This is a genomic window from Pseudonocardia sp. C8, from assembly GCF_014267175.1.
Classification (GTDB): Bacteria; Actinomycetota; Actinomycetes; order Mycobacteriales; family Pseudonocardiaceae; genus Pseudonocardia.
Map to the genome: position 1 here is coordinate 2542100 of NZ_JACMTR010000002.1, position 115343 is coordinate 2657442.

A 115343-nucleotide genomic window follows, 5' to 3' on the forward strand; every position below is an offset into this window, starting at 1 on the left:
GGATCCAGGTCGGCCCGCCAGCGGCCCTCGCCGGCCGGCCGGATCGCGGTCAGTTCGGTGAACGACGGCCGGACCAGCGGCGCCGCGGTCACGACGACGCCCGGGTGTCGTGGGGGAACGGTGCGTCCGGGCCGTGCCCGGACGGGTGCGGGGAACCGGCGCAGGGCCGGTGGTCGAGGGACGTCACGGGGACCTCACAGGCTTCCGAGGAGCTGGGCCGGGGCGAGTGGCGCCGGAACCCATAACGGACCGATCGGTCCGATAGAACCTGATGGCGTCGCGCTCGTCAAGGAGGAGTGGGATCAGCTACTGGCCGACCTGCATTGACGGCGCCACGCGGCTCCGGTATCAACGGGTCTTGTCGCGGACCGAATGGTCCGTCACGTGCGCGTGGGGAGGGATCGTGGCTCGGACAGCCGCGCCGGACGGCCGCGACCGGATCCTGGACGTCGCGGCACGGCTGTTCTACGAGCAGGGGATCCGCGCGGTCGGGATGAAGCAGATCGTCGACGAGGCCGGCACCGGGAAGAGCCTCCTGTACGGGCACTTCGCGACCAAGGACGAGCTGGTCGAGGCCTACCTCCGACGGTCGGCGGCCCGCCTGGGGCGCTCCGCCGCGCGAGCCCAGCAGGCTGCGGGTGATGACCCCGGCGAGCGCATCGTGGCCCTGGTGACCGACGCCGGACACCGGATCCTGCGCCCCGGCGGCCGTGGCTGCCCCTTCCGCAACTACCTCGTCGAGTTCCCGGACGCGGGCGACGAGCCGGACACCGGGACGGGCCCGGCTGCCGTCGCCCGCCGGACGCTGGGGGAGTCCCGCGCGGTCGTCGAACGGCTGGCGAGGGAGCTGGCCGGTCCGGCCGGCGGCGCGGTTCTCGCCGAGCAGATCGCGCTGATCCTCGACGGCCTCTTCGCCCGTGCCTCCTACCGGGACCGTGGCGACGACGAACCTCCGGTCGGCGCGGTGCTCGCCGCGGTGGAGCTCACCCGCACGCTCGTCGCGCAGCACCGGGCGCCCGGAGACGCACCCGCGGGCGGATGAGCGATCCACCCGCCGGCGAGGCGCGCCGGACGGGGACGAAGGTCGGCGCGGCCCGCTCGGATCGGGGAGGATCGACCCATGGCCCGGCAACGGTCGTTCGTGTACCGGCACCCGCTCGTGACCCTCGCGGTCATCCTGGGCGTCGAGGTGGCTCTCGTGGCGACGCTGCACCTCGTCCTCGGCTGGAGCCTCCTGGCCATCACCGTGGTGGGCCTCGTCGTCCTGATCGTGGTGTCGGTGCTCATGGGGTGAGCCCCGCCGGAGCCGGCTGGTGCATCCCACAACGAACTGTGTGGAGCGGGACAACGACCTCGTTGCGGGTGTCGTCGTTGACCCGGTGACGGGCGGGTCGCTGGCGAGAAGGGGGAGTGACCGTCGTCCGTGCCCGGCGCTCGGTCGCCGGGTGACGCGGAGGCCGCCCCGGATCGGGGGATCGTGCGGGGCGGCCTCCGCCGGGCGAGCGGGCCCCTGAGCCGCGTGATCTTCCGGCAGCCCGGGCTCCCCGACTACATCGTGATCGCGGTCTCGAGGGCCCGGAGGATGCGGTCGATCTCGGCGGCGACGTCCAGCTCCGGCCGGCGACCGGAACGGAGCAGGGCCTCCAGGCCGACGCCCAGAAAGGTCGCCGTGAGGCCACGGACGGCCGGGTCGTCGACGGTGCGGCCCGTCCGTTCCGCGAGCAGGGCGCTCACGACGTCGAGGGAGTCCAGGACGGTCGGCACGTTGGCCGCCCAGAGCTCGGGGACCTCCAGCAGCCCGCGATCGCGCTCGCCGCGGGCCTCCCGGTCGGCGGGGGAGACGGACGCGAAGGCCTCTGCCAGCGCGGCCCGCAGCGCGGCGATCGCGCTCAGCTCCGGCGGCTGGCGGCGGAAGGCGTCGGTGAGGGCGTCGCCGAGCGAGTGGTACCGGTCGAGCCGGGCCAGGTCCTCCTTCCGCGGGAAGTAGCGGAACACCGTGCTGACCGCGACGTCGGCGGCGTCGGCGACCTGCTCGACCGTCGTAGCGTGAAACCCGCGCTCACGGAACAGCCGCAGCGCGTGCCGCTGGATCTCGGTCCGGGTCCGTTCCTTCTTGCGCTCCCGCAGCCCGGGCCGCGAAGCCTTCTCGGTGCTCATGGTCGGATGCCTTCTCGGTGTTCGTGGCCGGCGCTCGTCTGCGGTCGGCGGGGGAGTGTCCCGTGCCTCGTCGCCGAACGGTGGTCAGGGCAGGACGACTCCGGCTGCGGAGACGCCGGCGCACCGCCACAGCATCGGTGCGTCCCCCCGCCCCACCTCGTCATGGGAGTGAACTATAAAATAGGAGTTGCCTCCCAAAATAGAGTACGCTCCCCTGTGCTGAGAGCTCAGAGGGGAGCGAACATGATCGAAGCGGAGCGGACCGCCGGGGTCGGGGTGGCCGGGGTTCACCACGTCGGGCTGGTCGTGCGCGACATCGGAGCAGCCCGCGCGGACTTCGCCAGGCTGGGTTTCGTGGTTCCGCCGGCCATCTTCCCCGCCCTGCCGCCCGCTCCCGGCGAGGTGCCCCGCGCGTTCGGCGCGGGCAACACCCACATCGAGTTCGCCACCGCCTTCCTCGAGCTGGTGGCCGTCGTCGGGGACGGGAGCGCCGACCCGTCCGCCGGGGGTGCCGTGCACCAGGACGCGACGATCCAGGTCATCGACGCGCCGGACTCGGCGCTGCCGCGCCTGGCGGAGGTCATCGCGTCCACGGCGGCGAGGCTGCGCGCCGCTCTCGACCGCTACGAGGGCCTGCACATCCTCGCGTTCCACGCACCGGACGCCGACCTGGCCGCGGCCGGACTGGACCGGCTGGGGATCCGGCACAGCGGCGTGCAACGGATGTCCCGGCCGGTCGAGACCCCCGACGGTCCGATCGCCGAGCCCATCGGCTACCTCGAGCTCGACGACAGCGGGAACACGCCCGAAGGGAGGCTGGCGATCGCGGAGAACCCGCCCGCGGACGTGCTCCGCCGCCGCCAGGTTCCCGACCATCCCAACGGCGCGACCGGGCTCACCGAGGTGTACCTGGGGATCGACGACGCCGAGCTGGACCGTCACGTCGACCGGTACGGCCGGTACCTCGACCGGGTGCCACGGTGGGAGGGCCCGGCAGCGGTGTTCGATCTCGACGAGACGCGGGTCGTCCTCGTCCCCTTCTCCGCGGTGGCGACCGTCCTGCCCGGCGAGCAGCCGAAGGGGCCGGCACCGTGCCTGCTCGCCTGCACGGTGGGCATCCGCGACCTCGCGGCCACGGGCGCGTACCTGCGTGCCCACCGCATACCCGTACGCCGGCACGGCGATCGGCTGCTGGTGCCGGCCGCGGTCGCACGCGGCGCGGCCATGATCTTCGAGCGGACCCGGGGGACCGGGGAGAAGGGCCGGCCGTGAGCGAGCGGGTCGTCGTGCTCGGTGCCGGGTACGCGGGGGTGATGGCCGCCAACCGGCTCGCCCGTGCCGGTGTCGATGTCGAGGTCGTGACCCCGGACCCGGTCTTCGTCGAGCGAGTCCGGCTGCACCGTGTGGCCGCAGGGCACCGTGCGGACGCCCGGGTGGCGTTGCGGACCGTCCTGCACCCGGACGTCGGGATCCGCACCGGCACCGCACGTTGCATCGACGCCGGACGCGGCACCATCCGGCTGGCCTCGGGGCACGACGTCGGGTTCGACCGGCTCGTCGTCGCCGTCGGGTCCGGCCGGACCCCCGACGACCGTCCGCACCTCCACCGGGTGGCGAACGAGGACGCGGCCCTGCGGCTGCGAGCCGCGCTCGCCCAGCACCCGGATGCACCGGTCACGGTCGTCGGCGCCGGCCTGACCGGTGTCGCGGTCGCCTGCGCACTGGCCACCGCGGGCAGGCGGGTGGAGATCGTCTCCCGCGAGCCCCGGCGCGACGATCCGTATCACCAGGCGCAGCGCCGGCGGCTCCGCACGCTCGGCATCGTGCTGCGCCGGGGCGAGCGGGACGACCTCGACGCAGGCGCCGGCATCGTGGTGGACGCGACCGGTTTCCAGGTACCGCGGCTCGCAGCGGACTCCGGGCTCCCGGTGGACGAGCGGGGCCGGCTCCTCGTCGGCCCCGACCTGCGGGTGCCCACCCACCCGGACGTCCTCGGGGCGGGCGATGCCGTGCACGTGGTGGGCGACGGCGCGCGCCATCTCCGGATGTCGTGCGCGACGGCGCTCCCGATGGGCGCGCACGCCGCACGGGTGATCTCGGAGCTTCGCGCGGACCGTCCGACGACACCGTTCCGTCATTCCTACGTGGTCCGGTGCATCGACCTCGGCGGCGCCGTCGGCCGCGTGCAGTTCGTGACCGCCACCGACGAGGAGCGGCGGATGGCCCTGACGTCGGTTCCCGGCGGGCTCGGCAAGGAGCTCGTGGTCCGGGGAACCATCCGGGCGATGCGCCACGGCGCCCGCCGCCGAGCGCCTCGCAGCCGGTCCCCGGTTCGGCGTCCGATCACGACCCGGGCGACCGAGGAGTGGAACGACACGCGTCTCGGCGACTTCGCCTGGACCAGCGGAAACGTCGGCGAGGCGATCCCCGGTGTGATGACACCCGTCACCTGGTCGCTGGTGAGGGTGTTCCTGTCCGAGGCGATGGCGCCGTCGACGGTCGGCGGCTTCCGGTTGGCGGGCAACATCGGTGGCCGGCTCTACCTCAACCTCAGCGTGCTGCTGGGTGCGAGCGCCGCGATCGGGCTCGGACGACGGGTCCGGGGGACCGTGGAGCAGGTGTTCGGCCGGTTTCCCGCCGACCTGGAGGTCCCGCCCCTGCCGCTACCTCGTCGCACCATCGTGGTGGACCTGCTGAGGACCGGCATCCCGTTCGCGCTCCGGGTCGCCGGACACCGGCGGAACCTCCCGGCCCGGGTCGAGGCGGCACGGACCCGCTGCGAGGTCGTCCGCAGGCGGATCCGCGGGACGACCACACCGGACGGGCTGGCCGCGTTGTGGCACAGCGACGTCGAGCCACTGCTGCGGCACACCAGCCGGCTGCTCGCAGCGGGCGCCCGCACGAACGGAGCCGCCGTCGTGCGCACGCGTCCGTGGCTGGTCAAGCGGGTCGGTGCCGCCGACGCCGACGCCCTCCTCACCGGTGCGGGGGCCCACGGAGGTCATCTCGAGAGCCTCGGACCGGTCGTCGGTCTGGCCAGGGTGGCCCGCGGCGATCTCGGGCGGGACTCCTACCTGCGCACGTGGGGGCATCGTTGCCCCGACGAGTTCGAGGTCTCGGCCCCACGGCCGGTGGAGGATCCGGACTGGATCGACCGGCAGCTGGCGGCCGTGCCGGCGGGGGAGTCCGACCCGCTCGCGCTCCTGGCCCGGCAGGAGCGGGTCCGGGATGCGGCACGAGCGCGCTTCCGGGCCCGGCATCCACGCCGGGAGGGCTCGCTGCGCCGGCGCCTCGCCCGGGTCGCCGAGGCGACCCGCGCGAGGGAGGCGGGCCGGTCGGAAGCAGTCCGGGCGTTCCTCGTCCTCCGGGAGTTCATCCTGCGCGCGGGTGAGCTCACCGGCCTCGGAGAGGACCTCTTCTTCTGCACCTACGAGGAGATCCTCGCCGTGCTCGCCGACGACACCGGCGTGCTCGACCGGGTCCCGGCCCGCCGCACGACCTACGAACGTCTCGCCGCGTTGCCGCCGTACCCGTCGCTCATCCGGGGGGAGTTCGATCCGTTCCGGTGGGCCGCCGACCGGCGTACCGGCATCCACGACGCCACCGGTGACACCCTCACCGGATTCCCCGGGGTGGCCGGAGTGGTCGAGGGGACCGCCAGGGTGCTCGACCGCGTCGAGCAGCGTGACCGGCTCGACGCCGGGGCGATCCTCGTGACGACCGCGGCGAACGTCGGGTGGACCCCGTTGTTCCCCAGGGCCTTCGCGGTGGTCACCGACGTCGGGGCTCCGCTGTCGCACGCCGCCGTCGTCGCCCGCGAACTCGGCATCCCGGCCGTCGTCGGGTGTGGGGACGCCACCACCCGGATCCGCAGCGGCGACCGGATCCGGGTCGACGGCGCGGCCGGCACCGTCGAGATCCTGGACCGTGACAGGGGCGACGAGCCGGGGGAACGACGATGATCTCCTCCATGACCGGTGACCTGCTGCGCCCGCCGCCCGATCGGCCGAGGAACGGCGGGTTCGGCCGACGTGTCGCGCTCGGTGCCGCGGGGGCCGTCCCCGTGCTGCTCGCCGCGCTCGTCGGCGGGTACGTCCGCCGCAACCTCACCGACCTGGAGTTCGGCATGGCCGCGGTCGCCCGGGCCGGGTTCGCCGAGAAGCGGATCACGGTGGACGGCCACACGCTCGCCTACGCCGAGGGACCGGACAACGGTCCACCGCTGGTCCTCGTCCACGGACAGGGCAGCCGGTGGCAGGACCACATGCGCGTGCTGCCCGCGCTCGCCCGCGACCACCGGGTGTTCGTCGTCGACGTCCCCGGGCACGGCGCGTCCGGCCGGCTCGAGCCCGAGCAGTACACGAACGCGGCCGTCGGCGGCATCCTCGCCGCGTTCGTCGCCGAGGCGGTCGGCGGCCCCGCGATCCTGTCCGGACACTCCTCCGGCGGGCTGCTGGCACTGTGGATCGCCGCGGCGCGGCCCGAGCTCGTCACCGCGCTGCTGCTGGAGGACCCGCCGTTGTTCTCCTCCGAGATGCCGCGCCTGACGAGCACCACGGGCGGCACCATGCTGGTGCTGGCCGACCAGTACCTCTCGGCGCCCGCGCCCGGCGGCTTCCAGCGCCACCTCATCGAGCACGGTGACTACTTCGGACTGTTCGGCCCGCTGGCGGGGCCGATCGAGGCCGACGCGCTCTCGTGGGTCGACGCGCACCCGGGCGCGCCGTTCGCGCGCTTCTACCTGCCCACGGAGGTCACGGTGTTCTTCCAGGGCCTCGTCCACTACGACCCGTGGTTCGGCGCGGCCTGGGTCCGCGACGGCGGCCGCTGGTACGCCGGGTTCGACACCGAGGCCGCACTGCGCGCGGTCGACGTGCCGACCACGCTGATCCACACCAACTACTTCGAGGCCCGCGACGGCACCGCCTACGACGGCGACGGGACCCTCATGGCCGCGATGGACTCCGACGACGTCGCCCGCGCCCTCGCCCTGCTGCCCGCCGGCACCCGGCTCGTGCAGATCCGGTCGGGTCACCTGGTCCACTACGAGCGGCCGGCGAGCTATCTCGACGCCCTGCGGGAGCTCTCCGCACGCGCCGGCTGAACCTCCGCACGCGGCCGTGGCGTCGTGCCTGGGGGCGTCGCGTGAGTTCATCGCCGAGGGGATCAGCGGGCATACCTGCGTGCGAGGAAGTCGTCGAAGGTGATGCGCCCGACCGCGCGGTCCGGGGCGAGGTGGATGCCCGCGCGGTAGTCCCGTACGGCCTTGCCCGGCACGGGGACCGACCACACCGGGCGGCGACGGCCGATCGCCCGCAGGTAGTCGCGGGCGAGCTCCGCGCCGTCCCGCACCTCCGGGCCGCCCAGGTCCGGGACCCGGTGCGCGGCAGGCCGTCCGGCGATCGTCACCAGCTGGTCGGCCACCTCCGTGACGTCGATCGGCTGGAAGGCGACTCCGGCGGGCATCACCGTCACCGGCAGCATGCGCTGCACGTCGCACATCGCGGTGATCAGGTCGTGGAACTGGGTGGTGCGCAGGATCGTCCACGGCAGACCGGAGTGCTCGACCAGGTGCTCGCAGGCCAGCTTCGTCCGGTAGTAGCCGAGCGCCGCGCCGTCGATGCCGACGATCGACACGTACACCAGGTGCGGCGCGACGGCCGCCCGGGCGGCCTCGATCAGCCGGCCGGTCGTGGGCACGTCGGCCCGCCCGTTCGTCGTGGCCAGGTGGATGATCACATCGGTGCCGGCGACCGCGCCGGGCAGACCGGCGCCGGTGCGCAGATCGCCGACCGCCCACTCGGGCGGGGCCGGCTCGCGTTCCCGGCGAGTCAGGACCCGTACCCGATGACCGGCGCCGAGCAGCATCGGCACCAGTACCCGCCCGAGCCGTCCGGTGCCGCCGGTGACGAGAACCCGTGTCGTCGTCATGGGGTCAGGATGCCGGGAGCTCGGCGACACGTCGCTCGTTCTCGACGCGGTCACCGCTCGGGTCCGCCGACGTCATTCTGCCGCACCGGGTGGCTCGGCAAAGGCGAGGACGTTCCCGTCCGGATCGGGAACCGTCACGTGGCGCACGCCGTTGGAATACGTCTCGACCGGCTCGTGCTCGATGCGCTGATTCGAGAGACGGTCGAGCAGCCCGTCGAGATCCGTGACGGCGAAGGTGATCCGGCCGGAACCCGCGCGCGCGGCATCCGGCTCGATGAACAGGGTCGCGTGGTCGACGACGTCCCAGAGCACCTCGTCGCCGACGCGCATGTCCGGGGAGCGTCCGAAGAATCGCGTGTACCAGTCGATGCCGAGATCGAGGTCGGAAACAGGGACACCGGCGATGAGGTCTGTGATCGGCACGACACGGGATTGTAGTGCGTTTGCTCGGGTCGTGTCCGCGGCGCGCGTTTCCGCGGCCGCGCCGGGTGTCGCTGTGCGTTCTCGGCGCGAGCCGGCTGAGGACGCGACACTGGCGGCGTGTGATCGCCCGATCGTGGAGGGCGCGATCGGCACGGGGGCCTCGAAAGCCGGTTTCTGTTGCGGCTCCGGCGCGCCACGTCCGGTTCCGCTTTCCGGTGCGGGCCGATAATCGGCGCACCACCGTTCTTCGCGCGGCACCGGCTGCGTGGCCCTGGCGGTTCGGAATACGTCGCAGGCGGCGGGTTCCCGTTGCTGCGTGCAGCGGTGAGATCGCGCGCGGGCGGTGACGGAACTGGACGTCGTCGGCGGCGGAGTGCACGGCGCGGTGCGCGGAGATCCGCAGCCACGGGCGGGCCGACGGCCGGGTGTGGATCCGGCCCGGCCACGGCCCGGACCGTCCGGCGACGGCGGCGGCTCGGGGGCGCGGCCGGCCTCGGCAGAACGATCGGGATGCCCGGTGCCCTGGACACGGCCCGCTCAAGATCTGTACCGTCCTTCCCCGGGTAGCCGGAAGGGATGCGCTGACGACCCGCGCACACCGTCCGCCACCTGCAGCGCACGTGCGTGCCGCCCGTATCGTCCGGCGGCTCGGCACAGCCCCTGCGTGACGTCTACCGCGGCCGGCCAGCGCACTCTTCCTCGACATTCCCGCGTTCCCCGCGGCGTGAGATGTGGCCGGACCCCGGTCCTCCCGCCGCGCTCTCCCGCTCGGACGGAGTGATCCCGGATGGCCGCGACGGCGACGATCGGCAGGCGGTGCCTCGGCACCGCGCTGCCCATCGTGCTGCGCGCGGCCGTCACGCTGTGCCTCGTGCTCGGCGGCTCCGTGCTCGTCTGGTGGGCCGGTGCCGGCCCGGCGCCGGTGGGGGAGTCGTCCGCGCTGGTGCGGACGATCGCCGAGGAGAAGGAATCGAAGGGGTCGGACACGAAGTCCGGAAAGTCGGACGGGAACAAGAAGTCCGACGGGAAGAAGTCGTCCGACGGCAATGAGCCGTCCGACGATAAGAGGTCCGAGGGCAAGAAGTCCGAGGGAAAGAAAACCGACGGCAAGTCCACTGCACAGAAGCAGTCCGGTGAGAAGTCGGCCTCAAAGGCTTCCGAGCGGAAGCCGGAGAAGTCGGGCGGCGCCTCGCGGGAGAAGTCGGCGGAGTCGAAGGGGAAGTCCGGGGAAGCCAAGTCCGACGACAGGTCGGACCGTTCCGAGGCTCCGAAGCCCGAGCGTTCCGCCCGCTCCGGAAAATCGGACGGGAACTCCGACGGTGACCGGGGCGGCGATCCGACAGGTGACTCGGAGACCGGCTCGTCGAAGAGGGCCGATTCCGGGACGCCGCGGACGGTATCTGCGCGGGCCGGCCAGAATCGGCCGGACGGCTCGGATCGCGAACTCCGCACGCGGAAGTCGGAATCCGGATCGTCGGTATCTCGGAAGGCTGATGAATCGCGGTCCGAGAACCGCGGCGGGTCGCACGCGCAGAGCTCCGGAAGCGGTTCCGGCCACGACACCGTCCGGAGCCCCGTCCCGGCCGAATCGGCGGGGGACTCGGCGACCCGGAAATCGGATACGGACCGGAAGCCGGTCGAGTCCGGGAAGTCCGCCGAGCAGATCCGTTCGAAGGTGAAAAAGGCGGTCCTCGACTCGCTCGATCGGAACGGGTCGTCCGACGGGACCGGCGCGGCGGTGCGGAAGCAGATCTCGAACGATGTGCGCGCGGTCGTCGCCGCCGAGACGGACGGCATCACCGACGCGGCGGTGCGCGACACCCGCCGCATGATCGGGAACGCGGTGCGGGCGGACGCCGGGGAGACGGACGGCTCGCGTCCGGCCGACCGGGCCGACGGGAACGCCACTCGCCGTCCGGCCCCCGACTCGTCGTCCCCCGCCCCGGACTCGTTGGACGGTGATCACTCCGCACGCCGCGCAGCCGCCGAGCCGGACACCCGGGCCGGCCGCGCCGAGCGAACAGACCGTTCGACCGAGGACACCGACGCCTCCGGTGCGTCGCGCCGCGACACCGCGAGCTCCGTGCCGGCCGGGCGTCAGATCCGGGCGGTCCTCGCGGATGCCGGCTCGACGTTCCGGTTGCCGGATCCGGACGAGCTCGCGCGGCCGGGCACCTTCCCGGCCCGGGAGCTGTCCCGCGCGATCCGCGCCGACGTCCGGGAGGCCGTGCAGCGCGAACTCCGGTCCGAGCGCCGCGCGGCCGGCGGTGCCGACGCCGGCGACCGTGCGACCGGCCGGCACGAGGCGGCCCGGCGGGCGGCCGCGGTGGCGTCGCTCCAGGAGGCCGTGCAGCGCGAACTCCGGTCCGAGCGCCGCGCGGCCGGCGGTGCCGACGCCGGCGACCGTGCAACCGACCGGCACGAGGCGACTCGTCGGGCGGCTGCGGTGGCGCTCCGGGAGGCCGTGGAGCAGGCCGCCGGGTACGACCGGGAGGACGCCGACCCGACCCGCGGCGCGGCCGGAAGCCGTTCCCGCGCCGAGCGGGTCGAGATGGCGAATGCCCACCGCGCGGTGGTGCGCGCGCTCTCCGACCGGGCGACGACCGACCACCCGGCTGCGGACCGCGCCACCACCGAGAGCGCCCGCGCCGACGGTGCCCCGGCCGGGTCGCGCGCGGCCCGGCTGTCCGAGGCGGAGCGCGCCTCCCTGGCACGGGCCGTCGTGCGCACGATCGCCGGCGGGGACACCGGCCGGCCGGCGCGACAGCCGGACGCCCGGGAGATCGAGCGGTCGGTGCGGGCCGCGGTCGGCCGGTCGCTGCCCGGCCGGTCGACCACCGATGACGTGACCGCGCTGAGGAGCGTGCTGCGGGGCCTCACCGAGCCGGCCGGCTCCCGGACGGACGGCGACGGGCCGGATCGGGCGCGACTGCTGAACGGGCTGATCGAGCAGGCGGGCCTCCGGTCCGGTGATGACCGGCCGGATCGGGCGCGGGTGTTGCGCTGGCTGATCGAGCAGGCCGGCACCCCGGCCGGTGATGACCGCCCGGATCGGGCACGGGTGTTGCGCGGGTTGATCGAGCAGGGCGCCACCCGGTCGGACGACGACCGGCCGGATCGGGCGCGGGTGTTGCGCTGGCTGATCGAGCGGGCTGGCATCCGGGCCGATGGCGACGGGCGGGACTCCGAGCGCGCCGAGGTGTGGCGTGGGCTGATCGAGCAGGCGAGCACCCGGACCGACGGCGACCGGCCGGGCACGGATCGGGCGGATGCGCTGCGGGCGTGGCGCTCCGCCGTCCACACCGGAGACGGTCCGGACGTCGGCGACGACGGTCGCGCCGACGGCCCGGTGAGCCGGGTGGCTCGCGACCTGGACACGCTGACGTCCGGCGAGCGGATCGGCCGCCTGCTACCGGACGCCGACGGCGTCCGCGAGGTCGCCTCGAGGTATGCCGGTGACCGGGGTGCCGGTGGCGTCCCGGGCGAGGCCGTGGAACTCGTCGACGAGCTGGCCCCCGGTGTCCGGGCCGCCGGGAGCGGGGACGAGGACGCGAGCCGGGCGCTCCGGCAGGTGCGCACGTCCACCAACGCCGCCCTGGAGCAGGTCCGGGACGCGCTGCCGGAGGGCGGTCCCGGCCGCGCGGTCGTGCGGTTCGCCGCGAAGGTGGTCGACGCCGGGCTGTCCGTGGCCCAGCACGTGCTGTCCGCACCGCCCTCCGGGCCGTCCCGGCAGGTCAGGGACACCGGGTCCGGGTCGGTCCTGCCGCCGCTCTCCTTCCCGTCGCGTTCCGCGGAACGCGGTCCCGGCACGGTCTCCGACGGCGGCTCCGGTGGTGGTGCCGGCGGCCCGGGTCCGCTCACGGATCTGCTGGAGGACGCGGCGCTGGTTCCGATCGGCTCCGGGTGCGGGTCGGGACGGGTCGGCTGCAACGGATCGTCGCACCTGGTCAGCGGCAAGTGGGAGACGGTGAGCGGCCGAGGGCCTCCGGAGGGCCACGACTGGACCGTCCCGGACCGCGAGCGCAGCTGGCACGGAACCGACGCGCCGGACCCCGAAGAGGGCTATGCCATATCCGGTGTGGACCGGACCGCCGAGTACGACAACGACTACTACGACCACTACTACGACGACTCGCCCGAGCAGACCGATCGGGTGTTGCAGGGGCGGATCGAGGTCGCCCAGGGCCGCGAGTCGCTGAAGAAGGACAAGCGCGAGGTCGAGGCCGGCACCCTCGAGCGGGCCACCTATCGCAGGCATGTTGCCGAGCAGCGGAAGCTGGAGGAGCGCGTCGACGCCGACGCCGCGACCCTCTCGCCGGACCGCGCCGCACAGGTCGACGAGGTGGTGGACGGCCACCAGCAGCTGGACCGCGAGCAGGCCGAGCTGGCCGCGGAGCGGAAGCAGGTCGAGGCCGGCACGCTCGACCGCGACACCTATGCCGCGCACCGGGCCGCGTACGAGCGGCGTGCCGAGCGGGTCTACGACGCGACCGACGAGCTGGCCGCGGAGACGGGGCACGACACGGCCGTGCCGATCGAGGACGGGACCGGGGCGGGCTGCGCCACCAGCGGCGTGTTCGCCTCGTGCGAGGCCCGTGCGGTGGGTGCGCAGTCCGAGGGCGACAGCAGCGGCGACACGGCGGGAGCGGGCGGCAGCCTCGACGGCGCGAACGGCGCCGACGCGGGCGCGGACGGCCCGGCCGCCGGTGCGGTCAGCGCCGACGGCACCGACGGCACCGACGGCACCGACAGCACCGACAGCACCGACGGCACGGTCGGCATCGACAGCACCGACGGCACCGACAGCTGTCGCGCCCTCGCCGGGATCTCCTCCTGTGCGGTGTCCGTGGACTCCGGTGACCGGACGGCTTCGGCGTCCTGCACGCTGACCGGGGCGGCGCCGGGCTGCGACACCCGGGCCGGGGCCGGCCCGGGCACCGGGTCCTCGGCGCGCTGCGCGACCACCGGCGGCGACTGCCAGCTCGGGAGCTCGGTGAGCGGGACCGGCGCCGGGTCGTGGTGCTCGTCCGGCGGGCGCTGCGACTCCCGGGCGGCCGCGGCCCGTCCGGCGCCGCCCGGCCAGGCCGAGGCGGAACGACCGCGCGGCCGGGGCGAGGCGGCCGCGCACTGCGAGGGCCGCTGCAGCACGACCACGAGCGTCGTCCGACCCGGCGGGGAAGGGACTCCGGCCCAGGCGCACGGGGAGGTGACGTGCGCCGGCGCCCGTCCCTGCACCGGCGAGGCGACCAGCAGCGCCGGCGACCACCGCAGCACGTCCGGGCCCCGGCGTGCCGGCGCGGGCGCAGCGGCCGCGCTGGGCGGCCCACGGTCCGCCGCAGATGCCGACGCATCGCCTGCGGGACCGGGCAGCGCACAGCCTGCCGGGCGCGGCCGCGCTCGGGCCACCCCGGGGGACAGCGCGCCGGCCGGAGCCGCGGCGGGTGGGGCCGCCCGGCAGGACGGCTCCGGATCGGCGCGGTGCACGGTGTCCGGGGGCGCCTGCCAGGCCCGGTCCGGTGCCGTCGTGAGCGCACCCCGGCAGGACGCGCCGCGCACCGCGGGTCGGTGGCCGGCCGACGCGACGACCACCGAGCAGTTCGGACACGGCGAGGCCGAGGCCACGGTGGACTGTGCCGGGCGGGCCGGGTGCACCGGCTCCGGGTCGGTCGACACCCGTGCGGCGGGGTCGCGGGAGTCCGGGGCCCGGGCGGTGCCGGTGACCCGGGAGACCACGGGCTCCTCGCGGTGCACCGCGGAGGCCGGGCGCTGCACCGCAACGAGCACATCGGACAGCCGTCCGCCGCACCCAGGCGACCACGCCGGCCCCGCGGCGACCCTTTGGGGAACGTCGGTGCTCGCCGCCGGCGACGACTCCGCTGAGGACGCCACGCAGGCCGGTGCGCCGAACGCGGACACCACGAGCCGTGCCTCGGCCACGGTGGACTGCTCGGCCGGTACGCGCGGGTGCACCGGCACCGGGTCGTCCAGTACGTCCGGCACCGGCGCCGGCGACCGCACCGTCGACCCGCGGACCGGGAAGGTCACCCCGGCGGTGGCGAAGACCTCGACCGGCTCGTCGGACTGCCGGACCCGCGGTGGGGGATGCTCGACGACCTCGGAGTCGTCGACCGGTGTCGGCACACCGGCGTCCGCCCGCGCGGCCGGCACCAGGCCGGCAGCGACCGGCGGGCTGGTCAGCGTGTCGCACGCGTCGGGCGAGGTGGACTGCCCCTCGGGATCGGCGGCCTGCTCCGGCGAGGTCCACAGCCGAGCCACCGGCGCGGACGCTGCCGTCGACGGTGGCCGCCCGAAGTCCACATCAGGCGGTGGCACGTGCGAGGTCACCGGCGGTGGCTGCCAGGCCTCGACCACCTCGTCCGCCTCCTCCGGGCCGGAGCAGACGCTGCCGGGCCAGGAGCGGGCGAACGCCGGCCCGTCCGCGGTCTCGACGTCCTCGGCGCGGGTGGAGTGCGCGGCCGGGACCCGGTGCTCCGGCACCGCCACCAGCACCGCGACCAGCCACGACCCCGCCACCGGCGCCCCGAGGACCAGCACCGGGCGGGCCTCGTGCACCGGCGGCGGGGGCGAGTGCGCGCCACGGACGACCTCGGTCGCGTCGACCGGGCCCGGCGCCGCGCGGGCGCTGTCCGGCACCGACGCCGAGAAGGCCGCCGGGAAGGGCGCCCGCAAGGGCCCGTCGGCCGCGTCCGCTGCCGGCGCCGCGCTGACCTGCTCCGGCGACACGCCCTGCACCGGCCGGGTCCGGAGCGCCGCCGACGGCACCGACCCGGACGTCGCGCCGACTCCGCGCGGCTCCCACGGCTCCGGCTCCTGCGACGGCGCGACCGGGACCTGCCGGGCGGTCACGAACTCCGGCGCCTCGGCGAGCCCCGACGCCTCGGTGATCTCCCCGTTGGTCACGGCCCCCTCCAGCGACAACGCGACCGTCCGCTCCGCCGGCGACGGGGAGACCGGCACCACCGGCGGCGGCCACGGCCGGGACGAGCGCCGGGCGTCCGGCGAGCAGCCGAAGGGAACCGTGCCGACGGTCCCGGGGGGTTCGCCGGGCGCGGGCGCCAACGTCGCGCCCACCGTGGCCGGCGCCTCCAGCTGGACGAACGCCTCGGCCACACTGGACTGCCCCGGCGGTGAGGGTCGTTGCGCCGGGACCGTCCGCAGCTCCGCGGCCGGCGACGGCGACCCGAACGCGAGGACCGAGGCCAACGGTGCCCGCGGCCCCCCGGCCGGTGAGGCGAGCTCCAGCAGCACGTGCACCACCACCAGCAGCGGATGCCGCGCCCAGACCGGGTCGACCGCGGGCGCGGGCCAGGTCGTGGCGGACACCGTCGCGCTGCAGCGACGCGACCAGGCCGCACGGGCCGACGCGCGGGCCGAGCAGGCCCGCCGCGACGCCCGGGACGCCCGCGCGGAGGCGGCCGCCGCCACGGAGGCGGCGGACGACCCCGGCGCGACCGCCGCCCAGCGCCGGGCCGCCGCGCAGGAACAGGACGAGGCAGGACGGGCGCGCCGGGCGGCTGCGGAGGCCGGCACCGCCGCGGCCGAGGCCCGCAAGGCCGCAAGGGCGCCGGTCACGGACGCGCCGGCGACCCGCAGCACGTCGCAGGCCGGCGGGCAGTGCGCCGGTTCCGGCTGCCGGACGGCCACCACCGGCGACGCCCGCACCGTCACACCGGCGGACGGCGGCCGGGTCGCCGGGCACGGCACCTCCCGTGCCCGCGCCGGCTGCGCCGCCGGACCGAGCGGCTGCGCGGCCGGCTCGGACGCGGCCGTGACCACCGACCTCCGGCGGCCCGGAACGGACGCCGACGGCGCGGGCCCGGTCCGGTCCGGCTCCACCCAGGCCGGCGCGCAGATCGACTGCCCGGACGCCGCCTGCCGCGGCCGGATCGAGACCGGTTCGGGCGCCGCGGCGAGCGCCGACGGGGGCGCCCGCCGAGCGCTCGGCACTGCCCGCGACGCCCGCGAGGCCGCCGACCGTGATGCGCGCGGCACCCGCGCCGGCGACCGCGACACCGCCCGCGCCGGCGACCGCGACACCGCCCGTACCGGCGACCGCGACGCCGCCGGTGCCGGCGACCGCGACACGGCCCGTGCCGGCGACCGCGACGCCGCCCGCGCGAACCGGAACGCGGCCGGCGACTCCCGCGACACCGGGCCGGGCGCACCCGCGACCACCGCCGCCGGCAACGGTGCCGCCACCGACCCGACCAGCGTCTCCCTCGCGGACGGCCACGCCACCTGCACCGGGCGGGCCGGCGGCTGCCGCGCCGCCGCCGGCACCGACGCGACCACCACGGTGACGGGGGCCGCGGGCGTCACCACGACCGCGTCGGCGGAGGGCGCCTGCCGGGCCGGGACGGCGCGCTGCGGCGCCCCGACCCGCAGCATCACCGTCGGCACGGACGACCCGTCGACGATCGCCGCGGACGTCCGGTCCGCCTCCGCGCCCGAACGCGACGGGACCAGCCACGCCGTCGCGACATCCCGCTGCGGCGGCGGCGCGCCGGGCTGCCGCTCCGAGACCGGCGGGTTCGCCGCCGAGCACGCCGCCGAGGTGACCGCCCGCTGCTCCGGGACCGGGTGCGCGGCCCGTACCGAGGGCACCGCGGCCGACCGCACCGCCGGCACGCACACCGCCCGCTCGGCCACCCGCTGCACGGCCGCCGCGGACGGGACCTGCGGCGGGAGCAGCCGGGTCGGCGCCTCCCCGTCCGGGGCCGAGGTGTCGGCGGCCTGCGCCGGCTCGCCGGGGTCCACCTGCCGGCACGACTACGCCGCTCACAGCCGCTCCTCGTCCGGGGCCGGCGGCAACTCGGCCTCGGCGCACGCCCGCTGCGGCTCCGGCGGAGGCTCCGGGAGCGGCTGGTGCGCCACCAGCGCGGTCACCGAGGCGACCGGTGGGTCCGCGATGGCCGCCGCAGCCTGCCAGGGCAGCGCCGGTTCGGGCTGCTCCCACGGCTACCGGGCGCGCAGCGCCGCCTCGGCCGGGGGCGGCGCGGCCCGGGCGTCCGCGGACGGGCACGGCGGCGGGACGACCGGGGCCGGCCAGGTGATGACCTCGGCGCAGGCCACGGCCGGGGACGGCTCGGCGTCGGCCGCGGCGTCCTGCACCGGGAGCGCGGGCACCAGCTGCCGGCACTCCTACTCGGCCACGGCGAGCGACTCGGCCTCCTCCGGCGGGAACACGGCGTCCGCGAGCGCATCCGGATCGGGTGGCGGCGCCATGGGCGGCGGCGGGGTGTCGGTCTCCGCGCAGGCCGACGCCGGTCCGGGGTTCGCGAACGCGTCGGCGTCCTGCTCCGGGGCCGCGAACTGCAGCCACTCGTACTCGGCGTCGGCCTCGGCGTCGGCGTCGGACGGGGCCAACTGGGCGCGGGCGAGCGCGTCCGGCTCCGGTGGTGGTGGCCAGGGCGGCGGCGGGGTGTCGGTGTCGGCGCAGGCCGATGCCGGTCCGGGGTTCGCGAACGCGTCGGCATCCTGCTCCGGGGCCGCGAACTGCTCGAGCAGCTACAGCGCGCACGCCGAGGCCGACGACCAGGCGTCGACCGCGCCGACCTGGAACGAGCCGGGCGGGCAGTGGAAGGCCCACGGGGAGGGCACCTGCTCGGGCAGCGGCAACGGCGGCTGCGGCGTCCAGGCATATGCGAAGGCCGGCCCCGGCGGGGGCGGTGGCGCCACGTGCAGCGGCAACTGCGCGAACTTCACCCAGAGCGGGTCGAACACGTTCACCCGGACCGCGCCGTCGCTGAAGCAGCAGCACGCCGCCGCTCAGCAGCGGGCGCGGGAGGGCAGGACGGGCCCGGACGGCAAGCCCATCCCGATCGAGGACATGGGCAAGAAGGCCCGCGGCGTCGAGGGCAGCACGGACGAGGAGGGCAACCGCGTCCTGAAGGTCAAGCCCGCGGGCGGCGAGGTCAGGACGGAGGTCTGCGCCGACGGCTGCCGGGACGGCGCGATGCTGCGCACCGAGTCCGGCGAGACGATCCGCTACGACCCGAAGACCGGCTTCGACGGTTCCATGCCGACCGAGCAGGGCGCGCGGACGACCGACCGGGTCAGCGGCTCGGAGGGCGTGTCGCTGTACCGGGACGCCGAGGGCAACGGGGCCGGTACGGTCACCGGATCCGGCTCGGTCACCGACGGGCGCACCGGCGAGACCGTCACCTACACGCGCTCGGCGCCGTCGTCGAACAACACGAACACCTACCGGCTGAGCAACCCGGCCGGCTCGCCGTTCCGGTCCAGCTGCAACGGCGGCTGCGAGTACCGGGGCGCGACCGCGACGCCGGCCGCGCCGAAGAGCGGCCGGGACCACCTCGTCGTCGAGGGGGCGTCCGGGGACATCACGGGGCGGGACGGCGCCGGCAACCCGGCGACGATCACGTTCCAGGGCAAGGGGAAGTTCACGTCGGCGGAGGGCGACGTGCTCACGGCAGAGGGCAACGCCGCCGGCTCCCCGGCGAACCAGCTGACCACGATCACGACCCGCGGCCCGAACGGCCAGCCCGGCCGCTACGACATCGCCGGCGGGCAGAGCGGCTCGGTGCGGCTCAAGGAGGGCTACACACTCAAGCAGGACGGTCGCGCGTGGATGCACGAGTTCAGCGACTACGAGCAGCTGACGGCCCTGAACCAGGGCGGCGGCCTCCCGCCGGAGATCGTGCTCGGCACCGGCTGGGGCATCGGCGTGACCACACCGGACGGACAGGGCAAGGGAGGCACGCTCGACTGCGAGGGCCACTGTGACCTGACCCGGCCGGCCGGCCAGCACCAGACGCCGCGGAACTACCAGCCGGTGCGGCTGCACCAGGAGCTGGGCACCGGAGAGGGGACGAACCCGCACGGCACCGGGTCGGTCGAGAACCTGGGCGCGGGCGGCGTCGTCGAGCTGACCGACCCGTACGGCAACCGCGGCCGGTGCGAGGGGGCCGGCTGCGGGGTCGTGCAGCGCAACGGGCCCGGCGGCGGCACGTTCTGCCACGGCGAGAACTGCTGGACGTCGAACACGAAGGGTGACTTCCAGAACAGCACGAAGACCGGCGGCGGCGCGTACCTGCTGAACCCGACGTCCGACGGGCGCAACTCCGGCCGGGGCTGCCAGCCGGGTAGCGGCGGCGAGTGCACCGGCGGGGGCAGCACGAACCTCGGCTGGTACGGCAGCAACCGGGACGGGTCGCTGAACCTGATCACGGACAAGGACGCCCGCCGGGCCCCGATGGACACCCCCGTCGACGACCAGCTCAAGCAACTCGACAAGGAGCGCTACCAGCGGGACGGCACGCTGCCGATGCTCTCGCCGCAGGCCTACCAGCAGCTGAGCCCCGAGCAGCAGAAGCAGTACAAGGAGTCGCTGAACCTGTCCGAACTGGACAAGGGCCTGGCCGTGCTGGACGTCGGCGGCGCGGCCAGTGACGCCCAGTACGACCTGGACCAGGTGGCCCGGCGCAAACCCGGGTTGGACCGGGCCATGGACGCCGTCGAACGGGCCAACGAGGGCGGCATGACCGACGGCGAGCGGCAGCGGCTCGCGCCCGAGCTGAAGAAGATCGACGAGGCCGGCCGGCTGGTCACCGACTTCGACATCGCCCGGCGCACCGTGGAGGGCGCGGCCTCGATCAGCGGGCCGCCCACGATCGACGGCCACCGTCCGATCAGTGCGGACAACCAGGAGATGGCAGGGGACCCGGCGCTGATCGGCCGGCTCGCCGAGATCAGCGGCAACCGGCGGGCGAGCTACGACAGCGAGATGGCCGCGCTCGGCCCGCACGTCGGCGTCCCGCACGGGACCACATCGGACGGCAAGCCGCTCGACGTGCACGGCGACCCGATCACGAACCCGACCCGCGAGGAGGCGACCCGGGCCGCGGCGCAGCAGACCGCCCAGCTGAGCCTGATCCCGCGGACCAACGACGTCCAGCGGCGGACGGCTGTGCTCGGCAGCCGGATGTCCCAGATCGAGAACGGCGCGCCGACGACGCCGGCCGAGATCGCGAGCCTGACCGACGAGCGGGCGGCGCTCGTCGCGGAGAACGACCTCATCGAGGAGGTCCGGGGCCGGCTGCCCGAGGGACCGAAGCCGGAGCCGGGGCGGACGGCGCTGCTGCGCCGGTACGACCAGGCGTTCGCCGACAGCTCCGGCGACCCGCTCATGGCCGGCCGGCTGCGCGCCATGAACGACCTGCAGACCCGCGCCGATGGGCTCGGCGCCGCGATGGAACGGTCCGGGGACCCGGACCAGCGCGAGCTCGCCGGGAGCATCCGGACCCTCGGCCGGCTCGGCGAGCTCGGCTACGCGACGGCCGCGCACGACACCGGCTCCCGCTCGGCCGCCAACAGGCTCGACGACCTGCGGCTGCCGTCCACCGGCGCCTCGGACACCTACTTCGCGCTGCGGTCGGCGAAGAACGCCGGGCCGTGGCGGGACCACGGGGGAGGCCCGGCGGGCTACTTCGACTCGATGGGTGCCTCCGAGGAGGCCGCGGCCGGGATCCTGGACCGCTACGGCGAGCCCGTGGAGCGCTACCGCGGCCGCACCGTGGCCGACCGGCGCGCCGAGTACGCCGCCGAGGGCACGCCCGAGGCCGTGAGCACCCGGCTGTTCGGGGCCCAGCGGGTCGGGGACACCGGGAACGACGCCGAGCTGGAGAAGGCGCTCGAGGCACAGCTCGGGCCCGAAGCGGCCGGGAAGGTGCTGGAGACCGCGTCCGAGGAGGACGGCGGCGACGGCGAGGTGCACCGGCGCAACTTCGCCTACAAGGACGCCAAGACCGGCGAGTTCGGGTTCTCCACCGTCTACCTCGTCGAGAACGAGGACGGCGGGACCACCATCGTCGACACCGACGGATCCCACTACGAGGACCTGGAGGACTACCAGCACCACAACGAGAAGTTCCGGCCGGACGACGAGCTCGTCGTACCGGAGGAGTTCAACTCCACCGACGGCCCGGTCTCGCTCCGGTCGGCGGACGGCCACGAGACGTCCGGCTGGGACGTCGCGGCCGAGGTCGTCTCCGTCGGAGCCATGGTCGTCGGCGGTGGGCTCGTGCTGACCGGTGTCGCGGCACCCGTCGGCACGGGTCTGATCTACGGCGGGATGGCGGTCGGTGCGGGGACGTCGGCCGTGCACCTGACCCAGCGCGCCCAGCACGGCCAGACGATCAACCCGATGGAGAGCAAGGCGGCCGCCTTCGAATGGGTCAACCTCGCGGGGAGCGCCGTCGCCGGCGGCGGGGCCGCGACCCGGGTGCTGGCCCGGAGCGCGACACCGATCGCGGTCGGGCGCGGCGCCGAGATCACTGGCAACGTCGCGCTCGGCGGGATGGGCGCCTACGCCATGGGCGACACCGTGTACCAGCTGAGCAGCGGCAAGCTGAGTCCGGCGGAGACGACCCGGGCGTGGATCACCCTGGCCGAGAACGGCGTCCTCACCGGGGTGGCCGGGCTCAACGTGGGCAAGTCCGTCATCACGAACCGGCGGGCCCGCGCCGGGACCGCCGCGCCGGCCCGCCCGGACGGTGCCACCGACCCGGCCGCGCTCCTCGACGGGCCGACCCGTCCGGAAGCGACCGCGCTCCCCGAGCCGGCGGTCCGTCCGGAGGGGACGGTGTCCCGGGCCACCGAGCCGGGCGGGCCCGCCGACGCACCCGTCCGCCCGCCCGGGAGCGACCCGGCGGCGGCCCCGGCGCAGGGCGGCACCACGCGCCAGGTGGTGAACGGGATGGAGGCGCCGCGGCCCGTCGAGGTCCCGCGCCGCCCCGCGGCCGGGACACCCGAGACGACCCGGGTGGAACCGGCACGGAGCCGCACGACCGAGCGACCGGAGCGGACCGGGCCGACCCGGTCCCCGGCACGGCCCGAGTCCTCCCGGACCGAGCCGACCCGGACCTCGGCCGAGGGCAGCCGGACCCGATCCACGACCGGCTCCCGGGCGGTGCCGGTCCGGGGCACCGAGCCGTCGTCGCGGTCGTCGCGGACCGGGGGTTCGGTCGAGGGCACCCGCGCCCCGGGCGGCTCGCGGGCGACCCCGGGCCGGGGTACCGAGCCGGTGTCCGGCTCGTCCCGGTCCCGCGGCGCGGTCGAGGGCAGCCGGGCGTCCGGCGGGTCGCGGGCGGTGCCGGGCCGCGGCGCCGAGGCGGCGCGGTCGCGGGGCGCGGTCGAGGGCAGCCGGGCACCGGGCGGGTCGCGGGTGGCGCCCGGGCGGGCCGCGGAGCCGGCGTCGGGGGCCGCACGGTCCGGGAGCCCGAGCGAGCGCACGGAGCCGACGCGCTCGCAGGCGCGAAGCGAGGCCTCGCGGGCGGAGCCGGCCCGGACCTCGGCCGAGGGGTCCACGCGCGCCTCGGTGGGCTCCCGGGCCGTGCCGGGTCGGGGCGCCGAGCCGGCGGCCGGGTCGCCGCGGCCGGGAACCCGGGCCGACGGAACCCGGGGCGGGACCTCGGCGGGCTCGCGGGTCGCCCCCGGCCAGGGCTCCGAGGGGGCCGGCTCCGCGCGCCCGCGCGGCCCGGTCGAGGGAAGCGGGACGCCGGCCGGCTCCCGGGTCGCTCCCGGGCCGGGCGCCGAACCGTCCGCCGGCAACACCCGGCCCGCCGGCCAGCCCCCGACCGGCGCCGGCCAGGGCAGCGGCACCGGCACCGCCCGGACCGGGCAGTCCGGGACCGAGGCCCCCGCCCCGACCGGCACCCGCGCCGGCGCGGCCCGGCCCGGCGACGAGGCCCGGTCGGGTGCTCCCCGCGGGGCCGGCACCCCGGGCCGGAGCGCCCTGCAGGAGCCCGGCCGGGGCGGGCCGGGGCGGGACGGGACCCGTCCCGCACCGCCTGCCGCGCCGGCGAGCGGCCGGGACGCCCAGGCGGTGGAGGCCGGGCGCGCCGACGGCAGCGGCGGCACCCAGGCACCGCCCGGCACCTACACCGACCCGCGCGCGAGGGCGCTGGCGCGGGCCCACGACGGCACCGTGGCGGACACCGCGCCCCGCGGTGGTTCCCAGCACGGCGAGACCCCGGACAACAAGGGTCCCCCGGCAGGGACGGACGATCTCGGTTCCGTCCGTGGCACGGCCGCGGACGAGGCCGGCGCGCCCGGCGCGCCGGGGCGCGGCACGACCGGTGCCGCGACGGACCCGACCACGACCACCGACAGCACGACCACCGACAGCACGACCGGGACCGGCCACGGGGCCGGCGGGAAGGACGGCGACCAGGCAGCGCATCCGACACGGGAGGGCACGGCCGGCGGGACGGCCGGGGCCCACGAAACCGGTGCTCGCACCGGTGACTCGGGACCGCACGCGACCACGCGTGCGGAGTCGACGTACGACGCCGAGGTGGACGCGGCACGCGTCCGGGCGGAGACCGCGGAGGCGGTGTCGCGCGCCGAGGCCGCGCGCACCGAGGCCGGCGACTCCGGCGTCGCCGGGACAACCGGCGACCGGGCCGGGAAGGCCGACGACCCGGTGGCCGGGCGGGAGCACACCGCCGGCGAGACCGGACGGACGGCCCCGTACTGGCACCTGACCCGGTGGCGGTACCGGCACGACCTGGCGGCCATGCGCACGGCGGAGAGCGCGCCCCTGCGCTCGGCCACGGGCCGCAGGGCGCAGGGCTGGGACGAGATCCGGGCGGCCCTGTCCACCGAGGCCGGGCGCCTCGCGGACGAGGTCGGGGCCGGAACCCGCACGGTGGACGACGCGATGCCGGCGATGATCGGCATCCTGGCCCGGACGCTGCGGGAGCACCCGGACTCGCCGCTGCACGGCAAGCGGGGCTGGAACGGCCCCGCCCGGGCCCGGCCCGGCCAGCTGATCGGTGCGCTGGCGATGGCCCGGGACCGGGCGGTCGTCGAGCAGTGGACCGGCCAGGGCAAGACGGTCAGCCTCGCGCTGGCCGCCGGCGCGCGGGTGCTGCTGCGTCACGACCACGTGAAGTGGGTGACCCCGAACGAGGCCCTGATCGACGGCGCGTACCGGATGCTCCGGCCGATGCTCGACGCGCACGGCAGGGTGACCGCGCGGGAGACGCCCGCCGCGAGCAGGTGGACCAGGGAGGCCGCGGACCGGGCCGACGCGGTCGTCGCCACCCTGGACGCACTCCGGTTCCGCGTGCTGGAGGGGCGCAACGGGATGGGAACCGCCCCGCGCCCGGCGGACTTCCTGCTGTTCGACGAGATCGACTACACGCACCTCGACCAGGCCCGGGTCCACGCCCGGCTCGCCGCCCCGGAGCCCGGCGCGACCCGGCCGGTCGGCGACCTGGGCCTGGCCCAGAACCTCGCCGAACGGCTGACCCCGCACACCGCGGACACCCCGGACGGCCACTTCACCACCACCGGCGGCCGGATCGAGCTGACCGGGGCCGGCGTCGAGACCCTGCGGCACGGCCCGCGCGGGGAGCGGCACGCCGGGGTCGATCTCGACGCCGACGCGGCGCGGCGCACCCGGGTGCAGAACGCCCTGGCCGCCAAGTGGGTGATCCGTCGCGGGGAGGACTACGTGGTCGGCCGGGAACTCGACGGCCGCCCGGCGGTGCTGCTGATCGACCAGGCACGGGGCCGCTCGATGCCCGGCCACCGCTGGGACCAGGGCCTGATGGAGGCCGTGGAGTTCCGCGAGTTCGGCGCGGACGGCGTCGGCCGTCCGACCCGGACCGTGGACGCCCTGAGCCTGCACGACTTCATCGGGGACACCGAGTTCGCCGGGACGACCGGCACCGTCGGCGGAGCGGCCGGCCGGGCCGCGTTCGCCGAGGACTGGGGCAAGCGCGTCGTCCACGTCAAACCGGACACCCCGCACCGGCGGGTCGACCTGACCCGGACGTTCCGCACGGTCGCCGACGCGCACCGCGGGCTGCTCGCGGACGTGCAGCGCGCCGTCGCCGAGGGGCTGCCGGTCGCCGTCGACGCCCGCTCGGTGACCGAGGCCCACCAGGTGTCGGCGCTGCTCGACGAGCACGGCATCCGGCACCGGCTGCTGACCACCGAGCAGCACCTGGCCCCGACCGAGGACATGGCGGTGGCCCTCGCCGGGATGCCGGGCCAGGTGACCGTGAGCACGCACATGATCGGCCGCGGGACCGACATCAAGCTCGGTGGTGACGCCGACTGGGTCGCGAACCGGCTCCTTCGCCCCCGGCACCCGGACCTGGACCGGGCCCAGGTGCGGGCCATGGCCGGCGAGATGGTCGAGCGGTTCCGGGCCGGCCTCGACCGCGAGGGCGGTGGCCTGCAGATGCTCGTCCTGGGCGACCCCGGCTCTCTGCGCACCGAGATGCAGTCCCGGGGCCGGGCCGGGCGCGACGGCCAGTACGGGGTGTCGCGGCTGTACCGCTCCGGCGAGGACCGGCCACTGGAGAACGGGCAGTTCACCTACGCGGAGACGCGGGTCGGCAGCGCGGCCACGCGGGCGGGGGTCGTCGACGAGCTCACCGGGGGTGCCGCCGCGACGGCCGAGCGGCTGTTCGCGGCCGCCCGTGCCGGGGAGCCGTCGGCCGGCCCGGCGGGCCCGGCGCGGCTCGGCCGTGACGGACCGGGGAACGTCCGGCTGACCCGGGCACAGCGCGCCGCGCTGCCGGCCCTGGTGGACGTCAACACCTCGAACGTCGCGCTGGAGGCTTTGGCCCGGGCCCGGCTCGGCCGCAGCGTGCCGGGCCTGGACGACCAGCAGAACGAGCGGCTGCAGCAGCTGGTGGCGGCGGCCGAGGCAGGCGGCCTGCCGGCCACCCACCCGGCCGCGCCCGGCTACGCCGAGATCGCCGAGCTGATCCCGGCCCGCGAGCTGCGGCCCCGCCACCACGACCTCGCCGACGCGGAGCTGCTGCTGGCCGAGGCGGCGCGGGCCGAGGTGGCGATCGGGCGCACCGCCCGGCTCGCCGAGGCGGTCGGCCTCGATCCCGCGGGCCTGTCGGCGACGCTCACGGTCGCGCAGCAGATGCTGGACGACCGGCAGCGGGACCCGGGCCGGGCCGCCGCGGAGGGCCGGCGTCCCGGCTGGCAGCGGCTGCGCGTCGGCACGCTGCGCGACCGCGAGCTGGTCGCGCTGCTGGAGTTCGCCCGGGGACGGCCGGAGGCCGAGATCGCCGCCGGCCTGGATGTGCCCGTCGGGGAGCTGGGATGGTTCCTGCGGACCGACCCGGCGAACCCGGGTGTGGTGGTGCAGAAGCTGACCCGGGAGTCGGCCAACGACGCGCTGACCGGCGGGCAGCGCCCGACCGGCCGCCACGTGCGGACCGAGGCCCAGGTCCGGGCCGCGGCGCTGCACGACCGGCCGGCCGGGCCGGCCCGGGCGGCCGTGCGGGACGCGCTGCGCGCGGCCGAGCAGCAGGCGCACCCGCTGGAGCGCGCGCTGTTCCACGACCCCGCCAACCGGGTCGAGGAGCTGGTGGAGTCCCTGCCGGCCGCGCTCCGGGACCGCACCTACGGCCGGTTGATCGAGGCCGGGCTGCACTCGGTGGCGCAGGTGCACGCCGCGCACACCGGCACGCTGCGCGAGGCCGGGCTCGGCCGGGCCACGATCCGGTCGCTGCGGACGATCACCGGCACGCCGGCCGGGGGCCGGTCACCGGTCGACGACCGGGCGGGCCGGCGGGCCTCCCTGGGTGCGGCCCGGGAGTGGGGCATCCAGGAGCTGGCGGTCGCGCTCGGCCGGGAGGGCACCCGGCCGGTGACCGCCCCCGAGCTGGCGGCCCTGCGGGACGCGGCCGGGCTGGACCGGCTCGGCGTGCTGCTCGACGGCGCCCGGGACCCCGGCCCGGCTGCGGTGGGTGACGCGCTCCTGGCGGCCCACGCGGGGGCGGGTCCGGTCCCGATGCCGGGGACCGGGCCGGGTGGTCGCGCGGTCGCCCTGGTGATGCTCGATGCGCGCGTCGCCGCGCGCGCCGGGGCACCCGGGCGCCCCGCCTCCGGGGCCGCCGGGACCGAACCGGCCGGCCGGACCGGGCGCGGATCGACGGGCCGGGGCGGGACCGGACCGGCCGGCACGGCGGGGAGCGGCCCGGCCGGCACCGTGGGGACGGCGCCCGCGTCGCCCCGTCCGGTGAGCGGTGCCGCCGGCGGGGCCGGGGGCGGACCGGACGGCCACGCGTCCGGGGGCGCCGCGCCGTCGCGGTGGCACGGGGGCGCGGCCGTCCCGGGCGCGCGGGGCGGTGCCGGGCCACGCCGCTGGGCACCGTGGCTGCCGCGCGGCCCGCCGGCCGGGCGGAGCACGGTGGAACGGCTCGCCGGGGGGGTGATCGACCACCCGCTGCCGAGCCGGCGGACGACGGCGCGCGACCAGGCCGGATACACCGGCGCCGCGACGGACGGTCTGCCGGGCCGGGTGCTGCGCGGGCTGGGCCGGGCGATCGCCGTGTCCGGGGCGACGGTCGTGCTTCTGCTGAGCACGGCGCCCGCCGCGGCGGGCCTCACCGCTGGAAGCCCGGCTGCCGGGACGTCCGCCGTGGCCGGGGTGGCCGGATCGCCGACCGCCGGCCCGGGGGCGAGCTCGCCCGCTCGCGCGCCGACGGCAGGTCCGGCGGCCCGCGGGACCGCACTGCTCGGGGCGTCGAGCACGGGCCCGGTGGCACGCGGTACGGCGTCGCTCGCGACACCGACCGCCGGACCGACGGCGCACGCCACGGCGGCCCCCACCGAGGGCTCCGGCCGGCTCGGGGCCGGCCGGGAGTGGGTGCGGACCCGGCCCGGGGACTCGCTCTGGGCGATCGCGACCAGCGCCGGCCTGACCTGGTCGGAGTTCTACCGGCTGAACGCCCAGCGGCTCGACCGCTTCCCGGCGCAGGGCCGGGACCTCGACCTGATCTATCCGGGGGAGCGGTGGCGGATCGCCCCGCCGGCCCCGCAGCGTCCCGAGCGCCCGGAGCCACCACGGCATCCGGCTCCGGACACGCCCGGCCCGGGCACGCCGGCCCCGTCCACTCCGGCCCCGAGCACCTCGGACGCTCCGCCGGGCGGGACCGAGCCGGGCGGACCGCGCGTGACCGAGCCGGCCGGGCGGGGTCCGTGGTGGACGCTGCTGCGCGTCGGGGTCCCGGTACTCACCGCGATCGCACTCGTGGCCGCCACCCTGCCGTGGGTGCGGTGGCTCGTGGCGGGCCGCGGCACCGGCCCGCGGGCCCTCCCCGGCCTGCGGGCTGCCGTGCGCTCCGCGTCGGCCGCCGCGGGCAGTGCACGAGTGGCGGCGACGCGCGCCGTGGATGGTGCACGAGCGGCGGCGAGGCGCGCCGCGGGTGGTGCACGAGTGGCGGCGGAGCGCGCCGCTGGTGGTACCCGGGCAGCGGCGACACGCGCCGCGGGCGCCGCGACGGCCGCGGCCGGACGGACGGCGCGGGCCGGCCTGCGTGCCCTCGGCGGGGCGAAGGCCGCCGTGCACACCCGGACCGCCGCGACCGTCACCGTGCTGCACGCGGCCTGGGTGCTCGGCGGGCGCGCCCACGACGTCGGCCGGTGGCGGCACGAGCTGGCCCGCCAGCGGAGCCTCGTCGCCGAGGGACTGACCACGGCGCAGCAGGCGCGGCTGTCCCGGTTGCACCGGCGGGCGCCGGCGGGCACCGACCCCACCCGGATGATCGCCGACGCCGTCGGCCTGCACCCGGCGGCGCTGCGCCGGATCGTCGCGACCGCACCGCGGGGCCGGGTCGGCAGCAGGCTCGCCCCGGCGGCGTTCCGGGACGCCGTGGCCCGGGCCGCCCGTGACATCGCCGGGGCCAACCCGCGCGACCGCCAGGACGTGGCAGCCACGGCGGCCGCCCTGCACGCGGCCGCGACCGCCCGCCGGGCCGCGCTGGCGGCGGCCCTGGACCGACTCGGCCCGGGGCGGCCCGGGGCCGCGGGGCTGCTGCGGCGGGCCGCCCGCGGGGGCGGGGTGATCGGCCGGGTCACGGCCGCCGCGCGCGGGCTGCGGCTGGACCGGCCGGTCCGCCGTCCCAGCCGCGCCACGTCGGTGACGGCCGGGGCCCGCCGGGCGGCCTGGCTCGCGGCCGGCGGCGGCCTGGCCGGCGGGGCGGTCGGCGGCCTGCTGATCGGAGCCGGTCAGATCCTGCCCGGAGTGCTGGCGGCGCTCGTCCTTCCGGCCGCGGTGGTGGCCCTGCGGCCCGGTCGCGGGGGCCGTTCGGCCCGCGGTCCGCCGCGCTGGGTCGGCGCCGCGGCGAGCCTGCCCGCGGCCGCGCTCGGGACGCTGGCCGGGATGCACCCCGGCTGGGTGGCGGGGCTGTTCACGGCGGCCGCCGTGCCGCGGCTGCTCGCGGCAGCCGTGAGCGTGCTGATGGTGTACCGCAGCGTGCACCGCCGGCTGGCGCAGGCCGCGCACGGCGGCGCCGAGGCACGCGTGCGCTGGCTGGCGACCCGGTCCGCGGCGCTGACGGCAGCCGTCGCCGGCGTCGCCGCGGTCCTGGTGACGACCTGGTTCAGCAGCCCCGTCGCCTCCGTCATCACGATCGCCGTCGCGGCCGGGCTCGGCCCCGCACTGCAGACCAAGGACACCGGTCTCAAGCGGCTGGCGAACGCCGTCTGGGGCGTCGTGTGGGGCATCCCCACCGGCCTGGTCGCCATCGCGATCTCCTACCGGCTGCCGGCGCCGGACCTGGTCGGCTGGCTCACCGGCCTGGCCGTGGTCACGCTGGTCGCGCTCGCCGGCAACGTGGTCGCGGTCTGGGTGATGGACCGGCTCGGACGCTGGGGCGGCGTGTGGGCCGCGCGGGCGGTCCGCTCCACCGGAGACCTGCGAGCCCAGCTCGTGGTGTGGTGGCTGCGGACCAACCTGCTCGGGCTCAAGGACGCCGACCTGCGCAGCGAGCTGCTCAAGCTGGACGGCCCGGTCGGCGCCGTCGCCGCCTACCTGGTGCTGCGACCCTGGCAGCCCGGCGAGCCGCTGAGCTGGGTGGCGCTGCGCGCCGCGCTCGCGTTCGCCCTGGTCGTCGCCGTGAACCGGGTGCGGGACCGGCTCGACCACCGCCTGGACCGCTACGCCGACCGGAGCACGCGACGCCTGCGGATCGCGCCGAACGGCCCGGCCACGGGATCCCGGTACGAGCGGCTGCGTGCGATGCTGCCCGGCGGGTACCGGACGGTGGCCGCCGCCGAGCACCTGCGGGACGCGCTCGACGCGCTGCTGGGCGCGGCCGGTGAGCCGCGCGGCCTGCCCGGCGACCCGGCCGAGCGGGCGGCCCTCGCCGACCGTCTCGCCGGCGTGCTGGAGCGGGTCCTGGCCAGGGCCGCACCCCGGGCGGCGGAGCCGGTGCCGGACACCACGGTCCCCGGCGCCGAGCCGGTGCTCGCCCAGCTGCGCGCCGCGGCCGCGGAGGAACGGCGCTCCGCGGCGGCCCGGGAGGAGCAGCAGGTCGTCGTCGTGGCCCACGCGCTGCCGGTGCTGGCCAGGCTGCTCGAGCGGGTCCGGGACCGGGACGGGCTGGGCCGGGCCGGGCGGCAGGATCTGACCGGCCCCGTCGAGCTGCTCCAGCAGGTGCTGGAACGGCTCGGGCACGGGGCGCTGGCCGGCCTCGTCACCGACGCCGGGCCCGGCGCCGGCTGGGATGCGCTCCCGGCACCGGGGGACCGGCTGCTCGAGCAGGCCGACCGGCGCCGGACGATGCGTGCCGAGCACCTCGCCGGCCCGGCCACCCGGTTGGCGACCGTGCAGCGGGAGCTCGCACTGGCCACCGGCGACCCGGGCGCGTACGAGCACGCCCTGCAGCGCCTGATCGGCATCCACGGCCGGCTGGCCCGCGAGGCCGCCCGGCACGCCGAGGCCGACCCGCTGCACGAGATGGTCCGGCTGTTCCCGGACCGGGTCCACGCCCTGGGCGAGGACCGGACGCCGCGGGACGGCCTGGACCCGCGGGAGCGGGCGCTGACCGTCGCCGCACTCACCGTCCTGCACCGCGCCGGCGAGCTCGGTGCGGCCGCGCGCAGCCGGTTCGTCGAGCGCGCCCGGGAACGGGCCCGGTGGCGCGACGCCATCCGCACGGCCCGCGCCGCACCGGCTTCCCCGGCACCGGCAGCTGCCGGGTCGGCGCTGGAGGTGCTGCTCACCCTGGCCGGTGAGCCGGGTGCACGCACCGCGGCCGACCTGGCCGCCCGCTACGGCGACGGGCCGTGGTCGCGGCTGCTGACCGAGCTGGCCGGCGCCGGTGTGCTCACCGGCGACGCCCGTGCCGGCTACCGGGCGCAGCCCACCACCGTCGCCCGGTGGCGGTCCGCCCCGGCCTCGCTGCGCCACGCGCTGCGGCACGACGCCCGGGCGCTGCCGGGTGGGTCCGCCCTCGACCCGCTGACCCGTACCTCGGTCGAGGCCGGCGGGGCCCGGCGCGGTCACGACGCGCTGCTGGAGCTGCTGCGCACCGGTACCCGCGCGTTCCGGCACCCCGGCGACGGGCTGCGCGACGACCTGGGCCTGGTGCTGACGTGGCTGCGCGGGGCCGGGTACACCCTGGTGCACGCCGAGGGCCGGATCCGGCGCCCGGCCGCCCGCCCGTCGCGCCACGGCCCGGGAACCGGCCACGCCGCCGGGGCCGGCCACGCTCTCGAGGCAGGATCGGGCCGGGCGGCGGCCGGCGGTGCCGGAGCGGCGGAGCTCGACCTGAAGCAGCTGCTCGCCGACCACCTGAGGTCGGCCCGGCTGAGCGAGCGGCTGTTCGTGCGGGCCCGGCGCGCCCACGACGCCGCGCTGCGGGCCGCGGCCCGCTCCGGGCCGCGCGGCCCGCCCGGCCCCGTCGCCGAGCTGGTCGAGACCACCGAGCGTGCCCTCCACGCCGCCGCGCACGGCGTCACCCAGGCGTTCGCCGCGCTGGCCGAGGCCACCGAACTGGCCGGCCGGGTGTCGTCCGAGGCCGGCACCGACCCGCACGAGGTGCTCCGCCTGCTCCGCCCGGCCCAGCGGGTGCTGGAGCGCCGGCCCGGCGCCGACCCGGTGCGGCCCGCGGCCCATGACGAGCTCGGCGACGTGCGGCGGGAGATGCACGCGGCGCGGGCGGCGCTGCGCACCGGACGCGACCGGACCGCCGTCCACCGCGCGTTCGCCGCGCTCCGCCGCCACCACGGCGCCGATGCCCGCGCCCGGGAGGCCCAGATCGACCGCACCGCGGGCGGGGCGCTGCGGATCGGGGCCGCGATCCTGGAGGCCCGCGCGTTGATGGCGGCTCTCGGCCCGGGCACCGTCCCCCCGGACCCCGGGCGGCCGGCCACCCCGGGTGGGATCCTGCCCGGCGACGACGGCGGCGGCGCGGTCGCGCAGACCGGCGCCGACGGGGCCGCAGTCGCCCGGACGACCGGGGGCCTGACCGGTCCGGTCAACCAGGACGCGGCCGCGGTCGGGCGGACCCCGGACGGGCGCTGGTACGCGGTCGTCGCCGACGGACTGTCCTCCGGCGTGCGCTCCGAGGCCGCGGCGCGCGCCGCGGTCCGGCGGGCCCGTTCCACCCTGCTCGCCGGGGGTGGCGCGCAGGAGGCGATGCAGGCCGCGTCGACGGTCGTGACCCGGCTGGGCCGGGCCGCCGGCCGGGCGGGCCGGGACCACCCGCCCGCGACCGCGCTGACCGTGGCGGTGCTCCGTCCCGGTGCCGGGCAGCGCCACGTCGCGGACGTGGCGTGGATCGGTGACGTGCGGGCGAGCTGGGTGCCCGACCACGGCGCGGTCCAGCTCCTCACCGCCGACCACGCGCGGGGACGCGCCCTGACCCGGTGGCTGGCGCTGGACCGCGCTCCCGCCGCGGAGCACGCGCGGTCGGCCGTCCACGGTCCGGGCACGCTCGTCGTCCTCACCGACGGGGCGTGGCGGCGCAGCGACCCGGTCGTGATCACGGGTGATCCGGCGGCGACGGTGGCGGCGACGCTGGCCCGCGCCGGGGTCGAGGGCCGGCCGGACGACAGCACCGTGGCCGCAGTCACACCCGGCCAATCACCGCCCGTCCCTGGACAGGGCGGCAGTAGATCGACAGCATGAACGGCAGTAGCCGAGATCCGGGGGGAACGATGGCTATCGACACGTACCGTCCACACCGGTCCGATCCACGGGCACGCCCGTCCGGTGTGCACGCACCGAGCCGTCCTGGAGCCAGCTGAGCCCGACCGGGCCGGGGGACCGGCGACCGGGCCGAGCGCCGCAGGTCACCGGTCCGATCCGCCGGTGAATCCCACGTGCACGGACGGGACCTCCTGCCGTGCACAGGAGGAGACCTCCTCATGGACACTCTGGTGCGACGCTGTGCCCTGCCGGGGTGCAGCGAGACGATCGAGCAGCAGGCCGACCGGCCCGCGCGCCTCTACTGCAGCGTCGAGCATCGCCGGGAGGCCCGGCGCCGTCGCGCGGAGCACGCGCACCGGTCCGACCCGGTGTCGCCCGACACCGGCCGCCCCGCTGTGACCATCCGGGACGCCGCGGCCACATCGGAATCGACGCGGGTGCGGGCACCGGACACCCCGGGTACGTCCGCATCGGACGCACCGGCCGCGGGTGCCGCGTGTCCCGGTCCTGCGGCACCCGGTGGCGACGGCCGGCGGGGCGGGCAGCCCGCGGTCACCGGCCCGGCACTGGCCTCCGCGCTCACCCACGACACGCTGGTCCGCCCCGCACCGCGGTCCCGGGCCCGGCGGTGGCGGGGCGCAGGTCCGCACGGCCCCGCGGACGCTGCCGTGCGGGCCCGGGACACCCGCCGGGCGGACCTCGTCGCCCGTGCCCGCGCACCGCTGGGGAACGGTCCGTACCGGGTCGCCGTCGTCTCGCTGAAGGGTGGGGTCGGCAAGACCACGGTGGCCGCCGGCGTCGGGCTGGCCCTGTCCGAGCAGCGCGGCGACCGGATCGTCGGCGTCGACGCCGCACCCGACCTCGGCACCCTCGCCGACCGCCTCACCGGCCCGCTCCCGGCCGGTGTGCCCGACCTGCTGGCCGCCCGCGACCGGGTGCGGTCGGTGTCCGACCTGTCGCGCTACACCGGACTGGCCGGTCGGCTGGTGGTCGTGGCGGGCGAGCAGGATCCGGGCACCGCCGAGGGCATCCGCGGTGACCAGCACCGGCAGGTGACCCGGCTCCTGGGCGACTACTTCGACGTCCTGATCACCGACTGCGGGCCCGGGATGATGCACTCCGCCGCCCGCAACGCGGTCGCCGAGGCCGACGTGCTGGTCGTCGTGGGGGAGGTCGCGCCGGACGGGGCGAGCCGGGCGTCGGCGACCCTGGACTGGGTGGCCGCCCACGGCTACCCAGAGAAGGCGGCCGACGCGATCGTCGCGCTGAACTGCGACCGGGCCGGGACGATCGTGCCGATCGAGCCGGTCCGGGAGCACTTCCGGGCCCGGGCGCGCGCCGTGGTCGTCGTTCCGTACGACCCGGCGCTGGTCGCAGGCGGGCGGATCCGGGCCGAGGACCTGCGGGACGGCACCCGCGACGCCTTCCTCGAGCTGGGCGCACTCGTCGTCGACGGGCTCGCCCGATGAGCCGGCGGGCCAGGACGAGGATCCGCCGGGCGGCCCGGTCGTCGAAGCGCGCGATCGCCACGACGATCCTGATGGTGACCGTGGTCGCCCTGGTGGCCGGCACGGTCATGGCCTCCGTCCCGGCACCGCCCTGACCCGGCCGCCGTGCCACCCCGACCGTCGACCGCGCAGCAGGAGGGAACCGACCGATGACCGCCTCCGAGGGCAGGACCGCCCCGACCACCGCGGGCCCGCTCGCCCCGAGCGGATCCGCCGAGGAGATCACCCACGACAGCATCATGCGGCGGACGGCCGAGCGTCCCCGGCGCGGCTGGCGCAAGGCGATCTACTCGGCCACCGGTGGGCGCTACAACCCCGGCATCAGCGTCGCCGAGGCCGACCGCAACGCGCTGCTGCGCCGGATCCGGCGGCAGCTGCCCGGGCCGCACCGCATCGCCGTCTCCTCGATCAAGGGCGGGGTCGGCAAGACGACCGTCACGGCCTGCCTCGGGCTGACCCTGGCCGAGCACCGCGGTGACCGGGTGGTCGCGCTGGACGCGAACCCGGACGCCGGCACGCTGGCCGACCGGCTGACCGGCGAGACCCACGTCACGGTCCGCCAGATGATCGAGAAGATCGACGACATCGACTCGCTGACCGCGATGAGCCGCTACACCAGCCTCGCCGGGCGGCTGCAGGTCCTGGCCAGCGACCAGGACCCGGCGATGAGCGAGGCGTTCAACCGCGACGAGTACGCCAAGGTCTGCGCGGTGCTCTCCCGGTTCTGCAACATCCTGCTCACCGACTCGGGCACCGGCCTGGTGCACTCCGCGATGGAGGGCACGCTCGCGCTGGCCGACGCGCTGGTCGTGGTCGGCGCGCCCACGGTGGACGGGGCCAGCCGGGCCAGCAAGACGCTGGACTGGCTGGCCGCACACGGTTACCAGCGGCACGTGGAGAACGCGATCGTCGTGCTGTCCCAGGACCGGGCCAGCCCCGAGGTCGACGGCGACGCCGTGTTCGACCACTTCGCCCAGCGGTGCCGCGCGGTGCACTCCGTGCCGATGGACCCGCACCTGTCCGCGGGCGGCCGGATCGACCTCGATTCGCTGCGCGAGCCGACCCGCACCGCGTTCCTGGAGATCGCCGCGAGCATCGCCGACGACTTCCCGACCCGCTGACCCCGGTGCGCCCGTCAGCCGGGGGCCCGCCGGGTCGCGGCACCGGGCCCGCCCACCGGCAGCCGGATCCACCGGGGAGCCTCGGCCCGGAACCGTGCCGGATCGAGCCCGCCCGCCCCCGCCGGCACCGCACCGAGCAGCGGCTCCAGCGCGGCGCGGTTGGACAGCTCGACCTCCGACGGCGTGTCCGGCCACGCCCCGATCACCAGCCCCGCAACCGGGATCCGCCGCCGCTGCAGCGCCTCCACCGTGAGCGCGGTGTGGTTGAGCGTGCCCAGCCCGCTGCGGCAGACGACGACCGCGGGCGCCGCGAGCGCGGTGGCGAGGTCGGCGAGGGTCCGCCCGTGCCCGTCCAGCTCGACGAGCAGCCCGCCCGCGCCCTCGACGAGGACGTGGTCGTGCCGCCCGGCGAGCTCGGTGGCGCACGCCGTGTGCGCGGCCAGATCCGGCAGCGCGGTCCCGGCACGGCGCGCGGCCGCGACCGGCGCCATCGGGTACGGCAGCCGGACCCCCTCCACCGCGGTCACGCCCGCCAGGGCGCGGACGACGTCGACGTCGCCCCGCCCGTCCTCGGTACCGGCCTGGGCCGGCTTGACCACCGCCACGGTCTCCCCGCGCGCGGCCAGGACCGCCGCCAGCGCCGCGGTGACGATCGTCTTTCCGACCCCGGTGTCGGTGCCGGTCACGACCAGCACGCTCACACCGGCACCCCGGCGTACGCGGCGGCGCGGCGGGCGGCGTCGGCGGCCCGCTCCGGATCGAGGGTGGCCCGCGCGACCAGCCGGAGCCGGGACACCCCGTCCGGAACGCTCGGCGGCCGGAAGCAGCCGACGACCACGCCGTCGTCGAGCAGCCGGGCGGCCGCGTCGACCGCGGCCTCCGGCGCCCCGACCGGGACCGACTGCACCGCACCGGGCGCGTGCACGACGCCTGCCGCCTCCGCGATCGCCCCGGCGACCCGGTGCAGCGCGGCGACCCGTTCCGGCTCGGCGCGGACGATCCGGCAGGACGCGGCGGCCGCCGCCGCGGCGGCCGGGGCCAGAGCGGTGTCGAACAGGAACGTCCGGGCCGTGTCGACCAGGTGCGCGCGCAGCGCCGCCGGTCCCAGCACCGCGCCGCCCTGCGCGCCGAGCGCCTTCGACAGCGTCGCGGTGACCACGACGTGCTCGGCCCCGGCGAGCCCGGCGGCGTGCACCCCGCCCCGGCCGTGACCCGCGACGCCCACACCGTGCGCCTCGTCGACGACGAGCAGCGCGTCGTGCTCGGCGCACAGCGCGGCGAGCCGGGGGAGGTCCGCGGCGTCGCCCAGCACCGAGTACAGCGACTCGACGACGACCACCGCCCGCGGCTGCTCCCGCTCGCGCAGCAGCCGCTCCAGCGCGGCCAGGTCGGCGTGCGGGCAGATCGCCACCGGGGACTTCGCGAGCCGGGCGCCGTCGACCAGCGAAGCGTGCGCGTGGGCGTCGGACACGAACAGCGTGTCCGGGTCGCCCAGCGCGGTGAGCAGGCCGAGGTTCGCGGTGTACCCGCTGGAGAACGCCAGGCAGGACGGCTGCCCGGTCAGGTCGGCGAGCTCGTCCTCCAGCTCGGCGTGCCCGGCGGTGGTCCCGGTGACGACCCGCGAGGCCCGCGCGCCGGTGCCGAACCGCCCGACCGCCGCGACCGCCGCCTGCCGCACCCGGGGGTCGTCGGCCAGGCCCAGGTAGTCGTTCGAGGCCAGGTCGAGCAGGCCCGGCCGGGACTGCGGGTTGCGCCGCACGTCGGTGGCCCGGACCACCCCGGCGCTGGCCCGCGCGTCCGCCGCCCGGGCCAGCCAGCCGGTCATGGCCGTCATCGGTGCACCTCCGCGATCGCGCCGGTGACGGCCGCCCCGATCGTGGCGATCTCCTCCGGCGTCGTGACGTAGGGCGGCATGGTGTAGACGAGGTCGCGGAACGGGCGCACCCACACCCCCCGTTCCAGGGCCGCCCGGGTGACCGCGCCGACGTCGACCGGACCGGTCAGCGCGACGACGCCGACCGCCCCGAGGGTCCGGACCTCGCGCACGGCCGGCAGCTCCGCGGCCGGGGCGAGCGCCGCGGACAGCTCGCGGCCGATCCCGGCCACCCGCTCGGTGACCGCGGGTGTGAGCAGGGCCAGCGAGGCGGCCGCGACCGCGCACGCGAGGGGGTTGGCCATGAACGTGGGACCGTGCAGCAGCGCCCGCTGCGGGGAGCGGGTGACGGCCTCGGCGACCCGCCCGCTGCACAGCACCGCGGCGAGGGTGAGGTAACCGCCGGTCAGCGCCTTGCCCACGCACATCACGTCCGGCGCGATGCCGGCGTGGTCGACGGCGAACCGTGCCCCGGTCCGCCCGAACCCGGTGGCGATCTCGTCGGCGACCAGCAGCACGTCGTGCCGGTCGGCGATCCGGCGCAGCGCCGCGAGGCAGCGCGGCGGGTACACGTGCATGCCGCCCGCGCCCTGCAGGACCGGTTCGACGACGATCGCCGCGACCGTGTCCGCGTGCGCCGCCACCAGCTCCTCCGCCCCGGCGATCCACGCGTCGACCTCCGGGTCCGCCTCCGGGATGAGCTTTCCGTGGTCGGTGCGGGCCGCGGGCGGGCGCGGCAGGAACAGCTGCTCGGAGACCAGCCCGGGGAACAGCGCGTGCATCCCGTCGACCGGGTCGCACACGCCCATCGCGCCGGTGGTGTCGCCGTGGTAGCCGCCGCGCAGCGCGACGAACCGGCGCCGGCCGGGGCGCCCGGCGGCGGCCTGGTACTGGACGGCGAGCTTCAGCGCGACCTCGACCGACACCGATCCGGAGTCGGCCAGGAACACGTGCCGCAACGGCGCGGGGGTGAGGCGGACCAGTTCCTCGGCGAGCCGGACGGCGGGTTCGTGGGTCAGCCCGCCGAACATGACGTGGCTGAACCGGTCGACCTGGTCGTGGACGGCGGCGTCGAGCGCGGGGTGCCGGTAGCCGTGGATCGTGCACCACCACGAGCTCATCGCGTCGATCGCCGAGAACCGGCTGCCGTCGTCGGCCGCGAGGTTCAGCCGGGTGCCCTCCGCGCCGAGGACGGCGTAGGGGGCCGGGCCGTCGAGCGGCGCGTAGGGGTGCCAGAGCAGCCCGCGGTCGCGCTCCAGCAGCGCGGTCATGCGTTGGGTGCCTGGGTCGTGCCGGCGCCGCGCCGCCGGATCGCGGTCTCGGCGCGCTCGCCTGCGGTGTCGGCGCCGAGGACCGTGAAGCCCGCGTCGGCGATCATCCTCAGGTCCTGCTCGGCGGCCTGGCCCTCGCTGGTGAGGTAGTCGCCGAGGAACAGCGAGTTCGCCACGTGCAGGGCCAGTGGTTGCAGCGACCGGAGGTGCTGCTCGCGGCCGCCCGCCATGCGGACCTCGGTCGTCGGGCAGACCATCCGGGCCAGCGCGAGGATGCGCAGGCAGCGCAGCGGGTCGAGCAGCCAGGTCCCGGCCAGCGGGGTGCCCTCGAACGGCATCAGGAAGTTCACCGGGATCGAGTCGCTGCCCAGCTCGCGCAACGCGAACATGGCGTCGACCAGCTCCTCGTCGGACTCGCCCATGCCCACGATCAGCCCGGAGCACGGGGACAGGCCCGCCGCCCGCGCCTTGGTGACGGTGTCGACCCGGTCGTCGTAGGTGTGGGTGCTGCAGATCTGCGCGTAGCGGGACTCGGCGGTGTTGAGGTTGTGGTTGTAGGCGTCGACCCCGGCCTCGTGCAGCCGCTCGGCCTGCCCGTCGCGCAGCAGGCCGAGGCAGGCGCAGACCTCGACGCCGGGATGCGCGGCACGCAGCTCCTCGACGATCCCGGCGACCCGCTCGACGTCCCGGTCGCCGGGGCCGCGCCCGCTGGCGACCAGGCAGACCCGGGACGCGCCGCCGTCGATCCCGGCGCGCGCCTGCCGGACGGCCTCGGCGGGGGAGAGCCAGGAGTAGGTGAGGATCTCCGCGGTGGAGCCGAGCCGCTGCGAGCAGTAGCCGCAGTCCTCCGGGCACAGGCCCGACCGCAGGTTCACCAGGTAGTTGACCTTGACCTGGTCGCCGAACGCGGCGCGGCGCAGCCGGCCGGCGGCCGCGACGAGGTGCAGGACCTCGTCGTCGGGGGTGGCGAGGAGGTCGAGGGCCTCGGCGCGGTCGAGCGCGCCGCCGTCGAGGAGCCGGTCCGCGAGGACGTCATAGGTTTTGAACACCGTTCAAAAGGTAGGCGGGCGGTGATCGTCCCGGCAAGTCCCCTGCGAGACTGGGCGGGTGGGGCTCACCCGGGAGCGGATCATCGACGCCGCGTACGCCGTGCTGGACGAGCAGGGCCTCGGCGGGCTGTCGATGCGTCGCGTGGCCCAGGACCTCGGCGTGCGCCCCGGCGCGCTCTACCACCACGTGGCCAACAAGCAGGAGTTGCTCGCCGAGGTCGCCGCCCGGATCGTCGGTGTCCTGCCCGCCGCCGCGGACGCCCGGCGGGCCGCCTGCGACCTGCGCGACGCGCTGCGCCGGGTCCGCGACGGTGCCGAGGTCGTGTCGTTCGTGCTGGCGTTCCGGCCGGAGGGGCTGGCGCCGAGCCGGACCTTCCCGGACCTGTTCGCCGATCGGCTCCCGGCGCGCGAGGCGCGGTGGGCCGCCCGCACGCTGGTGCACTACGTCCTCGGCGCGGTCGCCGAGGAGCAGAACCGTACGGAGCTGGTCCGCACCGGGATCGTGGCCGACGAGCCGGGCCGCGCCGCCGAGGCCGACGAGGCCTTCGGTTTCGGGCTCGACGCCGTGCTGCACGGGCTGGCCCGGTCCCCGGCCACCCGGGAGCCCGGGGGGACGCCGGCCCGCGGCTGAGGCGGTTCGCCGGCCGCGGGACGTCCGGTGGTCACGGCTGGTGCACCCGCGCGGTCCCGGCCGCCACCAGGACGCACACCACGCCGATGACCGCCAATGTGACGAGCAGGACCGGGTACGGTGCGGCCCCCGCACCGGCGGCGAGAATCAGCGGCGTGAGCATCCCGCCGTGCGCCAGCGCGTGATAGATCGCCGTGGCCGACCGCATGCTGCCCGGCGGCGCGAGGCGCTCGATCTCCCGCAGCCCGGCCGCCAGGACGAGCCCGTATCCCGCGCCCAGGGTGGCCGCGGCGGCGAGCACCAGCACCGGGGACGCCTCCTGCGCGGCGGCCGCCCCCACCACCAGCCCGGCGACGACGATCAGCATCGCGACGAGGATCGCCCGGGCGCTGCCGTCCCGGTCGATCCGGGCGGCGACCGGCTGGATCGCGACCCCGACCCCCAGCGTCAGCGCGGTGACCGCGCCGCTGAACAGCGGGGCGTAGGCGGACACGCGGTCGGAGACCAGGGTGGGGAGCACGACGTAGGCCACGGTCGCCGCCGCGAACACGGCCGGCCCGGCCGGGAGGACGACCCCGAGGAACCGCGGGTGCCGGGTGGTGGCCCAGCACAGGCCGTGGACGCCGCGCATCACGGACCGGTTCGGGACCGTGTCCGGGGTCCGCCGCAGCGCCGCGAGCGCCGTGAGCGCCATCGACGCGTGCACCAGCTCGGGCACGACGACCGGCCACGGCAGCCACTGGAGCATCGCACCGGTGCCGAGCGCGCCCGCCGCGAACCCGCTCACGGTCGCGAGCGTCGACCGGCGGGCCCCGGCGGCGGGGTTCCCGGACGCGGCCGACAGCTCGCCGATCCAGGCGGTCCCGGCGGAGATGAGGACGCCGGCCGCCGCGCCGGTCGCGAGCCGGCTGACGTAGACCATGGGCGGCCACTGGTGGCCCAGCGCGAGCAGCACGCTCGCCGTCGCGGACAGCACCAGCGCGTGGCGGACGACGCCGCGCCCGTGCCGGTCGGCCGCCGGCCCGCCCCAGAGCAACGCGGGGAGGAACCCGAGCACGTAGATGCTGAACATGGCCGCGACCTGCAGCACCGGCCACGCCCCGTCGGCCCGGTGGAACGCGGCGATGGGGGTGAACTGGTTGACCCCCCACGCCCCGACGAAGACGGCCGCGGTCGCCGGAAACCACGGGGACCGGGTCGACGCGAGCATGCTGATGGCAACCCTTCCGGGTCGGGTTCCCTGGCGGGAACGGAAGCGGATCGGGCCGGTGCGGCCCGGGAATGTCGAGGCGACCAGCAGATCCTGTCGCCGGGGACGACGACCCCACCCCGGTCGGCGGCGTTGACTGCGTGTGGGGGCCGGGCGCTCACGGGAGGGGGGTGAGCGCCCGAGCCCGCGACCCGGGTCCCGTGCGGCCCGGACAGGCGAAGGCCGCCCCGACGGGCGCGTCGGGGTGGTCTCCGTCCTGCGGGCGGTCGGTCCTCAGGGCTCGGCCGGCGGCTCCCGCCGGACGAGCACCGGGACGTTCTTCATCAGGGCTGGTCGCTCTGGGTGCTGCGGTCGCCGATCGCGCAGAGCCGGTTCAGCTCGGGCATGTAGCCGGCCGCGCAGCCCTGCGGGATGTCGTACGGCAGCGCCGTGTACCCGTGCACCGATCGCGTGCTGCCGTCCCGGGCGACGCTGGTGATCGTCACGTGGTCGAACTCGCCGATCCCGCGCCGGGCCATGTCGTCGCGGTTCATGAAGATCAGCGTGCGCAGGCCCTTCACACCACGGTAGCGGTCGTCGTCGGAGTAGACGGTGGTGTTCCACTGGTCGTGCGAGCGCATCGTCCCCAGCAGGAGCCGGTCCCCGGTGGGGACGACGTCGGGCACGCCGGCGGCCGAGAACTCGGCCTTCCCGCTCGGCGTGCGGAAGACGAGCTCGCGGGCCGGCTGGTGGATCCGGAAGCCCAGCGGGAGGCGGACCCGCCGGTTGACGTCCTCGAAGCCCTCGAGCACCTCGGCCATCGTGTCGCGGATCCGGTCGTAGTCGGCCACGTAGGACTCCCACGGTGTCGCGCTGCCGGGCAGCGTGGCCCGGGCGATGCCCGCGATGATCGCCGGTTCGGACAGCAGCTGCCGTGAGGCGGGCCGCTTCATCCCGCGCGACAGGTGGACCATGCTCATCGAGTCCTCGACCGAGGTCTCCTGGATGCCGCCGAGCTGCTCGTCCCGTTCGGTGCGGCCGAGGCAGGGCAGGATCAGGGCCTCGCGGCCGTGCACCACGAGGCTGGTGTTCAGCTTCGTGCTGACGTGCACCGTCAGGTCGCAGTTGCGCAGGGCGGCCGCCGTGTACTCGGTGTCCGGTCCGGCCGAGGCGAAGTTGCCGCCCATCCCGACGAACACGCGGACGTCGCCGCGGTGCATCGCCTCGATCGTCCCGACCGTGTCGAGGCCGTGCTCCCGGGGTGGGTCGATCCCGCACGCCCGCGCGAGCCGGTCGAGGAAGGCCGGGTCGGGCCGGTGGTCGATCCCGCAGGTCCGGTTGCCCTGGACGTTGCTGTGCCCCCGCACCGGGGACGGTCCCGTGCCCTCCCGGCCGATGTTGCCGCGGAGCAGGAGCAGGTTGACGATCTCGCGGACGGTGTCGACGCCGTGCTCGTGCTGGGTGATGCCCAGGCACCAGCTGAAGATGGTGCGGTCGGACTCGCAGTAGACGTCCGCCGCCCGGCGGATCTCGTCGCGGCCCAGGCCGGACTGGTGTTCCAGCTCGTCCCACCCGACCGCCTCGCAGGCCGCCCGGTACTCCTCGAACCCGGAGGTGTGCCGCTCGACGAACAGCATGTCGATCACCGTGGGATCGGCCGGGTACCGCTCGATGATCGACTTGCCCATGCCGCGCAGCAGGGCGAGGTCGCCCCCGATCCGCGGCTGCAGGTTCAATGTGGACGTCGGCGTCGCCCGGAACGTGGCCATCCGCAGGAAGTCGTGCGGGATGATCGCCTTCGTCGCGCCGGCCTCGACGATCGGGTTGACGTGCACGATCGCCGCGCCACGGCGGTACGCCTCGGTCAGCGCGGTCAGCATCCGGGGTGCGTTCGACGCCGCGTTCACGCCCAGGATGAACAGCGCGTCGGCCATCTCCCAGTCGCGCAGGTCGGCCGTGCCCTTCCCGGTGCCCAGTGCCGCCGTGAGCGCGCGTCCGCTCGCCTCGTGGCACATGTTGGAGCAGTCCGGGAGGTTGTTCGTCCCGAACTCGCGGGCGAACAGCTGGTACAGGAAGGTCGCCTCGTTCCCGAGCCGGCCCGAGGTGTAGAACGACGCCGCGTCCGGGGTGTCGAGCGCCCGCAGGTGGCGGCCGACGATCTCGAACGCCTCGGTCCAGGTCACCGGGACGTAGTGGTCGGTCTCGGCGTCGTAGCGCATCGGCTCGGTCAGCCGGCCCTGCCGCTCCAGGTCCGGGTCCGGCCATCCGGCCAGCTCCGTGACGCTGTGCGCGGCGAAGAAGTCCCGGCCGGCACGCCGGTGGGTCATCTCCCACGTGACGTGCTTGATGCCGTTCTCGCAGATGTCGAGGTGCAGCCCGTGCCGGTCGTCCGGCCAGGCGCAGCCCGGGCAGTCGAACCCGCCCTTCTCGTGGTTCATCCTCACGACCGACCGGGGGCCGTCGACGAACTCCCTCTCCCGGACGAGGAACTCCGTGACCGATCGGGCGGCACCCCATCCGGCCGCGGGATGGCGGTACGGGCGGAACTCCGGGCGTGGGCCGTCGGATGTCCCGTCGTGCTTCCCGGCCCCGTTCCCGCCGCCGGGCCGATGCACGCCGGCCCGGTCCGCCGACTCGTGCACGGTCATTCCCACATCACCCGTCCCCTGCCGGCCGCACGCGGCCGGACCGTCGATCAGTTGCGCGCCGGCGGTCCCGCGCGGAACGCTCGGCGTGGCCACGATCGTTCCCGGCGATCCGGTGAGCCGTCGATGTCCGTGGCACCAAAGTCCATTGTCGAGCGAGACAGAACCGCAGGAGGACGGCTGGTCGCCGCCGTGCGCCCGCTTGACGTGTGGTCCACCCGACAGTAGACCCGGATCGGCCCGGGTGCACCCGGGCGTCGACAAGGGACGATCACGATCCGGCATGTCGCGCGACCCCGTCCCGGCCGCGGTGACGGTGCCCGGCACGAGGACCGCGACAAGGAGACGACCTCATGGCGAAGGCGGTGGGCGACGCCACCGGTACGCCGGCCCCGCGCCGGCCGGCGCCGGCGGGGAGCCGCGCACACCCGGGCCGCACCGCGGGGGCCGGCGCGTGACCGGGCACGCCGACGCGCTCGTCCGCCGGGCCGAGGCGGAGCTCGACGACCTGGTCCGCAGCGTGATCGGCGCGGTCGAGGAGCGGATCCCGCTCTACCGGGACGACGACGTCGTCCCCCGCGCGGAGCTGCGCCGCTCGGTCGAGGTCAACCTGCGCTACATGGCCGACACGCTCCTCGACCCGTCCGCGGGCCTCGACCACGAGGCCGCGGCGACCGCGGGACAGCGGCGGGCACACCAGGGCGCCCCGCTGCCCGAGGTGCTGCAGGTCTACCGGATCAGCTACGCGTTGCTGTGGGACCGGATCGTGGCCGACGCCCGGGAGGCCGGCGCTCCCGGGCAGCTCGACGCGGCCATCGACATCGGGACCCGGCTCTGGCAGCTCACCGACGAGCACGCCACCGCGGTGACCGAGGCGTACCGCGAGGCGACCGCGGAGATCATGCTGCTGCAGCAGCGTCGCCGTTCCGCGCTGGTCGACGGCCTGTTCACCGGCGAGCTCGTGGCCGACGCCCGCCCGTGGGAGGTGGGCAGGCTGCTCGGTCTGCCGCTCGACGCCGACCTCGTCGTCGTCGCGGCGGAGACCGCCGGACCGGCCGAGGAGAGCCTGCCCGGCATCGAACGCCGCCTCTCCCGGGCCGGGAGCGTGTCGGCCTGGCAGCTCATGCCGTCGCTGCAGGCCGGCCTGGTCTCGGTGCGCGACGACGCCCAGCTCGCGACGGTGCTGGACGCCCTGCGACGGTCGGCGGGCGGCCGGACCGGGGTCAGCCCGCCCTACCGGGCGCTCGGCGAGACGCCCCGGGCGCTGCAGCTCGCCCGGACCGCGCTGCTCGGCATCCCGCCCGGCACGGCCGCCGTACGGGTGTTCCGGTCGAGCCCGCTGGCCGCGCTGCTCGCCCGCGATCCGGACGAGTCGCGGCGGCTGATGGACGAGGTGCTGGGCCCGATGCTCGACCTGCCGCACGACGACCGCGCCGGGCTCCTCGCGACCCTGCACGCCTACCTGGAGAACGACGGTTCCGCCGACCGGACCGCGCGCCTCCTGCACTGCCACCCGAACACGGTGCGCTACCGGCTCCGCCGGGTCCGCGAGCTGACCGGACGGTCGCTGACCGACCCCGTGGAGATCGCCGAGCTCGCCGCGGCCGCGGAGGCGGTCCGGCTGCACGCTCCCGACCACGAGACCGCCGTCCCCGCCCGGGCGCCGTCCTGAGCAGGGAGCACGACCGAGCCGGGCGCGCGCCCGCAGGGTTCGGCGACGTCACCCACCACACCCACGATCCGGAGGCATGCGTGCGCACTCCACAGGACGTCCTCGCCCCCCTCACCGACAGCGCGCTGTTCCTCACCCTCACCGTCCGTCCCGGACACGAGGCCGCCGCGCACGACTTCCTGCCCGCGCTCGACGGGCTCGTCGGGTCCGTCGCGTTCCCGCACCCGGGCGAGGACCTGCACTGCGTCCTCGGGATCTCCTCGGACGCGTGGGACCGGCTGCTGTCCGGGCCCCGCCCGGCCCACCTCCACCCGTTCCGCGCGATCGCCGGAGACCGGCACACCGCCCCAGCCACACCCGGGGACCTGTTCCTGCACCTGCGCTCCGCGCGGCCCTACCCGTGCTTCGAGCTGGCCCGCCGCGTCGTCGCCGAGCTGGGACCCGCCGCGGAGGTCGTCGACGCGGTGCACGGCTTCCGCTACTTCGACCGGCGCGACCTGCTCGGGTTCGTCGACGGCACCGCGAACCCCACCGGCGGCGACGCGGCCGCGTGCGCCCTGGTCGGCGACGACGACCCGGCGTTCGCCGGCGGCTCCTACCTCGTCGTCCAGAAGTACCTGCACGACCTCGACGCCTGGACGGCGAAGCCGGTCGAGGACCGGGAGGCCGCGGTGGGCAGGCGGATGCTCGAGAACATCGAGATCCCCGACGACCGGAAGGCCTCCGACAGCCACGTCGCCCTCACGACGATCACCGACCCGGACGGGACCGAACGCGAGATCGTCCGGGACAACATGCCGTTCGGCTCGATCGCCCGCGGCGAGTACGGGACCTACTTCGCCGGGTACGCCGCCGACCCGTCGGTCACGGAACGGATGCTGACCCGGATGTTCGTCGGCGACCCGCCCGGGAACACCGACCGGCTCCTCGAGGTGTCGACGGCCGTCACCGGCGGGTTGTTCTTCGCCCCACCGGCCGCGGTCCTCGCCGACCCACCGCCGCTGCCCGCGTCCGCGGCCCGCGAGGAGACCCCGGAACCGGCCCGGGGCGCACCGGCGGCGTCGCTCGGGATCGGCGGGCTGCGCGACCACCTGTGACGCAACGGATGTCCCGAGAGAAGGAGGAACGGCGATGAGCGACGACGGCTGGTACTTCTGCCTGCACCACCACGCGGTCGAACCCACCGAGGGATGCCGGGCCCAGGACCGGCTGGGCCCCTACCCGGACGAGGCGACGGCGGCCCGGGCGGTCGAGCTCGCGCGCGAGCGCACCGAGCAGGAGGACCGCCGCGACGCCGACTGGGACGGCTGACCCGAACTGGGGCCATCCGCCCTACCCGCCCATCCGCCCCATTAGCCTCACCAGCCCCACCCCCGGGGACACACTCATGGAGCTTTGGTCCCGTGCCACAGGACCAAAGCTCCATGAGTGGCTCGCGCCCGGCGCGGGATCGCGGACCGCAGCACCGCGACGCCGGCGAGCACCATCCCGACCGCGGTGACCAGCGGCACGACGGTATAGAGGGCCTCGCCCACCGGGCCGGGCACGGTGAGCTCCGCGACGACGAAGCCCACCAGCCCGGCGACCGCAGTGGCCAGGCCCGCCCGGCCGGTCCCGCCGGCCGCGGCACCGGTCAGCCCGAGGGAAGCCACGCCGGCGAGCGTGGCGAGGTAGACCGGGAGCAGGTAGGGCGACTCGTCGGCCGGGGCGAACCCGGCAATCAGCGCGGCGGAGAACAGGACGGCAGCGGCGGCGCCGGCCATGCAGACCACGGCGGCGCTGCGGGCGGTGCGGGTGGTGTCCACGGTTCCTCCCGGTGAGGCTGGGCGAGGACCCGACGTTACGAACGCCGGGCCGCTGCGCGCGTCCGCCGATCTACTCCGCTGCTACTCAGGTGCGGGCCCTCCGGAGCAGGCCGGTGGCCGGAGCGAGCCGGGCCAGCGCGAGGGCGCCCACGAGCAGCCCGACATCGCGCAGGGCCACGTCGTAGAAGCCGCCGAGCAGCAGCAGGTTGACGATGATGCCGGCCAGCCACGCCGCGACCACGTAGCCACCGATGCGGGGCAGCACCCCCACGAGGATCCCGGCGAGGATCTCGACCACCCCGACGGCGAGCATGGCGTGGTGTGCGGTCCCGGGCACGAGCCCGTCGATCTGCGGGGCCAGGTACTGCTCCCAGTCGGTGAGCACCCCGGCGAACTTGTCGAGGCCGAACAGGATCGGCGCGACCGTGAACCCGGTCCGCAGCAGCAGGAACGCCTGGTGTGCTCCCGGCGATCCGGTGTCGGTGCGGGCGGTGGGAGTGTCTCGATGGGTGGTCATGGTGCCCTCCGCGGTCTAACGGATAGTAACGTGAACGTTAGAACTCCCGGATGGTTTCGTCAACAGATGTGTCTCTTAGAAGGGTGCAGACGGGTGGACGACTGGGTGGCCCAGGTCAGCGGGGTCGGCGCCCTCGCCGAGCCGGCACGGCGGGCGCTGTATCTCTATGTCGCGGAACAGCCCGAGCCGGTGAGCCGGGACCAGGCCGCCGAGGGTGCGGGGGTGGCCCGGCACACCGCGAAGTTCCACCTGGACAAGCTGGTCGACGAGGGCCTGCTCGACGTCGAGTACCGGCGCCTGTCCGGGCGCCGGGGCCCTGGCGCGGGCCGGCCCGCGAAGCTCTACCGGCGCGCGGACCGGCAGGTCGCGGTCACGCTCCCGCCGCGGCACTACGACCTCGCGGGCCGGATCCTGGCCCGTGCGGTCGAGGACGCGGCCCGCACCGGAGTGCCGGTTCTGGAGGCGGTGCGGCGTGCCGCGGCCGAGGCCGGGCACCGCCTCTGCGCCGAGCACGGCCGGCCGGACGGCCCGTCGCTGGAGTGCGTCGTCGGCCTGCTCGCCGCCCACGGGTACGAGCCGCGGGTGCTGGACGGCGCGGTCGAGCTGGCGAACTGCCCGTTCCACGCGCTGGCCCAGGAGCACACGGCGCTCGTGTGCGAGATGAACCTGCACCTGGTCGACGCGGTGCTCGACGAGCTCGGGCCGCCGGACGCCACGGCCGCGCTCGATCCGGCGCCGGGACGCTGCTGCGTCCGGCTCACCGGGTCGTGCGCCGCAGCCACCGCCTCAGGACCGGGACCAGCAGCGCCAGCGTGATCATGGACAGGCTCACGACCGAGGCGTAGCGGTCGACGAGCAGCACGGCGTCGACCGCGTGCTGCCCGAGGCCGTAACCGAGCCCGGCGACCAGCCCGGTCATCAGGGCCGCGCCGGCGAGATCCAGCAGCAGGAAGGTGGTCAGCCGCATCCGGGTCCAGCCGGCGACGGCGTACACGACCGGGGTCGGGACGCCGGGCAGGACGGCGACGACGACGGCGAGCCGGACGACCCACGGCTTCCACCGCGTGGCCCGGTCGGCGAGCCGCCGGGCCTGCTCGCCGGCGGTGAACATCCGGATGATGCCCGCGCCCCACTGCCGCCCGGCCCACCAGGTCAGCCAGTCGAACTTCACCATCCCGACGGCCCCGGCCGCGACGACGAGCCAGAGCGGGGCCTCACCGATGCGTGCGAACGCCGCGCCCGCCCCGATCGCCACGAGGTCGCCGGTCAGGAACCCCAGCAGTACCGGGTCGTCCGCCAGCAGGAACGGTGTGACGGGCCGCAGCGCCAGTCCGAACGCGACGACCCCGAGGATCGCCCCGATCAGCGTGATGTCGACGCGGGTGGCGGGTCCCTGCCAGGGCACCCAGCGGCGTAACCCGTGCCCGGCCGTCGACGACTCCGGACCCGCCGGTCGCTCACGGAGCTCGGTCTCGCACATCGGGCGGCCCTCCCGCCATTAACTCGTACTTCAATGTACGAGTTCTGACGGGGACGGTACTACCTCGTACGCGAACGTTCAACTTGCGACTCCCCACTGTCCACTCATGGAGCTTCAGTCCTGCGCGACGGGACCAAAGCTCCATGAGTCCCGGCTTCGGTGGCGGCCGAGGCTGGCTCAGTCCAGGGCGGCGTCCAGGTCGACCGGGTCGATGCCGACGGCGGCCCCCACCGGGGCGTTGGTGAGGTGCCCGGCGTGGGTGTTGAGGCCGCGCGCGAGGGCGCGGTCGTCGCGCAGGGCCTGGCGCCAGCCCTTGTCGGCGAGGGCGACGGTGTAGGGGAGCGTCGCGTTGGTCAGGGCGTACGTCGAGGTGTGCGGCACGGCGCCCGGCATGTTGGCCACGCAGTAGAAGGTGGTGCCGTGCACCGGATAGGTCGGCTCGTCGTGCGTCGTGGGGTGGGTGTCCTCGAAACAGCCGCCCTGGTCGACGGCGATGTCGACGAGCACCGAGCCGGGCTTCATCCGCGCGACGAGGTCGTTGCTGACCAGCTTCGGTGCGGCGGCGCCGGGGATCAGGACCGCCCCGATCACCAGGTCGGCCTCCGTCACCTGCTTCTCGATGGTCAGCTTCGACGACGCCAGCCCGTGCACGCGGTTGTTGTAGCGCCAGAACGACATCCGCAGCTTGTCGAGATCGGTGTCCAGCAGCGTGACGTCGGCGCCCATGCCGAGCGCGATGTTGGCCGCGTTCTGCCCGGCGACGCCGGCGCCGATCACCACGACCTTGGCGTTCGCCACCCCGCCCACGCCGCCCATCAGGACGCCGCGTCCGCCGTGGGCCCGCTGCAGCGAGTAGGCGCCGACCTGCGGGGCCAGGCAGCCGGCGACCTCCGACATGGGGTAGAGCAGCGGGAGCCCGCCCGAGGGCAGCTGCACGGTCTCGTACGCCACCGCGGTGACCTTGCTGTCGAGCAGCTGCCGGGCCAGCGTCCTGTCGGCGGCCAGGTGGAGGAAGGTGAACAGGGTCAGGCCCTCGCGGAGGCGGTGGTACTCCTCCGCGACGGGCTCCTTGACCTTGAGGACGAGGTCCGCGGCGGCCCAGGTGCCGTCGGCGTCCGGGACGATCGTCGCGCCGGCCGCGACGTACTCGTCGTCGCCGATCGAGGAACCGGAGCCGGCGTCCTGCTGCACGAACACCTCGTGCCCGTGCGCGGTGAGCTCGTGCACCCCGATCGGGGTGATCGCGACCCGGTACTCGTGGTTCTTGACTTCCTTCGGGACACCGATCCTCATGGAGGACATCATGGTGGAGGACCTCGGATCGCCACCATGCGAACGTGCCTTGTCCGCGGCCGGGTCGCCGCATCCGGTGGGTCACCGCGTCGTGGTCGCCCCCGCCTGCCGCGCCAGCCACTCCTCGACATCGAGGGCGGCGGGATGGATGGAGCGGGCGACCCGCAGATCCGCATCGAAGCCGGTCGCCCGCGTCCACCGCCAGAGCGCGACGGTGTCGGCGGCGAAACGCTCGAGCATCCACACCGGCATCGGCCACCGTCTCGGGGGCCGTCCGCACACGCGGGTGTAGATCCGGCGGCACTCGTCGAGCGAGCGGCGGTCGGCGGCGAGCATCAGGTCCTGACCGATGAACCTCCCCGGGTCCGCGAACACCCTCTCGGCGATCACCCCCAGGTCGTGGCAGCACAGCCAGGGAACCTCGAACGACCCACCGGCGAGCTTCGGCCAGACGTGCCAGGTCCCGACGGCCGGGTGGAACGCCGGGTCGGTCATGAGCTCCATGAACGCGGTCGGGCGCAGGACCGTGACCGGTAGCTCCAGCTCGCGCAGCCGCTGCTCGACATCGAGTTTCGATTCCCAGGACCCGATCCCGGTACCTCGCTCGCCCGTCCCGGCGGACGCGTAGACGAGATGCCGGACGCCTGCCCGCCGTGCTGCCTCCGCCACGTTGCGGCCCTGCCGCACCTCGCCGTCGATGCCGCTGATCATGAAGTTCTGGACGCTGTAGACGCCGTGTGCCCCGTGCAGTGCGCGGACGAGCGACGCGGGGTCGTCCATGTCGGCGCGCGTGATCTCGACCCCGAGAGCGGCGAGGGCCCGGGCCGGCCTGCGCGTCGGGTGGCGGGTCAGACCGCGAACCCGCCACCCCGCGGCGACGAGGGCGCGTGCGACGGCGCCACCCTGACGACCGGTCGCCCCGGCCACGGCGACGGTCCGGGAGGCGTCGGCCCCGGAGCCCGTGGAGGGTTCCGGACCACTCGCTCCGTCGGGGAGAGGGCGCCGTGCCACCTGGTCCTCCACCCGCGGGTGACGTCAGGGCTTCCGGGGCTCGGCGCGGGCCGGACCGATCGGTGGGGCGGTCGTCGTGGTCATCCCCATCCATCCTCTCCACGGAGGCCGGCCCGTGGGACCGGCTGTGGACACGGCGACCATACGCATCCCCGAGATCCGGGGCATCGGCAAACTTGACCAACCGGCGTATCACCGCGGCCGGCTGACCTCGGGCAGCGCCACCGCAGCCGTCCGGGCAGCGGCGGGCCGTGCCGGCGCCGCCACTTCCCCCGGTGGCTCCCCCCGGGAGGGGGAGACGGGGCCCGGGCCCGCGCGGTTAGCCTGCCGCGGTCACCACGCCGGCTGGGAGGTCATCGATGAACCGACGTCGTCACCGTGCCCGTCACGTCCGCCTGACCGAGCCCCTGGTCCGGGACGGAGGCGAGCTGCGCCCCGCGTCCTGGGACGAGGCCCTGGAGCGGGCCGCGGCCGGGTTCCGTGACGTGCCGGCGGAGCGTTTCGGCATGTTCAGCTGCTCGAAGGCGACCAACGAGACGAACTATGCGGCGCAGAAGTTCGCCCGGGCGGTGATGGGTTCGAACAATGTGGACTCCTGTAACCGCACTTGACACGCTCCCAGCGTCGTCGGTCTGACGACGGTGTTCGGTGCCGGTGGCGGCACCTCCGCCTATGTGGAGGCGGAACACGCGGACCTGCTCGTGTTGTGGGGCAGCAACGCGCGGGAGACGCACCCGATCTTCTTCCACCACGTGCTGCAGGGCCTGCGCAACGGTGCCCGGATGTACTCGGTGGACCCGCGACACACCTCGACCGCCGCGTGGGCGGACGCGTGGCTGGGGCTCGACGTCGGCACCGACATCGCGCTCGCCAACGCCATCGCGCGGGAGATCATCCACGCGGGCCTGGTGAACCGGGCGTTCGTCGAGCGGGCCACGTCCGGGTTCGACGACTACGCGGCGTCGGTGGAGCCGTACACGCTGGAGCGGGCCGAGGAGATCACCGGGGTGCCGGCGGGGTCGATCCGGGAGCTGGCGCACGCCTATGCGCGGGCCGACCGGGCGCAGATCTGCTGGACGTTGGGGATCACCGAGCATCACAACGCGGCGGACTACGTGTTCGCGTTGATCAATTTGGCGTTGCTGACCGGGCATGTGGGCCGGTACGGGTCGGGGTTGGTGCCGCTGCGGGGGCAGAACAACGTCCAGGGTGGCGGTGACATGGGGGCGATCCCGGCCAAGCTGCCCGGTGGCTACGACGTGCACGACGACACCGCCCGGGCCCGGTTCGAGACCGCGTGGTGTGGCGCCACGATTCCGGCGTCGCCGGGGATGCACCTGTCGGAGATGTTCGAGGCGATGGAGCGGGGTGAGCTGTCGGCGCTGTACTGCATCGGGGAGAACCCGGCCGAGTCGGAGGCGAACGCACTGCACGCCCGGGCCATGCTGTCCTCGTTGGACTGCCTGGTCGTGCAGGACATCTTCCGGACCGCCACGGCGGAGCTGGCCGATGTCGTGTTGCCGGCGGCGGCGGACTGGTGCGAGTACGAGGGCACCGTCACCAACTCCGAACGGCGGGTGCAGCGGGTCCGCAAGGCGATCGACCCACCGGGCTCGGCGCGCCCGGACACCCACATCGTCTACGACCTCGCCGGCCGCCTCGGGTTCGACTGGGGCACCCCGACCGCGGAGCAGGTGTGGGACGAGCTGCGGTCGGTGTCGCTGAACTGGCATCACGGGATGAGCTACGCGCGGCTGGACGCGATGGGTGGCATCCAGTGGCCGTGCCCGACCGAGGACCATCCGGGCACGCCGCTGCTGCACGCCCGACTGTGGGAGCGGGACCCGGAACGGTTGGGCCGTCCGGCGCCGTTCATGCCGGTGGTTCACGTGCCGCCGGTGGACGAGTTGTCCGAGGAGTTCCCGATCCGGTTGACCACGGTCCGGGTGCTGGACGCCTACAACTCGGGGGTGCAGACCGGCGGGTACGCCTCGCCGCTGCGCCGCCGGGAGTCGCTGCGGATGGACGCGGCCGACGCCGCCCGCCTCGGCATCACCGACGGCGAGCGGGTCCGGGTCGTGTCCCGGCGCGGCGCCGTCGAGGCGCCGGTGTGGCTGGACCCGTCGTTGCGGCCGGGCCTGGCGTCGTTCACGCCGCACTTCACCGAGGAGGTCGACGTGAACGTCCTGACCAACGACGCGTGGGACCCCAAGTCGGGCACCTCGGAGTTCAAGGCAACCGCGATCCGGATCGAGAAGCTCGCGGACGACACGGCCGGCGCGCTGCCGGCAGCAGGAGGGTAGATGGATCTCCACCTGTCGACGGCCCGGCCGAGCCGGACCGAGCGCGACGCGATCGACGCCGCGTTCGGCACGCTCGTTCCCGCGTCCGCGACGAACGGGGACCGCCCGAACCGGTCGGCGCACGGCGGTCACGAGGCCCGGTCCCGGCGGCACCTGCTGCTCCCGGTGTTGCACGCCGTGCACGACGCGGTCGGATGGATCTCCGAGGGGGCGCTCAACCACATCGCGCGGACCCTGTCGGTGCCGCCGGCCGAGGTGTACGGGGTCGCGACGTTCTACGCGATGTTCTCGGTGGAGCCGCGGGCGCCGCGGGTGGTGCACGTGTGCGACGACGTCGCGTGCGGCCCGAACGGCGGCGAGGAGATCATCACGGCGCTGGAGGGGGCGCTCGGCCCACCGGCCGGCGCAGCGCACGACGCCGGGGACGCGGCTGCCGGCGACGCCGGTGACGGTGACGGGGCCGGCCCCGCGGAGCGGCCCGCCGCGTGCTGGGTCCGGAGCCCGTGCCTGGGCCTGTGCGAGCGCGCGCCGGCGGTGATGCACCAGCGCGCAGGGGAGCCGGACCTGTCGCAGGCGCCGGCCACCCCGGCCGGGGTGGTGGAGGCTGCGACCGCGCCGCTCGACACCACCGGAGCGCAGGCCGAGGCGGCTGATGCTGCGTTCGCCGATGCGGGGGTCAGTGCCCCGCAGACCCGCACCGGCGAGCACCTGCGGTTGTTGCGGCGGGTGGGGGTGGTGGATCCGTCGTCGTTGGACGACTACCGGTCGCGGGGTGGGTATGCGGCGTTGCGGCGGGCGGTGGATCTGGGGCCGTCGCGGGTGATCGCGGAGTTGAAGGATTCGTCGTTGACCGGGCGGGGTGGGGCGGCGTTCCCGACCGGGGTGAAGTGGGAGACGGTGGCCTCGGCCCCGGAACGGCCGCACTATGTGGTGTGTAATGCCGACGAGTCCGAGCCGGGCACGTTCAAGGACCGGGTGTTGATGGAGGGCGACCCGTTCGGGCTGGTCGAGGCGATGACGATCGCCGGGTACGTGACCGGTGCGACGACCGGGTATCTCTACATCCGTGGGGAGTACCCGTTGGCGACCCGCCGGTTGCAGGACGCGATCGCCGCCGCCCGGGCGCGGGGCTATCTCGGCGCCGATGTGATGGGTGAGGGGTTCGGGTTCGACATCGAGCTGCGCCGCGGGGCGGGGGCCTACATCTGTGGCGAGGAGACCGCGCTGCTGGAGTCGATCGAGGGTTTCCGGGGGGAGCCGCGGAACAAGCCGCCGTTCCCGGCCACGGTCGGGTTGTTCGGCAAGCCGACGGTGATCAACAACGTGGAGACGCTCTACGACGTGGTGGAGGTCCTCGACATCGGTGGGCTGGGGTTTGCCGGGATCGGGGGTGGGCGCTCGACCGGGCCGAAGCTGTTCTGCGTGTCCGGGGCGGTGGCCACGCCCGGGGTGTACGAGGTCGATTTCGGGACCACGTTGCGGCAGCTGCTCGAGCTGGCCGGTGGGGTGCGGGGGGAGTTGCGTACGGTGCTGCTCGGTGGGGCGGCCGGTGGGTTCGTCACCCCGGACCAGCTCGACGTGCCGCTCACGTTGGAGGGCACCCGGGACATCGGGGCGACGGTGGGGTCGGGGGTGGTGCTGGTGTTCGACACCGCCGCGGACCTGACCGGCACGTTGCGGCGGATCGCGGCGTTCTTCCGGGACGAGTCCTGTGGGCAGTGCGTGCCGTGCCGGGTGGGCACGGTGCGCCAGGAAGAGGTGCTGGCCCGCCTGGAACGGGACACGCCGATCGGGTCCCGGGAGGCCGAGCTGGCGTTGCTCGACGACCTGGCCCGGGTCATGCAGGACTCCTCGATCTGCGGGCTCGGCCAGACCGCACCGTCCGCGATCACCTCGGCGATCACGTTGAACCTGCTGGAGCCGCCGGGCGCCAGCAGCTCCGGCAATGGATCCGGCAACGGGAAGGTACCGCACTGATGTCCACTCCGGACCGCGCCCGCGAACAGTCCAGCAGAGGACCGGCCACCGGGGGTGACGTGGCCACCGCCCCCGAGTACACGGTGGACGGTGCACCGGAGGCCGACGCGGTCACCGGCGCCACCCCCGGCGGCGAGACACCCGGCCCCGGACCCGGTGCGGGCGAGGGCGCTGCCGCGCTCGCCGCGCCCGACGGCGCCGGGCCGGTCGGCCCGACCGCCGTCGACCCGGCCGCACCCGGCCCGGCGCACCGCGAGGAGCGGCTCGCCGGTGGGCCGGTGATGCTCGGTCCGATCCGGCGGATGGTCACGGTGAGCCTGGACGGCACCGAGGTGCGGGTGCCGGAGGGGTCCACGGTGCTGGAGGCGCTGCACCGGGAGGGCAGCCCGGCCCAGGCCGACACCCCGACGTTGTGCTGGGCGCCGAACATGGACCCGATCAATGCCTGCCGGGTGTGTGTGGTCGAGGTCGAGGGTTCCCGGGTGCTGGCCCCGTCGTGTGCCCGCCGGTGTGAGGACGGGATGCAGGTCCGTACCGATACCGACAAGGTGCGGCACAGCCGGCGGATGGTGCTCGAGCTGCTGGCGTCCTCGGCGGACATGAGCCAGGCCAGCGCCGATGTGCAGCGGTGGATGGCCGACTACGGGGTCGACCCCGGCCGGTACGGCCCGCCGGCGCCGCCGAGTGTGGCGGGGGAGCGGGAGCGGCGGCATGCCGGGCACCACAGCGCGCCGGACGGCCGGTACGCGGCGAACGTGCACCAGCCGGTGAAGGTCGACAACGACCTGTACGTGCGGGACTACTCGCGGTGCATCATGTGCTACAAGTGCGTCAACGCCTGCGGCACCGATGCCCAGTACACGTTCGCGATCGCCGCGGCCGGGCGTGGGTTCGACGCCCGGATCGCCACCGAGCACGACGTGGAGCTGCCCGACTCGGCGTGTGTGTACTGCGGTAACTGTATCGGGGTGTGCCCGACCGGGGCGCTGAAGTCGGTGGCCGAGTACGAGCGGCGCGAGGCCGGGGACTGGCACCCGGACGAGGAGACCGTGACCACCACGATCTGTTCGTTCTGCGGGGTCGGCTGCAACCTGGAACTGCACGTCCAGCGCGGGCAGATCGTGAACGTGACCAGCCCGGCCGACCACTCGGTCACCCACGGGCACCTGTGCATCAAGGGACGGTTCGGGTTCCAGCACGTCCAGAACCTGCCGGAGAGCTGATCGACGCGTCCGATGAGCTGATCGGAAACGTTGCAGAAAGGCGCTCCCTATCAGGTCATCGTTGCTTTTTCTTTGACGCGCCGCAGCCCGGGGGCGAAAACTGGTTGTGCAGTGGAAGGCGTCGGTGCGCAAGGATGAACAAGGGATTGGCCCCCATCGTGAAAACGCTCGAAGACTCGGACGACGACCTGTCGGTGACCCCGCCCAAGACCTGGGCGGCCGGAGTGCCTGCGGTCGAGCACGCCCTGCAGTACTCGCTCGGTCAGACCTCCGTGCGCCGGACCGCGCTGACGCTGCTGAACATCAACCAGGCCACGGGGATCGACTGTCCGGGCTGCGCGTGGCCCGAGCCCTCCCCGAAGCACCGGCCGATGAACGAGTACTGCGAGAACGGTGCCAAGCACATCAACGACGAGGCGACCTCTCGCCGCGTCTCCGCCGACTTCTTCCGCCGGCACAGCGTCTCCGAACTCGACCGGAAATCGGACCACTGGCTCAACCAGCAGGGCCGGCTCACCGAACCCATGGTGAAGCGCCCCGGTTCCGATTTCTACGAGCCGATCGGCTGGGACGCGGCACTCGACCTGCTCGCCGGGGAACTGCGATCGCTCGGGTCCCCGGACGAGGCGCTCTTCTACACCTCGGGCCGCCTCAACAACGAGGCCGCGTTCCTGCTCCAGCTCTTCGCGCGGGCGTTCGGCACGAACAACCTGCCCGACTGCAGCAACATGTGTCACGAGTCCAGCGGCTTCGCCATGCAGGAAACCCTGGGCACCGGCAAGGGCAGCGTGAGCCTGGACGACCTCCACCATTCCGACCTGGTCTTCGTCGTCGGACAGAATCCCGGCACCAACCATCCCCGGATGCTGTCCGCGCTGGAGGAGACCAAGCGCAACGGCGGCCAGGTCGTCGCGGTGAACCCGCTGCCCGAGGCGGGGCTGATGCGATTCAAGAACCCGCAGAAGGCGCGCGGCATCATCGGGCGCGGCACCGCCATCGCGGACCAGTTCCTGCAGATCCGCGCAGGTGGGGACCTCGCGCTGTTCAAGGCGCTGAACCTGCTGTTGCTGGAGGCCGAGGACGCCGCGCCGGGCACGGTGCTCGACCACGAGTTCATCCGCAACCACACCACCGGCTTCGAGGAGTTCGCGCGGCAGGCGCGCAAGCTCTCCTGGGACGAGGTCCATGCCGCGAGCGGGCTGACCCGCGAGGAGATCGAGGAGGTCCGCGACCGGGTCCTGGCCAGCACCAACGTCATCGCCTGCTGGGCGATGGGACTGACCCAGCAGAAGCACGGCGTGGCCACCATCCGCGAGGTCATCAACTTCTTGATGCTCCGCGGGAACATCGGCAAGCCCGGCGCCGGGGTGTGCCCGGTGCGCGGGCACAGCAACGTCCAGGGCGACCGCACCATGGGCGTGTGGGAGCAGATGCCCCAGGAGTTCCTCGACGCGGTGGAACGCGAGTTCGGCTTCACGCCACCGACCGAGCACGGCTGGGACTCGGTGGACTCCATCCGGGCCATGCTCGACGGCCGCGCCACGTTCTTCCTCGGGGTCGCCGGGAACTTCGTGCGCGCGGCACCCGACAGCACGGTGACCGAGACGGCGATGCGCCGCTGCCGGCTGACCGCGCACATCTCGACCAAGCTGAACCGTTCGCACACCGTGTGCGGGGAGACGGCGCTGATCCTGCCGACGCTGGGCCGCAGCGACCGGGACATCCAGGCCGGCGGCGAGCAGTTCGTCACCGTCGAGGACTCGATGAGCATGGTCCACACCTCCCGCGGGAAGCTCGAACCCGCCTCCGACCAGCTGCTCAGCGAGGTCGCGATCCTGTGCCGGCTGGCCCGGCGGACCCTGGGCGAGCAGCCCGCCATCCCGTGGGAGACGTTCGAGGCCGACTACGACACCATCCGGGACCGGATCTCGAGGGTCGTGCCGGACTTCGAGGACTTCAACGCGCGGGTGGCCGAGCCGGGCGGGTTCGCGCTCCCGAACCCCGTGAACAGCCGGGTGTTCCCCACCGCGACCGGCACGGCGATCTTCACCTGCAACGACGTCGAGATGGTGCAGGCCCCGGCGGGGCACCTGGTACTGCAGTCACTGCGCTCCCACGACCAGTGGAACACCATCCCGTACACGGGGAACGACCGCTACCGCGGCATCCACAACGCGCGCCGGGTCGTCCTCGTGAATCCCGACGACCTCGCCGAGCTCGGCCTCGCCGACCGCGCCGAGGTGGACCTGGTGAGCGTGTGGCGCGACGGGGTGGAACGCAGGGCCCCCGGCTTCCGGGTCGTCGCCTACCCGACGACGCGGGGCTCCGCCGCCGCGTACTACCCGGAGACGAACGTCCTGATCCCGCTGGACAGCGTGGCCGACATCAGCAACACGCCGACCTCGAAGGGCATCGTGGTGCGCCTGGAGCCGGCCGGCGCGCCCGGCTGAGACCGGCCGCTGCCGCACCCCGGTGGCCCGCACCGGGGTGCGGCAGCGATCAGCGGTCGATCGCCGTGCCGTGGGCGACCTGGCGGGGGCCGCGGATGACCACGGCGACGGCGATGCCGGCCGCGACGCCGATCAGCGTGTCGACGACGCGGTCGGTCACCAGCGCCAGGGGTGCTTCCGGATTGGCGATCTGGGTCATCAGCATGATCAGCGGGGTGAAGAACCCGAGTGCGACCCCGTAGTGGCGCAGCATGTACAGCTCGGTGGGGAACAACAGAACGATCACCAGCACGGCCAGCACGGCGTCGTTCGGCTGGGGCAGCAGCAGGAGCGCGGTGAGGGCGAGCCCGGTGAGCGTGCCGGCCACCCGGTGCGCGCCGCGGTGGACGACGTCCCGTATCGCGGGGTCGAGGTGGTTGCTCTTGTCGATGGCCGCCAGCGGCACGGCCGCGGACACCATGGCCCAGTTGGCGTGGTCGATCCCGAGGGCCAGGCCGGCCGAACCGGCGACCGCGATGGCGATCGCATAGCGGGCCGCGTGGATCAGCAGCCCGAGCGGACGCGGCGCGTCGCCGGGTGGCGGGGGCGCGGGGGTACGCGCGCCCCGGCTCCGGGACCACAGCGCGGCCGCCGCCGTCACGACGACGCTGAACAACGCCGTCCCCGCGCAGATCGCCACGGCCAGGCCGGGGGAGACCCGGCCGGCGGGGATCGTCGCCATCGTGCCCAGCGCGAAGATGCCGAAGAAGGGCCCGGCGGGCTTGAGCCCCAGCCGGTCGGTCACCACCGAGCCCACCGCGGCGCAGGCGGCTCCGATGGCGACCAGTGCCCACGGGCGGGCGTGGAGGGTGGCCAGGAGGAGACCGATCGAGACCCCGGCAACCAGGATGGTCCCGGCCTGGGCCTGCTGGCGGAGCCGCTGCCGAGGGGGTTCGGCCCGCCCGTACATGCCGGTGAACGACCCGAACACCGCGTACGGGATCAGATCGGGGCGTCCGGCCACCAGCAGCGCGATCCCCGGGACGGAGAGGCCGACGGCGACCCGGGCGGCGTGCACGCGGTCGGTCTCCGCCGGGCGGGGCGGGAGGAGCAGGCGGGCCTGCGCGGCGAGCGTCCGCCACGGTTCCCGGGGTCGACCTGCGCGCACGGGCCCTCCGATCGCGTCTGGAGCAGCGCGCCGAGTAGCCGATGTGGCGCGGGATCGGGAATCTCCGGCGGCCGTGCCGATCTTCCGGCGAGACTGGAGATCATTGTGCCGGTGCCCTGGAGCGGTGTCCAAGGGGCAGTGACGACCGCGCCATAGGTGCGGCCGATCAGCGGGCCGGGGCCGCGGGCGCGGGGAGGCCGGCGTGGTCGAATGGCGCATGCTCTTTCGCCAGCTCGAGTACTTCGTCGCACTCGCTCGCGAGCGCCACTTCGCCCGGGCCGCGAAAGCCTGCTACGTGTCCCAGCCGGCGCTGTCCGAGGCCGTCCGCAAGCTCGAGCAGGAGCTGCACGTACCCCTGGTCAGGCGCGGGCGCCGGTTCGAGGGCCTGACGCCCGAGGGGGAACGGCTCGTGCTGTGGGCCCGGCGGATCCTGGCCGAGCACGACGCGCTCAAACACGAGGTCACGGCGCTGCAGACCGGGCTCACCGGCCGGCTCCGGCTCGGGGTCATCCCGGCCGCGTCGACCACGGTCGCGTTGCTGACCGATCCGTTCTGCGCCGAGCACCCGCTGGTGCGCGTGCAGCTCGAGACGGGCCTGCGGTCCGTCGACATCATCGAGCGCATACGGCGCTTCGAGCTGGACGCCGGGATCATCTACCCGGACGAACACGACGTCACGGACATCGCGGTCACCCCGTTGTACGAGGACCAGCACGTCCTCGTCGCCAACGGTGAGCTGGTCACCGGCCATTCGGACCGGATCGGCTGGTCGGAGGCGTTGGAGCTGCCGATGTGCTTGCTGGCCGAGGGGATGCGCGGACGTCAGCTCCTCGAGGACGCGACGGCGGCGCAGGACCTCGCGGTGACGCCGCGGCTCGAGACCGACTCGTTCGTCACCCTGCTCGCGCACGTCGGCACCGGCCGCTGGGCGAGCATCGTCCCGCGGGCCTGGATCCGCGCCCTGCGCCTGCCGTCCGGCTCGCGCATCCTCCGGCTGGACGGCCCGCCGCTCGCGGCGCCGATCGCGCTGGTCACCAGCGCGGTGGAACCGGAATCGGTGCTGGTCCGCGCCCTGCGGCGGACCGCGCAGGACTCCGGCATCGCGGAGCTGCTCGACTCCCGCGCTCGGCCGGACGCCGACTGACGGTGCGCCCGTTCAGCGGCCGGAATCCGGTCGCGCCGTTCCGCGGAGGAACCGGTCGCGGTCCACGATCGCCCGGTCGATCTCACCCTCGCCGACGACCCGCCCGGACCCGTCGGTGGCCCGCACCGCGAAGGTGAGCGACCGTCCGGCCGCCGCGGCCGGTGGCACGGCGACGACCTCGACGTGGTCGCCGACCGGCGTGGGCAGGCGGTGCTCGACGCGTACGGCCGTGCCGACGCTGGTCTGGGCCGCGTCGAGGAACGGGGCGGCGCTGCGCACCGTGGCCGCCTCCATCCAGGCGATCAGCCGCGGGGTGGCGAGCACCGGTACGTCCCCGCTGCCGACCGCGGCCGCGGTGTCGGCGTCGGTCACGGTGTGGCGCTCCGCGCCGTCCGGTCCTGTCATGGCCTGTCCCTCCGCACGATCCGCCGCGTCCGGCCCGTCACGCCCGCTGCCGGGCACGACCACGCTACGGCGCGAGCACCACGGCCGCCTCCGGCGTCCCGGCAGGACAGCCGAAGCGTCAGGCGCGGTCCGGAGGATCGCCGGGAAGTCGCACTCGCAGCAGCTCGGCGCGGCCGGTGCCCTCCGGGGTGGGGTAGGTGACGACGTCGCCGACCCGTCCCGTGCGCAGCGCGCGTCCCAGCGGGCTGTCCGGGGTCACGACCCGTGCCCGGTCGTCGTCGGACACCGCCTCGACCGCCGTGACGACCCGCACCGTCTCGGTGCCGCCGTCGGCGAACCGCAGGGTGACCTCGGTGCCGTCCGGCAGGGCGTCGCCGTCCGGCACGGTGTCCCCGCGTCCGGACCCGGCCGCCTGGGGCCCTCGGGCCAGGAGCTCCTCGATCTCGTGGATCCGGCGGTCCAGCATGCTCAGGTCGTCGTCGAGCTCGAGCGCCTGGGCGTGATCTCCGTAGTCGCCTGCCGTGTCCTCGGGGCCGGCCGGGGCCAGCTGCGCCCGCTGCTCGCGCAGCCGCGCGAGGGTGCGCTCGAGTTCGATGCGCGCGTCCGGGGCCCAGGTCTCGTGCTCCGGTACGCCGTGGTCGTCCGCGGTGGCCATCGGGTGCTCCTTCCGTCCTGGCCGGGGCGTGCCGGTCGTGACCGCAGCGCGGATCGGCAGCGCCGCCTGCCCGTGGGCCATGGCGAGGTGCGCGACGTCGGCACCGGTGGGACCATCGGCCGCGACCCGAGCACCTCGGGAAGGGGAGCGATGGCCGACGACACACCGCACGGTCCGAGGCACACTGCCGAGGATTCCGACCGTCTCGCCCAGCTCGTGCACGACCTCGCCGTGGCGAACGACTGTCAGTATCCGGAACCGGGTGAGCCACCGGCATCCGGGGCTCCGTCCCGCTCCGAGCATCGCGACGAGTCCGGCTCCGAGCGGCACGACGACGCCGGGCCGAGCACGCGCGAGCGCCGGTAGACCGGAACGAGAGTGCACGGGCCCTCGCGCGGCGCGCCCGGTCACGAGGTGCGGTCGGCGTCGGTCCCGTCGGCATCGGCGCGGCTGCGCGGCGGGCCGGTCGCGAGGAGCCGGGCCCGCGGATGGAGCCGGACCGCCTCGGCGGCGGTCGCCAGTTCCGCGAGGGCGATCGGGTCGGTGAGCGTTCGGCCGGTGAGTTCGCGGATCCGGCGGAGCCGGTAGCGGACGGTGTTCGGGTGGCAGTGCAGGATCTGTGCGGCGCGGTCGCAGGATCCGTCGTTGTCGAGGATGGCGCACAGCGTGTCCAGCAGGGCGGTGCGGTCGTCCCGGGGGAGGGCGAGCACGGCGCCGAAGACCTCGTCGGCCAGGCGTTGCCCTTCGTCGGGGTCGTGGGCGACCAGTGCGGCGAGCGGGCTGGAGCTGAACGTGCGCACCGCGGCGTGGCCGGGTTCGATACCGGCCAGTGCGGCCTTGGCCAGGTGCAACGCGCGCGGGGTGTCGCCCAGCGAGCGGTACAGCGGGCTCACGCCGGTGCGCGCGCCGGCCACCCGGCCGAGCAGGTCGAGCACGTCGGGGCGCTGGTCGTCGCGCAGCGACACGATGCCGGCCTGGAGGGTGGAGCTCAGCTGCCAGGCGGAGACGATCCCGAGCTCGGCCAGGCGGGCCTCGATGCCGGGCAGTCCTTCCTCCGCCAGGCCGCGGGTCTCGGCCGCGACCACGGCCAGTTTCGCGTCCAGGGCCAGGCCCAGCTGCCTGCCCGCCTCCCACGGGCCGGGGTCGGCGATCAGGTCCCCGTTGAGCAGTGCCCCGACCAGGGCCGAACGCTGACGCTGCTGCGAGGCGGCGATCTCCGCGGCCACCGCCCGGTACGCCTCCGTGACGTGCAGGGCGTGCTCGTCGTTGAGCTGCCAGAGCCGGCCGGCGGTGTCGACCAGTGCGTCGAGCATGTCCGGCCGGGCGTCCTGGCGGGCGCGGTCGACGAGCAGGTCCCACAGCATGGCGCAGGCGATGCGGTAGCACTGCAGGACCTCCGGCAGCGGCGCGCCCTGCCGCGCGCGACGCCGCCCCGTCTCGAACGGCGCCGCGAGGTCCTGCGCGGTCGCGGGGTCGACGAGTCCGCCGACGATGTAGGTGAGGTTGACCGCGACCGAGTGATGGAGGTCGTCGACGGGGACGACCTCGCCGGTGCGGTAGAGGTCGATGCGCTCCCGGGCCGCCACGCACACCTCGTCGGTCAGCCGCGGCAGCTGCGGTTCGACCCACCCGAGGAGCTCGGAGAGAGCGCAGCTGCCGATGGCGGGTCGAGTGCTCATGACGTCTCCTCGCCGGCCGCGGCACCGGACGGACACCCCGGCCGTCGCCGTGTGTTCCGCGCCAGGGGGCGAGCGTAGACGACGGCCCGTCCACCCGGGCACGTCACGACGCCGGCGGGCGTGGCCGGCGAGGTCGGACGTCGCCGGCGGGATCTCAGGCGAAGGCGGGACCACGCAGCGTCTCGGCCGGCCCACGGCCGAAACGTGCCCCGTACGCCTCCACGAACGACTCCGGGACGAAACCCCAGGAGGCGGCGACCTCGTCGACCGTGGTCTCCCCGGGACGGTGGGACTCGAGGTCGCGGTGGGCGCGGTCGAGCCGGACCCGCTCGATGTCGTGTGCGGGAGGATGGTCGCGGTGCCGGACCCAGCATCCCTCGAGCACGCGCACGCTCATCCCCGCGAACGCCGCGAGGCCCGCGAGCGTCAGCGGCCGTTCCGGATGCGTCTCGACGAGGTCGACGCAGCGGCCGACGGCGCGCGGCCCCCAGGTCGGGACGGGTTCGTCGAGCGCGTCCCGGTCGGGGTGGTCGGTCGCGAGCAGCAGCCCGGCCAGCAGCCGGTCCTGCAGCGGCTCCGCGCTGATCGGGTGCGACAGCGACGACGTGCAGTCCGGCCGGGCGTGCACGGCCCGCCGGATCGCCTCGGTGAGCGCACGTCCCGCGTCGGTGTCCAGGGAGATCGTCGTGCGGAGCCGGAGCGGGCGGCGCACCGGGCGGCCGAGCAACGCCTCCAGCGCGTCCTCCAGCGCGGCGGAGCGGATCCGGACCAGCACGACGTCGAAGCGGTCGCTGGTGGCCATCGCGGTCTCGCACCGCGGGTCGAAGACCGCCGCACGTCCCGGGGCGAGATCGAGCTCGTCACCCCGGTGGTCGACGTGCAACGCCCCGCGCAGCGGCAACCCGACCGCGTAGGTGGACTCGTCGAGCACCTCGACATGGACACTGTCGGTGCACCAGGTCTCCTCGACCCTGAACGGCCCGCGCTCCACCGTGTGCCGGTGGAACACGAACCGGGCGGCCGGGGAGTGGTCGAGGTGCATGAACACCGGCAGGTGGGCGTCTGCGGCGTCGATGTCCACGTCGTGGACGTCGGAGAACGACGGACCGGTCATCAGTACACCTTCCCCGGTGTCTGGCCGAACGGGCTGGTTGTCGGTCGCTGCGTGAGGGACCCATCTATCCGCGTGGCGCGCGCGTCGTCAAGACGGGGCGCCGGATCTGTGGGCGTCACCAGCACCCGTTGGCAGGCCGACCAGCGCGGTTGCCGCGGAGACGCTCACCTGTGCGGTGCCGGCGCCGCCGACGCGCGGGGAACGACGTGCCCGCGGCGGAGCAGGAGGGTGAGCACGCCCGCCACCGTGATGCCGGCGAGGTTGATGACCAGCTGCAGCGCGGCGCCGCCGCCGTCGTGCCAGTCGCCGGCGACCGCGGCGACGGCGGCGAACCCGGCGGCGGGCACGGTCGTGACCGAGATGAAGACCCCGATCAACGGCCCGGACTTCTCCGAGGTGAGCGCCACCATGCCGGCGGCGCCCGCCAGCAGGGCGACGATCACGGACCACGGGCCGACCTGATAGATGAACGACACGTCGTCCAGTGCCCTGAGCGAGGCCGGATCGAACAGCCCGGTGGCGCGTGCGAGCAGGGTGAACGCCGCCGTGACGAGCATGGCGAACGGGAACCCGACACCGAGGGCCAGCCCGGCGCGCGCGGCGAGGTCACGACGCTTCCCGACGACGGCGACCGCCAGCGCGGCGAGCGGCCCGAAGTCGGGCCCGACCACCATCGCCCCCACGACGGTGATCACGGAGTCGGTGACGACGCCCACCGCGGCCAGCAGGCACGCGATGGTGAGGAACGCGAGGAACGTGGGGTTGAGCCGGCTCTCGTCACCGGTGGTGGCGACCAGCTCGTCCCAGATGACGGTGTCGTCGCTGTCGCCCGGGGTGGCGCGTTCCGCGGCGTCGGCGGTGTCGGAGAGCATCATGTGGACCGGTTGGAGGCTGATCCCGCCGCGCCGGGTCAGCCCACGTTCGCTCAGCCGCTGCAGGACGTCCTCGGCGACCGCCCGCGCGACCTCGGCCTCGACGACGTCGCCGGCCGGTTGCCTGCTGACCCCGGGCGTGATCACCAGGTGCGCCACTCCCGGCTCGGCCTCCAGCAGCTCGATCACGGCATCGGTGTCGCGGGTGTCGGAGACGACCCTGAGATGCATCATGGGCGACAGTCTCCGGGCTCGGGCCCTCGCCCGGATCCCGGTTCACGACGAGCAGCGCCTGCGGCGCAGCGACCCCCCGAGTCGATGATCGTTGCTGTCGGGCCGGCGTGCGAGGATCCGCGGCATGGCTACGACGTTCGCCGTCATCTACTCGTACACCGACGACACGGAGCTGCGGGACGCCACCCGCCCGGCCCACCGCGAGTACCTCGGTCGGTTCGCCGACGACGGCTCCCTGCTCGTGGCCGGCGCGTGGGCACCGTCGGAGGCACCGGGCGGGCTGCTGGTGTTCCGGGCCGAGGACAAGGCGGCCGTGCAGGCGATCGTGGACGAGGACCCGTTCACCACGGCGGGTGTGGTGGCGTCCGCCGACATCCGCGAGTGGATCCCGCCGCTCGGGCCGCTCGCGGGCGCGCTCGCCGGGCGCGAGTGACCCCGCACGACGGCCGTGCCGACCGCGGGCGTGCCCTGCCGGCCCGGAACGGCGTTCACTCGTTCGAGTGAACATCCGCCCCGGGCCGGGACGAACGGCGGCACGCGGTGTCCCACGATCACATCGGGACACCGGCCGGGAGGAACGAGCATGGCTGCAGTCGGGGATTCCGGGCACCGCGAGCGCCGCCCGGACGCCACGGTCGAGAACGTGAAACGGGCGCGTGTCGGGCAGCGGGCACCGGGACGGGCGGGGGAGGCCTTCGTCCGGCGGCTCTCGGAGGTGCTCCGGCGGGGCCCGGCGCCGTCGCGCTGACGCGCCGGCAGTACACTCAGCCGGATCGCGTGGCCCCGGAACCCGATCCGGCGCCCCGCCGGATCCGGCCCCACGGCTTGACCACCGACAGCGTGATCGCGACCAGCAGCAGGGTCGGGGACACCGTCGGCGGGAAGACCAGGTTGCCCAGGTCGAACGTCACGGCCTCGCCCGCGGCGAGCCGGCGGGCCAGCTCGGCCTGCGTGGTGACCTCCGACCGCAGCGCCACGAGGACCAGCCCGGTCAGGACCACGTTGAGCACCAGCTTGACCGCGACCCACCAGTACCGCACGAGCCCCCACTTGCTGCCCAGGCCCAGGGCGACCCCGGACAGCAGGCACAGCAGGCCGCAGGCCAGCAGTGGCCAGATCGACACCAGCTCGAGGGTCTGCAACGAGAAGATCAGGGTGGCCGGCTCGTCGGTCGTCATCGCGGTGACGATCAGGACGGCCATCGCGACGTCGACGCCCAGCCACGCCCCGGCGGAGGCGATGTGCGTGACGAGCACGGCGCGCCGGGTGCGCACGCCGAGCCGGCGGGGGGTACGGGTCGGACGCGGGTGGGTCGCGGTGGTCATGACGTGCCCTCCGAGGGGTGCGGCGGAACCCGGTCCCGGTCCGCCGGCGGCGCTGCGGTCGTCATGGAGCCACCGTGCTCGTTCCGGCCTGCCGTGTCGTCCGACCGCGGGCGATGGTCCGGGTACGTCCGGCGGAGTACGCCGGGCCGGAGCGTCCCGAGTCGTTAGCTTGTGGTAAGCACATGGGTGCCCGATCCCTCCGCGAAGGCAGGTGGTGCACCCCGTGACCGACACCGTCCACGAGACCGGCCGGCCGGGAGCCGGCCCGGGGGATCCGCCGCGCCCGCGCCGGCACCTGGTGTTCGCGGTCGTCGGGCTGGCGCTGCTGATGTTCTCGCTGGACCAGACGTCGGTCGCCACCGCGTTGACGACGATCGGCCGCGACCTCGGGTCCGAGCTCGCCTGGACCGGCTGGGTGATCACGGTGGCGGCGGTCGGGCAGATCCTGGCGCTCCCGCTGGGCGGCTGGCTCTCGGACCGGTTCGGCGGGCGCCGGATGTTCCTGGCCGGCGTCGCGGTGTTCACGCTGATGTCGGGGCTGAGCGCGTTGAGCCCGTCGATCGGGGTGCTGATCGCCTGCCGGCTGGTGCAGGGCCTGGCCGGGGGCGTGATGCTGCCGGCGGCCAACGGCGTGGTCGCGCACCAGTTCGGCCGCGACCGCGACCGCGCGCTGGCGCTGTTCACCAGCGTGTTCCCGATCGGCGCGATCCTCGGCCCGCTGCTGGGCGGGCTGGTGCTCACCACCTGGTCCTGGCACGGGATCTTCCTGGTGAACGTGCCGCTCGGGATCGTGCTGGTGACGGCCGGGCTGGCGCTGGTCGACGACCCGCCGCACCGGCGGACCGGGCGGGTCGACGGGGCCGGGATCGCCCTGCTCGTGATCGCCCTGCTGGCGGTGATGCTGACGATCACCCGGCTGGGTTCGCCGGGTTCGGGGCCGGTGGTGACGGTGCTGGCCGCGGTGGTGGCGGCCGGGGCGGGCGCGGCGTTCGTGCGGCACTCCCGGCGGCGGGCGGACGCGGTGGTGCCGGTGCGGCTGCTGGCCGGGCGCGGGCTGGGGATCATGAACGTCACCAACGTGGTGTTCGGGGCCGTGGTGATCGGCTTCTCGGCGACGCTGCCGTTGTACGCCCAGGTCCGCTACGAGCTGCCGGCGTTCGTCGCGGGCGCGCTGCTGGCGGGCCGCGCGGTGGGGACGATCATCGGGTCGGGTGCGTCGGTGGCGCTGCTGCGTCGGGCGGGGTTCCGGCCGTTGCTGCTGGTCGGGCTGGTCGGGATCGTGGCCGGGATGGTGGCGACGGCGGTCGCGCCGCCGGCCGGGGACCCGGCGGTGTGGCTGCTCGGGGCGGCGACCCTGCTGGGGCTGGGCACCGGGGTGGCCGGACCGGCGGCGAACAACGCCGGCATGCACCTGGTACCCGGCGAGGTCGCGGCGGTGTCCGGCCTGCGGATCATGTTCCGCCAGGTGGGCGGGATCGCCGCGGTGTCGGTGATGACCGCGGTGATCACGGCCAGCAGCGACCCCGGCCGGGCCGGCGCGATCACCTTCGCCGCCCTCGCGGTCGTGCTGGCACTGGCCGGCGTGCTCGCGGCCCGGATCCCGAACCGCCGCGGCCGCTGGTGAGGGTCCGCCGGCCGCGCGGAGCCGGCACCCGCCCGGTCAGGTCGCGGAGCGGATGAGCTCGGCGATCCCGGTGTGACCGGCGCTCTCCGCGTGCCGGAGAGCGGTCACGCCGTCCCGGTCCGGGATGCCCGGGTCGGCCCCGGCGTCGAGGAGCAGCCGCACGATCTCCTGGTGGCGCGGACCGCCGTCGCCGAGCACCACGGCCTCCAGCAGCGCCGTCCACCCCAGGTCGTTGACGTGGTCGACGTCGATCCCGGTGCGGAGTACGGCGCGCACGTAGTCGACGTGGCCGCGCTCGCAGGCCGGGATGAGCGCGGTGCCGCCGAACCGGTTGGTCACCGTGAGGTCGGGGCCTGCGGGCAGCAGGGCCTCGAGCATGGCGACGCTGCCGGTCACCCCGGTCACCAGGAACGCGCTGTCCCGGCGGTCGTCCTGGGCGTCGGGGTCGGCGCCGGCCCGGACGAGCTCCCGGGCCACCTCGACGTGGTCGCCCAGCGCCGCCAGGAGCAGCGGGGTGCGCCGGTGCACGTCGCGGGCCTCGACGTCGGCGCCCGCCGCGAGCGCGGCACGGACCTGGTCGAGCGCGCCGGCCGCGGCGGCGCGGAGGAGCTGCTGATCGACCATCGGGTTCCTCCCGGCGTCTCGGGACCGCGGCACGGGCGGGACCGGCTGCACCCCCTGCGCGGGTGGCCCGGCGGGCGTCACCGGTGGGGGTGGCGCCGGCGCGCAGGCGGCGAGCGCGGCGGCGGTGAGCACACCGAGCACGACCCTGCCGAGCATGCCGGTCCTGCCGCCCACGGTCACATCATTCTCCGGCCCCCGGGCGGCGGTCACCGCAGGTCGGCCCGGACGGCGTCCAGGCCGGCGCGGGCGAACTCCTCGTCGAGGTCCCCGCTGGGCGCCCCGGCGACCCCGATCCCGGCGATCGGCGACCCGGCGATCACCGGGACGCCACCGGCCAGGAACAGGGTGCCGGGGATGTCCCGCAGCGTCGCCCCGTTCCCGCCGACCTGCCCGCTCAGCTCGGAGGTGGCCCGGCCCCAGGCCACTGCGGTGAACGCCTTCCGCCGGGCCGACTCGCCGCTCTGCGGGCCGGCACCGTCGCCGGTCAGCCGTACCCGCTCGTTGCCCGCCCGGTCCACGATCGACACCGTGACCCGCTGCCCCTCGGCCTCGGCGGCGTCCAGTGCGGCGTGGGCGGCCTTCGTCGCGGCGTCGATCCCGAGCACCGGCTGCTGGACGACCGCGGCCGGCGGCTGCGGCGGCGGGGCCGCGGCCGCATGCGCGGCGGTCAGCCCGGTGGTGCCGCCGAGGACGGCGAGGCCGAGCAGGGTGCCGGCGACGAGGCGGGTACGGGAGGTGGTCGGCATCGGGATCTCCTTCGCTGGGATGCGCTGTGCCTCCAGCCTCGGCCGGGAGCGGGCCCCCGCCATCGTCGGGACGGATCGTCCCGGGGCACCGCACGGTGGACCACGGATCAACCGATCCATCGATGCCGGCCGGCCGCGACCGGCCTACGTTGGGTCGGATGCGAGGACGAGCGTGATCGAGCGGCCGGCGCCGCCACCCGGGGGCCGGCTCTACCGCGCCATGCACGTGGGCTTCTTCGTGCTGCTCGCGTCGTCGGCGTGGCGCTACGTCTCGGGGCACGGCGCGGCGGGCCTGACCCCGCTGGTGCTCGGGCTCTCCGCCGGACTGGTCGCCGTCTACGTCCTCGGGCTGGTCGTGGGGGAGACCCACCGGCACGTGCGGCACGTGTGGCCGGCCGCGGTGATCGCCGTGTGGTGCGCGCTGGTCCTCGCGGCGCCCAGCTTCAGCTGGTGCGCGGTCCCGCTGTTCTTCGTCTGCCTGCGGCTGCTGCGGCCCCGGCCGCTGATCGTCGCCGTCGTGCTGCTGACCGCCACGGTGATCTTCGCGCAGCTGCGCCTGGCCGCCGAGGTCGACCTGATCGAGGTGCTCGTGCCGATGGCGGTGGCGACGATGGCCACGGCGGTGTTCCTGGAGCTGCGCCGGGAGAACGAGCGGCGCGAGGCGCTGATCGAGGAGCTGGTGCGGACCCGGGGCGAGCTGGCCGACGCCCAGCGCGCCGCCGGTATCAGCTGGGAACGCGCACGGCTGGCCGGCGAGATCCACGACACCATCGCCCAGGGGCTGTCCAGCATCCGGATGCTGCTGCAGGCGGCCGAACGGGACGGCGACACCCACGAGCACGTGCGGCGTGCCGGCCAGGTCGCGGAGGACAACCTCGCCGAGGCGCGCCGGTTCGTCCGCGGGCTCGCGCCGGCGGCGCTCGACCGGACGTCGCTGCCCGAGGCGCTGCGCGAGCTGGCAGGGCGGACGACAGCCGAGTCCGGTGTGGACGTGCGCGTCGAGGTGGTGGGCGACCCGCTGCCGACCGGCGGGGACCGGGACGCGGTGCTGTTGCGGGTCGCGCAGGGCGCGCTGGCGAACGTCCGCGAGCACAGTGCGGCCCGCCTCGCCGCGGTGACGCTGACCTACCTGGAGGATGCGGTGATGCTGGACGTCCGCGACGACGGCGTCGGGTTCGACCCGGCCGACCCACCGCGCGGGACGGGCCGCGGGTTCGGCCTCTCCGCGATGCGGGTGCGGGTGGAGCAGCTCGGCGGCACGGTGGCCGTCGAGAGCCGGCCCGGCGACGGGACGGCCGTGGCCGTGACCCTGCCGGTGGGAGGTGGCGCGTGACCGGCGTGGTGCGGGTGCTGGTGGTCGACGACCACCCCGTGGTCCGCGCCGGGCTGCGGGCACTGCTCACCGGCGTGGCCGGCCTCGAGGTGGTCGGCGAGGCGGGGACCGCCGCCGAGGCGCTCCAGCAGGCGAGCACCCGGCACCCCGACGTGGTGCTGATGGACCTCCAGCTCGGCGACGGCGTCGAGGGGGTCGAGGCGACCCGACGGCTGCGGGCGCTGGAGCACCCGCCCCGGGTGCTGGTGCTGACCACCTACGACGCCGACACCGACATCACCCGCGCCGTCGACGCCGGGGCGACCGGGTACCTGCTCAAGGCCGGCCAGCCGGAGGTGCTGTTCCAGGCGATCCGCGCCACCGCGCAGGGCCAGACGATGCTGTCCCCGGAGATCGCCTCGCGCCTGCTGCAGCACAGCCGCGCCCCCGAGCGGTCGCTGAGCGCGCGCGAGGTCGAGATCCTCGAGCTGCTCGCGCAGGGTCTGAGCAACCGGGACCTGGCGCGCCGGCTGTTCCTCAGCGAGGCGACGGTGAAGACCCATCTCGTGCACATCTACGCCAAGCTCGGCGTGGACAGCCGGACGGCCGCGGTGAGCGCCGCGGTGGAACGGCGCCTGATCCGGCTCTGATGCGATGACCAGCGCGGGTCAGAGGTCGAGCACGAGCCGGGGGCACCGGGCCCGGGACACGCAGATCATCATCACGTCGTGGGCCTCCCGTTCCTCGTCGGTGAGCACCGAGTCCCGGTGGTCCACCTCGCCGGACAGGACGCCGGTCTCGCAGGTCCCGCAGATGCCGTCCTGGCAGGACGACAGCACCGGCAGCCCCGCCTCCTCGACGACGTCGAGGATCGACCGGTCGGCGGGGACGGTCAGCGTCGTGCCGGACTGCGCCAGCTCGACCTCGAAGGACCCGGTGGGCCCGTCGGTCGCGCCGGCCCGGGCCGCGAACCGTTCCACGTGGAGCGCGCCCCGGGGCCAGTGCGCGCAGCGTTCCTCGACCGCGGCCAGCAGCGGCTCGGGCCCGCAGCAGTAGACGGCCACGTCGTCCGCCGTCGCGCCCGGCTCGGCCAGGATCGTCGCCAGGTCGAGCAGGCCGGCCTCGTCGGCCGGGCAGATCTCCACCCGGCCCGGGTACAGGCGTTCGAGGCGGTCCCGGAACGCCATCGACGCGCGGGTCCGGCCGCCGTACACCAGCCGCCAGCCGGCACCGGACGCCTCGGCGCGGGCGACCATCGGCAGGATCGGGGTGATCCCGATCCCGCCGGCGACGAACACGTACCGGCGGGCCGGTGCCAGCGCGAAGTGGTTGCGGGGCCCGCGCACCCGTACGGTGTCGCCCTCGGCGAGGTGGTCGTGGACGTGGGCGGACCCGCCGCGCCCGTCCGGCTCGCGCAGCACCGCGACCTGCAGGACGGCGCGTTCCGCGGGGTCGCCGCACAGCGAGTACTGCCGGGTGAGCTCGCCGGTGAGGACCAGGTCGACGTGCGCGCCCGGTTCCCAGGCGGGCAGGTCGGCCCCGTCCGGGGCGCGCAGCGTCAGCTGAACGACCCCGTCGGCCAGCTCCTCCTTCTTGTCCAGCACCAGGTCGAGCTCGTGCTCGGTGCGGTCGTCGGTCGTCATGGCAGCTCCTCGTCCCTAGGCGGGGGTGAGCGCCGCGCGCGGTGGGACGTTCGCCCGGGCGGCGCGCTCGGTGTGGTCGTCGGGGTGGCCGAGCAGCCACTCCCACAGCGCGACCGGGTCCTCGAAGTCGCGGGTGGCGCCGCAGTGGCAGACCGCGCGGAGCAGGTCGGTGCCCAGTACCCAGTGGATGCGGTAGACCCGCTCGCCGTCGAGGACCGGCGGGGCCTCGGGGATGTCCCCGCTCATCGGGCCGGGGCCGCGGGGGCGTTGCGCGGGGCCTGCCCGGCCATGCGGGCGAGCATCCGGCGCGCGGCGAGGCCACCGGTGTCGATGTTGATCGACAGCTCCTGGTAGCCCTCGGGTTCGCGCTGGATCACCTGCTCGAGCACGTCGAGCGCCTCGACGTCCTGCAGCACCACCGTGCGGTTGTTCTCGGCCAGGAACTCCGAGACCCCGGTGTCGTCGAGGGCGAAGTCGCGGGCGACCAGCCAGAAGTCGTGCGTGGAGTGCTCGGTCTCCGGGGTGATCGCGTAGACCACCTCGACGTGGAACGCGTCCGGGTCGCTGCCGTCGGGATTCGGCACCGACCCGACCGGGGCGATCCGCGAGTGCAGCTTGTACAGGCACGGCGGGGTGTACTCGATGTCCTGCCAGCGGCTGATGCGCCCGGACAGGCCGGTGGAGCGCTCGTAGAACGGCGGGCACTCGGCGTCGTCCATGTGGCGGGAGACGTAGACGACGCCGGCCTCGTCGTCGACCTCGGTGGTGATCGGGGTGTCCGCGACCTCGGGCGTGCCGATGTAGCCGCCGTGCAGGTAGGTCTCGTGCGAGAGGTCGAGCAGGTTGTCGACCAGCAGCGAGAACCGTGCGGCCAGCGGCTCCCTCCCGCGCACCGTCGTGTAGCCCGGCGAGTCCAGGTAGGACGCCCGCGGGATCCGGCCCTCGTCGGCCTCGGCCGGGTCGCCGATCCAGAGCCAGACCAGCGAGTCGAGCTCGACGACCGGGTAGGCGGTCAGGCGGGCGGTGCGCGGCACACGGGTCTGCCCCGGCACCGCCACGCAGCGGCCGTCGGGCCCGTAGGTGAACCCGTGGTAGCCGCACACGACCGTGTCGCCGACCAGCCTCGACGGGGCCTGCGACAGCGGGAACCGGCGGTGCACGCAGCGGTCGGAGTGCGCGACGACGGTGCCGTCCTCGGTGCGCCAGAACAGGATCGGCTCGCCGCAGACGGTCCGGGCGAACAGCTCGTGGGTGATCTCGGAGGAGTACGCGGCGACGTACCACTGGTTGCGCGGGATGGTGCTCACGAGGAGGCCCCTTCGGCTCGGATCGTGGTGGGCGGGGCGGCCGCGGACGTCGGGGTCGGCCGCAGGAGCAGCAGCATGGCCGCGGTGAGGAGGAAGACCCCGGCGAACAGCAGGTAGAGCTGGTGCGGGGTCCAGCCGCCGTCGAGCAGCGTGCCGGCCAGGGTCGGGGCGAGGATGGCGCCGGCCCGGCCGATGGCCAGGCCGGTCCCGACCCCGGTGGTGCGGACCGCCGGTGCGTAGACGGTCGGGGTCAGCGCGTACAGCCCGGCGACGCACCCGTTGACGACGACGCCGATGACCACGGCGACGGCGAACGCGGACGCCAGCGACGACGTCGTCGTGATGAAGACCGCGAGCAGGGCCGCGGCCGTGACCAGGTAGCCGGTCAGGACGTGGCGCAGCGCGAAGCGCGCGGCCAGCAGGCCCAGCAGCGTCGCCCCGAAGATGCCGCCGACGTTCAGCAGGGTCCCGCCGGCGATGCCGGCGGTGGGGGACAGGCCGGCCTCGGTGAGCAGGGTCGGCGTCCAGCTCGTGACGAAGTAGAAGCCGGCCATGATGCAGAAGAACACCACCCACAGCACGAGCGTCGTGCGCCGCAGCCGGGCGGCCAGCAGCTCCCGGTAGCCGGCGCCCACCCCGGACGGGACGGCGCTGTGCTCGGGCAGCGCGCCGAGCAGCGGGTGCCCCATCCGCCGGAGCAGGTCGTTGATCCGCTCCAGCGCCCGGACGGGCCGGCGGGTGGCGAGGAAGTCCAGGGACTCGGGCAGCCGCCACCACACCAGCGGGATGACCGCGACGGTGGCCGCGCCGCCGACCAGGAAGACCGACCGCCAGCCGAAGCCGCCGATGAGGACGGCGGCGAGCAGCCCGCCGAGGGTCGCGCCGAGCGCGTACCCGGTCGAGTTGAGGCTGACGGCCAGGCCGCGCCACCGGGTCGAGGCGTACTCGGCCGCGATCACGTTGGTGGTGGCGAGCAGGCCGCCGATGCCGATCCCGGTCAGCACGCGCAGCAGCCCGAGCTGCCAGGGCGCCTGGCTCGCCGCGGACAGCAGCATGGTGACGCCGGCCAGGGCGAGGCAGCCCAGCACCATCGGCCGGCGTCCGATGCGGTCGGCCCAGGGCGCGACGAACATCGACCCGACGGCCATGCCGATCAGGCCGGCGGACAGCAGCAGCCCGAGCTGGGCCCCGCTCAGCCCCCACTCGGCGGAGACCGCCTTGCCGGTGAAGGCCATGACGAGGACGTCGAAGCCGTCGAGCATGTTGAGCAGCACGCAGACGGCGACCGCGCCCCACTGGAACCGGGACATCGGGCCGTCGTCGATCAGTTCCTGCACGTCGCGGCTCATGAGCGACGTCCACGGGGTTCGGGACGGTGAGAAGGAAGCAAGGCAGCACTCCGTTGTCGACTGCTCGGGCCCGCTGCGTGGTGGGCGGGCCGTCCGGCGGCCAGCATCACCACCCGGGGTGGCCGCCCCGAAGCCGACTTCCGGAAAATGGAAGCGCTCGGACGGACGGGCTCAGTCGGCCTCGGACAGGGCCCTGCTGATGGCGCGGGCACTCGTCCGCACCAGGGGCGCCAGCGCGTGCGGCGAGCTCGTCCCGTACCGGACGACGAGCGAGACGGCGGCGACGACCTGGCCCCGGTGGTCGTGCACCGGCGCACCGACCGAGAGCGAGTCCATCGTCACCTGCCGGTCACTGATCGAGAACCCGCTGGTCCGGACGTCGGCGAGCATGGCGCGCAGCCGCCCCGGATCGGTGACGGTGCGCTCGGTGTACTGGGTGATCCGCCCGGCCAGCACGTCCTCCTGCACCTCGCGGGGCGCGTGCGCCAGCAGCACCAGCCCCACACCGGTGGCGGTCAGCGCGAACCGCCCGCCCACCCGGCTGAACACCGGGACGGCGCCGGTGCCGGCCAGCCGTTCCAGGAACACCACCTCGGTGCCCTCCCGGACGGCCAGCTGCACGTTCTCCCGGGTGATCTGGCAGAGGTCCTCGAGGAACGGCAGCGCACGCTCGCGCAGCCCCTGCCCGCGCGGCGCGAGCGCCGCGAGCTCCCACAGCCGCAGCCCGATCCGGTACCGGCCGTCGTCCCCGCGTTCCAGCGCGCCCCAGGCGGCGAGCTCGGCCACGAGGCGGTGCACCGTGGACAGCGGCATGTCGTTGATCTCGGACAGCTCGGTGAGCGACAGCTCGCGGCGGGACCGGCTGAAGCTGGCGAGCAGTCCCAGCGCGCGGGCGACGACCGGGCCGGTGGGGCCGGTGGGGCGACCGCGCATGGCGACAGTGTGCGCCTACCCGTCATGCGGGACGCGACGGCGCGCCACCCCCGGCGGCGAGCCACCGGATCTGGTCCAGGGCGTCCCAGACGGGCAGGCCGGTCGCGGCGCGCAGGGCGGCGCTGTAGGGCGGGAGGTTGGCGCACTCGGACACCAGTGCCCCGACCGCGGTGCCCTCGACGGCGCGGGCGACGACCGCACGGATCTCCTGCTCGGCCCGCGCGAGGTCGAGCGAGTCCCGCTCGCCGCGCAGGGCGGGCAGGAAGTGGTCGGTCGCGGCGAGGTCGATCGTGACGATCCGGTCCAGCCGGTCCGGGGCGACCCCGGCCGCGACCAGGCGTTCGGGGGTCAGCTGGGCGGCGAGCGCGGTGACGACGCCGACCGTGCGGCCGGCCGGGAGGACGGCCAGCACCTGCGGCAGCTGCAGCAGCGCCGACGTCGCGACGGGGACGCCGAGGCGGTCGGTGAGCTCGCGGTGCACGCGGGTCAGCAGCCCGCACGTCGTGGCCAGGACGGTGGCGCCCCGGCCGACGAGCGCCCGTCCGGCGCGGAGCAGGGCGGGGAGCAGCGCGTGCTCCCGCCCGTCGAACACGTCCTGCATCGACACCGGGCCGGCCCGCTCGAAGCCGACGGGCCGGTCGAAGCTCGCGGCGCAGCCGACGTCGCCGGGGACCCGGGGGACGTCGCCGCCGACGACGATCACCCCGATCAACGGCCGGTCGCCCCGCCGTCGAACGACGAGCGCAGCACCGGCAGGACCTCCTTGCCGAGCAGGGCGACGGCGTCGAGCGGGTCCGGCCCCATCGGCGGGCCGAACGACAGGTGCCGCGCCCCCGCCTCGATCAGCGTCGCGCACTGCTCGACGACCTCGGCGGCGCCGCCGACGACGCCGAGGTCGAGCATCGTCGACGACCGCAGCACCGTCTCGGTCGCCGCGTCCTCGTCGCCGGCGAGCACCAGCTGCTGGGTCCGGGCGAACTCGTCCGGGTCGAGCCCGTTCGCGACGAGGGCGTCGGTGCTCAGCGAGCCGCTGTAGTGGGCGATGTGCCGCGCGAGCAGCCGGCGGGCCACGTCGGGGTCGGCGTCGATCGAGCACCAGATGCAGGCGGCGACGTCCAGGTCGTCGACCGAGCGGCCCTCCTTCTCGGCGCCGGTGCGGATCTGGTCGAGCGCCCGGTGTGCCTGCCGGGGCGGCAGGCACAGCGGCAGCGCGCCGTCGGCGAACCGCCCGGTCATCTCCAGCATCCGGGGGCCCATCGCGCCCACGTAGATCGGGACCGGGCGGGGCTGCTGGATCCGGGCCTGCTCCGCCCAGAAGTCGCCGGCGCCCGGGACACCGGCGGGGCTGCGGCCGTGGGTGAGCTCCCGGATCGCGATGACGGCCTGCCGGGTCCGGGGCACGGGTTTGATCGGGGTGAGGCCGCCCCACCCGAGGAACACGTCGGAGCCGGCGCCGAGGCCGAGCAGGAACCGGTCGTCGGACAGCTCCTGGAACCCCGACGCGAGCTGCGCGATCTGCGCCGGGTGCAGGGACACCGGGTCCAGGACGCCGGCACCGACCTTGATCCGGCTGGTCGACATCAGCATCGAGGCGAGCCCGGCGATGCCGGGCGGCCCGAAGATGTCGTTGCCCGCCCACACCTGGTCGAAGCCCGCGGCCTCGGCGTTGAGCGCCGCGGTCGTCAGCCCGCGGGTCCCGTGCCCGGCGGCACCGACCCGGACGCTCAGTACCAGCTCACGTGTCATGGTCGTCCTCACCTTCCGGTAGCGGGCGGACCCGCATGATCAGGTCCTCCGGCGGGTCCGGGCAGGCGACCAGGGGTTCCCCGGCCGCCCACCGGTGCAGCGACTCGCCGGCCGGCCGCCCGCTCATCGCGCCGGCGACGGCCGCGATCGCGAAGTAGCAGAAGCTCTGTCCCGGGGGCAGGTGCACCCCGCGCTCGTCGATGTCCACGTGGTCGCCGACCGCCATCGCGCAGGCCGAGTAGTTCATCGACTCGACGGTGCACCGGATCCGGGCGGTCACGACGGCTCCGTGTCCGGGTCGATCCGGTCCAGCGACAGGAGCACGCGTTCGCGCGGGTCGGGGCAGCAGACGAACGGTTTGCGCTCCAGCCAGTGGTCCTCGGCGTGCGGCTCCGTCCGGGACATGAGCAGGGGGACGGCCGCCATCATCGCCTGCAGGCAGAACGGCCGCCCGCTCGGGATCCGCAGCGTCGATCCGACCGCGTCGAAGTAGTCCCCCTCGGCCAGGCCGCACCGGGTCCGGCCGGCCCGGACCACCCGCACCCGTACGCCCGCGTGCCGGCTCATCCGGACCGGTGCCCGTTGCGCGACGCGCCGGCCTCGCGGCGCAGGAGCTCCTCGCCGTACCCGGACCAGTGGAAACGCTTGGCCCCGAAGTGCGCCAGCGCGCCCCACGCGTCGCGGAGCACCCGCTCGAGCGGGTCCGACCGGTAGATGTACCGGGAGCCGTACAGGTCGCCGCACACGTCCACGACGTGCCGCAGGGTCTCTCCGGCCTGGGTGTTCGTCACCCGGAGCCGGGCCTCCTCGAGCGGGTCCAGGACCCGGCCGGGGGTGAAGATCGCGTCGTCGGTCCGGCGGGCGACCTCGACGATGCCGCGCTCGACGATGTCGAGCTCGCCGGCGGCCTGCCCGAGATCCCGGGTGGTGGCGGCGTCGAGCCGGCCGAGGTCGCCGCCGCTGCGCGCCCGCACGGCCCGGACGGTCAGGTCGACCGCGTGCCGGGCGAGGCCCAGGAAGACCCCGGTCAACGGGAAGAACAGCAGCCCGACGTGCTTGTTGAGCGGGTCCGCGTCCGGGTTCGGCGGTGCCTCCCGGTCGAAGGTGTGGCTCGCGGGGACGAATGTGGGTTCGGTGATCTCGTAGGAGCCGCTGCCCGACCCGCAGATCCCGAGCGCCTGCCAGTTGTCGAGGTGCCGCACCGCCTGCCGCGGGAGCCAGACGCCCAGCAGCCGCTGGCGGCCGTCCTCGCGCAGGGCCGGCTCGCCGTCGTGGAACACGCGGCAGCCGCCGACGACGTGCTCGGCGGACAGCGTGCCGCTGCCCCAGTCCCAGCGGCCGCTGACCAGGTAGCCGCCGTCGACGATCTCGGCGCGGCCGGGCGGGTGGAACGATCCGCCGGTCGGCATGTCCCGGGTCGGGTACAGCTCGTGGTAGGTCGCCTCGCCGAGCCGGCCGGCGTAGTAGCCGGAGGCGTTCAGCACGGCGACGTTCCAGCCCGCGCTCGCGTCCACGGCGGAGATCGTCGTGACCACGGACAGCTGGTCGGTCAGGGACATCTCGAGGCCGCCACGGCTCGCCGGGAATCCCATCTGGAACAGCCCCGCGGCGCGGAACAGGCGGGCCAGGGGCTCGGACAGGCGGGCGTCGGACTCGCACCGGTCGGCCTCGGCGCGGACCTGCGGCGCCAGCGCGTCCGCGTTGGCCAGCACCGCTGCGGTCGTGGTCGGCGCCTGCAACTCGAGTTCGCGGGTCGCGCTCGGCGCTTCGTAGGTCGCGGTCATAGTAATATGTTTCACAGCAGCGGGCCGCCCTGTCAACTGTTCGTTCCGGACCGAGCGTCGGCGGGGGAGCGGGGGGCTAGCATCGCGTCCGCGTCCGTGCGCGGACGCCCCGGACTCCGGCGGACCGAAGGACGTTGATGTGGCCACCTCGACCGGCGACGACCTCGTCGACCCGACGCCGCAGTCCCTGCTGTTCAGCATGTTCGGCGCCTACCTCGAGCCGCGGACGGCGTCGATGTGGTCGGGCGGGCTGGTGAGCTTGCTCGGGAGCTTCGGCGTCGCCACCGTCACCGCCCGGATCACCCTGAACCGCATGGTGCACCGCGGGCTCGCCGAACCGCACCGCAACGGGCGGACCGTGTCCTACACGCTCACCCCGCGGACGCTGCACCTGCTGGAGGACGCGGACAACCGGCTCGCCTCGCTCGTCGCGGCCGACGAGCCCCCGACGACCTGGACGCTCGTGTGGCACGGCCTGCCGGACAGCCGCAAGCCGGAACGGTCCCAGTTCGTCAAGCAGCTGCGGTTCCACGGCTTTGGCCAGATGCAGGACGCCGTGTGGGCAGCACCCCGGGACTACCTGCGGCAGGTCCGGGACTACGCCGAGCTGCTCGGGATCGCGGACGCGGTCGCGATCTTCAGGGCCCGCCTCGACGACGACGTCGTGCCGGCGGCCCTGCTCGGCCACCTGTGGCAGCTCGACGAGCTCACCACGCGCTACCGGCGGTTCACCGAGAAGTACCGGGACGTCGGCGCGGGAGCCCGGATGTCCGACGAGGAGGCGTTCGTCGCGTGCACCGAGATGCTGGACGCCTTCCGGTCGTTCGCCGAGCTGGATCCGGAGCTCCCGCGCCAGTGGACGCCGCACGCCGACGCCCGGGACGACGCCCTGGCCGTCCACCGCGACGTCCTCGGGCGCCTGCGGCCCCAGGCGGCTGCTCACTTCGTCGCGGTGACCGCTCCGGAGTCGGGCGCGGCCTGACCGTCCAGCATGCGGTACTGCCCGTCGTAGAACACCAGCGGTTCGCGCTGCGCATGGTGGGTGCGGACCACGCAGCCGACGACGATGACGTGGTCGCCCTTCACCTGCACCGACTCCACCTCGCACAGCAGGCCGGCCAGCGTCCCCCGGATGGTCGGCAGGCCGTCGACGACCTCGAACGCGTCGTCGTCGCTGGTCGGCTGGGACCGGGCGAGCCGCTGGGAGTGTTCCCGGTGCTCGTCGGCGAGGACGCAGATGCTGAACGCGCCCCGCCGCTGGAGGGCCTCGCAGGTGCGCGATCCCACCTGGAGGCACACGAGCACGAGCGGCGGTTCGAGCGACACCGAGGTGAAGGAGTTCACGACGGCCGCGTACGTCGAGCCCCGGTCGGTCGTGGCGACGACCGCCACCCCCGTGGCGAACCGGCGCATCGTCTCCCGGAGGCTGCCCGGCGGGACCGGTGACGCGGTCCGCGGCGAGCAGGTGGACGTGTCGTTCATGCCCGGCTCCGCTCCCCGGGCGCGAGCTGCCCGGTCGTGTCGTCGAGCTGTTTCGCGCTGCTCCGGAGAAGCACCGTGCAGGTTACCATCAGGGTGAGCAGGACAAGGCCGAGAACGGGTCCCGACCACATTGCGCGGCCGGACACCTCGTAGAGGAACACCGCGAGCGCCGGGGCGAATCCGCTGAGTGCCGCCCCGGCCTGATAGGTGATGGAGACGCCGCTGTAGCGGGCCGATGCGGGAAACAGGCTCGCAAAGTACACAGGAGTGCACCCGGTGATGAACGAGTCGATCGCACCGGCCACGGCGAACACGACGAAGAATGCGACGACGCTTTCCCCGGAAAGTGCACCGAACAGCACGAAATTGAAGACGGCCATGGCGACGCCGGCGACGACGATGAGCCGGGCGGCGCCGAACCGGTCGGTCAGCACGCCCGCGAAGAGGATGCACCCGGTCACCGACGCGGTGAGCACGACCTGCCCGAGCACCGTCTGGGACGTGGCCCAGCCGTGGTCCTTGGCGTAGAAGACCGCGTAGGTCAGCAGGATGTAGATCGTTCCGTTGGTGCCGAGGCTCAGGCCGGTCGCCAGGAGCAGCGCGCGCGGATGCTGCCGGAACAGGATCCGCAGCGGGCGCCGCTGCCGTGCCTCCACCTTCTCGACCTGCGTCGCGAACTCCCGGGTGTCCGGTGTCCGGAGCAGCGGCACGATGCCGACGAGGGTGAGCACGCCGCCGATGAGGAACGGGATCCGCCAGCCCCACGCGGTCAGCGCCTCCTCCGACATCACCGAGGAGACCAGGAGGAACACCACCATGGCGAGGAGCGCGCCCAGGCTCTGCCCCATACCGGAGAAGCTGCCGTAGACGCCGCGCTGGTTGCGCGGGGCCGACTCCACGCCGTACACGACGGCCCCGCCGCTCTCGCCGCCGGCGGCCAGTCCCTGGACGAGGCGCAGGAGCACGAGCAGGACCGGGGCCCACAGCCCGATCCGGTCGTAGCCGGGCAGGAGTCCGACCAGGACGGTGGAACACCCCATGGCGACCATGGAGGCGATCAGGACCGGGCGGCGGCCGTGCCGGTCGCCCCAGTAACCGGCGAGCACGCCGCCGAGCGGCCGCGCCACGAACCCGACCCCGAAGCTGCCCAGGGCGAGCAATGTCCCCATGACCGGGTTCGAGACCGGGAAGAACACCTGGCCGAAGATCAGTGACGCGACGAGGCCGTAGAGCATGAAATCGTAGTACTCGAGGGTCGTCGCTCCGGCTGCGACCAGGAACACCGATCGTCGGCGCCGCGCATTCTCCGCTCCCGTGGTCGACGCGTCGCCGGTTTCCTCCACCGGACCTCGCACCTGATTCTCCGTCATTCACGCACCTCCTGTGCGTCCGCGCCGTCGCGGCGGGCCGACGTGCCGCTGTGAACGCGGCCACAGCAAGTTACATCACAGTCCGCTGCGGTGTCTAGTACTTGCTATCGTCGGTGGATGGACCGCGACCGCACTGCCGCATTGCAGTTCCTCCGCCGGCATTTCCGGCCCGACGGACCCCGGCTCGGGATCGTGGTGCTCGCCGAATGCGGCGATGCGGTCGAGGGCGCCGCGGCCGAGGTGCTGCGCGAGCACGGCCTGTCCCCGGCGCGCCGGCTCGCCAGGATCCAGCCGCGCGTCGACGAGCCGGCCGTGTCCTCCGAGGACCTGGCCGACTTCCTCGAGCGCTACGGGCACGAGTACTGCGCGGCGTGGCTGCCGGTCCGTACCGTGGCCGGCTCGCTCGACACCGCCGCGGTCGACGCCGCCGGGCGGCGCAGCGGGTGCGTCACGGGCTGGTACGGGCGCTGACTCGTACCCGGCCTCGTCCCGGCTTCGCTCTGGGCCGGCCTCGCCCGGCTCTGCTTCGCTCTGGGTCCGGCCCGGCCTCGCCCCGGGGGCGGCGCGGCGTCAGGCTGCCGGCTCGAACAGCTCGACGAGGTTTCCGGCCGGGTCCTCGAGCAGGATCTGCGACCCGCCGCGGCCGACGACGACGTCGTTGCGGAAGCGCTGACCCGCTGCCCGCAGCCGGTCCACCTCGGCGCCCAGGTCGGTGACGATGAGCTGGATGCGGTTCCACCCGCCCGGCTCGGGGATGCGCCCGTCGGGCATCGCGCGGGAGGCGCCACCCGGCCCGCCGGCGGCGTTGACCAGGAGGCGCAGCGCGCCGCGGGACAGTACGGCGAACCCCGGAGCGACGTCGGTCTCGACGGCGAACCCGAGGTGCCGGGTGTAGAAGTCGATCGACGCCGTGACGTCCTCGACGATGTAGCGCACGTTCACGACGTCCATCACGGATCCCTCCGTCGGAGTGAGGCTCACCAGTCTGGCATCGTTGCCCGATATCGGCAAGCGATATCTGGTCCCGAGGAGTGTGTGGGATACTCGGGCGGCGATATCGGGTTCGCCAGGGGAGGGCGGGTGCGGGAGTTCCAGCGGGGCGCCGTGCGGCTGCACATCCTGCATCACGCCGCGCAGGGGGAGATCCACGGCGCGTGGATGAGCGAGGAGCTCGCCGCGCACGGCTACGACATCAGCCCGGGCACGCTGTACCCGACGCTGCACCGGTTGGAGCGTGACGGGCTGCTCGAGTCGGAGCAGCAGGTGGTGGACGGCCGGGCCCGGCGCGTCTACCGGCTGACCGGGGCCGGGCGGATCGCCCTCGAGGACGACCGCCGCGCGCTGGCCGAACTCGCCCGAGAGGTCCTGCCCGACCGGTGACGCGTCCCGTTGCGCTTCCACGCGCCGGACGCCCGGTGGGGGCGCTGTCGATCAGCCCGCCGCCGCCCCGGGTGGGGCGAGAACGCGCTCCCCGCCCGGCCCGGCGCGTGGCGATCTGCACGCGGTGGCCCCGGTGACGGCGAATACGTGCGTCTCGCCCGGTCGGGGCTGGTCGATCTGCGCGGTGTCGCCCCGGTGAGGGCAGGTACGTGCAGGTCGGGCGGCCGGGGCTCGTCGATCTGCGCGGTGTGGCCCCGGTGAGGGCGGTAGCGTGCGTGTCGGACGGTCGCGGCGTGTCGATCTGCACGATCTTGCCCCGGCGAGGGCGATACGGTGCGGCTCGGTGGAGCGTCGTTCGTCGATCTGCACGGTGTTGCCCTGGTGGGGGCGGTAGCGTGCGTCCCGGCTGGTCGCAGTTCGTCGATCTGCACGATCTGGCCCCCGCCCGGGCGAGAACGTGCGTCTCGTCAGCGCCTTCCTCATCGATCGGCGCGAATCCGCCCGGTGAGCGGTGGGGTGCGCGGCTCGGTGTCCGCGGGCACCGACCTCCCGCGGATCACCCGAGCAGCCCCGTCGCGTAGGCGACCGAGGTGAGCACCGCGAAGATCGTCAGCGCGAGCAGCAGCGTCAGCCAGAGCCTGCGCAGCGTTCCCGGCACGGCACCCACCTCCTCGTCAGGCCACGGAGGCCGGTCCCGCGGTGACCATCTGGTAGATCAGGAACACCGAGAAGGCGACGTAGAACAGCGCGACGACCACCATCACCGGCAGCCGCCACCCGGCTAGCCGGGCGAACGGCGGCAGGAACCTCCGGTTGATCATGATGAGCAGGACGGAGTAGAAGGCCATCACGAAACCGCCGCCGGCCGAGGCGATGACCAGGAGCACGACCGGTTCGATGCCGGTCCAGATGATCCCGGATCCCACCACGATCATGATCCACACGACCGTGATGTAGATCTTGCTCTCGCTCCAGAAGCTGCTCTCCTTGAGGAAGCTGATCTTCAGCGAGTCCCCGGCGAGGCGGCTGACGTAGTCGATCACGCCGATGTTCGTGGAGAACAGCATGAGGAAGCCGGCGACGTAGAACGCCGTCGCGAACCACGGGGCGATCAGCGTGCCGAGCGCCTGGCCCTCGGCCTGGATGAACGTGAGCTCGGATTCGAGCGTGGGATCCACCCCGACCGTGGAGAACACCAGCACGGCCAGCGAGACCAGCAGCAGCGCGCCGATGAACCAGAACGTGAGGAGCTGCTCCTGGTTCGCGACCCGCCACCACTGCCGCCACCGCCGTTCGTTCTCCGGGGTGGGGGAGGCCATGAACCCCAGCGACGGCGCCGCGACCTCCTGGCCGGTGACGGGGGAGACGATGTTGGGGATCCGCACGCCCATCCCCATGCCCTTGTCCCGGATGTAGTTGCTCTGGACGAGGTTGTTGGCCCCGCCCGCACCGGCGAAGACGATGGCGCCGAACAGCGACGCCGCCCCGACCTGGCTGACGACGCCGGGGAGACCGGCCACCCCGTCCGGGATCTCGGTGACCACGGACGCCCAGGCGTCGCCCCGGGTCGCCACCACGATCGCCGCCACGACGAAGATCAGGATCAGGGCGACCATCGCGCCCTCGACCTTCTCCAGGGTCTGGTAGATCACCGGCGACACCGTGATCGCGAGGCCGATCGACACGAGGAAGATCGTCGCGACGACGGGGACCGCCGAGTCGGAGAGGTCGAAGATGAAGGTGAAGACGGTGGCCCCGCTGGAGGCCCAGCCCGGCCAGAGGTTCGGCAGGACGGCGCCCAGCACGAAGATCACACCCCACGGCAGCCACAGCCGGGAGAACCCGGTCACCGCGGTCTCGCCGGTGACCAGGGTGTAGCGCTCGACCTCCATGTTGAGGAAGAACTGCAGCGTGATGCCCACGACGGCGAGCCAGATGATCCCCAGCCCGACCTGCGTCGTGAGGTACGGCCACAGGACCAGCTCACCCGAGCCGAGTGCGGTGGCCGTGAGGATGACGCTCGCGCCGAGGTAGCGGCGCAGTCCCTGGGGTTCCGGGAGGTCGGCGTACGGCACCGCCGGGAGGTGGCGGCTCGGGAGCTCGGTCGCCGTCGCGGCACCTGCGGACCGGCCGTCGTCGGCCATCACGCCACCCCCGGCGTCGTTGCTCGGTGAAGGTGGCGTACAGGCTAACGCCGCCCGGCGGTCCGCGCCGGTTCTGCGCGGTTCGTGGGGCCGGTCGCGGCGCGCGCCCCTTGACAACGACATCCGCTGACAAGACTCTCGTTCTGCCATGAAGAACAAGCCGGCCTACGGGATCGACTCGGTCGACCATGCCCTGCACCTGGCGACGATCCTGCTGCAGGAGGGGTCACTGCGGATCACCGACGCCGCCGAGCGCCTCGGGGTGTCCCGCTCCACCGCGCACCGGTTGCTGGCGATGCTGGTCTACCGCGACTTCGCCGAGCAGGACGACCGGCGCCGCTACGTCGCAGGCCCGCTACTGCGTCGCCCGACGGTTCCCGAACCGGTCGCCGATCTGCGCCGGATCGCGGTGCCGCACCTGCATGGCCTCACCGCCACCACCGGCGAGACCGCGAACCTGGTCGTCGTGCTCGGCGACCAGGCACGGTTCGTGGCCACGGTCGAGTGCGACCAGGTGCTGCGCGTCGGCGACCGGGAGGGCCGGACCCTGCCGGCACACCTGGTGTCCGCCGGACGGGCGGTGCTCGCCACCCGTACCGAGGCCGCGGTGCGGGAGCTCTACGCCGGCTCGGCGGTGACCGACCCGGACGTGCTCCTGCGGGACCTGCGGCGGGTGCGGCGGCGCGGGTTCGCGGTGAACGACCAGCGCACCGAGACCGGGCTCATCGCGGTCGGCGCCGCGGTGCCCGGGACGGTGTCGGCAGGTCCCGGCCCGGCCGGTGTCTCGCTGGCGATGCCGACCGTGCGCTACCGCCGCGACCGGCTCCCGGAGTGGGGGCGCGCCGTCGTCGCCACGGCCGAGCGGGTCGGCCGCGACCTGGACTGGGCGGCGTCGATGCCCGGCGGCGCTCGGTAGGCTGGTCCGATGTCCGGAAGCCCCGCCGGGCCACCCGCCCCGCAGTACCCGATCGAGTCGGTCGACCGCACCCTGCAGGTGCTCACCCAGCTCGCCGACCGGCGGGAGCTGAAGCTCTCCGAGGTGCGCGCGCACCTGGGCGTCGGGCAGTCGACGGCCCACCGGCTGATGGCGATGCTGGTCTACCGCGGCTTCGCGGTGCAGGACCCGGACACCCGGGCCTACCGCCCCGGCCCGGCGCTGTTCGGCATCGCGGCGGCCGCCGCCGACTCCTTCGACGTCGCCCGGGCCGTCCGCCCCGTGCTGGAGCGGCTCGCCGAGGAGACCGGCGAGACCGTGCACCTCGGGGTGCTGTCCGGGACCGCGGTGCGCTACCTCGACGTCGTCGAGTCGCCGGCGGCGCTGCGGGTGACCGGCCGGGTCGGCCGGCTGACCCCGGCGCACGCGACGAGCCTGGGCAAGGCCATGCTCGCCACCTACGACGACGACCGGGTCCGGGAGCTCTACGCCGGCCGCGAGCTGCGGGCTCAGACCCCGGCGACGATCGTCGACCTCGACCGCCTGCTGGCCGAGCTGGGACGGACCCGCGCGCGGGGCTGGGCCCGCAACCGCGGCGAGATGGAGCCCGGCGTCTGCTCGGTCGGGGTCGGGACCGAGGTCGCCGCGCTCGGCCTGCGCTGCGGGCTCAGCGTCGCGACGCCGGCGGTCCGGTCGACCCCCGCGGTGGAACGGGCGCACGCCGGGCTGCTCGGCGCCGCCGTCGCCCGGCTGTCCGGGATCCTCGCCTAGTTTCTGCTGAGCAGAACAGAAAGTCTCGACCGAAGACTCTGACGGCTCGTACTCTCGCCGCGTCATCCCGCCGGAGAGAGGACACGTCACCGATGACGGAAGACGTCCGCACGCTGGTCGCCACCGCCTCCCGCGTGCTCGCGAGCCAGGGCCAGGACGACCTGATCTGGGGTCACGCCTCGGCCCGCGACGACCAGGGAATCTGGATCAAGTCGGCCGAGTGGGGCCTCGGCGAGGTCACCCCCGAACGCGTCCACCTGGTCGACCCCGCCGGGACGGTGCTGGCAGGTGACGGCGCCCGGCACAGCGAGTACCCGATCCACACCGAGATCCTCGCCGCCCGGCCGGACGCCGGTGCCGTCGTCCACACCCACCCACCGCATGCCGTCGCGCTGGCCGCGACCGGGCAGCCGCTACGGCCCGTCAGCCACGCTGCGACGATGTTCGTCCCGCCCGCGGTGCCCCGCTTCACCGCGACCGCCGACCTGATCCTCACCCCGGAGCTCGGCAAGCAGGTCGCCGCCGAGCTCGGTGAGGCGGACGCGCTGTTCCTGGTCCACCACGGGATCGTCACGGTCGGGCCCGACCTGCCCACCGCCGTCGTCCGCGCCGTCGTGCTGGAGCGGGCCTGCCATCAGCAGATGCTCACCCACGCCTTCGGCGGCTGGCCGGGCTGGTCGGACGCCGCCGAGGCCGCCGACAAGCGCGCCCACATCTACCCCCCGCGTGCCGTGCACGCCGTCTGGGACCACCTCGTCCGCCGGCTGCCCGCATGAGCACCGACCGGCCCCCGGAAGGAGACCCGTCATGACCGAGGTGGCCACCCACCCGCTCCCGCCGCAGGTCGCCGCACTGCTCGACCGTGACTGGCCGATGCTCGTCGGCGGCGCCCTCGCCGCGGCCCGCAGCGGGGCGACCTACACCCGGACCAGCCCGTACACCGAGACCGCCATCGCCGAGGTCCCGGACGGCGACGCCGCCGACGTCGACGCCGCGGTGCAGGCCGCGCACGCCGCGCGCGCCGGCTGGCGGGCCACCCCGCCGGCCGAGCGGGCCCGGCTGGTGTGCGCGCTGGCCGACGCGATCGAGGCGCACGGCGAGGAGCTCGCGCTGCTCGACACCGCCGACGCCGGCTCGCCGATCTCGAACTCCCGCGCGGACGTCGCGGCCGGCGTCGCGAGCCTGCGGATGTTCGCCGGGCAGGTGCTCGAGCTGAAGGGCAGCACCATCCCGGGCCCCGGCGGCCTGCACGTCACGGTGCGCGAGCCGGTCGGCGTCGTCGCCCGGATCGTGCCCTACAACCACCCGCTGATGTTCGCCTGCAAGGTCGCGGCACCGCTGGTGGCGGGCAATCCGACGATCCTCAAGCCGCCGGAGGTCGCGCCGCTGTCCGCGATGCGGATGGCCGAGCTGGCCGCCGGGATCTTCCCGCCCGGCGTGCTCTCGGTCGTGGTCGGCGACGGCCCCACGGTGCCGGACGCCCTGGTCCGGCACGAGCTGGTGCGCCGGATCGGGTTCATCGGCTCCGAGGCCACCGGGCGGGCCATCCAACGGGCGGCCGCGGAGACCGGGGTCAAGGACGTCACGCTCGAGCTCGGCGGCAAGAACGCGATGGTGGTGTTCGCCGACGCCGACCTGGACGCCGCTGCCGACGGCGCCGTCGCCGGCATGAACTTCACCTGGTCCGGCCAGTCCTGCGGCTCGAACTCCCGGCTGCTCGTCCAGCACGAGGTACACGACGAGCTGGTCCGGCGGGTCGTGGAGCGGATCGAGCGGCGCCGGATCGGCGACCCGTTCGACGAGGCCACCGAGCAGGGCACGATGATCAACCGCGCCCAGTACGAGAAATCGCTGTCCTACATCGACATCGCCCGCGCGGGCGGGGCGCAGGTCGTCACCGGCGGCGGGCGCCCGCCCGGGCAGGACCGCGGCCTGTTCGTCGCGCCGACCGTCTTCACCGGGGTCGCACCGGACTCCCGGATCGCGCAGGAGGAGGTCTTCGGCCCGCTGCTGTCGGTGATCGGCTTCGACGGCGAGGCGGAGGCCGTCGAGATCGCCAACGGCGTCCGCTACGGGCTGACCGCGAGCGTCTGGACCCGGGACGTGAGCCGCGCGCACCGTGTCGTCGACGCCCTCGAGGCCGGCTTCACGTGGATCAACGGTTCGTCCCGGCACTTCCCGAACGTGCCGTTCGGCGGCATGAAGGGCTCCGGGATCGGCCGCGAGGAGAGCCTCGAGGAGCTGCTCGGCTACACGGAGCTGAAGGCCGTCAACGTCATGTACTGAGCACGGAGCCTGCGGAGCTGCGCATCGGTACTGAGCACGGAGCCTGCGGAGCTGCGCATCCGAACTGACCGGTGCCGTCCGGCACCGAGAGGAGCGAACCATGCCGTACGTCATCGGCATCGACACCGGCGGCACCTTCACCGATGCCTTCGCCGCGGACCAGCACAACCGGCTCGCCGCCGCCAAGACCCCGTCCACCCCGCCCGACTTCGCCGAGGGCTTCCTGAACGCCGTCGACGGCCTGGCCGACGAGCTCGGCCTGGGTGTGGCCGAGCTGCTCGCCGACACCGACTACATCGTGCACGGCACCACCTCCACGTTGAACTCCCTGGTCACCGGGGACGTCGCCGACGTCGGGTTCCTGACCACCCGCGGGCACGCCGACTCGATCAGCATCATGAACCTGGAGGGCCGCTACGCCGGGCTCGGCGCCGACGAGGTGCAGCAGATGGCCCGCACCGGCAAGCCGGCCGGGCTGGTCCCGCGCCACCGGATCGTCGAGATCGACGAGCGGATCGACCACAAGGGCGCCGTGATCGTGCCGCTGGACGAGGCGGGCGTGCGGGCCGCGGTCCGCGAGCTGGTCGCCGACGGCATCGAGGCGATCGCGGTGTCGCTGCTGTGGTCGTTCCGGAACCCGGCCCACGAGCAGCGGATCCGCGAGCTGATCGCCGAGGAGGCGCCGGGCCTCTACGTCGCGCTGTCCAGCGAGGTCTCGCCGCGGATCCGGGAGTACGCCCGCAGCGTCACCACGATCATGAACACCCAGGTCGGCCCCCGGCTGGGCGGCTACCTGCGCCCGCTGGAGGCCCGGCTGCGCGAGCGCGGGTTCACCGGGGCACTGCTGGTCATGCAGGGCTCCGGAGGCTGCGTCAGCGCCGCCGACGCCCCTTCCCGGGCGATCACCACGATCGGGTCGGTGCTCACCGGCGGCGTCGTCGGCTGCACCCGGATGGCCGCCACCCTGGGCACCGACAAGGTGATCTCCACGGACATGGGCGGCACCACGTTCCTGGTCGGGCTGGTCGTCGACGGCAGCCCGGTGACCACCACGTCGACGGTGCTCAACCAGTACGCGATCAGCTCACCCACGGTCGACGTGCACACCATCGGCGCCGGCGGCGGTGCGATCGCCTGGGTGGACCCGGCCGGCAACCTCAAGGTCGGGCCCCGCAGCGCGGGCGCCCGGCCCGGCCCCGCCTGCTACGGGGAGGGCGGCTGGGAACCCACCGTCACCGACGCCGACCTGGTGCTCGGCATCGTCAACCCGGACAACTTCCTGGGCGGGCGCAAGAAGCTCGACGTCGACGCCGCCCGGGACGCGATCGACAAGGTCGTCGCCACCCCGCTCGGGATGGGCGTCGACGACGCCGCGGCCGCGATCTACGCGATCCAGAACGCGCAGACCGCCGACCTCGTCCGCAAGGTCGTCGTCAACTCCGGGCACGACCCCCGCGCGTTCACCCTGTACGCCTTCGGCGGGGCCGGGCCGATGCACTGCGCGAGCTACTCGGCCGATCTCGGCATCCGGGAGGTCGTGGTCCCGCTCGGCTCCACCGCCGCGGTGTTCTCGGCGTACGGCCTGGCCGCGTCGGACATCGTGCTCACCGCGGAGCGCTCCCAGCCGGCCCCGATGCCGGTCGACGCGGGCACGGTGAACGCGGTATTCGCGGAGCTGGAGGCCGAGCTCGCCGCCCGGCTCGCCGACCAGGACCTGCGCTTCTCCGGCACCCGCTACGAACGCGAGGCCGACCTGCGCTACACGATGCAGCTGGCCGAGGTCTCCACGCCGGTGGCCGCCGGGACCCTCACGGCCGACGACGTCGAACGGCTCGGCCGGGACTTCGAGGCGCGTTACGAGTCGCTGTACGGCGCCGGCACCGGCTTCCCGGACGCCGGCCTGCAGCTGATCACCTACCGGGTGCGGGCGGTCGGCACCCTGCCGATCGCTCCCGAGCTGCCCGACCACGCCGTGGCCGCGGCCGGCCCGGAGCCCGGCGGGCACCGCGAGGTCTTCCTCGACGCCCGCACCGGCCGCGAGACCGCGGCGATCTTCGACTACCGCGCCCTGTGCACCGGTCACCGGATCACCGGCCCGGCCGTCGTGGAGGCGCCCACCACCACGGTGGCGCTGCCCGCGGGCACCGCGGCCACCGTCGACCGGCTCGGCAACCTCGTCGTCCGGTACACCGACACCGAGGAGGTCTCCTGATGGCCGCCGTCCCCGTCGCCGGCTCCGAACGGTTCGCCCAGGGCGGTCACCCGCTCCCGCCCGGCGACATGTTCGGCGACGTCACGCTGCACCGGGTGCCCGAGGGCACCGACGTCGACCCGCTGACCTACGAGGTCGTCCGGCACCGGCTGGTCGCGATCACCGAGGACATGGGTGACGCGGTGAAGCGGATGTCCGGCTCGGTCGTCGTGACCGACTGCAACGACTTCGGGACCGGGATCATGGACGAGGCCGGTGAGACCGTGCAGGTCGGCCTCTACAACACCCAGCTCGGGTCCGCGCTCGACATGGCGGTGCGGTGGACGCTGCAACACCGCGCCACCAACCCGGGGATCCGCCCCGGTGACCAGTTCCTGCTCAACGACCCGTGGGTCGGCGGCGGGCTGCACCAGAACGACGTGACCGTGCTGGCCCCGCTGTTCTGCGACGGAGAGCTGTTCTGCTGGACCAGCGTCGTCGCGCACCAGGTCGACCTCGGCGGGGTCTCGCCCGGCAGCTGGTCGGTGGAGGGCCGGGACGTGTTCTGGGAGTCGCTGCCGATCCCGCCGGTGACGATCGTCGAGGGCGATCGCCTGCGCTCCGACGTCGAGGACATGTACCTGCGCCGGTCCCGGGTGCCGAAGCTGGTGGGGCTCGACCTGCGGGCCAAGATCGGTGCGAACAACGTCGCGCACGAGCGGCTGCGTGCCCTGATCGCGACCTACGGGCCGGCCACGGTCAAGGCCGTCATGAAGAAGATGACCGCCGACACCGAGACCAGGCTGCGCGACCGCCTGCGCACGCTGCCCGACGGGACCTGGTCCGCGGTCGCCCACCAGGACGGTGCCCGGGCCGGAGACCGCGACATCCACAAGATCGTCGTGGCGATGACCAAGCGCGACGACCGGCTGACCTTCGACTTCACCGGCACCGACCCGCAGGTCGAGGGCATCATCAACTGCACGTACGCCGGGCTGCGCGGCGGGCTGCTGCCGATCCTGCTGACCATGCTGTGCCCGGACATCTCGTGGTCACCGGGCGGGGTGTTCCGCTGCGTCGACATCATCAGCGAACCCGGGACGCTGAACAACTGCACGTTCCCGGCCGGGATCGGCAAGGCGTCGGTCAACTCGGCCTGGGCCACCCAGAACGCGGTGTCGGAGACGGTCGCGGCGATGCTCGGCACCCATCCCGAGCTATCCCGCTCGGCGATGAGCGTCTGCCAGGGCAGCTTCGACCTCGCCCTGCTCGCCGGGGTCGACCAGCGCGGCAACGGGTTCGCGACCATGCTGTGCGACTCGATGGCCGGCGGGATGGGCGCCAAGGTGGACGGCGACGGCGTCGACACCGGCGGGCAGAACTGCATCCCGATGGGCCGGATCGCCGACGTGGAGATCAACGAGTTCAGCTTCCCGATGCTCTACCTGTGGCGCCGGGAGGAGGCCGACTCCGGCGGCGCGGGCCGGTGGCGCGGCGGGGTCGGGGCCTCGAGCTGCTTCGTGCCGCACGACTCGCCGGCCGGCCAGGTGCACCTGGTCGTGTCCGCGAACGGCAAGGCGGTGCCCCAGTCGCCGGGCCTGTCGGGCGGCTACCCGGCCGCGACCCAGTGGGACGTGTTGGTCCGGGACTCCTCGGCGCGTGCGCAGCTGGCTGCCGGGCGGATACCGCAGACCCTGGACGAGCTCGGCGGCACCGCGCAGACCGTCCCCCCGCACCTGGAGACCGACCTGGGGGCCGGCGACGTGTACTTCACCCACTGGCAGGGCGGCGGCGGGCTCGGGGATCCGCTGCACCGCGAACCCGAGCGGGTCGCCGCCGACGTCGCGAACCGGAAGGTGTCGGTGGTCGCGGCCCGCGATGTCTACGGGGTCGCGCTGGCCGGTGACGGAAGCGCCGACCCGGCGGGCACGGCGGCGCTACGCGGCCGGCTGCGCCACCGGCGGGCCGGCCTCACCTCGTCCGACGAGACCGGCGAAGGAGCCTGACGTGGCCATCGACCTGAACCTGGACATCGACGACACCGGCGCGGTGGTGTGCCGGCACTGCGGTGCCACCGTCGGCGCTTCGGTGGCCGACCCGCTGGGGCACGCCGTGCGCCACGAGCGGCCCTCGGTTGAGGCGGGCCCCGCCGTGCACGCCGCGCCGTCGGAGTTCGTCGACCGCGACGTCGTGCTGCGCCAGGCGTTCTGCCCCGGCTGCCTGGCGCTGGTCTTCACCGAGATCGTCCCTGCCGGGGAACCCTCCTACCGCGTCTGGAGCCTGACATGACCCGCCTCGACGGACGCACCGTCGTCGTGACCGGTGCCGCACAGGGCATCGGCGCCGCCTACGCCCGCCGGTTCGTCGCCGAGGGCGCCACCGTGGTGCTCGCCGACCGCAACGCCGAGGGCGCCGAGGCGGTCGTGGCCGGCACGGACGGCCCCGGGAAGGCGGTCGCCCGCCCGCTCGACGTGGCGGACCGGGCGTCGTGCCGGGAGCTCGCCGGATGGATCGCCGACACCTACGGCAGGGTCGACGGCGTGGTCAACAACGCCGCGGTGTTCTCCACGATCACGATGAAGCCGTTCTGGGAGATCACCGACGAGGAGTGGGACCGGGTCCTGTCGGTGAACCTGCGCGGGCCGTGGCTGGTGGTGTCGGAGCTGCTCGACCTGCTGCGCCGGTCGGACTCGGCGAGCGTGGTGAACATCGGCTCGGACGCGGTGCAGCTGGGCCGGCCCGGCTACCTGCACTACGTCGCCGGTAAGGGCGGGGTGCACGGGATGACCTGGTCGATGGCCCGCGAGCTGGGGGAGTTCGGGATCCGGGTGAACACGTTGTCGCCCGGGCCGGTGTACACCGAGGTGCCGCGCGAGACCGTGACCCCGGCCCAGCGGGAGGCGATGCTGGCCGCCCAGTGCCTGCACCGGCCCGCCGAGCCCGACGACATGATCGGGACCGCGGTGTTCCTGCTGTCCGGCGACGCCACCTACCTGACCGGCCAGACGATCAGCGTCAACGGTGGGCTGGTGCACCGCTGACCGCCCGTCCACGGTCCACCCACGGCGCGGAGGAGCCCCGGATCATGCAGTTCCATCTCGACGGTTACCGGACCGGTGACCCGTTCGTCGCCGACCCGCACCCCTCCGTGGGGGAGCGCACCGGCGCGCTTCCCGACCGGACCGACGTGCTCGTCGTGGGGGCCGGTCCGGCCGGGCTGGTCGTCGCCGCGCAGCTCGCGAACGTCCCCGAGGTGTCGACCGTCGTCGTCGACCGGAGGGACGGCCCGCTGGAGGTCGGGCAGGCCGACGGCGTGGCCTGCCGGACGATGGAGATGCTCCAGGCCTTCGGGGTCGCCGGCCGGCTGGCCGAGGAGAGCTACCAGGTCAACGAGGTGACCTTCTGGCGCCCGGGCCCCGACGGGGCCCTCACCCGCACCGGCTGGGTCCCGGACGTCGAGGACGACCTCTCCGAGATGCCGCACGTGATCGTGAACCAGGCCCGGCTGCTGGAGCACCTGCGCGACCACATGCGGCGCTCACCGGCGCGGTCCGCGCCGTTCCACGGGCTGCAGCTCACCGGGCTGACCGTCGACCGCTGTGCCGACACCTGGGCGGACCACCTCGTCACGGCTACGCTGGCGCACGTCGAGGACGGGCAGGAGACGGGGGAGACCTCGACCGTCCGCGCCCGCTACGTCGTCGGCTGCGACGGCGCCCGCAGCGCGACCCGCGCCGCGATCGGCCGCGCCCTCGCCGGCGACGCCATGAACAAGTCCTGGGGCGTGCTCGACGTCCTGGTCGACACCGACTTCCCGGACATCCGGCGCAAGAGCACGATCCACTCGTCCGGCGGAAGCATGCTGATCATCCCGCGGGAGGGCGGCCACCTCGTCCGGCTCTACATCGAGCTCGACAACGACCGCGACGGCGCGATGCTGCGGTCCCGCAGCGTGACACCGGAGCGGCTCGCCGACGTCGCGGCCCGCATCCTGCACCCGTACCGGCTCGAGGTCCGCGACGTCGGCTGGTGGGCGGTGTACGAGATCGGGCAGCGGCTGTGCGACCGCTTCGACGACACCGAACCCGGTGACGGGCGGGTCCCGCGCGTGTTCATCGCCGGCGACGCCTGCCACACGCACAGTGCCAAGGCCGGCCAGGGCATGAACGTCTCGCTGGCCGACGGCTGGAACCTCGGCTGGAAGCTGGCGACCGTGCTGCGCGGCACCGCCCGCCCGGAGCTGCTGCGCACCTACACCGACGAGCGGCAGGCGGTCGCCCGTGAGCTGATCGACTTCGATCGGGAGTTCGCCACCCTGTTCAGCACCCGCCCGGGCGAGCACGCCGACCCGGAGGAGTTCGCGCGCTACTTCCGCGAGCACGGCCGGTTCACCGCCGGCGTCGCGGTCCGGTACGCGCCCTCGCCGGTGACTGCCGCCGACGCCAGCCAGGAGCTCGCCACCGGGCTGCCGGTCGGGACCCGGTTCCACTCCGCGCCCGTGGTGCGGCTGGCCGACGCCAGGCCGATGCAGCTCGGTCACGCCGCCCGGGCGGACGCGGCGTGGCGGGTCTACGTGTTCGCCGACCGGACGCAGGAGGCCTTCCGGGCAGCGTGCGCGGACCTGCACGCCGTGCGGGACCGGTTCACCCCCGCCGCGGCCGAGCCGGACTCGGTGCTCGACGTCCTCGGGGTCCTCCAGCAGGACCACCACGACGTGGCCGTGGAGGAGCTCCCCGCGGTGCTGCGCCCCCGCAAGGGCCGGTTCTCGCTGGTCGACCACGAGAAGGTGTTCTGCGCCGATCCCCGCGACGACGTCTTCGACCGGCGGGGGGTCGACCGCGGCGGCTGCCTGGTCCTGGTCCGGCCGGACCAGTACGTGGCGCACGTCCTCCCGCTGGACGCCTGCGCGGCGCTGCGGACCTTCCTCGACGGTGTGCTCGTCGCCGCGCGGCCCGGGCCGGAACGGGACCGCGCCGGCCGGACCGTTCCGGCGCGGGCCGGGTCGGGACCGGCGGTGTCATGACCGAGCTGCGCGACCATCCCGGGCGAGAGACCTGAGGGCACGCGGGTCCCGGCCGCCCATTCCCCCTCCCGGCCCCGATCGCCCGGTAGACTCCGGGCCGGGTCGAACCCTCCGGCCCGCGTGAGCGTCCAGGAGTCACAGGCCTGGTTCCCGCTGAGGCATGCGCGCGCTCCACCGCCTGCGGCGGGGCACAACTCGACGCGTGCCGTCGGCGTCCGTCGACCATGCCCCGCCCCCGCGGGTGGCGGGGCCAGCCCCGATGGGACCTTCGCCGTGAACGACCCCAGTGCCTTCCTGCTCGAGTCGCTCAGCCGTGCGGCACGGGAGCTCGTCGGGCGGCACGCCGTCCGCGACCTGGAGAGGACCCTCGCGGAGATCGTGGCCGCGGCGGTGCGCGCGGTGCCGAACGCCGACGCCGGCGGGATCACGATCGCGGAGAGGTCCGCGATCACATCCCGGTACCCGACGACCGACTCCGTGCGCCGGCTCGACGTGCTGCAGTCCGAGCTGCGGGAAGGGCCGTGCATCACCGCCGCGGAGCAGCCGCCCGAGGACGGGGTGGTCTACGCCGCGGACATGGCCGCCGACGACGGCCACCAGCGGTGGCCGCAGTTCGCGCCGCGCGTCGTGGAGCACGGGTTCCGGTCGATGCTGTCGACGCAGCTGGCGTTCGAGCGCGGGGTCCCCACCGCGCTGAACCTGTACTCGCGCGAGCCGGACGCGTTCGACGACGCGGCCCGGACACTGGCCGGACTGTTCGGCCTCCAGGCCGCAGTCCTGCTCTACGGTGCGCGGCACGCCGCCAACCTGAACCTGGCGCTGGAGTCCCGGGACGTGATCGGGCAGGCCAAGGGCATCCTGCAGGAACGCTTCGACGTCGACGACGACCAGGCCTTCCACATGCTCGTGCGGACATCGCAGGACACGAACATGCGGCTGGCCGAGGTGGCCCGGTGGCTCGTCGAGCACCGCACGGAGACGCGCGCCGACGAGCGCAGGCGGCCGATCGCGTGATCCCGGCCGCGGAGCGGCCGGTGGACGTTTCGTGACCTGCCCCGGAGGTAGGTGACCCGAGCCCGTCCCCCGTCCCGGGACGAGAGACGGGTCAGACGCGGCGGGTTCAAGCCCAGGAGCCCGCCGCGTCGCCGTCACGCCCGCTGGCCGACGGGTGCCCGTCGTGCTGGAATCGGACGAATGGACACCCCATCCACGTCCGTCGCCAGCGCCGCGTGTGGCAGCAGCTCACCGACCACACCGGGTTCGTGCGCCTGCTCGACACCGCCGTCGACCGGGTGACCGTCACCGACGATCCCGACACCGTCCTGCGGGGCATCGTGGACGGGGCCGTCGCCGGCATCCCCGCGGTCGACCACGCGTCCGTGACGGTGTGGGACCCCGCCGGGCGGATCGTGCGCGCGGCGGCGAGCGACGACGACGCGGCCCGGCTGCGCGCCGCCCAGGCCGATCTCGACGAGGGGCCCGGCATTGACGCCCGGACCGGAGGCGTCACCGTCGTCGTGCACGATCTCGCGGCCGACGGGCGGTGGACGGCGTTCGGCCCGCTCGCGCGGGAGCACGGCGTCCGCAGCGTGGTCGCGGTGCCGCTGCGGTGCGGGTGGCACACCGGCGCGCTGACCCTGTGGTCACGGGCCGTGGCGGCGTTCGACGAGCCGGGGCAGGTCCTCGGCGAGCTGTTCGGGCGGTACGCGTCGATCGCCGTCGACTCCGCGGAGATCCGGGGCGACCTGCGGCGGGCCATCGAACGCCGGGACGTGATCGGTCAGGCCAAGGGGATCCTCATGGTGGACCGCGGGGTGGGTCCGGACGAGGCGTTCCGCATCCTGGCCCGCCGCTCGCAGCAGGAGAACACCAAGGTGGCGGACATCGCGCGCCGGCTGGTGGCCGAGCGGCTCGGCGCACCCACCGGGCCCCGAGGGGACGCCTGAGCGCGCCCGGGCGGCGGGGTGCCGCCGACGAGACGAGCGAGGACGACGCATGACGACCGGTGCCGGCGGCCCCGACATCGAGGAGCTGCTGGAGTTCATCAGGGACACCCGCGGGTTCGACTTCACCGGCTACAAGCGCTCGAGCGTGCAGCGGCGGGTCGAGCGGCGGATGCGCCAGGTCGGGATCGACCAGGTCGGCGACTACCTCGACCTGCTGCAGGCCGACCCCGGCGAGTTCACCCAGCTGTTCAACACGATCCTGATCAACGTCACGCGCTTCCTCCGCGACCCCGACGCGTGGAAGGAACTCCGGGAGGAGGTGCTGCCGGCGCCGCTGGCCCGCAAGCCCCGCGGCGAGAGCGTCCGGGTGTGGTCGGCCGGCTGCGCCAGCGGGGAGGAGGCCTACGGCCTGGCCATGCTCCTGGCCGAGGCGCTGGGGGTCGAGGAGTTCCGGCGCCGGGTCAAGGTCTACGCCACCGACGTCGACGAGGACGCGCTGGCCATCGCGCGCCAGGCCACCTACACCGAGGACGACCTCGAGGAGGTCCCGGCGGAGTGGCGCGAACGGTACTTCGTGCGGTCCGGGGAGCGGTGGACGTTCCGCCCCGACCTGCGCCGCAGCGTGATCTTCGGCCGCAACGACCTCGTGCAGGACGCGCCGATCGGCCGCCTCGACATGCTGGTGTGCCGCAACACGCTCATGTACCTCAACGCCGGGACGCAGGCGCAGGTGCTGCGCCGGTTCGGCTTCGCGCTCGCCCCGACCGGTGTGCTCTTCCTGGGCAGGGCCGAGATCCTCCTGAACCATGCCGAGCTGTTCGTGCCGCTCGACGCGCACCGCCGGTTCTTCCGCAAGGCCGACCGGCCGCCCACCGGGACCGTGACCGGGTCGTCCGCGCGCGCCGCGGCGGCGACGGTCCCCGCACCCGTCGACGAGGTCCTGCTCGCCAGCCCGCTGGCCACCGTCGTCCTGGCGGGCGACGACACGGTCCTGCTCGGCAACCGGTCCGCGGAGAGCCGGCTCGGGGTGGGCCCGCGGGATGTCGGGCGCCCGTTCGGCGAGCTCGAACCGGGCCGGCGCATCCTCGGGCTCCGCACCTCGCTCGAGGACGTCCGCCGGACCCGGGCCGCGCTGTGGCAGCACGAGGCCGAGTACGCCCGCACGGCCGGCGAGACGGCGTACTACGACATCCATCTCGTCCCGCTCGACCCGGACGGCCGGACGGTGGCGATCTTCTTCACCGACGTCACCCGCCACCACCGGATGGCCGGCGAGCTCCAGGACGCCCACCAGCAGGTGGAGAACGCCTACGAGGAGCTGCAGTCCACGGTGGAGGAGCTGGAGACGACCAACGAGGAGCTGCAGTCGACCGTGGAGGAGCTGGAGACGACCAACGAGGAGCTGCAGTCGACGGTCGAGGAGCTGGAGACGACCAACGAGGAGCTGCAGTCGGCCAACGACGAGCTCCGGTCGGCCAACGACGAGCTGCGGGACCGCACCGACGAGCTCGACCGGGCCGGCGACGTCCTCGAGTCGGTGCTGGGCGGGCTTCGCACGGCCGTCGTCGTGGTCGACACCGCGCTCATGGTGCGGGCCTGGAACGACCGGGCCACCGACCTGTGGGGCCTCCGCCAGGACGAGGCGGTCGGGCAGCACCTGCTCAACCTCGACCTCAATGTGTCCACCGAGCGGCTGCGGCCGATCGTCCGGACGGCACTGGCCGGGGACCGCCCGGGCGAGCCGATCCGCCTCGAGGCGATCAACCGGCGCGGCCGGCCGGTGCAGCTGGTGGTCTCGGCCTCCCCGCTCGTCCCACGCGGGGGAGACCCGACCGGGGTGATCGTGCTGATGGACGAGGTGGGACCGCCGGGGGTGGCGCCGTGACCGGCCCGCGGGACCCGGCCGACCGCCGCGCCCGCGACGACTCCGCCGGCCGGCGCGCCTCCCGTGCGGACGAGCGTGAGGCGGCGGCCGACCGCCGCGATGCCCGCGCGGACGAGCGTGACGCGGCGGCCGACCGTCGCGAGGACGAGGCGGACCGCCGGGACGCCCGTGCCGACGCCCGGGAGGCGGCCGCCGACGTCCGTGAGCAGCGCCAGGACGAGCGCGAGGAACGGCTGTCCGCGCTCGCGCGAAAGCTGGGCATGACGCCCGCCGACCTCGTCGACGCGTCCGACGAGGCGATCCGGCGGATGCAGGACGCCGTCGACCGGTCCCAGAGCCGGGTCGACCGGTCCCGGGCGTCCCTCGAGCGGTCCCGGGCCCGTGTGGAGCGGGAGCAGCGGGAGATCGACCGGGAGTCCGCGGGCGGGGAGCGCGACGCCCCCGGCTCCCGGTGAGCGGCGGTCACCGCCCGGCTCCCCGGGAGTCCGGCTCCGGGTCCCCGGCGCGCATCCGTTCGGCGGTGCGGTGCCCGTAGGCGGCGTGCCGGACCGCGTCGGCGTCCTCCAGCCCGGAGCCGATCGCCCCGGCCACCGTGCCGACCACGGTCGCCATCGCGGCGGCAGCGAGATAGTCGGCCGGACCCACGACGTGCCCGAGGAGCGCGCCCAGGTACGCCGGGGTCACGATCAGCGACAGTGCGGCGAGCGCGAGCAGGAACAGGATCGCGGTGTAGGCGGTGACGCCGAGCACCGCGGTGATCACCGTGGCCGTGTTCCGCAGGCCGGTGCTGGGACGGTCCTGGCGCTGCAGGTCGCCGCGCCGCTCCCACAACCGGTGCGCGACGATCAGCCACCCGGTGTGCGCGACGGTCGCGGCGCACACGGTCGCAACGAGCCGCCAGGGCGGCATCGAGTCCGCGAGCGTCCAGATGCTCGGGTAGAGCACCCCGAACGCGCTGCCGGCGAGCCCGCCCGCCAGCGACCGGGCCAGCCCGGTCGTGAACGCCAGTGGGCGGTTGGCCTTGACCATCCCGGTGACCAGCCGGAGCAGACCGCCGACCGGCACCGGGGGCACGCCCGTCCCCTGGTAGCCGGGGGAGAGCATCCGGCCGGTCATGGTGAGGACGAGGTCGGTGATCACCTTGCGGGCCCGCCGGTGCATGCCGAGCGCCCCGAGCGCGGGCAGCGACACGACGGCGACCCGGTCGTTGCCGACGTCGGCGAGCACGGTGCGGCCCTGGCGGCGGACCGGGACGTCGGTGAGGCAGACCGCGACGTCCCACCCGGTGTCCCGGACCCGTTCCCGGGCCTTGTCGTGCAGCGTGCTGTCCGCGCTGCCGAGCGACTCGAACGGGTCCTGGCCGGTGACGACGGTCCACTCCACCGGGTGGCCGGCGACCTCGCCGTGCAGGGTCCGCTGCAGCTGCGGGGCGATGCTCAGGGCGACCTCCGTGGGCAGGTCCGGGTCGGCGAGCAAGCCGACCACGAACCGCTCGCGGTCGTCGCCGGTGGGGTCGTCGGGCACGTACGGACGCCTCCCCGGCGGCTCCGCAGCGGAAACGTCCGGCTCCGAGGGGGAGCGCCGGGCGTGATCGACGTCATCACCGGGTAACCGGGCCGTGCAGGGACGAGGAGAGGGGCGAGCGATGACGGCAGTCGCCGTGCTCGGGAGAGCCGCGTGAGCGCGGGCGACGACCGCCTCCTGCGCGAGGCGCTCAAGCGCGTGGCGACCACGCTCAAGGGGGCGCAGGTGCCGTTCGCGCTGACCGGCGGGTACGCGTCCTGGGCACGCGGCGGGCCGGAGCCGGTGCACGACGCCGACTTCGTCCTCGTCGCCGACGACGTCCCGCAGGCGCTCGACGCGCTGGAGGCGGCCGGGCTGCGGACGGTGCACCCGCCCGAGGACTGGCTGGAGAAGGTGTACGACGGCGACGCCCTGGTCGACCTGATCTTCACGTCCACCGACCGGCCGGTCACCCGGGAACGCCTGGCCCGGGCCGAGGAGCTGCGCGTCGACTCGGTGGTGATGCCCGTCGAGTGCGCCACGGACATCGTCGCGTCGAAGGCACTCGCGCTCGGCGAGCACCGGTGCGACCTCGGGCCGCTCCTGCTGCACGCCCGCGCCCTGCGCGAGCAGATCGACTGGACGCGGTTGCGCCGGGAGTGCCGCACCTGGCCGTTCGCGCGGGCGTTCCTCGGGCTCTGCGACGAGCTGGGTATCAGCACGACCCGGCCCTATCCCACGGAGGTGAGCGCATGATCCGCGTGGCCGCGGTGGCCGACATCCATCTCGGAGAGGGCATGCAGGGGGCCTGGGCCGACGACGTGGCCGGGCTCGACGACGCCGACCTGCTGCTCCTCGCCGGGGACCTCACCCGGCACGGCACCGCGGCCGAGGCCCGCGTGGTCGCCGGCGAGTTCGCCGGCAGCCCGGTGCCCGTGGTGGCCGTGCTCGGGAACCACGACCTGCACGGCGACGACGCCACCGGCGTCACCGCCGAGCTGACCGCGGCCGGGATCACGGTCCTGGAGGGCACCGGCGCCGTGTTCGACGTGAGCGGCACCCGGGTGGGGGTCGCCGGGACGACCGGCTTCGGCGGGGGCTTCCCGCCCGCGACGGCGTCCGGGTTCGGCGAGCCCGAGATGAAGGCCTTCGACGCCCGCAACCGCAGCCTCGCGGACGGGCTGTGCCGCGCCCTGACCGAGCTGGACTGCGACGTCGCCGTCGCCCTCACCCACTACGCCCCGGTGCCGGACACCCTGGCCGGCGAGCCCCCGGAGATCCACGCCTTCCTGGGCAGCCACCGGCTGGGCCGCGCGATCGACGACTGCGACCGCCAGGACGTGCCGGTGGCCCTCGCCGTGCACGGCCACGCACACGCCGGCGCTCCGGACGGGCGCACCCCCGGCGGCGTTCCGGTGCACAACGTCGCCCGGCCGCTGGTCGAGGGGGCCTTCCGCACGTTCGTCCTGGGCCGGTGAACCGCGACCGGGGACACAGGTGAGCCCAGGTTCAACTCAGGTTAGCCTGAGCGCAACATCGCGTGCTCCCCGGAAGGACCCCCGTGAACCTCCGCTCTCCTGGCCTGCTCGCCCGCGTGGCGGCCGCGGCCCTCGCCGCCACGATGCTGGCCGGGTGCGGCGCCTCCGAGCCCGTCCCGGCGGCCGCGCCCGCCGGCGGCGGTGAAGGCCGGACGTCGTACCCGCTCACCGTCGACAACTGCGGTCGCAGCCAGGTGATCGAGAAGCCGCCGGCCCGGGTGGTCTCCCTCGACCAGGGCTCGACCGAGATCCTGCTCTCGCTCGGCCTCGCCGACCGGATGGTCGGCACCGCGTCGTGGACCGACCCGGTGCGGGAGAACCTGGCCCAGGCGAACTCGCGGGTGCCGCGGCTGGCCGACAACGCGCCGTCGCACGAGGCGGTACTCGGCACCGATCCGGACTTCGTGACCGCGTCGTTCGGGCGGCACTTCAAGGACGAGGGCGGCGTCGCCTCCCGCGACCGGTTCGCCGAGGCCGGCATCGAGACCTACCTGTCGCCCACCGACTGCGAGGACGGCCGCAGCATCAACGGCGGCGGGAAGCGGACCCGGCCCCTCACGATGGACGCGCTGTACCAGGAGATCACCGAGCTGGCCGCCGTCTTCGACGTCCCGTCGCGGGGCGCGGCCCTGGTCCAGGAGCTGAGGTCGCGCACCGACGCGGCCACCGCCCGGGCCGCGGGCTCCGGGCAGACGCTGGCGTTCTGGTTCGCCGACACCAAGAGCCCCTACGTCGCCGGTGGCTTCGGTTCGGCCGACCTGCTCGCCCGCAGCGTGGGGGCGCGCAACGCGTTCGCCGACGTCGCCGACGACTGGCCGGCCACGACCTGGGAGGCGGTGGTCGACCGCAACCCCTCGGTGCTGGTGCTCGGTGACCTCGCCCGGAACCGGTTCCCCGGGGACCGGCTCGGTGACAAGGAGGCGTTCCTGACCGCCGACCCGGTCACCGCGTCCCTGCCCGCGGTCCGGGAGCGCCGGTTCGTCTCGCTGCACGGCGCGGAGATGAACCCGTCGATCCGGATCGTCGACGGCCTCGAGAAGCTCGCCGACGGTCTGTCCACCCTCCCTCGGCGGTGAGCACCGCCGTCCTCCGCCCGCGCCGCGGCATCGTCACCGGGACGGTCGTCGCGGGCGGCGCGCTCCTGCTCCTGTCGGTGGCGGTCGCGATCACCCTCGGCACGGCCGACATCTCGCTGGTGAACGTCCGCGACATCGTGGGCAACCACCTGGGGCTGGCGTCGGTGCCGGTGCGGACGGCCGAGGACGCCATCGTGTGGGAGGACCGGCTCCCGCGGTCGCTGGTCGCCGCGGCCTGCGGGGCGGGCCTGGCCATGTGCGGGGTGATCCTGCAGTCGCTGCTGCGCAACCCGCTCGCCGACCCGTTCCTGCTCGGTGTCTCGTCCGGGGCCTCCACCGGTGCGGTGATCATCGGTGTGCTCGGGGTCGGTGGGGGAGCGCTCGGCCTGTCCGGCGGCGCGTTCGTCGGCGCCGTGGTCGCCTTCGGGCTGGTGCTGCTCCTGGCGCGCCTGTCCGGCGGCAGCAACGACCGCGTGGTCCTCGCGGGGATCGCGATGACCCAGCTGTTCTCGGCGCTGACCTCGTTCGTGATCTTCGCGTTCGCCGACTCCGACGAGACGCGGGGCGTGATGTTCTGGCTCCTCGGATCCCTGGAGGGGGTCCGGTGGGACGACGTGCGGCTGACCGTCGCCGTCGCCGCCGCCGGGCTGGTGGTGTGCTGGGCACTCGCCCACGTGCTCGACGCCTTCACCTTCGGTGACGAGGTCGCCGCGTCGCTCGGGATGCCGGTCGCCGCGGTGCGGGGCGGGCTGCTGACCCTGACCGCGCTCGTGACCGCGGCACTCGTGAGCGTGGCGGGCGCCATCGGGTTCGTCGGGCTGGTCCTCCCGCACGCCGCGCGGTTCCTGGTCGGCCCGGGCCACGGCCGGCTCGTCCCGGTCAGCGCGCTGCTCGGCGCGGTGTTCATGGTGTGGGTGGACGCGTTCACCCGGGTCGTGTTCGAGCCGACCCCGCTGCCGATCGGGGTCGCGACCGCCCTGGTCGGGGTCCCCGTCTTCGTGCTGATCATGTTCCGGCGGAGGGTGAACGCATGACGCTGCATGCCGAGGCGGTGACCTGGGACCGCGGCGGGGCCGTCGTGGTCGACGGGGTGAGCGTCCGCCCGGAGCCCGGCCAGACCGTCGGGCTGCTGGGCCCCAACGGTTCCGGCAAGTCCTCCCTGCTGCGGCTGCTGGCCGGGCTGGCCCGGCCGACGGCGGGCACCGTGCGCCTCGACGGGGACGACCTGCGCACCCTGCGCCGGCGCCACGTCGCCCGCGCCGTCGCCGTCGTCGGCCAGCACGCCGACACCGACGTCGACGTCACCGTGCGGGACGTCGTCGCGCTCGGCCGCATCCCGCACCGCGGCGCGTTCGGCCCCGATCCCGAGGCCGACACCGCCGCGGTCGAGCTGGCGCTGGAGCAGACCGGGCTGACCGGGCTGGCCGACCGGCTCTGGCGCCGGCTCTCCGGTGGGGAACGCCAGCGCGCGCAGATCGCCCGTGCCCTCGCCCAGCAGCCGCGCGAGCTGCTCCTGGACGAGCCGACCAACCACCTCGACATCCGGCACCAGCTGGAGGTGCTGTCGCTGGTGGCCCGGCTGCCGGTGACGTCGGTCGTCGCGCTGCACGACCTCAACCTCGCTGCGCAGTTCTGCGACCACCTGATGGTGCTCCGCGCCGGGCGGGTCGTCGCCGCGGGGGTCGCGCGGGAGGTCCTCACCCCCGAGCTGATCGCCGACGTCTACGAGGTGCGGGCCCGGGTGAGCGAGGACGCCGGGGGACGGTTGGTCGTCCAGTTCGACGCGGCGTCCTGAAGGGACTCGTGGGGGCGTCGCGGGGCGGGAGACGTGGCGGGGCCCGGACGCCGGCGCCGGCCGGGTACCGGCGGCTGGTCACCGAGCCCCGGGCGCACCCTCGGCCCGCCTACGCGCACGGTCCGGACCATCCCGGGGCGGTATCGCGCTGATCACCTGCCGCGCCGCTCCGGTGCGCCGGCCTGATCGGGTGCGGCGGTCACGTCGACGGGTTCGGCGGCCGCATTGACCGGGCGGCGGCCGGCCGCCGCCCGGCGCGTCCGGCGCTGCGGCATCATCGTCGGCATGCCGCCCGAGCCACCGTCGTTGCCCTGCCGCCCGGTGATCGGGATCCTGCATCCGGGCGTGATGGGTGCGGCGCTCGGGTCCGCGCTCAAGGCCCGCGCGGGTGCCGTGATCTGGGCCGATGCCGGCCGCACGCACGCCACGGCGAAGCGCGCCGAGCTGGCCGACCTGGTCGCCGTCCCGACCGTCGCCGACCTCGCCGCGCGCTCCGACGTGATCGTGTCGATCTGCGCGCCGCACGCCGCGCGGGAGGTGGCGGCCCAGGTCGTTCCGGGGCTCGCGGGCCGGGCGGACCGCCCCCTGTACGTGGAGGCGAACTCCGTCGGCCCGGACACGGTGCGGGCGATCGCGGCGCTGCTCGGTGACCGGGCCACGGTGTGCGACGCCTTGGTGGCCGGCCCACCGGCATGGGAACGCGGGACGACCGTGCTGTGGCTGGCCGGGCCGGGTGCCGACGCGGTGGCCGCGCTGTTCGCGGGCAGCCCGTTCGACACCCGCGTGCTCGGCACCGGCCCGGCCGACATCGGTGCCGCCAGTGCGCGGCCGGCGGACACCGCGCTGCCGGGTACGGGCCGCTGACCGTCCTCCCCCATGTCGGCAGGCGCCACGACGGGGTGGTTCGTGGGCTGGGCGCTCGCGGGTGAGGCGCGGTCGTCGGGCCGCCGGCCGACCTGCTCGCCGGGAACCGCGGGGCAACAGCAGCGTCTCGAGCCTCCGGCACCGACCCCGTCCCACGGATGGGCTCAGCTCCGCCGCGGACGGACCGAAGAGGTCTCGGCGCGCATGCGCCTGCGCGGTGCACAGCTCGCCGGTCACCTGTCGGATGTGCGGGAGGGATCAGAACGGTGGCGGCTCGTCGTCCGGCTTCGGTTTCGGTTTCGGTGGCGGTGGCAGGGGCGGGTTGGTCGCCGGGCGTTGCAGTAGCGGTGTGTCGTGCTTCCGCAGGTCCCGGTCGGTCTCGGCGGCGCTCTGTTCGCCCGGCTCCTCGCGCGGCTGCGCGTCAGGGTCGGGGTCGGGGAGGTCGGGGCGGACGGGTTCGCCGCGGGTGCGGTAGGTGCGCCCCAACGGGCTGGTCCAGCAGAACCGGCCGGGTTGGGGTTGGGTCAGGGTCCAGCCGCGGTCCTTGTCGGTGTGGTGGCGGCCGCAGCAGGGCCCGATGTTGGCCGGCACGGTGGGTCCGCCGTGGTCGTGGTCGGTGGTGTGGTCGAGTTCGGAGCGTCGTGCTGGGCGGGTGCAGCCGGGGCCGATGCAGGTGCGGTCCCGGACCTGGATGTGGGTGGCCAGTGGTCCGCGGGCGAACCGGGCGGTGGGGTCGGCGTCGAGCCGGGCGTGCCGGGTGTCGCGGTCGGCCCAGGCGCGGGCGATCTCGGCCAGCAGTGGGTGCCAGTCGGCCAGCTGGGGGTCGGCGGCGTAGCGGTCGAGCTCGTCGAGGCTGATGTGGAGCTCGACCACTCCGCCGCGCACCGGCGGCGCACCGGGCGGGGCGCCGGGCGGGTTCGGTGAGTTGGAGCGGTTCGGCGTGCCCGGCGCACCCGGCGCACCCGGCGTGTCCGGTGTGTCCGGTGTGTCCGGAGTCCTCGGTGTCTGCGGCGCGCCCGGTGGTTTCGGGCCGTTCGGGGCACGGGTGCGGGGGCGGCGGCGCAGCGGCCCGGCCAGCAGCAGGTAGCCGTCCGGGTCGGTGATCGCGAAGATCCAGCGGGCGCCGCGGCGTTGGGCGGTGGCGGCGGTGCGGGCGGTGTGGGCGGTGATCGGGCCCAGGCCGGGGATGTCGCCGGGGCGGTCGTCGCGGCCGGCCAGGGTGCCGAGTCCGACGCGGAGTTCGACGCCTTCGCGGGTGGCGACCCGGTCATGCGCCCACCGGTCCGGGGCCGGCTGCTCGGCCGCACGCCGATCGCCGGCCGGGCCGGTCGACGGCCCGCCGGCAGGGCGCGAGCCGGTCCCGGCCCGAGGGCCGGTTCCGGTGCCGGTCTTGGTGGCGGGGTCGGTGCTGGTGGCGGGGTCGGTGCTGGTGGCGGGGCCGGGTCCGGTGTCACGTTCGGTGGGGTCACCGTCAGCAGAGTCGCCGGGACCGGAGTCGGAGCGGGCGGTCGAGTGGACGTCCGCTTCGGAGTTGCCGTCGGAGTCGACGTCCGCCTCGGTGCCGGACGCGGTGTCAGCGGCCTCGAAGCCGGACGCGCCCGCGCCGACCTCGCCGTCGTCGGTGTCGCCGGTGTCGGACTCGCCGGTGTCGGTGTCGCCGGTGCTGGTGCCGGTGGTGGTGTCGGTGGGCTGGTCTTCCGGGCGTGGGCAGGTCAGGAGCCGGTCGATGATCTCGGTTTCGGTCAGGCCGTGGAAGGCGCCGTCGAGCATCCCCAGATACAGATCCGCGCTGATCTGGGCCAGGGTGCCGGGGTGTCCGGCCCGCCGGCAGGCCGCGGCCAGCCGGTCCAGGCGGGCGGCCGCGGCGGCGGCCTCGTCGGCGGGCAACCCGGTGCCGGTCAGGGTGGCGGTGCCGGTGTGCGGGTCCAGGTAGAGCGCCAGGCCGCGGGCCTGCACGGCGCGCTGGTAGCGGCGCCGCCGCAGGGCCGGGTTCAGGTGCAGCAGGGCCCGGTAGAGCCGGTCGCGCAGCTGGGCGGTGGTCCACCCCGGCGCCTGCGGCAGGAACCGGTCGCACAGCTTCCGGGCCTGCTCGGCGGTGAGGTCCCCGGTGCCGGGGTCGAGGTAGTCGACCAGCACCCGGGCCTTGGCCAGGTCGATCCGACCCTCCTCGAGCGCGGTGAACACCCACGGCAGCCGCTGGCACAGGGTGGTGGCGAACCCGAGCTCGCGTTCGGCGCGGGCCCGGGTCCAGGTCAGCCCGGCCGCGATCTCCCCGGCCGCCCACTCGAACTGGTCCTCCGACCGCACAACGGCCTCGGCCCGGGCGGCGGTGTTCTCGGGCAGGTCGGCCAGCGCGGCCGCGTGGCTGATCTCCACCAGCCCGGCGTAGAACCCGGCGTGCTCGTGGGCGAGCTGGCGGTCGCGGGCCTGCAGCACCTCGACCAGCCGGTCGTTGGGCAGCTTCTCCCCCACGCCAGCTCGGCCAGGACGGCAGCCAGCTCCGGGCCGGGCGGCAATCCTGCTGCCCGGTCGATCAGCTCCACCACCTCGGCCATGAATCGAACGTACGTGCGACCCCCGACAGAACCGGGCCGCCGGCGGCCATGCTCCGCAAGTTCACTCGGATGGCGCAGCGGTGTGCAGGGCACAGTCTCGCCTCGAGACGAGGCCGCTCGCCCGGCACCGTCAGCTCGATGCCGACCAGCCGGTCGGGCGCTCCTCGACGCGAGGAGGCCGCGGCAGGGGTGACCACAGCGTGCTCCTGGAAGGCCCGCTCGTCGACCATCGACAGCCGGCCGCCGGCGCGTGGGTGAAGGCCGAACCGGCCGCGTACGTCAGGGCCGGTCGTCGTCGCGGGCGGGGGACCGGAGCCGGGCGGTGACGGCTCTGGCCGCCCCCGCCGCGTCCCCGACCGTCACGACGAACTGCCGCCCATCGGCCAGGCCGAGCTCCAGGCACTCGCCGCCACGGGTCGCGCGGAACCCGTCGACGGCGGAGGTCCGGAGCACGCCGTACCCGCTCAGCGCCAGCCGCTGCGGGTCCAGCTCGCCGGCCCGGGCCGCGGTGATCTCCGAGATCGGGACGGCGGCGAGCGTGCGGCGGAGCAGGGCCTGCTCGACCCGGACACCGTCGTCGTCGACGACGACCCGGGACCGGGACTGGGCCAGCAACCAGGCGGCGGAGACCGCCAGCACGGCGGCGACGACCGGGGAGGGCCCCGCTCCGGCGATCCCCAGCGCACCGACGGCGGCCGCGGCCAGCGCGGCGGCCGCGCCGGCGCCCAGCAGCCGGCGCGACACGACGATCCGGGACCAGGCAGGCAGGGGCCCGGTGGGTGCGGCCACGGCGGCGTCCTCCTCGTGCGGTGCGTGCCCGGCCGACTGTACGCAGCGGCGCGATCCGCAGGACCTGCCGTGCGCGGGTGGGCCGTCACATGGATGTGACGTGGCGGACATCGTCCGGTAGCGGGTCGGGGCCACGCTGTGCGTCGCCCCGGTCGCGGATCGTGACCGGGGGCCAACCGCACGGCCGCGGCACCTCGCGGGCGAGATCGGAGGGTGGATGGCACGGTCGGAGATCGGGCGGACGGGTGCCCGGTTCGGTGCGCCGGCGACCCGGGACGCGCCTGCCGCGGAGGACGCAGCGTCCGGCCCCGCGTCGGCCGGGCCACCTCCGGAGCACGCGTTGCCGGGCCGATCGGCACCTGGCGACGCCGCGTCGGGTGGGTCGGCACCGGAGGACGACCTCGTCGGCGTCACCGGCGCGCGGTTCGGCGGCCACTCGGCGAGGCGGACACGGAAGTCACGCAAGCAGCGGGCCGCCGAGAGCTCGCAGCGGACGGCCGAGAACACGGTGCGGCCCGCCGAGCAGCGGCCCGCCCGCGACGAGCCGCAGGACGTCCCGGCACCCGACGCCCGCGACGACGCCGGCGACACCGACACCGCCCCGCTCCCCGTGACCGTCGACGACCCGGCACCGCAGGCCACGATCACCCCGGTCCGGCCGTACGTCCTCACCGGCGGCCGCACCCGGGCCCGGCGGGAGCTGCGGCTGGAGACCCTGTCGGTCCGGCCGACCCCGGCACCGGCCCCGGCCGGCACCGCCGAGAAGGCGGCCGTGCTGGACCTGTGCTCCCGGACCCGCTCGGTGTCCGAGGTCGCCGCGCTGGCCGCGGTGCCGCTCGGCGTCGCCCGGGTGCTGATCGACGACCTGGCGGCCGAGGGCCGCCTCACCGTGCACGGCGACGCGGACGACGCGCCGAGCCTGGAGCTGCTGGACCGGGTGCTGTCCGGGCTGCGGCGCCTGTAGCCCCGTACCAGGATGGGAGCCATGAGCGATCCCCGTCCCGTCCGCATCGGGCTGCAGCTGCAGCCCCAGCACGCCGACTACGCCGAGATCCGGCGCACCGTCGCCGCCGCCGAGGACGTCGGCGTCGACGTGGTGTTCAACTGGGACCACTTCTTCCCGCTGTACGGCGAACCCGACGGCAAGCACTTCGAGTGCTGGACGATGCTCGGTGCCTGGGCCGAGGCGACGTCCCGGGTGGAGATCGGCGCCCTGGTGACCTGCAACAGCTACCGCAACCCCGACCTGCTCGCGGACATGGCGCGCACCGTCGACCACATCTCCGGCGGGCGCCTGATCCTCGGCATCGGCGCCGGCTGGTTCCGGCGCGACTACGACGAGTACGGCTACGAGTTCGGCACCGCGGGCGACCGGCTGCGCGACCTCGCCGCGGCGCTGCCCCGCATCCGGGACCGCTGGGCGAAGCTCAACCCGGCGCCGACCCGGGACATCCCGCTGCTGGTCGGCGGCGGGGGCGAGCGGAAGACGCTGCGCTACACCGCGGAGCACGCCACGATCTGGCACGGCTTCGGTGACCCGGAGACCGTGGCGCACAAGTGTTCCGTGCTCGACGGCCACTGCCGCGACATCGGCCGCGACCCCGGTGAGATCGAGCGGTCGGTCGGCGTCGAGGGCCCGCCGGAGGACCGCGGCCCCGGGCTGTACGACGCCGGTGTCCGG

At 75.0% G+C, this 115343-nt stretch carries 90 protein-coding genes (2 of these 90 running past the window's edge); 48 read left to right on the forward strand and 42 right to left on the reverse strand.

Annotated features, from left to right (window positions below; translation table 11 throughout):
• Window positions 1–92, reverse strand: partial view of a thioesterase family protein gene (locus tag H7X46_RS12460; RefSeq protein ID WP_370588730.1) — the start only. Its footprint begins 733 nt before the window's first position; 92 of the gene's 825 nt are visible here — the first part of the coding sequence; it begins with the start codon at window positions 90–92; its stop codon lies beyond the left edge, outside the window.
• A gap of 311 nt (window positions 93–403) precedes the next feature.
• On the opposite strand from H7X46_RS12460, the gene H7X46_RS12465 reads away from it, so the two are divergent.
• Both H7X46_RS12465 and H7X46_RS12470 read left to right on the forward strand, forming a co-directional pair.
• Window positions 404–1042 (forward strand): TetR/AcrR family transcriptional regulator, encoded by a 639-nt coding sequence (locus tag H7X46_RS12465; protein ID WP_370588731.1) that lies wholly within the window; start codon window positions 404–406, stop codon window positions 1040–1042.
• A 78-nt stretch (window positions 1043–1120) separates the two neighbouring features.
• Window positions 1121–1294, forward strand: coding sequence for a hypothetical protein (locus H7X46_RS12470; protein WP_186359561.1), 174 nt, complete (start codon window positions 1121–1123; stop codon window positions 1292–1294).
• A gap of 254 nt (window positions 1295–1548) precedes the next feature.
• On the opposite strand, the gene H7X46_RS12475 is transcribed toward H7X46_RS12470, so the two are convergent.
• Window positions 1549–2157 carry a TetR family transcriptional regulator gene (locus H7X46_RS12475; protein WP_186359562.1) on the reverse strand — a complete coding sequence of 203 codons (609 nt, stop codon included), beginning with the start codon at window positions 2155–2157 and terminating at the stop codon, window positions 1549–1551.
• Window positions 2158–2400: 243 nt separating this feature from the next.
• Here H7X46_RS12475 and H7X46_RS12480 point away from each other — a divergent pair, with 243 nt between their 5' ends.
• From H7X46_RS12480 to H7X46_RS12490, 3 genes are read left to right on the forward strand one after another with little or no spacing between them, the layout of a single operon-like run.
• On the forward strand, window positions 2401–3429 hold the full coding sequence (locus H7X46_RS12480) for a VOC family protein (protein WP_186359563.1): 1029 nt from the start codon (window positions 2401–2403) through the stop codon (window positions 3427–3429).
• The gene (locus H7X46_RS30630; RefSeq protein ID WP_186359564.1) at window positions 3426–6119 is read left to right on the forward strand and encodes an FAD-dependent oxidoreductase; all 2694 of its coding nucleotides are present in this window, start codon (window positions 3426–3428) and stop codon (window positions 6117–6119) included. The genes H7X46_RS12480 and H7X46_RS30630 overlap by 4 nt, the downstream gene beginning before the upstream one ends.
• A gap of 8 nt (window positions 6120–6127) precedes the next feature.
• Entirely contained in the window at window positions 6128–7261 is a 1134-nt protein-coding gene (locus tag H7X46_RS12490; RefSeq protein ID WP_186359565.1) for an alpha/beta hydrolase, read from the forward strand.
• A 62-nt stretch (window positions 7262–7323) separates the two neighbouring features.
• Here H7X46_RS12490 and H7X46_RS12495 read toward each other — a convergent pair whose 3' ends face one another.
• From H7X46_RS12495 to H7X46_RS12505, 3 genes are all read right to left on the reverse strand, one after another.
• Window positions 7324–8088: an SDR family oxidoreductase gene (locus tag H7X46_RS12495; protein ID WP_186359566.1), complete on the reverse strand. Its 765-nt coding sequence runs from the start codon at window positions 8086–8088 to the stop codon at window positions 7324–7326.
• Window positions 8089–8160: 72 nt separating this feature from the next.
• Entirely contained in the window at window positions 8161–8511 is a 351-nt protein-coding gene (locus H7X46_RS12500; protein WP_222131291.1) for a VOC family protein, read from the reverse strand.
• 537 nt (window positions 8512–9048) lie between these two features.
• Window positions 9049–10332, reverse strand: a complete 1284-nt coding sequence (locus tag H7X46_RS12505) for a hypothetical protein (RefSeq protein WP_186359567.1) — start codon at window positions 10330–10332, stop codon at window positions 9049–9051.
• Between H7X46_RS12505 and H7X46_RS12510 the strand changes: the two genes are divergently transcribed.
• The 4 genes from H7X46_RS12510 (at window position 10274) to H7X46_RS12525 (ending at window position 36098) form a co-directional block, all read left to right on the forward strand.
• The gene (locus tag H7X46_RS12510; protein WP_186359568.1) at window positions 10274–33448 is read left to right on the forward strand and encodes a DUF4781 domain-containing protein; all 23175 of its coding nucleotides are present in this window, start codon (window positions 10274–10276) and stop codon (window positions 33446–33448) included. The genes H7X46_RS12505 and H7X46_RS12510 overlap by 59 nt on opposite strands.
• A gap of 239 nt (window positions 33449–33687) precedes the next feature.
• On the forward strand, window positions 33688–34938 hold the full coding sequence (locus tag H7X46_RS12515; RefSeq protein ID WP_186359569.1) for a MinD/ParA family protein: 1251 nt from the start codon (window positions 33688–33690) through the stop codon (window positions 34936–34938).
• Complete coding sequence (locus H7X46_RS12520; protein WP_186359570.1) at window positions 34935–35072, forward strand: hypothetical protein; 138 nt, start codon at window positions 34935–34937, stop codon at window positions 35070–35072. Before H7X46_RS12515 ends, H7X46_RS12520 begins: the two co-directional genes overlap by 4 nt.
• 54 nt (window positions 35073–35126) lie before the next feature.
• Window positions 35127–36098 carry a MinD/ParA family protein gene (locus tag H7X46_RS12525; RefSeq protein ID WP_186359571.1) on the forward strand — a complete coding sequence of 324 codons (972 nt, stop codon included), beginning with the start codon at window positions 35127–35129 and terminating at the stop codon, window positions 36096–36098.
• Window positions 36099–36112: 14 nt separating this feature from the next.
• Here the strand turns inward: H7X46_RS12525 and bioD are convergent, their stop codons facing one another.
• The 4 genes from bioD to bioB are packed head-to-tail and all read right to left on the reverse strand — an operon-like array spanning window position 36113 to window position 40291.
• Window positions 36113–36799, reverse strand: coding sequence for a dethiobiotin synthase (gene bioD, locus H7X46_RS12530; RefSeq protein WP_186359572.1), 687 nt, complete (start codon window positions 36797–36799; stop codon window positions 36113–36115).
• A complete protein-coding gene (locus tag H7X46_RS12535) occupies window positions 36796–37932 on the reverse strand; it encodes an 8-amino-7-oxononanoate synthase (protein ID WP_186359573.1) in 1137 nt (378 codons plus the stop codon). The genes bioD and H7X46_RS12535 overlap by 4 nt, the downstream gene beginning before the upstream one ends.
• Complete coding sequence (gene bioA, locus H7X46_RS12540; RefSeq protein ID WP_186359574.1) at window positions 37929–39242, reverse strand: adenosylmethionine--8-amino-7-oxononanoate transaminase; 1314 nt, start codon at window positions 39240–39242, stop codon at window positions 37929–37931. The genes H7X46_RS12535 and bioA overlap by 4 nt, the downstream gene beginning before the upstream one ends.
• Window positions 39239–40291 carry a biotin synthase BioB gene (bioB, locus tag H7X46_RS12545; RefSeq protein ID WP_186359575.1) on the reverse strand — a complete coding sequence of 351 codons (1053 nt, stop codon included), beginning with the start codon at window positions 40289–40291 and terminating at the stop codon, window positions 39239–39241. The genes bioA and bioB overlap by 4 nt, the downstream gene beginning before the upstream one ends.
• Window positions 40292–40349: 58 nt before the next feature.
• Between bioB and H7X46_RS12550 the strand changes: the two genes are divergently transcribed.
• Window positions 40350–40922: a TetR family transcriptional regulator gene (locus tag H7X46_RS12550; RefSeq protein WP_186359576.1), complete on the forward strand. Its 573-nt coding sequence runs from the start codon at window positions 40350–40352 to the stop codon at window positions 40920–40922.
• A 31-nt stretch (window positions 40923–40953) separates the two neighbouring features.
• Here the strand turns inward: H7X46_RS12550 and H7X46_RS12555 are convergent, their stop codons facing one another.
• On the reverse strand, window positions 40954–42132 hold the full coding sequence (locus H7X46_RS12555; protein WP_186359577.1) for an MFS transporter: 1179 nt from the start codon (window positions 42130–42132) through the stop codon (window positions 40954–40956).
• A gap of 323 nt (window positions 42133–42455) precedes the next feature.
• The gene (locus tag H7X46_RS12560) at window positions 42456–44759 is read right to left on the reverse strand and encodes an FdhF/YdeP family oxidoreductase (protein ID WP_186359578.1); all 2304 of its coding nucleotides are present in this window, start codon (window positions 44757–44759) and stop codon (window positions 42456–42458) included.
• Between the two features lie 451 nt (window positions 44760–45210).
• Here H7X46_RS12560 and H7X46_RS12565 point away from each other — a divergent pair, with 451 nt between their 5' ends.
• The 3 genes from H7X46_RS12565 (at window position 45211) to H7X46_RS12575 (ending at window position 47739) form a co-directional block, all read left to right on the forward strand.
• Entirely contained in the window at window positions 45211–46428 is a 1218-nt protein-coding gene (locus H7X46_RS12565; protein WP_370588732.1) for a PucR family transcriptional regulator, read from the forward strand.
• 80 nt (window positions 46429–46508) lie between these two features.
• Window positions 46509–47525, forward strand: coding sequence for a Dyp-type peroxidase (locus H7X46_RS12570; RefSeq protein WP_186359580.1), 1017 nt, complete (start codon window positions 46509–46511; stop codon window positions 47523–47525).
• 34 nt (window positions 47526–47559) lie between these two features.
• Entirely contained in the window at window positions 47560–47739 is a 180-nt protein-coding gene (locus H7X46_RS12575) for a hypothetical protein (RefSeq protein WP_186359581.1), read from the forward strand.
• Window positions 47740–47813: 74 nt separating this feature from the next.
• On the opposite strand, the gene H7X46_RS12580 is transcribed toward H7X46_RS12575, so the two are convergent.
• Both H7X46_RS12580 and H7X46_RS12585 read right to left on the reverse strand, forming a co-directional pair.
• Window positions 47814–48233, reverse strand: a complete 420-nt coding sequence (locus H7X46_RS12580) for a hypothetical protein (protein ID WP_186359582.1) — start codon at window positions 48231–48233, stop codon at window positions 47814–47816.
• An 85-nt stretch (window positions 48234–48318) separates the two neighbouring features.
• The gene (locus H7X46_RS12585; protein ID WP_186359583.1) at window positions 48319–48750 is read right to left on the reverse strand and encodes a hypothetical protein; all 432 of its coding nucleotides are present in this window, start codon (window positions 48748–48750) and stop codon (window positions 48319–48321) included.
• Between the two features lie 93 nt (window positions 48751–48843).
• Between H7X46_RS12585 and H7X46_RS12590 the strand changes: the two genes are divergently transcribed.
• A complete protein-coding gene (locus tag H7X46_RS12590) occupies window positions 48844–49566 on the forward strand; it encodes a helix-turn-helix transcriptional regulator (protein ID WP_370588733.1) in 723 nt (240 codons plus the stop codon).
• Here the strand turns inward: H7X46_RS12590 and H7X46_RS12595 are convergent.
• The 3 genes from H7X46_RS12595 to H7X46_RS12605 form a co-directional block, all read right to left on the reverse strand.
• Entirely contained in the window at window positions 49508–50230 is a 723-nt protein-coding gene (locus H7X46_RS12595; protein WP_186359585.1) for a DedA family protein, read from the reverse strand. The genes H7X46_RS12590 and H7X46_RS12595 overlap by 59 nt on opposite strands.
• 177 nt (window positions 50231–50407) lie before the next feature.
• Entirely contained in the window at window positions 50408–51523 is a 1116-nt protein-coding gene (gene ald, locus H7X46_RS12600; RefSeq protein ID WP_186359586.1) for an alanine dehydrogenase, read from the reverse strand.
• A gap of 81 nt (window positions 51524–51604) precedes the next feature.
• Entirely contained in the window at window positions 51605–52534 is a 930-nt protein-coding gene (locus H7X46_RS12605) for an NmrA/HSCARG family protein (RefSeq protein ID WP_186359587.1), read from the reverse strand.
• 359 nt (window positions 52535–52893) lie between these two features.
• Between H7X46_RS12605 and H7X46_RS12610 the strand changes: the two genes are divergently transcribed.
• The 4 genes from H7X46_RS12610 (at window position 52894) to H7X46_RS12625 (ending at window position 60487) form a co-directional block, all read left to right on the forward strand.
• Window positions 52894–54837 (forward strand): molybdopterin oxidoreductase family protein, encoded by a 1944-nt coding sequence (locus H7X46_RS12610; protein WP_186359588.1) that lies wholly within the window; start codon window positions 52894–52896, stop codon window positions 54835–54837.
• Window positions 54838–56814 (forward strand): NAD(P)H-dependent oxidoreductase subunit E, encoded by a 1977-nt coding sequence (locus H7X46_RS12615; RefSeq protein ID WP_186359589.1) that lies wholly within the window; start codon window positions 54838–54840, stop codon window positions 56812–56814.
• A complete protein-coding gene (locus H7X46_RS12620; RefSeq protein ID WP_255426129.1) occupies window positions 56814–58037 on the forward strand; it encodes a 2Fe-2S iron-sulfur cluster-binding protein in 1224 nt (407 codons plus the stop codon). Before H7X46_RS12615 ends, H7X46_RS12620 begins: the two co-directional genes overlap by 1 nt.
• A 134-nt stretch (window positions 58038–58171) precedes the next feature.
• Window positions 58172–60487: an FdhF/YdeP family oxidoreductase gene (locus tag H7X46_RS12625; protein ID WP_222131292.1), complete on the forward strand. Its 2316-nt coding sequence runs from the start codon at window positions 58172–58174 to the stop codon at window positions 60485–60487.
• Window positions 60488–60536: 49 nt separating this feature from the next.
• Here the strand turns inward: H7X46_RS12625 and H7X46_RS12630 are convergent, their stop codons facing one another.
• On the reverse strand, window positions 60537–61634 hold the full coding sequence (locus H7X46_RS12630; RefSeq protein WP_370588734.1) for an FUSC family protein: 1098 nt from the start codon (window positions 61632–61634) through the stop codon (window positions 60537–60539).
• A 202-nt stretch (window positions 61635–61836) separates the two neighbouring features.
• Between H7X46_RS12630 and H7X46_RS12635 the strand changes: the two genes are divergently transcribed.
• Window positions 61837–62778 (forward strand): LysR family transcriptional regulator, encoded by a 942-nt coding sequence (locus tag H7X46_RS12635; RefSeq protein ID WP_370588735.1) that lies wholly within the window; start codon window positions 61837–61839, stop codon window positions 62776–62778.
• 12 nt (window positions 62779–62790) lie between these two features.
• Here the strand turns inward: H7X46_RS12635 and H7X46_RS12640 are convergent, their stop codons facing one another.
• The 5 genes from H7X46_RS12640 to H7X46_RS12660 all read right to left on the reverse strand — a co-directional run bounded on the left by H7X46_RS12640 (window position 62791) and on the right by H7X46_RS12660 (window position 67737).
• Window positions 62791–63183 (reverse strand): thioesterase family protein, encoded by a 393-nt coding sequence (locus H7X46_RS12640; protein WP_186359592.1) that lies wholly within the window; start codon window positions 63181–63183, stop codon window positions 62791–62793.
• A gap of 118 nt (window positions 63184–63301) precedes the next feature.
• Entirely contained in the window at window positions 63302–63838 is a 537-nt protein-coding gene (locus H7X46_RS12645) for a GreA/GreB family elongation factor (protein ID WP_186359593.1), read from the reverse strand.
• 407 nt (window positions 63839–64245) lie between these two features.
• Window positions 64246–65517, reverse strand: coding sequence for a CdaR family transcriptional regulator (locus tag H7X46_RS12650; RefSeq protein WP_186359594.1), 1272 nt, complete (start codon window positions 65515–65517; stop codon window positions 64246–64248).
• Window positions 65518–65671: 154 nt separating this feature from the next.
• The gene (locus H7X46_RS12655; RefSeq protein ID WP_186359595.1) at window positions 65672–66631 is read right to left on the reverse strand and encodes a helix-turn-helix domain-containing protein; all 960 of its coding nucleotides are present in this window, start codon (window positions 66629–66631) and stop codon (window positions 65672–65674) included.
• A gap of 164 nt (window positions 66632–66795) precedes the next feature.
• On the reverse strand, window positions 66796–67737 hold the full coding sequence (locus H7X46_RS12660) for a DUF389 domain-containing protein (protein WP_186359596.1): 942 nt from the start codon (window positions 67735–67737) through the stop codon (window positions 66796–66798).
• Window positions 67738–67861: 124 nt separating this feature from the next.
• Here H7X46_RS12660 and H7X46_RS12665 point away from each other — a divergent pair, with 124 nt between their 5' ends.
• Both H7X46_RS12665 and H7X46_RS12670 read left to right on the forward strand, forming a co-directional pair.
• A complete protein-coding gene (locus H7X46_RS12665) occupies window positions 67862–68170 on the forward strand; it encodes a YciI family protein (protein WP_186359597.1) in 309 nt (102 codons plus the stop codon).
• 150 nt (window positions 68171–68320) lie between these two features.
• Complete coding sequence (locus H7X46_RS12670) at window positions 68321–68485, forward strand: hypothetical protein (protein WP_186359598.1); 165 nt, start codon at window positions 68321–68323, stop codon at window positions 68483–68485.
• 16 nt (window positions 68486–68501) lie between these two features.
• Here the strand turns inward: H7X46_RS12670 and H7X46_RS12675 are convergent, their stop codons facing one another.
• Window positions 68502–69062 carry a hypothetical protein gene (locus tag H7X46_RS12675; RefSeq protein WP_186359599.1) on the reverse strand — a complete coding sequence of 187 codons (561 nt, stop codon included), beginning with the start codon at window positions 69060–69062 and terminating at the stop codon, window positions 68502–68504.
• Between the two features lie 223 nt (window positions 69063–69285).
• Between H7X46_RS12675 and H7X46_RS12680 the strand changes: the two genes are divergently transcribed.
• Entirely contained in the window at window positions 69286–70686 is a 1401-nt protein-coding gene (locus H7X46_RS12680) for an MFS transporter (RefSeq protein ID WP_370588736.1), read from the forward strand.
• A gap of 36 nt (window positions 70687–70722) precedes the next feature.
• On the opposite strand, the gene H7X46_RS12685 is transcribed toward H7X46_RS12680, so the two are convergent.
• Window positions 70723–71484 carry an ankyrin repeat domain-containing protein gene (locus tag H7X46_RS12685; RefSeq protein ID WP_370588737.1) on the reverse strand — a complete coding sequence of 254 codons (762 nt, stop codon included), beginning with the start codon at window positions 71482–71484 and terminating at the stop codon, window positions 70723–70725.
• A gap of 32 nt (window positions 71485–71516) precedes the next feature.
• Window positions 71517–72056, reverse strand: a complete 540-nt coding sequence (locus H7X46_RS12690) for a heme-binding protein (protein WP_186359600.1) — start codon at window positions 72054–72056, stop codon at window positions 71517–71519.
• Window positions 72057–72228: 172 nt separating this feature from the next.
• On the opposite strand from H7X46_RS12690, the gene H7X46_RS12695 reads away from it, so the two are divergent.
• Together H7X46_RS12695 and H7X46_RS12700 are read left to right on the forward strand one after the other, a co-directional pair.
• Window positions 72229–73389, forward strand: coding sequence for a sensor histidine kinase (locus H7X46_RS12695; protein ID WP_370588738.1), 1161 nt, complete (start codon window positions 72229–72231; stop codon window positions 73387–73389).
• A 5-nt stretch (window positions 73390–73394) separates the two neighbouring features.
• Window positions 73395–74018: a response regulator gene (locus H7X46_RS12700; RefSeq protein WP_370589064.1), complete on the forward strand. Its 624-nt coding sequence runs from the start codon at window positions 73395–73397 to the stop codon at window positions 74016–74018.
• 18 nt (window positions 74019–74036) lie between these two features.
• Here H7X46_RS12700 and H7X46_RS12705 read toward each other — a convergent pair whose 3' ends face one another.
• From H7X46_RS12705 to H7X46_RS12750, 10 genes are all read right to left on the reverse strand, one after another.
• Window positions 74037–75011, reverse strand: coding sequence for a PDR/VanB family oxidoreductase (locus H7X46_RS12705; RefSeq protein WP_186359601.1), 975 nt, complete (start codon window positions 75009–75011; stop codon window positions 74037–74039).
• A 15-nt stretch (window positions 75012–75026) separates the two neighbouring features.
• Window positions 75027–75257 (reverse strand): hypothetical protein, encoded by a 231-nt coding sequence (locus tag H7X46_RS12710; protein ID WP_186359602.1) that lies wholly within the window; start codon window positions 75255–75257, stop codon window positions 75027–75029.
• On the reverse strand, window positions 75254–76318 hold the full coding sequence (locus H7X46_RS12715; RefSeq protein ID WP_186359603.1) for an aromatic ring-hydroxylating dioxygenase subunit alpha: 1065 nt from the start codon (window positions 76316–76318) through the stop codon (window positions 75254–75256). The genes H7X46_RS12710 and H7X46_RS12715 overlap by 4 nt, the downstream gene beginning before the upstream one ends.
• Window positions 76315–77667, reverse strand: a complete 1353-nt coding sequence (locus H7X46_RS12720; RefSeq protein WP_186359604.1) for an MFS transporter — start codon at window positions 77665–77667, stop codon at window positions 76315–76317. Before H7X46_RS12720 ends, H7X46_RS12715 begins: the two co-directional genes overlap by 4 nt.
• Window positions 77668–77838: 171 nt before the next feature.
• The gene (locus H7X46_RS12725) at window positions 77839–78600 is read right to left on the reverse strand and encodes an IclR family transcriptional regulator (protein WP_186359605.1); all 762 of its coding nucleotides are present in this window, start codon (window positions 78598–78600) and stop codon (window positions 77839–77841) included.
• A 22-nt stretch (window positions 78601–78622) separates the two neighbouring features.
• On the reverse strand, window positions 78623–79303 hold the full coding sequence (locus H7X46_RS12730; protein WP_370589065.1) for an aspartate/glutamate racemase family protein: 681 nt from the start codon (window positions 79301–79303) through the stop codon (window positions 78623–78625).
• A gap of 5 nt (window positions 79304–79308) precedes the next feature.
• The gene (locus H7X46_RS12735) at window positions 79309–80346 is read right to left on the reverse strand and encodes an LLM class flavin-dependent oxidoreductase (RefSeq protein ID WP_186359607.1); all 1038 of its coding nucleotides are present in this window, start codon (window positions 80344–80346) and stop codon (window positions 79309–79311) included.
• Complete coding sequence (locus tag H7X46_RS12740) at window positions 80336–80626, reverse strand: TIGR04076 family protein (RefSeq protein ID WP_186359608.1); 291 nt, start codon at window positions 80624–80626, stop codon at window positions 80336–80338. Before H7X46_RS12740 ends, H7X46_RS12735 begins: the two co-directional genes overlap by 11 nt.
• On the reverse strand, window positions 80623–80913 hold the full coding sequence (locus H7X46_RS12745) for a TIGR04076 family protein (RefSeq protein WP_186359609.1): 291 nt from the start codon (window positions 80911–80913) through the stop codon (window positions 80623–80625). Before H7X46_RS12745 ends, H7X46_RS12740 begins: the two co-directional genes overlap by 4 nt.
• Window positions 80910–82130, reverse strand: coding sequence for an acyl-CoA dehydrogenase family protein (locus tag H7X46_RS12750; RefSeq protein ID WP_186359610.1), 1221 nt, complete (start codon window positions 82128–82130; stop codon window positions 80910–80912). The genes H7X46_RS12745 and H7X46_RS12750 overlap by 4 nt, the downstream gene beginning before the upstream one ends.
• A 139-nt stretch (window positions 82131–82269) precedes the next feature.
• Between H7X46_RS12750 and H7X46_RS12755 the strand changes: the two genes are divergently transcribed.
• Window positions 82270–83112: a PaaX family transcriptional regulator C-terminal domain-containing protein gene (locus tag H7X46_RS12755; protein ID WP_186359611.1), complete on the forward strand. Its 843-nt coding sequence runs from the start codon at window positions 82270–82272 to the stop codon at window positions 83110–83112.
• Here H7X46_RS12755 and H7X46_RS12760 read toward each other — a convergent pair.
• A complete protein-coding gene (locus tag H7X46_RS12760) occupies window positions 83070–83612 on the reverse strand; it encodes a flavin reductase family protein (protein WP_186359612.1) in 543 nt (180 codons plus the stop codon). The genes H7X46_RS12755 and H7X46_RS12760 overlap by 43 nt on opposite strands.
• Window positions 83609–84982: an MFS transporter gene (locus H7X46_RS12765; RefSeq protein WP_186359613.1), complete on the reverse strand. Its 1374-nt coding sequence runs from the start codon at window positions 84980–84982 to the stop codon at window positions 83609–83611. The genes H7X46_RS12760 and H7X46_RS12765 overlap by 4 nt, the downstream gene beginning before the upstream one ends.
• A gap of 117 nt (window positions 84983–85099) precedes the next feature.
• On the opposite strand from H7X46_RS12765, the gene H7X46_RS12770 reads away from it, so the two are divergent.
• The gene (locus H7X46_RS12770; protein WP_186359614.1) at window positions 85100–85453 is read left to right on the forward strand and encodes a hypothetical protein; all 354 of its coding nucleotides are present in this window, start codon (window positions 85100–85102) and stop codon (window positions 85451–85453) included.
• Window positions 85454–85552: 99 nt separating this feature from the next.
• Here the strand turns inward: H7X46_RS12770 and H7X46_RS12775 are convergent, their stop codons facing one another.
• Window positions 85553–85933, reverse strand: coding sequence for a VOC family protein (locus H7X46_RS12775; RefSeq protein ID WP_186359615.1), 381 nt, complete (start codon window positions 85931–85933; stop codon window positions 85553–85555).
• A gap of 129 nt (window positions 85934–86062) precedes the next feature.
• On the opposite strand from H7X46_RS12775, the gene H7X46_RS12780 reads away from it, so the two are divergent.
• On the forward strand, window positions 86063–86362 hold the full coding sequence (locus tag H7X46_RS12780) for a PadR family transcriptional regulator (RefSeq protein WP_186359616.1): 300 nt from the start codon (window positions 86063–86065) through the stop codon (window positions 86360–86362).
• Between the two features lie 674 nt (window positions 86363–87036).
• Here the strand turns inward: H7X46_RS12780 and H7X46_RS12785 are convergent.
• The gene (locus tag H7X46_RS12785; protein WP_186359617.1) at window positions 87037–88506 is read right to left on the reverse strand and encodes an Nramp family divalent metal transporter; all 1470 of its coding nucleotides are present in this window, start codon (window positions 88504–88506) and stop codon (window positions 87037–87039) included.
• Window positions 88507–88654: 148 nt separating this feature from the next.
• On the opposite strand from H7X46_RS12785, the gene H7X46_RS12790 reads away from it, so the two are divergent.
• From H7X46_RS12790 to H7X46_RS12850, 13 genes are all read left to right on the forward strand, one after another.
• Window positions 88655–89422 (forward strand): IclR family transcriptional regulator, encoded by a 768-nt coding sequence (locus H7X46_RS12790; RefSeq protein WP_186359618.1) that lies wholly within the window; start codon window positions 88655–88657, stop codon window positions 89420–89422.
• A 9-nt stretch (window positions 89423–89431) separates the two neighbouring features.
• Complete coding sequence (locus H7X46_RS12795) at window positions 89432–90211, forward strand: IclR family transcriptional regulator (protein ID WP_186359619.1); 780 nt, start codon at window positions 89432–89434, stop codon at window positions 90209–90211.
• Between the two features lie 92 nt (window positions 90212–90303).
• The gene (locus tag H7X46_RS12800) at window positions 90304–90987 is read left to right on the forward strand and encodes a class II aldolase/adducin family protein (RefSeq protein WP_186359620.1); all 684 of its coding nucleotides are present in this window, start codon (window positions 90304–90306) and stop codon (window positions 90985–90987) included.
• A gap of 31 nt (window positions 90988–91018) precedes the next feature.
• On the forward strand, window positions 91019–92497 hold the full coding sequence (locus H7X46_RS12805; protein WP_186359621.1) for an aldehyde dehydrogenase family protein: 1479 nt from the start codon (window positions 91019–91021) through the stop codon (window positions 92495–92497).
• Window positions 92498–92597: 100 nt separating this feature from the next.
• Window positions 92598–94709 (forward strand): hydantoinase/oxoprolinase family protein, encoded by a 2112-nt coding sequence (locus H7X46_RS12810; protein WP_186359622.1) that lies wholly within the window; start codon window positions 92598–92600, stop codon window positions 94707–94709.
• Window positions 94709–96694: a hydantoinase B/oxoprolinase family protein gene (locus H7X46_RS12815; RefSeq protein WP_186359623.1), complete on the forward strand. Its 1986-nt coding sequence runs from the start codon at window positions 94709–94711 to the stop codon at window positions 96692–96694. The genes H7X46_RS12810 and H7X46_RS12815 overlap by 1 nt, the downstream gene beginning before the upstream one ends.
• A gap of 1 nt (window position 96695) precedes the next feature.
• Window positions 96696–96977, forward strand: coding sequence for a hypothetical protein (locus H7X46_RS12820; RefSeq protein WP_186359624.1), 282 nt, complete (start codon window positions 96696–96698; stop codon window positions 96975–96977).
• Window positions 96974–97729, forward strand: coding sequence for an SDR family NAD(P)-dependent oxidoreductase (locus H7X46_RS12825; RefSeq protein ID WP_186359625.1), 756 nt, complete (start codon window positions 96974–96976; stop codon window positions 97727–97729). Before H7X46_RS12820 ends, H7X46_RS12825 begins: the two co-directional genes overlap by 4 nt.
• A 44-nt stretch (window positions 97730–97773) precedes the next feature.
• The gene (locus H7X46_RS12830) at window positions 97774–99711 is read left to right on the forward strand and encodes an FAD-dependent monooxygenase (RefSeq protein ID WP_186359626.1); all 1938 of its coding nucleotides are present in this window, start codon (window positions 97774–97776) and stop codon (window positions 99709–99711) included.
• 273 nt (window positions 99712–99984) lie between these two features.
• Window positions 99985–100725: a GAF and ANTAR domain-containing protein gene (locus tag H7X46_RS12835; protein ID WP_370588739.1), complete on the forward strand. Its 741-nt coding sequence runs from the start codon at window positions 99985–99987 to the stop codon at window positions 100723–100725.
• A 215-nt stretch (window positions 100726–100940) separates the two neighbouring features.
• Complete coding sequence (locus H7X46_RS12840; RefSeq protein WP_186359627.1) at window positions 100941–101657, forward strand: GAF and ANTAR domain-containing protein; 717 nt, start codon at window positions 100941–100943, stop codon at window positions 101655–101657.
• Window positions 101658–101706: 49 nt separating this feature from the next.
• Window positions 101707–103542, forward strand: a complete 1836-nt coding sequence (locus H7X46_RS12845) for a CheR family methyltransferase (protein ID WP_186359628.1) — start codon at window positions 101707–101709, stop codon at window positions 103540–103542.
• Window positions 103539–103997 carry a hypothetical protein gene (locus H7X46_RS12850; protein ID WP_186359629.1) on the forward strand — a complete coding sequence of 153 codons (459 nt, stop codon included), beginning with the start codon at window positions 103539–103541 and terminating at the stop codon, window positions 103995–103997. Before H7X46_RS12845 ends, H7X46_RS12850 begins: the two co-directional genes overlap by 4 nt.
• Window positions 103998–104004: 7 nt before the next feature.
• Here the strand turns inward: H7X46_RS12850 and H7X46_RS12855 are convergent, their stop codons facing one another.
• A complete protein-coding gene (locus tag H7X46_RS12855; protein WP_186359630.1) occupies window positions 104005–105066 on the reverse strand; it encodes a hypothetical protein in 1062 nt (353 codons plus the stop codon).
• A 153-nt stretch (window positions 105067–105219) separates the two neighbouring features.
• Here H7X46_RS12855 and H7X46_RS12860 point away from each other — a divergent pair, with 153 nt between their 5' ends.
• The 6 genes from H7X46_RS12860 (at window position 105220) to H7X46_RS12885 (ending at window position 110318) form a co-directional block, all read left to right on the forward strand.
• On the forward strand, window positions 105220–105801 hold the full coding sequence (locus H7X46_RS12860; protein ID WP_186359631.1) for a hypothetical protein: 582 nt from the start codon (window positions 105220–105222) through the stop codon (window positions 105799–105801).
• Window positions 105798–106523 (forward strand): metallophosphoesterase, encoded by a 726-nt coding sequence (locus H7X46_RS12865; protein WP_186359632.1) that lies wholly within the window; start codon window positions 105798–105800, stop codon window positions 106521–106523. The genes H7X46_RS12860 and H7X46_RS12865 overlap by 4 nt, the downstream gene beginning before the upstream one ends.
• An 83-nt stretch (window positions 106524–106606) precedes the next feature.
• Complete coding sequence (locus H7X46_RS12870; RefSeq protein ID WP_370588740.1) at window positions 106607–107659, forward strand: ABC transporter substrate-binding protein; 1053 nt, start codon at window positions 106607–106609, stop codon at window positions 107657–107659.
• Window positions 107656–108693, forward strand: coding sequence for an iron chelate uptake ABC transporter family permease subunit (locus H7X46_RS12875; protein WP_186359633.1), 1038 nt, complete (start codon window positions 107656–107658; stop codon window positions 108691–108693). The genes H7X46_RS12870 and H7X46_RS12875 overlap by 4 nt, the downstream gene beginning before the upstream one ends.
• Window positions 108690–109454 carry an ABC transporter ATP-binding protein gene (locus H7X46_RS12880; RefSeq protein WP_186359634.1) on the forward strand — a complete coding sequence of 255 codons (765 nt, stop codon included), beginning with the start codon at window positions 108690–108692 and terminating at the stop codon, window positions 109452–109454. Before H7X46_RS12875 ends, H7X46_RS12880 begins: the two co-directional genes overlap by 4 nt.
• Window positions 109455–109739: 285 nt before the next feature.
• Complete coding sequence (locus H7X46_RS12885) at window positions 109740–110318, forward strand: NAD(P)-binding domain-containing protein (protein ID WP_186359635.1); 579 nt, start codon at window positions 109740–109742, stop codon at window positions 110316–110318.
• Between the two features lie 258 nt (window positions 110319–110576).
• Here the strand turns inward: H7X46_RS12885 and H7X46_RS12890 are convergent, their stop codons facing one another.
• Window positions 110577–112790: an HNH endonuclease signature motif containing protein gene (locus tag H7X46_RS12890; RefSeq protein ID WP_186359636.1), complete on the reverse strand. Its 2214-nt coding sequence runs from the start codon at window positions 112788–112790 to the stop codon at window positions 110577–110579.
• Window positions 112791–113152: 362 nt separating this feature from the next.
• Window positions 113153–113662, reverse strand: a complete 510-nt coding sequence (locus tag H7X46_RS12895) for a hypothetical protein (protein ID WP_186359637.1) — start codon at window positions 113660–113662, stop codon at window positions 113153–113155.
• Between the two features lie 217 nt (window positions 113663–113879).
• Between H7X46_RS12895 and H7X46_RS12900 the strand changes: the two genes are divergently transcribed.
• Both H7X46_RS12900 and H7X46_RS12905 read left to right on the forward strand, forming a co-directional pair.
• Entirely contained in the window at window positions 113880–114626 is a 747-nt protein-coding gene (locus H7X46_RS12900) for a DUF742 domain-containing protein (RefSeq protein WP_186359638.1), read from the forward strand.
• A gap of 21 nt (window positions 114627–114647) precedes the next feature.
• Window positions 114648–115343, forward strand: partial view of an LLM class F420-dependent oxidoreductase gene (locus H7X46_RS12905; protein ID WP_186359639.1) — the 5' portion only. It continues 90 nt past the right edge of the window; 696 of the gene's 786 nt are visible here — the first part of the coding sequence; the start codon lies at window positions 114648–114650; the stop codon falls past the right edge of the window.

Coding starts and splice junctions, on each gene's coding strand:
- H7X46_RS12615 (WP_186359589.1), top strand. CDS start 54,838: ATGGATCTCCACCTGTCGACGGCCCGGCCGAGCCGGACCGAGCGCGAC.
- H7X46_RS12620 (WP_255426129.1), top strand. CDS start 56,814: ATGTCCACTCCGGACCGCGCCCGCGAACAGTCCAGCAGAGGACCGGCC.
- H7X46_RS12480 (WP_186359563.1), top strand. CDS start 2,401: ATGATCGAAGCGGAGCGGACCGCCGGGGTCGGGGTGGCCGGGGTTCAC.
- bioA (WP_186359574.1), bottom strand. CDS start 39,242: ATGACCGCGCTGCTGGAGCGCGACCGCGGGCTGCTCTGGCACCCCTAC.
- H7X46_RS12535 (WP_186359573.1), bottom strand. CDS start 37,932: ATGACGGCCATGACCGGCTGGCTGGCCCGGGCGGCGGACGCGCGGGCC.
- H7X46_RS12555 (WP_186359577.1), bottom strand. CDS start 42,132: ATGCTCGCGTCGACCCGGTCCCCGTGGTTTCCGGCGACCGCGGCCGTC.
- H7X46_RS12785 (WP_186359617.1), bottom strand. CDS start 88,506: ATGGCCGACGACGGCCGGTCCGCAGGTGCCGCGACGGCGACCGAGCTC.
- H7X46_RS12750 (WP_186359610.1), bottom strand. CDS start 82,130: ATGACCGCGACCTACGAAGCGCCGAGCGCGACCCGCGAACTCGAGTTG.
- H7X46_RS12650 (WP_186359594.1), bottom strand. CDS start 65,517: ATGAGCACTCGACCCGCCATCGGCAGCTGCGCTCTCTCCGAGCTCCTC.
- H7X46_RS12735 (WP_186359607.1), bottom strand. CDS start 80,346: ATGACACGTGAGCTGGTACTGAGCGTCCGGGTCGGTGCCGCCGGGCAC.
- H7X46_RS12745 (WP_186359609.1), bottom strand. CDS start 80,913: ATGAGCCGGCACGCGGGCGTACGGGTGCGGGTGGTCCGGGCCGGCCGG.
- ald (WP_186359586.1), bottom strand. CDS start 51,523: ATGAGGATCGGTGTCCCGAAGGAAGTCAAGAACCACGAGTACCGGGTC.
- H7X46_RS12475 (WP_186359562.1), bottom strand. CDS start 2,157: ATGAGCACCGAGAAGGCTTCGCGGCCCGGGCTGCGGGAGCGCAAGAAG.
- H7X46_RS12900 (WP_186359638.1), top strand. CDS start 113,880: ATGGCACGGTCGGAGATCGGGCGGACGGGTGCCCGGTTCGGTGCGCCG.
- H7X46_RS12880 (WP_186359634.1), top strand. CDS start 108,690: ATGACGCTGCATGCCGAGGCGGTGACCTGGGACCGCGGCGGGGCCGTC.
- H7X46_RS12515 (WP_186359569.1), top strand. CDS start 33,688: ATGGACACTCTGGTGCGACGCTGTGCCCTGCCGGGGTGCAGCGAGACG.
- H7X46_RS12625 (WP_222131292.1), top strand. CDS start 58,172: ATGAACAAGGGATTGGCCCCCATCGTGAAAACGCTCGAAGACTCGGAC.
- H7X46_RS12520 (WP_186359570.1), top strand. CDS start 34,935: ATGAGCCGGCGGGCCAGGACGAGGATCCGCCGGGCGGCCCGGTCGTCG.
- H7X46_RS12800 (WP_186359620.1), top strand. CDS start 90,304: ATGACGGAAGACGTCCGCACGCTGGTCGCCACCGCCTCCCGCGTGCTC.
- H7X46_RS12760 (WP_186359612.1), bottom strand. CDS start 83,612: ATGAACGACACGTCCACCTGCTCGCCGCGGACCGCGTCACCGGTCCCG.
- H7X46_RS12665 (WP_186359597.1), top strand. CDS start 67,862: ATGGCTACGACGTTCGCCGTCATCTACTCGTACACCGACGACACGGAG.
- H7X46_RS12525 (WP_186359571.1), top strand. CDS start 35,127: ATGACCGCCTCCGAGGGCAGGACCGCCCCGACCACCGCGGGCCCGCTC.
- H7X46_RS12805 (WP_186359621.1), top strand. CDS start 91,019: ATGACCGAGGTGGCCACCCACCCGCTCCCGCCGCAGGTCGCCGCACTG.
- H7X46_RS12710 (WP_186359602.1), bottom strand. CDS start 75,257: ATGAGCGGGGACATCCCCGAGGCCCCGCCGGTCCTCGACGGCGAGCGG.
- H7X46_RS12790 (WP_186359618.1), top strand. CDS start 88,655: ATGAAGAACAAGCCGGCCTACGGGATCGACTCGGTCGACCATGCCCTG.
- H7X46_RS12795 (WP_186359619.1), top strand. CDS start 89,432: ATGTCCGGAAGCCCCGCCGGGCCACCCGCCCCGCAGTACCCGATCGAG.
- H7X46_RS12720 (WP_186359604.1), bottom strand. CDS start 77,667: ATGAGCCGCGACGTGCAGGAACTGATCGACGACGGCCCGATGTCCCGG.
- H7X46_RS12490 (WP_186359565.1), top strand. CDS start 6,128: ATGACCGGTGACCTGCTGCGCCCGCCGCCCGATCGGCCGAGGAACGGC.
- H7X46_RS12660 (WP_186359596.1), bottom strand. CDS start 67,737: ATGATGCATCTCAGGGTCGTCTCCGACACCCGCGACACCGATGCCGTG.
- H7X46_RS12585 (WP_186359583.1), bottom strand. CDS start 48,750: ATGACCACCCATCGAGACACTCCCACCGCCCGCACCGACACCGGATCG.
- H7X46_RS12885 (WP_186359635.1), top strand. CDS start 109,740: ATGCCGCCCGAGCCACCGTCGTTGCCCTGCCGCCCGGTGATCGGGATC.
- H7X46_RS12825 (WP_186359625.1), top strand. CDS start 96,974: ATGACCCGCCTCGACGGACGCACCGTCGTCGTGACCGGTGCCGCACAG.
- H7X46_RS12495 (WP_186359566.1), bottom strand. CDS start 8,088: ATGACGACGACACGGGTTCTCGTCACCGGCGGCACCGGACGGCTCGGG.
- H7X46_RS12560 (WP_186359578.1), bottom strand. CDS start 44,759: ATGACCGTGCACGAGTCGGCGGACCGGGCCGGCGTGCATCGGCCCGGC.
- H7X46_RS12655 (WP_186359595.1), bottom strand. CDS start 66,631: ATGACCGGTCCGTCGTTCTCCGACGTCCACGACGTGGACATCGACGCC.
- H7X46_RS12640 (WP_186359592.1), bottom strand. CDS start 63,183: ATGACAGGACCGGACGGCGCGGAGCGCCACACCGTGACCGACGCCGAC.
- H7X46_RS12470 (WP_186359561.1), top strand. CDS start 1,121: ATGGCCCGGCAACGGTCGTTCGTGTACCGGCACCCGCTCGTGACCCTC.
- H7X46_RS12595 (WP_186359585.1), bottom strand. CDS start 50,230: ATGTGCGAGACCGAGCTCCGTGAGCGACCGGCGGGTCCGGAGTCGTCG.
- H7X46_RS12865 (WP_186359632.1), top strand. CDS start 105,798: ATGATCCGCGTGGCCGCGGTGGCCGACATCCATCTCGGAGAGGGCATG.
- H7X46_RS12690 (WP_186359600.1), bottom strand. CDS start 72,056: ATGCCGACCACCTCCCGTACCCGCCTCGTCGCCGGCACCCTGCTCGGC.
- H7X46_RS12575 (WP_186359581.1), top strand. CDS start 47,560: ATGAGCGACGACGGCTGGTACTTCTGCCTGCACCACCACGCGGTCGAA.
- H7X46_RS12725 (WP_186359605.1), bottom strand. CDS start 78,600: ATGCGCGGTCGCCCCACCGGCCCCACCGGCCCGGTCGTCGCCCGCGCG.
- H7X46_RS12775 (WP_186359615.1), bottom strand. CDS start 85,933: ATGGACGTCGTGAACGTGCGCTACATCGTCGAGGACGTCACGGCGTCG.
- H7X46_RS12645 (WP_186359593.1), bottom strand. CDS start 63,838: ATGGCCACCGCGGACGACCACGGCGTACCGGAGCACGAGACCTGGGCC.
- H7X46_RS12815 (WP_186359623.1), top strand. CDS start 94,709: ATGGCCGCCGTCCCCGTCGCCGGCTCCGAACGGTTCGCCCAGGGCGGT.
- H7X46_RS12770 (WP_186359614.1), top strand. CDS start 85,100: ATGGACCGCGACCGCACTGCCGCATTGCAGTTCCTCCGCCGGCATTTC.
- H7X46_RS12810 (WP_186359622.1), top strand. CDS start 92,598: ATGCCGTACGTCATCGGCATCGACACCGGCGGCACCTTCACCGATGCC.
- H7X46_RS12765 (WP_186359613.1), bottom strand. CDS start 84,982: ATGACGGAGAATCAGGTGCGAGGTCCGGTGGAGGAAACCGGCGACGCG.
- H7X46_RS12670 (WP_186359598.1), top strand. CDS start 68,321: ATGGCTGCAGTCGGGGATTCCGGGCACCGCGAGCGCCGCCCGGACGCC.
- H7X46_RS12705 (WP_186359601.1), bottom strand. CDS start 75,011: ATGACGACCGACGACCGCACCGAGCACGAGCTCGACCTGGTGCTGGAC.
- H7X46_RS12675 (WP_186359599.1), bottom strand. CDS start 69,062: ATGACCACCGCGACCCACCCGCGTCCGACCCGTACCCCCCGCCGGCTC.
- H7X46_RS12830 (WP_186359626.1), top strand. CDS start 97,774: ATGCAGTTCCATCTCGACGGTTACCGGACCGGTGACCCGTTCGTCGCC.
- H7X46_RS12845 (WP_186359628.1), top strand. CDS start 101,707: ATGACGACCGGTGCCGGCGGCCCCGACATCGAGGAGCTGCTGGAGTTC.